This is a genomic window from Polaromonas sp. YR568, from assembly GCF_943369415.1.
Taxonomy (GTDB): Bacteria; Pseudomonadota; Gammaproteobacteria; order Burkholderiales; family Burkholderiaceae_C; genus Polaromonas.
In genome coordinates, this window is sequence record NZ_CALRNF020000022.1 from 1 (window position 1) to 97,093 (window position 97,093).

Here is a 97,093-nt window from a genome sequence, read left to right on the forward strand (position 1 = left end):
ATGCCCAGCGTCTGATGACATTCAATGTCGCCACGTCTATCACTCCTAATTTCCCCTGCTTTTAAAACAAGCAGGGTAGTGCCTACGTGGGTCAGATTTGGATGGAAATTACTGCGTTAAGTGGATCAGATTTCGACGGAATTCAACAACTTCGGTGCTTGGCGCAATGTCGGTAAGGATGGCGTCTTCATTTCCAAGCAATTCTACATTCAATCCTTTAAGTTATGTAATTATGTGTAAAATTAGTGTATTAGATACTTTATACGCTGCAATCAGGATTGCCGTTGTAATGAGATGATGTCCATGGTTATTGAGTAACCGTATAGCGTCACTGCTATCTAACTCACCTGTAATAACGATGTTTGCCTGGGTGGCCTCGCTGCTGATCAGCGGCCTGTGGCGGCGTTCCGCGCGCTTCACGCCCCGGCTGTGCCTGGCGCTGCCGGCCGCCGGTGCCGGCGCGCTGGGCGGGCTGTTGCTGGCGACGCTGTATGCGCTGTTTTCAGGCTGGGGTGTGCCCGCGCAGCGAACCATCTGGATGCTGGCCGCGGTGGTCCTGCTGCGCCAAAGCGGCCGGCAGTGGCCCTGGGCGCAGACCTGGCTGCTGGCCATGGCCGTGGTGGTGGCGATAGACCCCTGGGCGCTGATGCAGGCCGGGTTCTGGTTGTCTTTCGTCGCGGTGGGCGTCCTGTTTGCGACGGATTCCGGCGCCTCCGACGCCCGTGGCGCCGAAGAACCGCCGGCACAAGCTTGGCGGCGGCATTGGCCGCGCTGGCTCGCCGGCCTGGCCCGCGCAGCGCGCGAGCAATGGGTGGTCACGCTCGCGCTCACGCCCCTGTCGCTGCTGCTGTTCAACCAGGTCTCGTTGGTCGGGCTGCTGGCCAATGCCGTGGCCATTCCCGCCGTGACCCTGCTCATCACGCCGTTGGCCTTGCTGGGCGTGCTGTGGGCGCCGGCCTGGCAGGCGACGGCGGGCTGCGTCAGCGTGCTGGCGCTGTTCCTGCAGTGGCTGGCCCACTGGCCTTTCGCCTCGATCAGCGTGGCCGCCGCGCCGCTGTGGTGTGCCGTCGCGGGTGTGGCGGGCGGCGGCCTGCTGGCCATGCGCCTGCCCTGGCACTGGCGCGTGCTGGGCATTCCGCTGCTGCTGCCCGTGCTGCTGTGGCAGCCGCCGCGGGTCGCGCCCGGGCAGTTCGAACTGCTGGCGGCCGACATCGGCCAGGGCAATGCGGTGCTGGTGCGCACCGCCGGCCACAGCCTGCTCTACGACGCCGGCCCGCGCTTTTCGCGAGAAAGCGATGCCGGCCACCGCGTGCTGGTGCCCTTGCTGCGCGCGCTGGGCGAGCGGCTGGACGTCCTCATGGTCAGCCACCGCGACATCGACCACATAGGCGGGGCGGCCACCGTGCTGGCCATGCAGCCAGGCGCCCGCTTCCTCAGTTCGATTGAAGACACGCACCCGCTACAGGCCCTGCGCAAGGCTGAACGCTGTGCGGCCGGCCAGCGATGGGAATGGGACGGCGTGCGGTTCGAGGTGCTGCACCCGGCCGCCGGGGCCTACGAAGTGCTTGCCAAGCCCAATGCCATGAGCTGCGTGCTCCGCATCTCCACCGGCAGCCGAACGGCCCTGCTGGTGGGCGACATCGAAGCGCCTCAGGAGCTGGCCCTGGCCACCGGCGACCCGGGCCGCCTCAAGGCCGACTTCCTGCTGGTACCTCACCACGGCAGCAAGACCTCGTCGACCACGGCTTTCCTCGACGCCGTGCAGCCGCACTGGGTCGTGGCGCAGGCGGGCTACCGCAACCGCTTCGGCCACCCCGCTGAAGCGGTTGCGGCGCGCTACGAGGCGCGCGGCATACGCCTCGTGAAATCCCCGCAATGCGGGGCGGCGATGTGGAGCAGCCAGGATCCGGATGCGCTGCGCTGCCAGCGGGAAGAGGGCAAACGCTACTGGCATCATGTGCCCGGGCGTTAAAAATGTCTGATCACACGCCGCCTTGGCGCATAACTTGCTAAGCTACGTCAAAACAATTGCCCTGCGCAAAACTTGCTGGAGATCAAGCCAATGAGCCGACCGATGTTTGACGAAATGAATGCCACGGGATCCAGCGTCCGTGAGCACTACCAGGGTTACCAGCGGTGGCTGGCCAAGCAGTCCGACGCCGTGATGGAGGCGCGCCGCGCCGAAGCCGAGATGATTTTCCGCCGCGTCGGCATCACCTTTGCCGTGTACGGCGCCAAGGACGAGGACGGCGCCGGCACCGAGCGCCTGATTCCCTTCGACCTGATCCCGCGCATCATTCCCGCCCACGAGTGGGCCAACATGGAAAAAGGCCTGGTCCAGCGCGTCACGGCGCTCAACCGCTTTATCCACGACGTGTACCACGGCCAGGAAATCATCAAGGCCGGCGTCGTCCCGTCGGAGCAGATCTTCCAGAACGCGCAGTTCCGCCCCGAGATGATGGGCGTGGACGTTCCCGGCAACATCTATTCGCACATCAGCGGCATCGACATCGTGCGCGCGCCCAATGCGCAGGGCGAGGGCGAGTACTACGTGCTCGAAGACAACCTGCGCGTGCCCAGCGGCGTGAGCTACATGCTGGAAGACCGCAAGATGATGATGCGGCTCTTCCCCGAGCTCTTCAGCGAAAACCGCGTGGCCCCGGTCGCCCACTACCCCGACCTGCTGCTCGAAACCCTGCGCGGCATGGCGCCGCCCGCCACGGCCGAGCCCACGGTGGTGGTGCTCACGCCCGGCATGTACAACTCGGCCTACTTCGAACACGCCTTCCTCGCGCAGCAGATGGGCGTGGAACTGGTCGAAGGCCAGGACCTCTTCGTCAAGGACAACTTCGTCTACATGCGCACCACGCGCGGCCCCAAGCGCGTCGACGTGATCTACCGCCGCGTCGACGACGACTTCCTGGACCCGCTGGCCTTCCGCCCCAATTCCACGCTGGGCTGCGCCGGCCTGCTCAACGTCTACCGCAGCGGCAATGTCTCGCTGTGCAACGCCATCGGCACCGGCGTGGCCGACGACAAGTCGATCTACCCCTATGTGCCCAAGATGATCGAGTTCTACCTCGGCGAAAAACCCATCCTCAAGAACGTGCCCACCTACATGTGCCGCAACAACGAGGACCTGCAGTACACGCTGGCCAACCTCAAGGACCTGGTCGTCAAGGAAGTGCACGGCGCGGGCGGCTACGGCATGCTGGTCGGCCCGGCAGCGACCAAGGCCGAAATCGAGGAATTCCGCGCGGCCTTGCTGGCCAACCCCTCGGGCTACATCGCCCAGCCCACGCTCAGCCTTTCCACCTGCCCGACCTATGTCGAAAGCGGCATCGCGCCGCGCCACATCGACTTGCGTCCCTTCGTGCTGAGCGGCAAGGAAGTGCAGATGGTGCCCGGCGGCCTTACGCGTGTGGCGCTGAAAGACGGCTCGCTGGTGGTCAATTCCTCGCAAGGCGGCGGCACCAAGGACACCTGGATCCTGGAAGGCCCGTCGTCGCCCGTGATGTCGCAGTCTCAATCGCAGTCGCAGACCCAGGGAGGGAAATAATCATGTTGTCTCGTACTGCTGACCATCTTTTCTGGATGTCGCGTTATACGGAGCGCGCAGAGAACACCGCACGCATGCTCGACGTCAACTACCAGACCTCGCTGCTGCCGCAGTCCGCCGCCGTCGTGCAGGGCGGCTGGCAAAGCCTGCTGAGCATCAGCGAGCTCAAGCCTTCCTACACGGCCAAATACGGCGACACCGTCAACCCGCGCGAGGTCATGGACTTCATGGTGCGCGACGAGCAGAACTCCTCCAGCATCGTCTCCTGCCTGCAGAACGCCCGCGAGAACGCCCGTGCCGTGCGCGGCACGCTGACCACCGAAGTCTGGGAAACCCAGAACCAGACCTATCTTGAAGTCATCCGCATGCTGCGCAACGGCGACTTCGAGCGCGACCCCGGCCAGTTTTTTGAATGGGTGAAGTTCCGCTCGCACCTGTCGCGCGGCGTCACCGCCGGCACCATGCTGCAGGACGAGGCCTTCCACTTCCTGCGCCTGGGCACTTTCCTGGAACGCGCCGACAACACCGCGCGCCTGGTCGACGTGAAATTCCATGCGGTGCAAAACGACTTCATCGGCACAGACGGCGAGAAAGACCAGGAATACGATTTCTACCACTGGAGCGCGATCCTGCGCAGCGTCTCCGGCTTCGAGGTCTACCGCAAGGTCTACCGCGACGTCATCAAGCCCGAGCGCGTCGCCGAGCTGCTGATTTTGCGGCCCGACATGCCGCGCTCGCTGCTGGCCTGCCTGAACGAGCTCATGAGCAACCTCGCCATGGTGACCAGCGACACGGCCAGCGAAACCCAGCGCCGTGCCGGCAAGCTGCGCGCCGACCTGCAGTACGCCCGCATCGACGAAATCCTCGCCACCGGCCTGCATGCCTTCCTGACCCAGTTCCTGGACCGTGTCAACGAGATAGGCGCGCACATCAGCCGCGAATTTCTTGTGCCGGCTACACATTGAGCCCCCACGTTCGCTCGCTGCGCGTAGCTCTCGAGGCCTTGCAGGCCGCGGCTCGCGAGACGCTTCGCCCCTGTCGCCCGTCCAAGCCTGCGCAGGCAGGCTTGGAGCCGCGGGCTCCAGCCCCTCAGGGGCGCTGCGCCTGCGGCCCGGCAAAGCCGGTTCCGCGGCCCCTGCTGGCGAAAACCCCTCTCTCGGCGACGCTGCAGTGCGGTCGCGGTGCGTCCGATTCAGTATTTGCTCGAGCATGAAACTGCACGTCCGGCACATCACCGACTACCGGTATACGGAGCCGTTGCGCTACGCGCTGCAGACGCTGTGGCTCACGCCGCAGTCGGGCCCGGCGCAGACGGTGCATTACTGGAGCCTGGGCGCGCCCGAAAAGCTGTTCACCCAGCGCGACGCCTTCGGCAACACCATCAGTTCCTACACCTTTGTCGGCACAGATGCCAACAACGTGCGCTGGAGCCTGGTCAACGCGGCCGGCGACGTGGAAACCTTCGGCGTGGCCGAGTTCAACGACCCCGAAACCCTGCCGCACCCGTATTTCTTTCTGCGCGCCACGCATCTGGCCGAACCGCACTTTGAACTCGCGGAATTCGGCCGGCGTTTTATCCCGCAAAGCGTGGACGGCACGGCCAGCCTGCAGTCCCTGCTGGCCCTGAGCCAGGGCGTGGCCGGGGCCGTCAGCTACCTCAAGAACAGCACCAGCGTGACCACCACCGCGCTCGAAGCCTTCAGGTCAGGGGCAGGCGTCTGCCAGGACCAAGCCCATGTGATGGTCGCCATCTGCCGCAGCCTGGGCTACCCGGCGCGTTACGTCAGCGGCTACTTCTACGCCGCCAACGAACCCGACCTGGCCAGCCACGCCTGGTGCGACGTCTGCCTGGACGTGGCCACGCGCCGCTGGGTCAGCATAGACGTCACCCACCACTGCCTGATCGACGAGCGCCACGTGCGCCTGGCCATGGGCACCGACTACAACGCCTGCCCGCCCATCAAGGGCGTGCGCCAGGGCGGCGGGGAAGAGTCCATGACGGTGGAGATCACGATTCAGCCGGTGTGAGGCAACTTGGCTTGTTACTTGTACGCGAGATTGCGCGGGTAGCCGGGTACGTGGATACTGATTCGAAACGTCAAATTTTCTTATAAGTAGTTGATTTGTATGTGATTTCAGGATAAATTTGTATTTATCAAAAATATACCTGAAATGAACCAAATCCTTGAACTCAGTCCGCATCAGACGCGCCAGTACATTGACGCGGAAACCGTGTTCCTGGAACTGCAACGAGCCAGGCGTGAGGCGGCTGAAGTGCGCGGTTCGATGTTTTGGCGAACCCAGTCTGGCACTGAGTACCTGATTCGGGAGTCTTCCGGTGGAGGACAGAAGTCGCTGGGCTCCCGTGGACCTGAGACGGAGCAGATCTATGAGCGCTTCAAGGCGCGCAAGGAGCAGGCGCAAAGCAGGCTTGCCGCATTGTCTGATGCTGCGAAGAATCAGCAACGGCTCAACAAGGCGCTTCGCGTAGGCCGTGTTCCCGGCATTGTCATCAAAACTCTGAACGCCCTGCAGGCAGCGGGGCTTCAGGATCACTTCATGACCATTGGCACACACAGCCTTTACGCCTACGAGAGTGCCTGCGGCGTCAGATTTACGCCGGATGCCATGGCCACGCAGGACATTGATTTGCTGTTCGACAGCCGCAAGCGCATCTCCTTCATGTCAAGAATGAAGAAACTCGACAGCTCGTTTATTGGCGCTTTGCAAAAGGCCGATCCCACGTTCAGGGTCATGCCAGACCAGAGGCAAACTGCCATTAACGACAGTGGCTTTGAGGTCGACGTGATTCGACGCTTGGTAAAAGACGGCGACCCTCACCCTTTCAGAATGAGCAGCGATGAAAATGACCTGTGGGCTGTTCAAGTCGAAGGTGGAGACAAGATGTTGAACAGTGAGCGGTTCAGCCAGGTGGTGGTGGCGGAGACTGGCCACATGGCCGTGATGAATACCATGAACCCCATCACCTTCATTGCGCTGAAGAAAATGATGTCAATGTCGGCAGGGCGAGACCCGAGGAAGCGGCTTAAGGATGGACTGCAAGCTGAACTGGTACAGCAGCTGGTACAAACGCATATGCCGCAGTATGTGAAGTAGGCGGGCAGATCAGCAGCGGAAAATTTCTCACCACAGAGACTTGCAGGACGGTGGAGATCACCATCCAGCCGGTATGAAACCGATGCGGGATAGCGAGGCGTGGGGTGATACGGTGGATGCTTAGCACGCCCGCGTCCGTCCCGTTTATCCTTGCAACCTGAAGGACGCTGCCACCATGACCGCCATGACCGATATTCGACACGCAAATTTTCCCGAGGACCTTGAGCACGTCGTCGCCATCCTCCGGGAGTACGTCGCCAGCCCCAGCGTGAGTCTGGCCTTCCAGAACTACGAGGCGGAATTCGCTGCCTTGCCCGGAAAGTACGCCGCACCCGAAGGCTGCCTGCTTCTCGCATGGAAGAGGCAAACCGTCGTCGGATGCGCCGCGCTTCGCCGCGTTGACGCAAGCACCTGTGAAATGAAGCGCGTCTACGTGCGGCCGGATGCAAGAGGCGAAAGCCTTGGCCGGCGGCTCATCGAACGCATCCTCGATGAAGCGCGGGGCGCGGGCTACTCCCGCATCTGCCTCGATGTCCTGCCTGAGTTCTCCGCCGCACAGCGCATCTACGAGTCCCTGGGTTTTCAAGCTTCGGCGCCTGTCACCTTCAACCCCGTTCCCGGCACCAAGTACCTGGCGCTTGAACTCTCCCCGTCACGGCGTGCGGATGCTGCCTGAGCCATCCGTCGAATGGACATTTCACAGCCGGCTCCGCTGTCTGTGGAACGCCGCTCATGCCAATCGTCAGGCTGTCGAGAATAAACTCCAGTTCCCATGACAACAGCCCTGCTTGTTATCGACGTTCAAAAGGCCCTCTGCTCTGGTGACGGTGCGGCCTTTGAAAGCCGGCGCGTCATCGACAGGATCAACGCCGTGTCCGCCAAGGCCCGGGCCGCGGGCGCTCCCGTCATCCTGATCCAGCACGAGTCGCCCGGCGGTTCGCTCGCGCACGGAACCGAAGGTTGGAAACTCGCCGACGGCCTGGATGCCCGGCCGGGCGATGTCTACCTGCGCAAGAAGGCGACCGACTCGTTCCACAACACCGAACTGCAGGCCCTGCTGCTGCAGCATGCTGTCAAGGAACTGGTCATCTGCGGCCTGCAAAGCGATTTCTGCGTAGACACTACCACCCGGCGTGCACTGGCGCTCGGCTATCCGGTCACGCTGGTTTCGGACGGCCATTCCACGGTAGACAACGGAATCCTCACCGCCGCGCAGATCTCGGCCCACCATACGGCAACGCTGGCAAACATCATGAGCTTTGGGCCAAGAGTGACCCCGCAGCTTGCGGGCGAAATCCGGTTCACGGTTTGAACCTCGTGTGACTTCCATGCAGCACGCACTCTGGATACGCCACATTTTCTTTACCGTTCTCTTTGCCTGCCTGTGCGCTGCCGGCAATGTGGCGCCAAGGTGTGATGAGCCGGCGCTGCATGCGGCCGGATATGCGCATTCCATCAAATCGATTGAGCGCTTGCCTGAGTGGGCGGCATGGACCCGCTCCCACTCATTTCCCGTAACTTATGGCCAGTCCGTGGACAGGCAGGTGCTTATGCACGGGCGCTGCTATTGGTCGGTCTCGGTGTATGCCAACCGGCCGGAGCGCCTGGAGCTTTGGCGCGTCTTTTATGTGAACCTCTCCGGCAAGCCCGTGTTGGTTCAGGATACCGTGTCGGGCGATGCGATATCCCTGCAAACCTGGCGCACCAAGGGGGCAGGGCGTGTATATCCATGAGATGCTTTGCCGCCTGCTGAACAGGATCGTTCCAGCCGGTTTTCTCTAAATCCGTTTATGCCCAATTTCCACGCACCCATGCAGCAAACACCCTGGATGCCCATCGCCTTCGCCGAAGCCGGTATCCGCACATTCCCCGTGGGCCAGAGCAACCCCCGGGTCACCGAATACCACGCGCTCACCAATATCGCCGGCTATGACGACAAGGCCTCGTGGTGTTCTTCCTTCGTGAACTGGACTTTGGCCCAGGCCGGCATTCCCGGCACCGGGTCGGCGCTCGCGCGTTCCTGGCTGGAATGGGGCGAGCCGCTGGCCGCGCCTGTGCCCGGTTGCATCGCCGTGCTGTCGCGCGAAGACCCCGCCGGCTGGAAGGGCCACGTCGGCTTTTTCCTTCGCGCGGATGAAGAGTATGTGTATTTGTGGAGCGGCAACCAGCTCGATGAAGTGCGTGAGCATTTTTATCCGTTGGCGGCGGTGCTGGGTTATCGCTGGCCTTCGAAGAAACCATTCTGATAGGCCCTGACTCTATGCGCTCTTTAGTTTTCTTCTTGATTTTTCAGATCGTTCTTGCCGACGCAATCGCCGCGGATGTGCCGATAACCGGTACTTACAAGAAGGAGGCCTGGTGCTTCGACCAGCGAGGCTACGGAGCCGATCAATCTGATAAGTGGCGCCCGTGCAAGAAGAAAGAATATGACACGTTGACGATTCGCCGTAAGTCTGGCGATCTCTACGAAGTCGATTTTTCATTCACCCAATTTGCAACGACCGCCGGAACATGCGATTTGTCGGGTCTCTTCAGGCTCGAGAACAATACGCTTCTCGTCAGCGAGAGTGACAAAGAGTTGAAAGAAGAGGGGTGCGCCATGCAAATCCAGATCACGCCAAAGGAGTTCAAATTCAGCGATCCTGCCAATAGCTGCAGCGCAAGGCATTGCGGGCGTAACCAAAACATCAACGGCGAGGTGTTCCCTCGCAATGCGTCCCGCTAGTTTTATATGTGGCTAAAGGCTGTCGTCGCTCCTCGGCAGCGTCACTGCCTCACCCGCGCCGCCACTTCCCGCCCCAGCTCAATCACCGCCATCGCGTAATAACTGCTCCAGTTGTAGCGCGTGATCGCATAAAAGTTTTCGGTGCCCGCGACGTACTGCGGCGCGTCCTGGCCGTTGAGTAGTTCGACCAGCGCCAGCGGGCCCTGGTGTTGCAGGGCCTGGCCTTCGAGCACCGCGCCTTTGTCGGTGAAGCTGGCGACGCTAAAGGTCGGCAGGATGTCGGGCGCCATCAGCGCGTCCATGTCCAGGCGGCTTTTGTCGAAGCCGACTGGGTAGTGCGTGGGCATGCCGGGCTGCCAGTTGAAGGCCTTGAAGTAGCTCGCGACGGATCCGATCACGTCGGCGTTGCTGTTCCAGAGGTCTATGGTGCCGTCGCCGTCAAAGTCGACGGCGTACTTGACCCAGCTGGAGGGCATGAACTGCGGCATGCCCATGGCGCCGGCAAAGCTGCCGCGCGCGTCGAAGGGGTTGGCTTCGAGCCGGCTTTGCAGGGTCAGGAACTGCTCGATCTCGCCCTTGAAGAATTCGCTGCGTTCTTTGGCGCGCGGGTGGTTGGCCGGGAAGTCGAAGGCCAGGGTGGTGAGGGCGTCCATCACGCGGAAGCTGCCGGTGTCGCGGCCGTAAATGGTTTCCACGCCGATGATGCCGACGATGATCTCGGCGGGCACGCCGTATTCTTTTTCGGCGCGTTCCAGCGCCGGCTGGTTCTCCAGCCAGAAGCGCCGGCCGGCTTCGATGCGCACCGGGTCTATGAAGCGGCTGCGGTAGACGCGCCAGTTCTTGACGAAGGCTTTGGTGGGCGGCTGCATGAGGCGCACGACGGTGGCGTTGTAGCGCGAATGGCCGATGGCGTCGCGCACCCAGTCGGGGTTGAGGTCTCGGCGCGCTGCCATGTCGTCGGCAAACTGCATGGCTTCAGCGCGCGTCGAATACAGCGGGCCCTGCGCCTGCGCGGATGCCGCCACTTTTTTCCTGACCGGTTTGGCGTCAATCGCCCAGGCGGAACAGGCCAGTGCGGCTGTCAGGAAAAATGCAAATCCGGAGCGGTAAAACGACATGGGGCGGCGATCAGGTGAGAGGAGCAAGTCTGATTCTACGCAGGCCACGAAAGCTGCTTGAACTCTTCCCTGAGGGCACGAAGCTGCGGCGGTGTTTTTCCGGCATCGGCGGGCGCCGCGGCATAGCGCTGCTGCTCCAGGCGCAGCAGCCAGTCGGACAGCATCCGTCCGGCGCTGCCCTCCTGTTTGCCATAGCGGCTTGCCACTTCAAGCGCCAGCTGGCGCGGCGAGGTGGCGGGCGTGCTGGCGATGCCGGCTTTGTCCAGCCGCTTGCGCGCGCGGGCCAGCAGCCGCACCCAGGGGTCGTGCTGCGCGCGGTCCCACAAGGTCCAGCCGGCGCCCAGCAGGGCGGCCAGCACGATGATGGCGATCAGCACGTAGCTCAGGTCCTCCCAACTGGGCGACTCGAAGCCGATGTTTTTGAGCAGTTCAAGCTGCTTGCCCTGGGTGTAGTTGAGCACCCACTGGTTCCAGTTGTTGTTGGCCGCTTCCCAGAACAGGCGCAACCGGGTCATGAGCGTCGGGCTGAACGCGTTCAAGGCCTGCGCGACCGCGCCCTGCGGCACCAGCAGCCGTTCAAATTCGCCGATGCGCGCGGGGGCGACCACCGAGGTCGGGTCCACACGCACCCAGCCGCGGCCGGACTGCCAGACCTCGGCCCAGGCATGGGCGCTGCTCTGGCGCACCACCCAGTAGCCGTCGACGCTGTTGAGTTCCCCGCCCTGGTAGCCGGTGACGATGCGCGCGGGAATGTCCATGGCGCGCATCAGGATGACGAAGGACGAGGCGATGTGTTCGCAAAAGCCCTGCTTGCGGTCAAACCAGAATTCATCGGCCGTGTGCTGGCCGTACACGCCGGGCTCCAGCGTGTAGGTGTAGCCGCCCTTGCGCAGGCGGTCCAGCACCACCTCCACCAGCCGCGCAGTGTCGGCGCCCCTCAGATTCGGGTCGCCGCGGATGTCGCGGGCCAGCGCCAGGGTGCGGGGGTTGAAGCCGGGCGGCAGGTCGCGGAACTCCTGCAGTCCCGGCACGGATTGCAGCGGGCCGTGCTGGAAGGCGGGATAGCTCTGGGCCTTGTAGCGCACCAGGTCGGTGAAAGGGCGGTTGGCCAGCCACTGCAGGTCGGGTTGCATCGCGCTTTGGTAGCCCGATGGCAGCGCGGGGCTTTGCGCCGCCGCTTCCATCACGAACACCCAGGGCCGGTTGGTGGGCTCCAGCGTGACTTCGTAATTGAAGGGCGCGCCCGAGACGGCAAGGTCGGCCGTCACGCCGTAGCGCGCCGCCGTGTTCAGGCGGGGCGGGCGCCACTCGACGCCGTCGAAGCTGGACAGCACAGGGCCGCGGAAGTACATGTCCTGCTTGCGCGGCGGCGCGCCGTCGAACTTGATGCGCAGGGCCACGCTTTCATCGAGCGCCAGCTTGGCGATGGTGCCCACCTGCATGCTGGCGCTCAGGCCGCTGCGCCCGGTCATGGCGTCGCTGGGCACGCCCCACAAAGGCGCCAGCCGCGGAAACAGCAGGAACAGCACCAGCATGATGGGCATGCCCAGCAAGGCCATCCAGCCGGCGGTTTTGGCCGCCTGCGACAGCGGCGGCTTGCCGACCGGCATGTGCGCGTTGACCAGCACCGTCAGCAGGCCCAGCAGGCCCACCAGCATGCTGAAGGCGACCAGCAGGGACTGCGAATAAAAGAAATTGCTCAGCATGCAGAAGAAGCCGAGGAAGAACACCACAAACGCGTCGCGCCGCGCGCGCAGTTCCAGCGTCTTGAGCGTCAGCAGCACCACCAGCATGGTCACGCCCGCGTCGCGGCCCAGCAGTGTGCGGTGCGTGAGCCAGGTGGCGGCCACGGTCAGCGCCAGCAGCAGCACCAGCCAACGCTTGCCCGGCAGCGGCTTGGCCTGCACCGCCAGCCAGCCGCGCCAGAGGAGCACGGCGGCTGCCAGGGCGCTGCACCAGAGGGGGAGTTCGTTGACCTGCGGTAGCAATACCCAGGCGATGACCGCCAGCAGGAACAGCGTGTCTCGGGCGTCGCGAGGCAGGGCGGTGAGGCGGGTCAGCATGGGAGTTCTGTTTTCTCTGCTGAGGGCGGCTGGCCGGGGTTGCCCGGCGGCAACTCACTTTTCTTTGCTTCGCCAAAGAAAAGTAAGCAAAAGAAAGGCGACCCTGGTTGCTGCGTCCCCTGCGCTTCGCTCCGGGGCAACCTGCGGTGCTCGGGCCAGCCGGGGTCAAAAACAACTCGCTTCGCTCAAACAAGTTTTTGCCCTGATCCGTCTGGCCCTCCGCTCCTCGGCGCATCCACAAGGGGTAGGGACAGGAATACCGAACAGCCAACAGCCGAAGACAGAAACCCGAATACCTGAAGAAACAAGGACTCGCCGCGGCGAGTCCTTGTTTGTATTTGTCCCCGCTCCCGATTGCCCCTTGTGGATGCGCCGAGGAGCGCAGGTTCAGGCGGATCAGGGATCGCGTTGTTTGAGCGAAGCGCAGCGTAGCGAGTTTAGCGAGACCCCGCCTGAACCGAGCACCGCAGGTTGCCCGTAGCGAAGCGGAGGGACGCAGGAGCCAGGGTCGCCTTTTCTTTGGTGACTTTCTTTTGGCGAAGCAAAAGAAAGTTACTGGCCGCCGGGCCACTCCCGGCCAGCAACCCTACGCAGAGGGCGAGGCGCGCAAGCCGGCGCAAGACCCGGCCCCCACCCCCTTGGCCGGTTTATTGCTAACCTGCAAACATGCCTCCCCCGACCTCCCGCCCAGCGGGCAAACCCCTCCCTGACCCGCCATGGCGCGCGCAGGAGCTGCTGCTCATGAGCGAAGTCATGCGCCTGGTCGGCAAAAGCCTGGCACCGGAGGTGGTGATGCGGGAAATGCTGCACCTGATGTCGGAGCTGCTGGGCCTGAACCGGGGCCGCATCGTGCTGGCGGACTTTGTCGGGGACATCGCGCTGGAGGGCCTGGCCGAGCGCAAGTCCGCCGACCGGCAGGCGGGCGCTGCCGCACCGGCGTCCGCCATCCGCTATGCCTACGGCCTGACCAGAACCGAGATGGCGCGAGGCCGCTACGGCCCGGGTGAAGGCATCACCGGCCGGGTGCTGGCGACGGCGCAGCCCATCATCGTGCAGGACATCGACGCCGAGCCGCAGTTCCTGGCGCGTTCCGTGGCGCGGGCGCAGCTGCCGCAGGAGGTGGTGGCCTTTATCGCGCTGCCCATTGAAGTGAACCGCGAAGTGATCGGCGTGCTGGCCTGCCACCGCATCCGCAGCCGCGACAGGCAGCTCAACGACGACGTCGCGGTGCTGAGAATCCTGGCCACGCTGGCCGGCCAGCTGCTGCAGCTGCAGGCGCTGGTGGCCGAAAAAACCCGCGCGCTGCAGGCCAGAAACCAGCTGCTCACGCGCGCGCTGGAAACCGCCGCGGCGCGCTACGGCATCATCGGCACCTCGCCGGCGCTGCTGCAGGCGCTGGGCGAGCTGGAGCGCGTGTCCGAGGCCACGGCCAGCGTGCTGCTGCTGGGCGAGTCGGGCACCGGCAAGGAGCTGTTCGCGCGCGCGGTGCACCTGTCGAGCCGGCGGCGCGACCAGCCTTTCATCAAGGTCAACTGCGCGGCGATTCCCGACACGCTGTTTGAGTCGGAGCTGTTCGGCTACGAGCGCGGCGCTTTCACCGGCGCGCAGGCGGCGCGCGCGGGCTGGTTCGAGCAGGCCGACAAGGGCACGATCTTCCTCGATGAAATCGGCGAGATGCCGCTGGCGATGCAGACCAAGCTGCTGCGCGCGCTGCAGGAGGGCACCATCGTGCGGCTGGGCGGCAAGCGCGAGGTCAAGGTGGCCGTGCGCGTGGTGGCCGCCACCAACCGCGACCTGGCGCAGGACGTGCAGCGCGGCAGCTTCCGGCGCGACCTGTTCTACCGGCTCAACGTGATCCCGATACGCCTGCCCTCGCTGCGCGAGCGCGCGCAGGACATACGCGCGCTGGCGCTGCATTTCCTGAGCCGCACCAACCAGGCCAACCAGCGCAACGTGAACCTGTCGCCGGCCGCGCTGGAGCGGCTGGAGCAGCACCCCTGGCCCGGCAACATCCGCGAGCTGGGCAACACGATAGAGCGGCTGGTGCTGCTGACGGACAGCGCCATGGTGTCGGGCCGCGAGATGGAGCGCTTTCTCCCGGGCGAGGCCGCCGCCGCCGAAGCGGCGCCGCCGCGCCAGCCGGGCCCGCCCCTGGTTCGCGACTACCAGGCAGCGCAATCGCACCCGGCGGAGCAGCTCCGGCAAGCCCTGCTGGCCCACGGCGGCAACCAGTCGCGGGCGGCGCAGTCGCTGGGCCTGACGGTGCGGCAGTTCAGCTACCGGCTCAAAAAAATCGGCGCACACAATGTCGACAATTTGTAGACATTGTGTGGGGCGTCCGCCCCCGGACAGCCGGTTAAAAATCACGACTGCTATCAAGTAAATAGCATCTCAGGCCCGCCAACGGCTCAATTCACAAGATTCCTGTTTTCATCTCTCGCCATGGCGCGGCATGGCACGCGCGTTGCAATGACAGAAGAACGGCATGTGCCGTGCCCCTTCTGGAGATTGCCATGACGACACCTTCCGCCATTGACAGCGTTCTCGTTTCCCCCGAACAACTCTCCGCCATGATGGGCACCGAGCCCGTCGTGATCATCGACACCCGCGATGCCGACACCTATGCCGCCGGCCACCTGCCGGGCGCCGTCAACATGCGCGAGATCTTCACCTTCCTCGCCACCTCCACTGCCGAAGGCCTGAGCGCGCTGAAGTCCACCTTTGCCGAGCACTTCGGCGCCGTCGGCCTGTCGGGCGCCGAGACCGCGGTGTTTTACGAGGACGCGCTCAACAGCGGCTACGGCCAGTCCTGCCGCGGCTACTACCTGCTGACCTGGCTGGGCTACCCCCGGATCAAGGTGCTCAACGGCGGCTTCTCGGCCTGGACGGCCAAGGGCCTGCCCGTCAGCACCAGCGTCACGGTGCCTGCGGCCGCAGCCTTCCCCGCGAACCTGGCGATGGCCGACGTGATGCTGACCAAGGACGACGTGGCGGCCGCGCTGGGCACCGAGGCCGTGCTGCTCGACGTGCGCGACATCGACGAATGGACCGGCGAAAGCTCATCGCCCTACGGCAAGGACTTCGCGCCGCGCAAGGGCCGCCTGCCGGGCGCCAGATGGATTGAGTGGTACCGCTTCATGAAGCCCTCCGCGCAGGGCCCGGTCTTCAAGTCGCCGCTTGAAGTGCAGGCCGAATGCGCGACGGCCGGCATCGCTCCCGACGACACCGTCTACCTGTATTGCTTCAAGGGCGCGCGCGCCTCCAACAGCTTCCTGGCGCTCAAGCAGGCGGGCTTCAGCGACGTGCGCATGTACTTCGGCTCGTGGAACGAATGGTCGCGCGACGACGCGCTGCCGATTGAAACCGGCGCGCCCATCCTGAAGGCGAAGATGCCCGCGCTGGCGCTGGCCGCCTGACCTTTCAACGTCTTTGTTTTTTTATCGAGGAAACCCCATGTCCGTAGCCACCGAATCCGCACCCGCCACCGTCAAGGCCTACCTGAAACCCATAGACAGCGAAGGCCTGGCCGCCTTTGCCGCCAAGGGGCGGGCCAACCCCGGCTCGCGCGGCACCAACAAGGTCCACACCGTGCTGCAGGGCATGTACCGCAGCCTGAGCTACGTGGGCGATCATGAGGGCGTCGTGGTGGACGAGCCGCTGCACCTGTTCGGCGAGAACACCGCGCCGGCGCCCGGCGAGATCGTGCTCTCGGGCCTGGGCGGTTGCCTGGCCGTCGGCATCACGGCGGTGGCGACCTGGAAGCAGGTGAAGCTTTCGAAGCTGGAGATTTTTCTGGAAGGCGACATCGGCAACCCGGCCGCCTGGGGCGCCGGTGGCGCGATGAAGGAAGCCAAAGACATGGGCTTTCAGGCCATACGCGTGAAAGTGCTGATCGAGGGCGATGCCAGCCGCGAGGTGCTCGACGAAATCGTGCAGCACGCCAACTTTTATTCGCCGGTGGCCAACAGCATGCGCAACCCGATTCCCTTTGACATTGCGCTGGGGTGATGAGCCCCCACGGTTGCTCACTTCGTGCAGCTTCCTGCCCCTACCCACACTGGAATTTTTATGGAAGTCCTGGAACGCGCTATTGAAATCCCCGCCGCCGAGGACAACGCGGCTGCGTTGCTGCAGGCCGTGCGCGCGCTGGCCGACGGCCCGCTGGCCGAGCTGGCGGACGACATAGACCGCCGAGGCATTTACCCCAAGTCCATCCTGCAGCGCCTGGGTGAGCTGGGCGCGCTGCAGGCGCATATCGCCGACGGGGCCAGGCCCGCCGACTACGGCCTGGCGATACGCGCCATGACCGAGGTGTCGCGCGTCTGCGGCGCCACCGGCTTCATGGTGTGGTGCCATGCGGTGTGCGGCGTGTACATGGAACAGTCCGGCAACCCCGCGCTGACGGGCGAGCGCCTGGCCCTGCACAACCAGGGCCGGACGCTGGGCGCCACCGGCATGTCCAACCCCATGAAGACCTTTGCCGGCATAGAGACCTTGCTGCTGCATGCGCGCAAGGTGGCCGGCGGCTATGCCGTCAGCGGCACGCTGCCCTGGGTCAGCAACCTCGGGCCCGACCACTACTTCGGCGCGGTGGCCGACGTGGAGGCGGCCTCCGGCGAAATCATGTTCATCGTGCATTGCGATGCGCCCGGCGTGGAACTGCGCAACTGCCCGTCGTTCTCGGCGATGGAAGGCACCAACACCTGGGCGGTGCGGCTGAGCGATTATTTCGTCGGCGAGCAGGACCTGGTCGCCGACCCGGTGCGGCCCTTCATAGGCCGCATACGCGCCGCCTTCATCCTGCTGCAGACCGGCATGGGCCTGGGCGTGGCGCAAGGCGCGATCGACTCGATGTGGAAAGTGGAGCGGCAGCTCGGCCACGTCAATGAATTCCTGGAAGACCGGCCCGATGAACTCCAGGCGGAGCTCGACGAGCTGACGGCCCGCATCATGGGCCTGGCCCTGACACCCTTCGGCACCGGACGTGAATTCCTGATCGATGTGCTCGATGCGCGCGCGCATGCCTCGGAGCTTGCATTGCGCGCCGCGCAGTCGGCCCTGCTGCACCAGGGCGCGCGCGGCTACCTGATGACCTCGGACGTGCAGCGCCGGGTGCGCGAATCGCACTTCGTCGCCATCGTCACGCCGGCCCTCAAGCACCTGCGCAAGGAGATCGCGCGCCTGTCGGCCGAGGAGCAGCCGCAATGAGCATGCCGGTCGCCGCGTGGAACCTCTTCATTTGCAAGGCCTGCGGCCTGATTTATGACGAGGAAAAAGGCGACGCCGACAGCGGCCTGGCGGCCGGCACGCGCTTTGCCGACATCCCCGAGGACTGGGCTTGCCCGCTGTGCGGCGTGGGCAAAGCCGACTTTGAACCGTATGTGATGGAAGAAGCGCCGGCGCGCGAAGCCCGGCGCGGCGCTTCAGCGCGCCCTTCGTCCGCGCGCCGCGATGCCGGCACCGTTATCGTCGGCGCGGGCCGCGCCGGCTGGCAGATGGCGCAAAGCCTGCGCGCGCGCGACCCGGCGATGCCGATCACGCTGGTCACCAGCTGCAACGGCGACGTCTATGACAAGCCCATGCTGTCGGTGGCGATGGCACGGCGGATGGCGCCGGCCGGCCTGGCCCGCGAAAGCGGCGAAGCCGCGGCGCGGCGGCTGGGGGTGCGGCTGCTGGCACAAACCCGCGCGCTGCGCATCCTGCCGCAGTCGCGCCAGCTGCGCACGAACCGCGGCGCGCTGCGCTACCGCCACCTGGTGCTCGCGCACGGCGCCGAGGCGCGCCGCCTGCCGCAGTTGCCGCCGGCGCTGTGCTGGCACATCAACCACCTGTCGGCCTATGCGGCCTTTCGCGCGGCGCTGGGCGAAGAACAGCCGCGCCGCGTTGCGATTGTCGGCGCGGGCCTGATAGGGTGCGAACTCGCCAACGACCTCGCGCTGGCCGGCCACCAGGTCACCTTGCTCGATGTGGCGCAGCGGCCGCTCGCCTCATGCCTGGACGAGGAGCAGTCGCGCCGGCTGCTTGGGGCCTGGGCCGGTTTGCCGCTGGCTTTTGCCGGCGGCGTGCAGGTCGAAAGCGTCACCATCGACGAGAGGGAGGAAGCCCTCAAACGCATCACCACCGCTTGCGGCCAGGTGTTCCGCGCCGACCACATCATCGTCGCGGCCGGGCTGCAAACGCCGAACCGGCTCGCGCTGAGCGCCGGCCTGGAATGGAACAACGGCATCGCGGTGCGGCCGCACTCCCTTGCCACCAGCGTCGAGGGCATACACGCGCTCGGCGACTGCATCGCGATCAACGGGCAGGTCAGCCGCTTCATCGAGCCGATCGCGCGGCAGGCGCAGACGGTGGCGGCGAGCATTCTTGGGCAGGCGGCTGAGCCCTATGAGCAGGTGCGCGTTCCGTTGCGGATCAAGACCGGTTCATTGCCGTTCACGCTCTGAGCGCCGCCGCCAGCCGCGCGGCGCGTAAATGGCCCTGGGTAAAGGCCTCTTCAAACACCGAATAGCCCGACAAATCGCCGTGCGCAAAATGCAGCCGCTGCCACGGCGCCGGCAGCGGCTTTTGCAACGCCTGCAGGGCCGCGCCGCTCCTGATGCCGGGCACCGGCGTGCTCATCGCATGGCCATAGCGCATGACCTCCATGCGCGTGACCTTGGCCGGCAGGTCAGGGTGGGGCACCGAAAGTTGGGCCAGCACGCTGTCGCGCCAGTGCGTCCAGGGTTGCTCATACAAGTCCTTGCGCCCGGCCGCTTCGATGCCGAAGGCGCGGTAGTACGTGAGCACCGTCGCGCCGGGCACTGTCTGCAAGCTCTGGTGCATGGCGTCGACATAACCCAGCCCCGCCTTGTCGTTGTAGATCACGTTGTCCCAACTCGGCGCGGCGCCCGGCCTGTCATGCAGGGCCGCATCAATATGCAGGTTGGCGACCAGCCACGGCGCGTAACGCAGCCGGCCGGCGGCCTCGCGCAGCGCGGGCGGCGGGCTTTCCAGCACGCGCGCGGCGATGAAGAGCGGCAGGGCGAGGATGCAGTGCTCGGCCTGCCAGCGCTCCACCGCCTGCGTGGCGGCATTGAAGGCGTCGACTTCCACGCCGTGCCGGCCCGCGGCGACGCGGATCACGACGCGGCCGGTGTGCAGACGCTCGCCCAGCGGCGCGGCGAGCTGCCGGGTCAGCCAGCCGTTGCCTTCGGGCCAGGTCAGCACGCCGGCGTCGCGCTCGGCGGAGGGCGGTTCACCCGGCGCCTGAAAGCCGTGGCGGCTTGCGAAGTAATGGATACCGGCCCAGGCCGAGACGGTGTCCAGGCCCGCGCCGTAGTCGTCGCGGCAACAGTAGTCGAGATACCAGCGCAGCGGTGCACGTGTGAGCTGCTGCTGGTCCAGCCAGGCTTCAAAGGTCAAACCGTCGAGCGCGCGGTGCAGCGGCGCCGGTGCGCTGCCTGAGAGCGGAATCGAAAAAGGCGCATCTGCCGAGGCCTGCTGCACGAGACGGGCAAAGCGCTGGTAGTCAGCCAGCAGGGCAACGTCCATGTCCTGCACGGGCAGCAAGCCCTCCTGCCACTGGCCGTCGATGAACAGCCGCTCCTGCGGGCTGTGGCACAGGTGGCGCTCGTCGTATTCCCAGCGGCCGGCCACGCGCCGGCGCAGCGACAGCTCTTCCAGCAAGTCCTGCACGTCGCGCGCGGCATCGCCCGGCACCGGCAGGTAGTGCGCGCCCAGCGGGCAGGGCAGGCCGCCGACTACGCCCGCGCGGCTGTTGCCGCCGGCGCTGTCTTCGAGCTCCAGCATCGCAAAATCGTTCATGCCGCGCAGGCGCAAGGCCCGGGCCGCGGCCAGGCCGGCGACACCGCCGCCGGCGATCAGCACGCGGGTGCGCCGGGTGACGGAAGGCGCGGGCCAGACGCGGGTGTCGCCGTTGGCCGATGGGCGCAGCGTGTGGCCGCGTTCATGGTTCACGCCCAGGAAGCCGCCTTCGATGTGCCTGGCCTCTTTGCAGCCCAGCAGAGGAAGCGCGGACGCCGCCAAAAAATCACGCCGCTTCATGGTCTTGCTCCTTCCCCCGCTGGGGGAAGGCTGGGATGGGGGCTGCCGGCGATGGTGACGCCGCTAGCCCTCACCCTCTCCCAGAGGGAGAGGGAGTAAAGACCTGAACGCCGCTTCAACGCAGCACCTTGCCCCACTCCTGCTCGTAGCTGTGCACCAGTTCCTGGTTGGAGAGGCGGTTGACGGGCGCCGGCACACGCGCCATGTCGAGCGGGAAATCAAACAGCAGCGGCAGGGTTTGCGCATCCAGGAAGCGCAGGCCGGGCGGCAGGGCGCCCGCTTGCGTCGTGGGGCTGAAAGGCCGGCGGCTGGCGACCACAAAACCCCATTCGCCGAAGCTGGGCACGTTGGCATGGTAGGGCGCGGCCCTCATACCCACGGATTCCAGCGTGCTCACGACCGTCCAGAAACTGCGGCGCGCCACCAGCGGCGAGGTGGTCTGGATGACGGCGTAGCCGCTGGCCGCCAGGTGGCGGTCCAGCAGCGCGTAAAACGAGTTGGTGTAGAGCTTGCCGATGGAAAAATTGGTGGGGTCGGGGAAGTCGACAATGATGATGTCGAACATGTCCGCGCTTTTGTCCAGCCACTGGAAAGCGTCGGCATTCACCACGTGCACCTTGGGCGACAGCAGCGCGTCGGCGTTCAGTCGCTTCAAGGCGGGCTGCTGGCTGAACAGCTTCGTCATGGCCGGGTCCAGCTCGACCAGCGTGACGCTCCCGACGCTGGGGTACTTGAGGATTTCACGCACCGCCATGCCGTCGCCGCCGCCCAGCACGGCGATTTTTTTCGGCGCGCCGTGCGCGCTCATCACCGGGTGCACCAGTGCTTCGTGGTAGCGGTATTCGTCACGTTCGGCGAATTGCAGGTTGCCGTTGAGGAACAGCCGGTGGCCGCCGCGGCCGCTGGTCACCACGATGCGCTGGTAGGGCGTGGTGGCGGTGAAGACCACGCGGTCCTGGTAGAAATGGTCTTCGGCCAGCGTGGTGATCTGGTCCGCGCCCGCGAAGCCCGCGGCCAGCGCGCACAAAACCCCCAGGCAGGCCAGGGCATGGGCCTTGAGGTGCCGCAGCTCATGGCGAAACAGCCACAGCGCCCACAGCGCGACGGCGGCGTTCATGAGGCCGAACAGCAGGCCGGTGCGTATCAGGCCCAGCTGCGGCACCAGCACCAGCGGAAATGCCAGCGACACCGCCAGCGCGCCCAGGTAGTCGAAGGTCAGCACCTGGGAGACCAGTTCCTTGAGCGCCACGTTGCGTCGCAAAATGCGCATGACCAGCGGAATCTCCAGCCCCACCAGCGTGCCCACCAGCAGCACCATGGCATACAGCATGAACCGGAAAGCGCCGGGGACATAGGCGTTCGCCAGAAACAGCGTGGCCGGCAATGCGCCGCCCACCAGCGCCACCATCAACTCGATACGCAGAAAATGCGCCGGCAGCTGCCGCTCGAAAAACCGCGACAACCACGAACCAATGCCCATGGCAAACAGGTAGCTGCCGATGATGGTCGAAAACTGCAACACCGAATCACCGAGCAGGTAAGACGCCAGCGCCCCCGCCGCGAGCTCATACACCAGCCCGCAGGCCGCCACGACAAAGACGCTGGCCAGCAGCGCGACCTCAAGAGGGCGCGGGGCGGGGGGAGTAGATGACTCAGTGTTCAAAACGAAACCGAAGGTGAAAGTGAAACGCGATGCGAAGCGAGCCAGTCAAACGACGGCGCCCAGGGCGTAGCGAGCGGGCCGCGGGCAAGGCGGACGGAGCGGACGAACCGGAACGTACTTCAGGTACGTGAGGATTCGGAGCACCGGACCAACGCCGCCCCCGGTCCGCGCAGTAGCCCCGAAAGGAACTACCCGTGGATGGCGGCGGCTACTATCACGCAGATGCCTAACGCCATCGCGGCGACGACAACCGCCAGCGCCATATTCTGCTTCTCCACAATCTCCTGCCAGAGGTCGTAAGGCGTCATCTTGTCGATGATGACAAAGCTCAGCCAGAAGATGATCACGCCGATCAGCGCGAACAGTATTGAGCCGAGGAATGCGGCGGGTTTAAGCCATTCAAGTCCCATGATGATGGTCTCCAGAAAAAGTCTGCCAGGTTGAACCGAAAAAGAAGAAAAATCAAAAAGAAGCGGGCGTCACTTGTGGCCGCCGCCGCCGGAAAAACCGCCGAAGGAGCCGCCCGAACTGCGCGAGCTGCTGGACGAGGAACAATTTTCGATCTTGGGGTCGCAACTTGAACAGCGGCCGATCATGAAAAGAACCAGCAGGACCAGCAGCACCACCACGATGATGGTGCCGCAACCCATGCCGGCCGAGCTGCTCAGCGGCTTGGCATCTTCCCGCGTGAACAAATCCTTCTTGCCCTCGAGCTTGAAGGCCTTGGCAACCAGGTTGCCGTCCAGCTTGCTGCCGCTGGACCAGGTGATCTCGTTCGGCGTTTCTTCCTGCGACAGCAGGGCGCTGCCGCTGGTGAAGTCGCGGTTGAAGGTCTTTTGCCCGCGCTGGACCTGCCAGTAGAACTCGCCGGCGACATAGGTAGTTTCGGCCCGGTAGCTGCTTTGCAGCGGGTAGTTCGTCTTGAGGTAAACGGCGCTGTTCTGGCCGGGCTTGAAGATGGGCGCGCCCGTGACCGGCTTGACCAGGCTCCAGCCGTCTTCGGCATCGACCAGAAAGGTGAAGCCGCGCTTCTGGTTGTAGAGCAGGTATTCGTCCCAGCCGAAGTGCTCGTCCGGGTCGTCGGCCTCGTAGCCCATGCGGTGCTGGAAACCCACGACCTGCCACTGCGCGCCGGAGAGCTGGCCCGTCGTGCCCAGCGCGATCAGCGGGCTGACGGGTTCGTCCTGGATCGCATGCTTGAGCGCCGCGCCCGTGCCCTGGGTGAGGTCGATGATGCTGTTGCAGGAACGGCAGGTGATGCTTTTGCTGCCGGCCAGCGTGACCTCGACAGGCGCGCCGCAGTTGGGGCAGCTGAACTGCCTGCCGCTTTCATCCTTGGCGGATTCGTCCTTCAGGCCGCTGAGCTTGAGGTCTTCCAGCAGCACGGACCGGCCCAGCGACAGCGCGGGCGCGCCGCCGCCGGCCGCCGCGCCGTAGTCGATGCTGAGCACCTGGCCGTCGGCGCTGCGCAGCTCCACCATCGCGAAGGGCGCGCCCAGCGCCGGCAGGCGCGGCAGTTCACCCTGGGCCGACAGCAGCGACACGCGCTCGTTCGAAGCCACGCTGAAGGGCTTGGCGTTGATGGCCGTGGTGGCGCCGACGCGAAAGCTTTCAGCCGGTGGCACGTCGCGCTGCAGGCTGGTGGGCAGGCTGAACACATAGGCGCCGTTGTCTTCGCCCAGGAAGGCCGGTTTGCCGTCGTCCAGCACCGCGTACCACTCGGTCCAGGTGCCTTCCGCATATTTGTATTGCAGCCGGCCGACCAGCGTGAAGTTGCGGCCCTGCCAGACGCCCGAGGACTGCAGCTGCAGCGGGCTGAAGTCGTTGAACAGCTCGGCCATCTTGCCGATGCGGGACAAGGTGTCGCCGTCGCGCACGACGGTGCTCCGGCAGTAGGCGCAAACCGCGTGCGTGGACTGCGCGCTGCGGAATTCAACGGGCGCGCCGCAGCCGGGACACGGCGCGCGGTAGACGCGTTGCGGGGGTTCGGATGCCAAGATGGGCCGGTCAGTGAACGATGCGCGGAGGAACCGGCATCAGACCAGCTTCTTGAGCAGCTCGGCCTTCTTGGCGTCGAACTCTTCCTGCGTGAGGATGCCCTTGGCCTTGAGTTCGCCGAGTTTTTCGAGCGTGGCCATGACCTCGTCCGGCTTCACGGCGGCAGCAGCAGCGGCGGCCGCCTGGGCCGGGTTGCCCTGCAGGCCCTGCTGCAGGTTTTGCGCCAGCACCTGGCCCAGCGCCACGCCGGCACCCAGGCCCATGGCGTCGCCGGCAATGCCGCCGCCGCCCGCGCCTTCGGCGAATTTGGGAATCGCCTGCGCCGTCTGGTACTGCATGAACTTGCCCATGTCGTTGCCGACCATGCCCATGCCGATTTTCTGGTCGAGGATTTTCTGCAGTTCTTCGGGCAGCGAGACGTTCTGCACCGTCATGCCTTCGAGCTTCAGGCCTATCTTCGCGAATTCCGGCGTGAGCTGCGTCACCAGCGCCTGCGCGAAGGCCAGCTGGTTGGCGGCCAGGTCCAGGAAGGCGATGTCGCTGGAGGCGATGGCATTGGAGATGTTCTGCAGCACCAGGCCGCGCAGCTGGCCGTCGAGTTCGTCCGTGGTGTAGCGCTCGCGCGTGCCGGAAATTTCGGTGTGGAAGAGCTTGGGGTCGGCGACGCGGAAGTTGTAGTTGCCGAAGGCGCGCAGGCGCACGGCGCCGAAGTCCTTGTCGCGGATGGTGATGGGCTGCGGCGTGCCCCACTTCTGGTCGATCTGCTGGCGCGTGCTGAAAAAGTAGACGTCGCTCTTGAAGGGCGATTCGAACAGCTTGTCCCAGTTCTTGAGGTAGGTCAGGACCGGGATAGTCTGCGTGGTCAGCTTGTGCATGCCGGGGCCGAACACGTCGGCGACCTTGCCCTCATTGACAAAAACCGCCATCTGCGACTCGCGCACGGTGAGCGAGGCACCGTACTGGATCTCCATGTCGGCCATCGGGAAGCGCCAGGCCAGCGTGCCGTCGCCGTCCTCGGTCCACTGGATGATGTCGATGAACTGTTTCTTGATGAAGTCCATTAATGCCATGGCGCGCTCCCTTTGAAGTGAGTTGTCGGCCACATGATACCCGCCGAAAATGGCGCACCGCCCCGCGGTGCGCCTGTCCGGGGTTTACCGGCCCTGGCTTGCCTGCAGCACGTCCGCCGAGCAATTCGTGCCGCCGCCCGCGCCGGTGCAATTGCCCTGTGCCGGCGCAGCGGCGCCGGGCGCATCCGGCCCGTCTGGCGCATCTGCCGCACCTGGCGCTACGAACGCACCCGGAAAGCCCGTCAGGCTGAAGGGAGGTGTTTCCGCCGTGCCGGGCTGCGCTTGGGCGCGCTGTATGCCGGCCGCGCGGAAGGCACGCTCGCGCACTTCCTCGGGATCCAGCACGGGCAGCGCGGTGCCGGCAGCGATGCGGCCGTCGCCGCTGCGTTCGGCCATATTGGCCGGCGCCGCCGTGATGCTGGCCCTGGTGGCGGCCGTGGTGTTCAGCAGCACATAGTTGCCGGCGTCCGCGCCGGACAGCCTGATGCCGGTGATGCCGACGGACTTGGCATTGCCGACGGCGGGCGTGTCGAAGTTGCCGGTCGCGGCACCTACCGTGAGCACGTCCGCGCCTATGCGGCCCGCAAACGCCGCGCCGCCCGAGGCCAGCGTGGCGGCCGTGGTGCCGTCCTGCATCTTGTCGGCGGCGGTGATGCCGCTGACATTGGCGATGGTGGCCGGCGTGATGTTGGCCGTGGTGGTGGCGGCGCTGTTGACGCTGTAGTTGCCGGCGTCGGCGCCGGTGATGCCGATGCCGCCGACATTGACCGTCTTGCCGGTGCCGGCATTCTTGTCGCTGAAGTTCGCGGCCGTGTTGCCGGCCGTCAGCACGTCGCCGGCGACGCGGTTGTCGCTGAGCGTGACGCTGGCGGCGGTGCCGCCGTCGTACACCTTGTTCTGGGCCGTGGCGCCGACGGTGAGGGCGCGCTGCGTGATGTCGGCCGTGGTGGCCGCTGCCGTGTTGAAGGTGTAGTTGGCCGCATCGGTGCCGGTGACGCCGATGCCGCTGACGCTCACCGCCTTGCCGCTGCCCGCGTTCTTGTCACCGAAGCTGGCGGCCGTGTTGCTGGCGGTCAGCACGTCGCCGGCGACCCGGTTGTCGGTGAGCGTCACGCCGGCGATGGTGTTGCCGTCGTACACCTTGTTGGCACCCGTGGCGCTGACCGTGAGGGCGCGCTGGCTGATGTCTGCCGTGGTAGCCGCCGTGGTGTTGGCTGTGTAGTTGCCGGCGTCGGTTCCCGCGAGAGCAATGCCACTGACGTTCACCGTCTTGCCTGTGCCCACGTTCTTGTCGGCGAAGTTCGCGGCCGTGTTGGCGGCCGTCAGCACGTCGCCCGCGACGCGGTTGTCGGCCAGGGTCACGCCGGCGGTGGTGTTGCCGTCGTAGACCTTGTTGGTGCCGGTGGCGCTGACCGTCAGGCTGCGTGCCGTGACGGTGCCGACGTTGCCGCTGACGGTACCGCCGCCCGACACCTGGTAGCCGTACACCGTGGTGGCGCCATTGGAGGCGGTGGCGGTCACGCCGGATACGCTGACCGTCTTGCCCGTGCCGGCGTTCTTGTTGTCGTAGCTGCCGGCAGCCGGGTTGTTAAGGGAGATCACGTCGCCGTCTATGGCTCCGGAACTGGTGTAGTTGCCTGCCGCCAGCGTGGCGCTTGTGGTCCCGTCATATACCTTGGTCACCGTGCCGGTGAGCCCGGCGGAAATGGTCGGCGCCACGGAATGGACAAAACCGTTGCCGGTGCCCAGCAGGGCGCTGCCATACGTTGCGTTGTACTGCTTGAACGCGGCAACCAGCCCGCCTTTTACATCGGAGGCGGGACTTGTCGAATAGACCAGCCAGCGCCCGGACGGCGTTGACAGTGCCCCGGCGCCCGCGTTGTTGGTGAAGTTGCCGCTGGTCGTCAGCACGATGGCGTCGCCGCTGCCGCTTGCGGTGACGGTGCCGTTGAGCGTGAGGTTGCCTCCCAGTGCCCGGGCGGTGAGGCTGCCAGCCGACACGGTTCCAAGCGCCAGGGCGCCGGCGTTGACGACGCTGGCCGCCCCGGACGTCGAGATGGAAAGGTTGCCGGCAAGGTTGTTCGACGCGTTGCTGGCCGTGATCGCGCCGCCGCCGCTGCTGGCCAGCGTGACGTTGTTTCCGGTCACCTGGCCCGTGTAAGCCTGTGCGCCGCTGGTGGTCAGCGTGTTGCCTGTGCCAAAGGCGACCACACCCGCGCTCGTCACCGAGGCGACGGTGTCGCTGAAGCTGTTGAGGTCCAGTGTGGCGCCGGCCAGGACGTTGACGGCCGACGCGGCGCCTATCGCGTTGGCGGCGCCCAGCTTCAGCGTGCCGGCGTTGACGGTTGTAGCTCCCGCGTAGGTGTTCACGCCTGACAGCGTCAGCTGCGAAGTGGCGCTGTTCTGCGCCACGCCGGTCACGTTGGCGCCTATCACCTTGCTGATGACCGCTGCGCCTGTGCCCGTGCCGCTGTTGGTCACGGTGCCGGTGTTGTTCACCGCCCCGGCGCCCGACAAGGTGAGGGTTCCAGCTCCCGTGGTGTTGAGCGCCAGGTTGCCGGTGCCTGTGACGGCACCGCTCAGGATGAGGTTGCTGGCCGCCGGGGCGACCCGCAAGTCATGGTTGTTCATTGTGACGGCACCGCTGAAAGTGCTTGCGGCACTCGAAGTGATACTCGCCACGCCCGTGTTGCCGGCCGCCACATTGATCGCGTTGGCGTGCACGGCACCGCCGCTGAGCGTGGCGTTGGCGCTGCCGCTGCTGTCGCCCAGCGTGATCGCGCCGGTGCCGAAGGCGGCCGCCACGGTACCCGATACCGTGCCGGCCTTGATAGTCGTGCCGCTGGTGTAGGTGTTCGCCCCCGACAGGGTCAGCTGCGAGGTGGCGCTGTTTTCCACAACCCCCGTGACGTTGGTGCCTATCACCTTGCTGATCACCGCTGCGCCCGTGCCGGTGCCGCTGTTGGTCACGGTGCCGGTGTTGTTCAATGCCCCGCCCGACAGCGTGAGGACTCCGGCCCCCGTGGTGTTGAGCGCCAGGTTGCCGGTGCCTGTGACTGCACCGCTCAGGGTGAGGCTGCTGGCCGCCGGGGCGAGCCTCAGGTCATGGTTGTTGAGCGTGACCGCGCCGCTGAAGGTGCTGTTGGCGCTGGAGGTGATGCTGGCCACGCCGGTGTTGCCCGCCGCCACGTTGATGGCGTTGGCATGCGTGCCGGCAAAGCCGCCATTGAGCGTCGCGTTGGCGCTGCCGCTGCTGTCGCCCAGTGTGATCGCGCCCGTGCCGAATGCCGCGGCGCTTGTTGTGCCCGACAGGGTGCCCGCCTTGACCGTCGTGCCGCTGGTGTAGGTGTTCGCCCCCGACAGCGTCAGTTGCGAGGTGGCGCTGTTCTGCACCACGCCGGCCACGTTGGTTCCGATGATCTTGCCGATGGCGGTCACGCCGGTGCCGGTGCCGGTGTTGCTGACCGTGCCGGTGTTGTTCAATGTCGCGGCGCCCGACAGCGTGATGCCGTTGGCGATCGTGCTGTTGTTGTTGAGCACCAGGTCGCCGGTGCCGCTCACCGCGCCTGTGACCGTGAGCAGCGAGGTGCCGCTGGCATTGCTGTTGGTCAGGGTTGTGCCCGCGCCGTTGACGGTCAGCGCGCCGCTGACGGTCAGGGCCGAGGTCGCGCTGTTTTCAGTGATGGCCGTGACGTTGGAGCCCACTGCCGCGCTGATGGTCGTTGCGCCGGTGCCGGTGCCGGTGTTGCTGATGGTGCCTATGTTGTTCACCGCGCCTGCGCCCGACAGGGTGATCGTCCCGGCCCCGGTGTTGTTCAGTGCCAGATTGCCCGTGCCCGCGACGCCGCCGCTCAGGGTGAGGGTGCTGGCCGCCGGCGCGATCCGCAAGTCGTGGCTGTTGAGGGTGACGGCGCCGCTGAAGATGCTGTTGGCGCTGGAGGTGATGCTGGCCGTGCCGGTGTTGCCGGCGGCCACGTTGATGGCGTTGGCGTGCGTGCCGGCAAAGCCGCCGTTGAGCGTCGTGTTGGCGCTGCCGCTGCTGTCGCCCAGCGTGATGGCGCCTGTGCCGAAGGCGGTCGCCGTGGTGCCCGATACCGTGCCGGCCTTGATGTTTGTACCGCCGGTGTAGGTGTTCGCCCCCGACAGGGTCAGCTGCGAGGTGGCGCTGTTCTGCACCACGCCCGTGACGTTGGCGCCGATGGCCTTGCTGATCACCACCGCGCCGGTGCCGGTGCCGCCGTTGGTGATCGTGCCGATGTTGTTCACGGTGGTGGGGGTGCCTGAAAGGGTCACGCCGCCGGCCGTTGCGCCGTTGTTGTTGAGGGACAGGTTGCCCGTGCCGGTGACCCCGCCGCTCAGGGTAAGGGTGTTGGCCGACGCGGCGACCGTCAGGTCATGGTTGTTGAGCGTGACCGCGCCAGTAAAGGTGCTGTTCACGCCGGAGGTGATGCCGGCCACGCCGGTATTGCCCGCCGCCACGTTGATCGCGTTGCCGTACGTCCCGGCAAAGCCGACGTTGAGTGTGGCGTTGGCGCTTCCGCTGCCGTCGCCTACCGTGACCGCGCCGGTGCCGAAGGCGCTCGCATTGCCTGTGCCCGACACCGTCCCCGCCTTGATCGTGGTGCCTGTGCTGTAAGTGTTCACACCCGACAAGGTCAACTGCGAAGTCGCGCTGTTCTGCACCACGCCGGTCACGCCGGTACTGATGACCTTGCTGATGGCGGTCGCGCCGGTGCCGGTTCCGGTGTTGCTGACCGTGCCGGTGTTGTTCAATACCGCGGCGCCGGACAGCGTGACGCCGTTGGCAATCGCGCTGTTGTTGTTGAGCAGCAGGTTGCCGGTGCCGCCCACCGCGCCCGTGACCGTGAGCAGCGCGGCGCCGCCGGCGTTGTTGTTGGTCAGTGTGGTGCCCGCGCTGTTGACGGTCAGCGCGCCGCTGACGGTCAGGGCCGACGTGGCGCTGTTTTCGGTGATGGCCGTCACGTTGGAGCCTACCGCCGCGCTGATGAGGGCGACGCCCGTGCCGATTCCGCTGTTGGTGATGGTGCCGGTGTTGTTCACCGCCCCCGTCGCCAGCGTCACCCCGTTGGCAATCGCGCTGTTGTTGTTGAGAACCAGGTTGCCAGTGCCGTTCACACCGCCGGAAACCGTGAGCAGCGCGCCCGCGGTATTGCTCTTGGTCAAGGTCGTGCCGCCGCTGTTGACGGTGAGCGCGCCGCTCACGGTCAGGGCCGAGGTGGCGCTGTTTTCGGTGATGGCCGTGACGTTGGAGCCTACTGCCGCGCTGATGGTGGCCGCACCGCCGCCGGTGCCGCTGTTGGTGATCGTGCCGGTGTTGTTCACCGCACTGGCGCCCGAAAGCATGATCGTCCCGGCGCCGGTCGTATTCAGCGCCAGATTGCCCGTTCCCGTGACGCCGCCGCCCAGGGTGAGGGTGCTGGCCGCCGGCGCGAGCAACAGGTCGTGGTTGTTGAGCGTGACCGCGCCGCTGAAGATGCTGTTGGCGCTGGAGGTGATGCTGGCCGTGCCGGTGTTGCCGGCGGCCACGTTGATCGCGTTGGCATGCGTGCCGGCAAAGCCGCCGTTGAGCGTCGCGTTGGCGCTGCCGCTGCTGTCGCCCAGTGTGATCGCGCCCGTGCCGAATGCCGCGGCGCTGGTCGTGCCCGACAGGGTGCCCGCCTTGACCGTCGTGCCGCTGGTGTAGGTGTTCGCCCCCGACAGCGTCAGCTGCGAAGTCGCGCTGTTTTGCACCACACCGGTCACGCCGGTGGCTATGACTTTGCCGATCGACGTTGCGCCCGTGCCCGTGCCGCTATTGGTCACGGTGCCGGTGTTGTTCAATGTTCCCGCGCCGGACAGCGTGACGCCGTTGGCGATCGCGCTGTTGTTGTTGAGCACCAGGTTGCCGGTGCCGTTCACCGCGCCCGTGACCGTGAGCAGCGCGGCGCCGCCGGCGTTGTTGTTGGTCAGCGTGGTGCCCGCGCTGTTGACGGTCAGGGCCCCGCTGACGGTCAAAGCCGAGCTGGCGCTGTTTTCCGTGATGGCCGTGACGTTGGACCCTACCGCCGCGCTGATGAGGGCGACGCCCGTGCCGGTTCCGCTGTTGGTGATGGTGCCGGTGTTGTTCACCACGCCCGTTGCCAGCGTGACGCCGTTAACGACCGCACCGTTGTTGTTGAGGACCAGGTTGCCGGTGCCGTTCACGCCACCAGAGACCGTGAGCACGGCGCCGCTGGCATTGCTGTTGGTCAGCGTGGTGCCCGCGCTGTTGACGGTGAGTGCGCCGGTGATGTTCAGTGCCGTGGCGCTGTTTTCGGTGATGGCCGTGACGTTGGAACCCACCGCCGCGCTGATCAGGGTCGTGCCGGCGCCGGTGCCGGTGCCGCTGTTGGTGATCGTGCCGGCGTTGTTGACGGCGCCGCCCGACAAGGTCAGGCCGCTGGCCACATTGCTGTTGTTGTTGAGTGACAGGTTGCCTGTGCCGGTGACGCCGCCGCTCAGGGTGAGGTTGGTGCCGGCGCGGGTCAGCTTCAGGTCATGGTTGTTGAGTGTGACCGCGCCGCTGAAGATGCTGTTGGCGCTGGAGGTAATGCCGGCCACGCCGGTGTTGCCGGCCGCCACGTTGATCGCGTTGGCGTGGGTGCCAGCAAAGCCGCCATTGAGCGTCGCGTTGGCGCTGCCGCTGCTGTCGCCCAGCGTGATCGCGCCGGTGCCGAAGGCGGCCGCCACGGTGCCCGATGCCGTGCCTGCCTTGATGGTGGTGCCGCTGCTGTAGGTGTTCGCGCCCGACAGTGTCAGTTGCGAAGTGGCGCTGTTCTGCACGACGCCGGTGACGTTGGTGCCTATCACCTTGCTGATCACCGTTGTGCCCGTGCCCGTTCCGCTGTTGGTCACAGTGCCGGTGTTGTTCAATGCCCCGCCCGACAGCGTGAGGGTTCCGGCCCCTGTGGTGTTGAGCGCCAGGTTGCCGGTGCCTGCGACCGCACCGCTCAGGGTGAGCGTGCTGGCCGCCGGTGCGAGCGTCAAGTCATGGTTGTTGAGTGTGACGGCGCCGCTGAAGGTGCTGTTGGCGCTGGAGGTAATGCTGGCCACGCCGGTGTTGCCGGCCGCCACGTTGATCGCGTTGGCATGCGTCACGGCACCGCCGCCGTTGAGCGTCGCGCTGGCGCTGCCGCTGCTGTCGCCCAGCGTGATGGCGCCGGTGCCGAAGGCCGCCGCCACGGTGCCCGACGCCGTGCCGGCCTTGATGGTGGTGCCGCCGCTGTAGGTGTTGGCGTTCGACAGGGTCAGGGTACCCGCACCGTTTTTCACGACTGCGGTTGTGCCCTGGATAAGCCCCGCCTGCGTGACGTTGCCAGTGGCGTTCAGGTTCAGCGTGCCGCCGTTGAGGCTGACATTTCCCAGCGAATTGATCGCGCCGGGCGCATTGAGCGTGAGGCCCAGCGCACCCACGGTGGAGGTGACATTCGCACCCGCGCCGAAAGTGATGTTGTTGGAGGCGTTCAGGGTCAAGGTCGCCGCGCCGCCGGCCGTCTTGGCGATGGCATTGTTGACGGTGATGTCGCCGGCCTGGGCGTTGGTGCCGGCGCTTGCTGCCGTGACGTTGACGGATGTCCCGCCATTCAGGGCCGTCTGGATGCTCGCCACGGTCACGATGGCGCTGTCGTTCGTGCTGCTGAAGTTGGGCGTTGCCGAGACATTGGTGTCGGGTCCTGCCGTTTGAATCGTGATGTTGTTCGGGTCGAGCAGCCACTGCCCCGCCGCACCGTTGGGTGCGGAGGCATCGACACTGCCCAGCGCCTGCAGGACCGACTTGCCGCTGGTTTCGACAAAGCCGCCGTCGCCGCCCTGCGCTCCGCCCTTTGCGGTGATGCTTCCGTGGAACTGGGTGACGTCATCGGCCCAGACGATGACCTTGCCGCCGTTGCCGCTGCTGAGGGCATCGGCCTTGATGCTGGCATCGGCGCCTATGTAGGTGCGGTTGGCATTCTGCACGGCCGCGTTGAGGCCCTGGTAGTCGCCGCCGACCAGCGCGGTGCCGCCACCAGCTTGCCCCGACACGTTGATGGAGGCCGCGCCGGTCAACGCAACCTTGTCGCCCAGCACCTTGACCGTGCCGCCCGTCTGCCCCGGCGCGGCGCCGGCCGCGCTCAACTCGCCGCTGACGTTCACGATGCCTGTGGCGCCGCCGCTCAGCACGATGGTGCCGTTGCGCTCGACCGCCGAGTCGGCGCGTATCACGCCGGACTGGTTGATGACGGTGGCCATCGCGTCGCCCATGGCGCTGGCCAGCACGGCGACCTGGCCGCCATTGGCGGTGATGCTGCCGCTGTTGTTGATCGCGGCCTGCGCTGCGGCGGCGTCCACCGAGAAGCGCACCAGGCCCACGCCCGAGGTGTCGACCGAGACGCGCGAGCCCGCCAGCAGGCCGACCGAGCCGGCATCCGCCGTGATGGCGCCGGTGTTGGTGACCTGCGGTGCGGCCAGCAGCACGTAGCCGCCCGGCGCGGCGTTGATGCTGCCGTGGTTGCTGACGGCGCCCGTGCCGGCGCCGCTGAAGCTGTAGCGCCCTGCCATGAAGTCGCCGTTGCTGATGTCCAGGCTGGAGGCGACCAGGCCGCCCACGTTGACCTGCGCGCCGGGCGCGAACATCACGCCCGAGGGGTTGATCAAAAACACCTGGCCGTTGGCGCTGAGCGAGCCGAAGATGGACGAGGCGCCGTTGCCGGTGACGCGGTTCAGCGCGACGGACGCGGCGCCCGGCTGCACGAACTGCATGGACTGGCCGCTGCCGATGTTGAAGCTTTGCCAATTGAGCACGGCCTTGTCGCTGGCCTGGTTGACGACCATGGCATTGGCCGAGGGCGTGCTGACGCTGGCCTGGCCGGCCACCACCTGGCCCCCTTCGGGCAGGGCGGCGGCCCAGGGCGAGACGGCTGCCAGCAGCACTGCCAGCAGATGCGACAAACGGCGGCCGCTGCGGATGCGGTAGGTGGCCGAGAGCTTGCGCGACAGGCGGACCACCACGGTGCGCACGGACCAGGGACGGTAGGCGTGGGCGGATGCGGCAGGGTGGGTGGTCATGGTGGGCCTTCGAAAGTAAGAGGTCTAAAACCAGGTCTGGGCGGAAAGCCAGGCGCGCGGGGAGCGGTCCGGGTCGCCGGTGGAAGGCAGCGCCGGCGTGGTGCGCCAGGCGAGGTAGGTCTTGACGAGGAACCTGCCGGGCCGGCCCAGCGTGGCGCCCACGCCGAAGGAGCCCAGGCTCAGCGTGTTGGAATTTCCGGGCACGGTGGCGCCGTTCTGGTTGAAGCGCACATGGCCGAAGTCGTAGAAGGCCAGCAAGGTCAGGGGCTCGCCCCAGGGTGCTTGCGGGAACTGGTAGCGCGATTCCAGGTTCAACAGGTAGCCCGCGTCGCCCACGCCTTCGCCCACCGGGTAGCCGCGCACGCCGGTGGGGCCGCCCAGCACCATTTTTTCGGCGGAGCTGAGGTTTTTTGAGGCGAACTGGGCTTGCGCCGCGACGTAAAAACTGTAGGGCGCGTCGAAGTAGTGGGAGTGCTGGAATTCCAGGTTGAGCTTGCTGAAGCCGCCCGCGGTGTTCAGCCCGCCAAGGCCCTCATCGAGCGCCTGGTCGGCCGCATTGAGCGTGAGGCGGCCGAAGGTGAGGTTGGCGGCGTAGCTGTTCAGGCCGCTGCCGCCGGCCAGGCCGTCGGTGAAGTTGCCCGCCAGCCCCACCCTGAGCGCGCTGATGTCGCGCTCACTCGAGAGCGCCGGCGTGCGGGTTTCATCCCTGAGCTTTTTTTCCTCGGCGCTGATGAAGCCGTACAGGTTGGTGCTGCGTCCGCGCAGCAGCGGGTGCGACAGGCTGAGGCCGGCGATGTCCGCGCGGCCGCTGGCGCCCAGCGCTTCGAACTGCTTGCCCAGGGCGTAATCCAGGCGCGCCAGGCTCAGGCCCAGGCGGCTGCCGTAAGCGCCCACGGGCAGCGTGTAGCCGAGGCGGTACAGGGCCGAGCCGGCCTGGTCGTTTTGCTGGGCGCTCAGGGCCAGCACGTCGCCGCGACCCAGCAGGTTGTTGACATTGGCGCTGAGCGTTGCGCGCGCGGCGCCGGCGGCACGCGCGCCGTGGTTGTCGACGCTGACCGAACCGTCTACGCGCGGGCCCTTGGCCTGGATGGTGACCAGCACGTCGGCCTGGCCGGGGTTCGCGCCGGGCCCGACGGTGGCTGCGGCGTCGTAGCCCGCCAGGTCGCGCAGCAGCAGCACGGGTTTGTCGAGCGCGTATTCGGTGACGGCGTCGCCGGGCTTCAACTGGCTGGCCACCAGGCTTTCGGCGAAGGCCTGCGCGATGCCCGCGCCCTCCACGCGCACGGTGACGCGGCCCACGCGCGCTTCGAGGATGGCGATGGTGACGGTGCCGCCGTCGCTGGGGAAGGCCTGCTGGGGCAGGTAGGCCTGCGTGAGCACGTAGCCTTTGCGCCGGTAATAGGCGCTGACGGTGTTGGCCGCCTCGGTCAGGCCGGCGAGGTTGGTGGGCTGGTCCACGCGAGCCGACAGCAGCGCGGACAGCAACTCGGCGGAAAACACCGTGTTGCCGGTAAAAGTAAAAGCGGCCGGCCTGATGCGGGCCGTGCCGGTGGCAGGCACGGCGGGCGGAGGCTGCCGCAGTTCCAGCGGCGCGCCGCCACGGGGCGGCAGCAGGGGCAGGGGGCTTGGCGATTCCAGCAAGGTGCCGGCGTCGGGCCGCACGTCGGCGCGCGCCTGGGCCAGCGCGGGTGCGGCTTTGGCGGCGCAAACAAGCAAGACCCCCCAGGCAATAACCCGGAGCGCTAAAACAGGGGGACGGGACAAGGGGCAGACCTTTCAGGCCGGAGTGCAACAAAGTGTTGCCATACGCTGCCTCTGGTTGTAGCCCTTTGGGCCTGCCCTGTCCAACGGTTTCCTCACGGAAACCGCAGGTTTACCTCGTATGTGTTTGTTTTTTCACAATTATTTGCCTGTTACGCGCCGACCCAGTCCAAAGAGTTCCGAGACGTTGCAATTTGTAAGTAAACGAACATGTGTATTTTTTACAGCTGCGGTGCCGTGCGAGAAAACCTATGGATTACTTAGCGCAAATGAATTGGCCGGAAGCGATGGCAACAACTATCATTAAACACGAGTCAATTGTTTTTGACTATTTGAAGGGGAAAGCCATGACCGAACTCATCCGCACCAACCTGCCGACCCTGAAAAAGACGGCCAGTTATTACATCGTGCACGTGACGGTGGCGGCCCTGGTGGCCTATGCGGTGACCGGCAATTTCCTGCTGGCGATCACGTTGAGCCTGCTGGAGCCGACGGTGCAGGCCTTCGCCTTTTTCTTCCACGAAAAAGCCTGGCAGCGCTGGGGCGGCCGGCGCGCGGCCGCGCCTGCGAAAGCGCGGGCGGGCCCGTCTTCAGCTCGCGCCTAGCGCTGCGAGCAGGGACATGGGGTACGGCTCAGGCCGTGCCCCAGACTTCGCGTGCCGTCTCAACCACCAGGCGCAGCTTGTTGCGCTGCGCTTCAACGGCGATGTTGTTGCCGTGCACCGTGCTGCTGAAGCCGCACTGCGGTGACAGCGCGAGCTGCTCGAGCGGCGCATATTTGGCCGCGTCTTCAATGCGGCGTTTGAGGTCGTCCTTGCTTTCCATTTCACCGAACTTGGTGGTGACCAGGCCCAGCACCACCGTCTTGCCCTTGGGCAGGTAGCGCAGCGGGCGGAAGTCGCCGCTGCGGCTGTCGTCGTACTCAAGGAAATAGGCGTCCAGGTCCATCTCCTTGAGCAGCGCCTCGGCCACCGGCTCGTAGTTGCCGGCCGCGGCGTGCGTGCTCTTGAAGTTGCCTCGGCACAGGTGCATGGCCAGTGTCATGCCGGCGGGTTTTTGCGCGACCACCTTGTTGATGAATTTGGCGTAGCGGTGCGGCAGTTCGTTGGGGTCGTCGCCGCGCTGGCGTGCCGCTTCCCGCATTTTTTCGTCGCACAGGTAAGCCAGGTTGGTATCGTCCATCTGCACATACGTGCAGCCGGCCGCGGCCAGGCTGCGCAGCTCGTCGCCGTAGGCCTTGGCCACGTCGTCGTAGAAGGCCGGGTCGAGTTCGGGATAGGCTTCCCTGCTGATGCCGGCGCGGCCGCCGCGAAAGTGCAGCATGGTGGGCGAGGGGATGGTGACCTTGGGCGTGTTGCCGGCGCTGACCTGGCTTTTGAGGTACTGGAAGTCGGCGAGCTGGATGTCCTTGACGTGGCGCACCTTGTCGATGACGCGCATCACGGGCGGCGCCAGTTCCATCGTGCCGTCGGGGCGCTGGATGGTGACCGGGATGTCAGTCTTCACGCCGCCTATCTGCTCGAGGAAATCGATGTGGAAATAGGTGCGGCGGAATTCGCCGTCGGTGATGCTTTTGAGGCCCACGTCTTCCTGGAATTTCACGATTTCGGTGATGGCCTGGTCTTCGACCTTGCGCAGCTGTTCGGGCGTGATCTGGCCCTTGGCTTTTTGCTCGCGGGCTTCCAGCAGGTACTGCGGGCGCAGAAAGCTGCCGACGTGGTCGTAACGGGCGGGTAGTTTGGCGGTCATGGGAAAGTCTCCATCGGTTTTCAAGTACAGGACCTCATGGTATGCCAGGCAGAAAGACCTGCAATGAATACATAAACTCCGTATTTACCCTGAAATTCCTCGAATTTCTTGGTTTTTTTGGCATTTATGTATACATTGAGTATCCATGAATACCGCAAAATCGACTTTTCCACTCAACGCCTGGTATGCCGCCGCCTATGACGTGGAAGTCGGCCGCAAGCTGCTGGCGCGCACGATTTGCAAGCAGAAAGTCGTGATGTTTCGCCGCACCGACGGCCAGGTGGCCGTGCTGGAGGACGCCTGCTGGCACCGGCTGCTGCCGCTGTCCATGGGCACGCTGAGCGGCGACGAGCTGACCTGCGGCTACCACGGCCTGGTCTACAACGCCCAGGGCCGCTGCACCCACATGCCCAGCCAGGAAACGCTGAACCCCTCGGCCTGCGTGCGCGCGTTTCCGGCGGTGGAAAAACATCGTTTCGTCTGGATCTGGCCCGGCGACCCGGCCAAGGCGGACCCGGCGCTGGTGCCCGACATGCACTGGAACGACGACCCGGCCTGGGCCGGTGACGGCAAGCTCATCACCGTGAAATGCGACTACCGCCTGGTGGTCGACAACCTGATGGACCTGACGCACGAAACCTTTGTGCACGGCTCCAGCATTGGCCAGCGCGCCGTGGCCGAGGCGCCCTTTGTGGCCACGCACGGCGACCGCACGGCCACGGTGACGCGCTGGATGGAAAACATAGACGCGCCGCCCTTCTGGGCCGGGCAGATAGCCCATGCGCGCGGCTACGGCGGCAAGGTGGACCGCTGGCAGATCATCAAATTCGAGGCGCCCTGCACGGTGAACATCGACGTGGGTGTGGCCGAGGCCGGATCCGGCGCGCCGCCCAAAGACGGCGCGCCGGGCGACCGCAGCAAAGGCGTGAACGGCTTTGTGCTGAACACGGTGACGCCCGAGACCGACGGCAGCTGCCATTACTTCTGGGCTTTTGCGCGCAACTACTGCCTCACGGAGCAGCGCCTGACGCACCAGCTGCGAGAAGGCGTGGCCGGCATCTTCCGCGAGGACGAACTCATCCTGGAAGCCCAGCAGGTCGCCATCGACGAGCACCCGGACCACCAGTTCTACAACCTCAACATCGATGCCGGTTCCATGTGGGCGCGGCGCCTGATAGACCGGCTGATTGCGCAGGAAACGCCGCCGGCTCCGGTCATTCCCATCCGCCTTGCGGCCTGAACCCCATGACAAAAGCAATCCCCCTGGCCACGGCAAACCCCTCAGCCGCCACCGCCCCCAGCCTGGAGAGCGCACAGGTCCGGGCACAACTGCAGCTGCGCGAGATGATCCTGGCAGGCGAGCTGCCCGGCGGTGCGCGCATCGCCGAGCTGTCCATTGTCGAAAAGCTCGGCGTCTCGCGCACGCCGATACGCGCGGCGCTGATGCGGCTGGAGCAGGAAGGCCTGCTGGAGTCGCTACCCAACGGCGGCTTCGCGGTGCGCACGTTTTCGGAACGCGACGTGTCCGAGGCGATCGAGCTGCGCGGCACGGTCGAGGGCCTGTCGGCGCGGCTGGCGGCCGAGCGCGGCGCGCCCACGGTGGTGCTTGGCGAAGCGCGCGAATGCCTGAACCGCATCGACGCGGTGCTGAGCCAGCCGGCCCTCAACGACGAGGCCTTCTCGAGTTACGTGACGCTCAACGCGCGTTTTCACGCGCTGCTCAGCGAGATGGCGGGCAGCGAGGTGATTGCCAAGGAGCTGGACCGCGTGTCCAGCCTGCCTTTTGCCTCGGCCTCGGGCTTTGTGGTGGTGCAGGCCAATTCGCCGGGCGCGCGCGACATGCTGATCGTGGCGCAGGACCAGCACCGCCAGGTGCTGGACGCCATCGAGCAGCGCGAGGGCTCGCGCGCCGAGGCCATCATGCGCGAGCATTCGCGCCTGGCCCAACGCAACCTGCGCGCCGCCGTCGCCAGCCACAACCTGGACCAGATGCCGGGTGTGCGGCTGATCCGGAAAAAATGAATGAAAGCCACCTCCAGCTGGACCGACGCGGTCATTGACTCCTTCGAGGACCTCACGCCCACCGTGCGCGAGTTCCGCATCCGCCCTGCCGATACGGCCGGCATGCAGCGCCACGAACCTGGCAGCCACCTGCAGGTGCAACTGCTGGTCGACGGCAAGCCGCAGCTGCGCTCTTACTCGCTGGTCGGCGAACCCGACGGGCGGATGTACCGCATCTCCGTGAAGCGGCTGGACGATGGCCGCGGCGGTTCACGCGCGATGTGGCAGCTGGCCGCGGGCGACCGGCTGCAACTGAGCGGGCCGCACAACCATTTCCCGCTGGACTTCAACGCGCCGGCCTACCTGCTGGTGGCCGGCGGCATCGGCATCACGCCGCTGCTGGGCATGGCCCAGGCGCTGGGCGCGCGCTGCGCGCAATCGGGCCGGCCGCTGCGCATGCTGTACGGCGTGCGCGGCGAGGCCGAGCTGGCTTACGCCGACGCGCTGCGGGACTTCCTGGGCGAACGGCTACAGGCGCTTGCCGGCTCACGCATCGACTTCGCCGCCGAGATCGCGGCGTTGCCGGCCGGCGCGCAAATGTACGTCTGCGGCCCGGTGCCCATGCTGGACGCCGCGCGCCACGCCTGGGAGGCTGCAGGCCGGCCGGCGGCCGATTTGCGCTATGAGACCTTCGGCAACAGTGGGCGTTTTGCGCCGCAGGCTTTCCGCGTGCGCATTCCGCGCCATGCGCTGGACATCATGGTGCCGGCCGGCTGCAGCCTGCTGGACGCGCTGGAGCAGGCCGGCGTGGAGGCGGTGTCCGACTGCAAGCGCGGCGAATGCGGCCTGTGCACGCTGGACGTGCTGGCGCTGGACGGCGAGATCGACCACCGCGACGTCTTTTTGAGCGAGCACGAGAAACAGGGGAACACGCGGCTGTGCGCCTGTGTCTCACGCGTGGTGGGCTCGGTGACGCTGGATTCGTCCTACCGGCCCGACCCTTGACAGGCAAGTTGTGTGCGATCACCGGGCCGGTTGCGCGATGATCGTGCAACGACGCCGCACCGGCGCCAGGCAAGGGAAAAAGAACCAACAGAATGAAGCCATGCCCCCGCACCAGTGTGTTCACCTAAAGAACATTTGTGCTGATGCCGCACTCATACTAGACTCGCACCGTTTTGCGACCGCATGCCGGAAAGCGTCAGCCGCCACTTTTGACACGACAGCAATAAACAGAACCACCAGGAGACAAGCATGAAAAAACGTACCTTCCTCACCGCCGCTGCGCTATCGGCTGCGGCACTTGCCGCGGCGCCCGCGCTGGCCCAGGACAACACCTTCAAGATCGGCCTGATCCTGCCGATGACGGGCCAGCAGGCCACCACAGGCCGGCAGGTCGAAGCGGCCGCGCGGCTTTACATGGCGCAGAACGGCGACACTGTGGCGGGCAAGAAGATCCAGCTGATCGTCAAGGACGACACCTCGCTGCCCGACGTGACGCGCCGCCTGGCGCAGGAACTGGTGGTCAACGACAAGGTCAACGTGCTGGCGGGCTTCGGCATCACGCCCTCGGCCCTGGCCACCGCGCCCATCGCAACGCAGTCCAAGACGCCCATGGTGGTGATGGCAGCGGCGACCTCCAGCATCACGCAGGCCTCGCCCTACATCGTGCGCAGCAGCTTCACGCTGCCGCAGGTCTCGGTCGCGCTGGCCGACTGGGCGCCCAAAAACGGCATCAAGAAGGTGGTCACGCTGGTGTCCGACTATGGCCCGGGCATCGACGCCGAAAAATTCTTCAAGGACCGCCTGACCTTCAACGGCGGCCAGGTGACGGACGCGCTGCGCGTGCCGCTGCGCAACCCGGACTTCGCGCCCTTCCTGCAAAAGGTGCGGGACAACAAGCCCGACGCGCTGTTCGTCTTCGTGCCTTCGGGCGCGGGCGCCGCGGTGATGAAGCAGTTCCTCGAGCGCGGCCTGGACAAGGCCGGCATCCGGCTGATCGGCACCGGCGACGTGACGGACGACGACCAGCTCAACGACATGGGCGACGGCGCGCTGGGCGTGGTGACCTCGCACCACTACTCGGCGGCGCACCCGTCGGCGATGAACAAGAAATTCGTGGAAGCCTTCTCCAAGGCCAACAAGGGCCTGCGCCCCAACTTCATGGCCGTGGGCGGCTATGACGGCATGCGGGTGATTTACGAAGCGCTCAAAACCAGCAAGGGCCAGGGCGGCGGCGACGCGCTGCTCGAAGCCATGAAGGGCCAGATTTTTGAAAGCCCGCGCGGCAAGATCTTCATCGACGCGCAGACGCGCGACATCGTGCAGGACGTGTACCTGCGCAAGGTGGAAAAGAAGGACGGCCAGCTTTACAACGTGGAATTTGACGTGATCAAGGATGTGAAAGATCCTGGTAAAGCCAAGTAATTGCACACCCCCGAAGGCGGCGTTGCCGCCCTCCCCCTTGCAGGGGGCAACACCAGCGGCCCGGCAAAGCCGGTTCCGCGGTGTTCCTGGTAAAGACAAATGCTCACTATCCTCTTCGACGGTATCGCCTACGGCATGCTGCTGTTCATCCTGGCGGTGGGCCTGGCGGTGACCATGGGCTTGATGAATTTCATCAACCTCGCGCACGGCGCCTTCGCCATGGCCGGCGGTTACGTCACGGTGCTGCTGATGCAGCATTTCGGCGTACCTTTCCTGGTTTGCCTGCCGCTGGCCTTCATAGTCTCGGCGCTGCTGGGCGCGGTGCTGGAGCGCACGCTGTACCGGCCGCTGTACAACAAGCCGCACCTGGACCAGGTGCTGTTTTCGATAGGCCTGGTGTTCATGGCGGTGGCCAGCGTGGACTACTTCGCCGGATCCACGCAGCAGATCGTGCACCTGCCCGAATGGCTCAAGGGCCGCACCGAACTCGGCAGCGGCGCCTGGATGCTGGGCATGGGCCACTACCGGCTGTTCATCATCGCGGTGTGCGCCGCGCTGACGGTGGGCCTGCAGTACGTGCTGACGCGCACGCGCTTCGGCAGCCGCTTGCGCGCCTCGGTGGACGACCAGCGCGTGGCGGCCGGCCTGGGCATCAACGTGAATATCGTGTTCCTCTCGACCTTCGCCATCGGCTCCGGCCTGGCCGGCCTGGGCGGCGCGCTGGGCGCCGAGGTGCTGGGCCTGGACCCGAGCTTTCCGCTCAAGTTCATGATTTATTTCCTGATCGTGGTGGCCGTGGGCGGCACCACCTCCATCACCGGGCCGCTGCTGGCGGCGCTGCTGCTGGGCATTGCCGACGTGGCGGGCAAGTACTACATCCCCAAGCTCGGGGCCTTCATCGTCTACAGCCTGATGATCGTGATCCTGATCTGGCGGCCGCAAGGCCTCTTCGTGCGCAAGGCGGGTAAATAAATGAACACCCAGACATCGCTGCTCAAAAGCAGCCGCATGAAGCCCTGGGAGCCGGTGCTCTGGCTCATCGCCTTCATCGCGCCGGTGCTGATGCCCAGCCACGCGTCCCTCATCAACGAGATCGCCATCGTCGCGCTGTTCGCGGTGTCGCTGGACCTGGTGCTGGGCTACACCGGCATCGTCTCGCTGGGCCATGCGGCTTTCTTCGGCATAGGCGGTTATGCCGCGGCGCTGTTCGCCAAGCTGGTCATGCCCGACCCGCTGGTGGGCCTGGCCGTGGGCATCGCCACGGCGACGCTGCTGGGCGCCGTGTGTTCGTTCACCATCTTGCGCGGCAGCGACCTGACGCGGCTCATGGTGACGCTGGGCGTGGCGCTGATCCTGCTGGAGCTGGCCAACAAGCTCGACTGGCTGACCGGCGGCGCCGACGGCCTGCAGGGCGTGGTCATGGGCCCGCTGCTGGGCCGCTTCGAGTTCGACCTCTCGGGCCGCACGGCAGCGTATTACTCGCTGGCGGTGCTGCTGGTGTTGTTTTTACTGATGCGCCGCCTGGTGCATTCGCCGCTGGGCGCTACGCTGAAGGCGATACGCGACAACCGCCTGCGCGCCATGGCCATCGGCATCCCGGTCGCGTCGCGGCTGATGATCGTCTACACGGTGGCGGCCGGCGTGGCGGGCGCGGCCGGCGCGCTGATGACGCAGACCACGGGTTTTGCGTCGCTGGACCTGTTTGAATTTCACCGCTCCGCCGACGTGCTGCTGATCCTGGTGATAGGCGGCGTCGGCTGGCTCTACGGCGGCGTGGCCGGGGCCATTGTGTTCAAGCTGATGCAGGACGCGATCTCGTCCATCACGCCGCAGTACTGGACCTTCTGGATAGGCCTGTTCCTTGTGGTGCTGGTGCTGGTGGGCCGCGAGCGCCTGGTGCGGCCCTGGACCTGGCTGCGGCGCGAGCCCGGAGGCCGTCCATGAGCGCGGCCCCGCAGGGCGACGCGGTACTGTCCGCGCAAGGCCTGGTGATGCGCTTTGGCGGCATCACGGCCACCAGCAACGTCAACCTGGATTTGCGGCGCGGCGCGCGCCATGCATTGATAGGCCCGAACGGCGCGGGCAAGACCACGCTGGTCAACCTGCTGACCGGCGTGCTGCAGCCGACCGAGGGCCGCATCGTCCTTGACGGCGAGGACATCACGCGCCTGGCACCGCACCAGCGCGTCAAGCGCGGTATGGTGCGCACCTTCCAGATCAACCAGTTGTTCGACTCGCTCACACCGCTGCAGACGCTGGCGCTGGCTGTCTCGCAACAGGCGGGCATAGGCGCGAAATGGTGGCAGCCGCTGGGGCGCAACCGGGCCGTGGCCGAACGCTGCGAACAGTTGCTGGAACAGTTTCACCTCACCGAGGTGATGGACCAGCCGACCCGCGTGCTGGCTTACGGCAAGCGCCGCCTGCTCGAAATCGCCGTAGCGCTGGCCTGCGAGCCGCGCGTGCTGCTGCTCGACGAACCGGTTGCCGGTGTGCCGGCCGGTGAACGTGAGGAGCTGCTGCAAACCGTGGCCGCGCTGCCCGCCGACGTGTCGGTGCTGCTGATTGAACATGACATGGATCTGGTGTTCAGCTTCGCCACCACCATGACGGTGCTGGTCAACGGCGCGGTGCTGACTGAAGGCACGCCGGAAAAGATCGCCGCCGACCCGCAGGTCAAGGCGGTCTATCTCGGCCACGGCGAGGAGCATGTGGCGGAGGTGGCCCATGGCTGAACTGCTCAAGGTCGAGAAACTGCGCGCCGGCTACGGCGAGGCGGTGGTGCTGCACGAGGTGTCGTTCACGCTGGGCGAAGGCCAGACACTCGCGCTGCTGGGCCGCAACGGCACGGGCAAGACCACGCTGATCAACACCCTGGCGGGCGCCACGCGGCAGCATGGCGGCGCCATCTCGTTCGGCGCGGGCGCATCCATGGTCGCGCTGCACCGGCTGCCCTCGCACGAACGCGCGGCGGCCGGCATAGGCTGGGTGCCGCAGGAGCGCAACATCTTCAAGTCGCTGACGGTGCATGAGAACCTGACGGCGGTGGCGCGCCCGGGCAAGTGGAACCCCGAGGGCGTGTATGCGATGTTCCCGCGCCTGGCCGAACGCAAGGGCAACCTGGGCACGCAGCTGTCGGGCGGCGAGCAGCAGATGCTGGCCGTGGGCCGGGCGCTGGTGATCAATCCAAAACTGCTGCTGCTCGACGAGCCGCTGGAAGGCCTGGCGCCCATCATCGTGGAAGAGCTGCTGCGCGCCATACGCCGCATCACGCGCGAGGAAGGCCTGAGCGCCATCATCGTGGAACAGCACCCGCAAGCCATCCTGGCGATTTCCGACAGCGCCGTGGTGCTGGACCGCGGCATGGTGGTGCATGCGGGCACGGCCCAGGCCCTGCGAGAACAACCCGAGCGCCTGGACCATTTGCTGGGCGTGGCGCGCTGAAGGCGGACGCGCCCTGCGCGGCATTTCGCGCTTACAGCGCGCAAAAAACCGCTACGCGCCGCCATCGTGGACGAGCTTCACGCGAAAGCGTCTTTCCGTGCTGAAAAGTCACAGGCGAAGCACCTTTTTGCGTAGATTCACTTACTAGGGTTTTCCCCTCCAGAGGCCTACAATCGCAGACCTTACAAAAAATTGACGGTCGCCCCGACCGTTTCCGCTGGAGACCTTGCTGATGCCGACCACCCCCGCCGCGATGCCCAACAACAACGAAGCCAACCGCGAAGAAAAACGTGCCGAACTGCGCCGCGCGGCGCTTGAGTACCACGAGTTTCCGACCCCCGGCAAGGTGGCCATCGCAGCGACCAAGCAACTGACCAACCAGCGCGACCTGGCCCTGGCTTATTCCCCCGGCGTCGCGGCGCCCTGCGAGGAAATCGTCAAGGACCCGAACAACGCCTTCAAGTACACCAGCCGCGGCAACCTCGTGGCCGTAATCACCAACGGCACCGCCGTGCTGGGCCTGGGCGACATCGGCCCGCTGGCCTCCAAGCCGGTCATGGAAGGCAAGGGCGTGCTGTTCAAGAAGTTCGCCGGCGTGGATGTGTTCGACATCGAGATCGACGAAAAAGACCCGGCCAAGCTGGTCGACATCATCGCTTCGCTGGAGCCGACTTTCGGCGCCATCAACCTCGAGGACATCAAGGCACCCGATTGCTTCTACGTGGAGCGCGAATTGCGCAAGCGCATGAAGATCCCGGTGTTCCACGACGACCAGCACGGCACGGCCATCACCGTCGGCGCGGCGGTGCTCAATGCGCTCAAGGTGGTCGGCAAAGGACCGGGCCAGGTCAAGCTGGTGACCTCGGGCGCGGGCGCCGCGGCGCTGGCCTGCCTGAACCTGCTGCTCAAGCTGGGCATCCAGCGCGAAAACGTGTTCGTCACCGACCTGGCCGGCGTGGTCTATGAAGGCCGCACCGAACTGATGGACGAGGACAAGATCCAGTTCGCGCAGAAGACCGACGCGCGCACCCTCAGCGACGTCATCGCGGGCGCGGACATCTTCCTGGGCCTGTCGGCCGGCGGCGTGCTCAAGAAGGACATGGTCGCAAAAATGGCGGCCAAGCCCATCATCCTGGCGCTGGCCAACCCGAATCCCGAGATCACGCCCGAGGACGTCAAGTCCGTGCGCGACGACGCCATCATGGCGACCGGCCGCACCGACTACCCCAACCAGGTCAACAACGTCCTGTGCTTTCCCTATATCTTCCGCGGTGCGCTGGATGCCGGCGCCTCCACCATCACCGTCGAGATGGAAATCGCTGCCGTGCATGCGATCGCCGAACTGGCGCAGGCAGAGCAGAGTGAAGTCGTGGCGGCCGCCTACGTGGGCGAGAAACTCGCGTTCGGGCCCGAGTACCTGATCCCCAAGCCTTTCGACCCGCGCCTCATGATGAAGATCGCGCCCGCGGTGGCGCAGGCGGCGGCCGACAGCGGCGTGGCCCTGCGGCCCATCCAGGACATGAATGCCTACCGCGACAAGCTGCAAAGCTTCGTCTACGCCTCTGGCACGGTGATGAAGCCCATCTTCGCGGCCGCCAAGGCCGCAAGCCGCAAGCGCGTGGCCTATGCCGAGGGCGAGGAAGAGCGCGTGCTGCGCGCCTGCCAGATCGTGGTGGACGAGGGTCTGGCACGGCCGACGCTGATAGGCCGGCCCGCCATCATTGCCCAGCGCATCGAAAAATTCGGCCTGCGCCTGAAGGAAGAACTGGACTACGACGTCGTCAACGTCGAGCAGGACCACCGCTACCGCGACTTCTGGCAGACCTATCACCGCATGATGGAGCGCCGCGGCGTCACCGTGCAGATCGCCAAGATCGAGATGCGCCGCCGCCTCACGCTGATTGCCGGCATGCTGCTGCACAAGGGCGACGTCGACGGCCTGATCTGCGGCACCTGGGGCACCACCGCCCACCACCTGGACTACCTGGACCAGGTCATCGGCAAGCGCGAAGGCGTCAACACCTATGCCTGCATGAACGGCCTGCTGCTGCCGAATCGCCAGGTCTTCCTGCTCGACACGCACGTGAACTGCGACCCAACGGCCGAGCAGCTCGCCGAGATCACCACCATGGCGGCGGAGGAAATGATGCGCTTCGGCATCAAGCCCAAGGCGGCGCTGCTGTCCCACTCGAACTTCGGCTCCTCCAACCTGCCCAGCGCGCTCAAGATGCGCCGCACGCTGGAACTGCTGCGCGAAAAAGCCCCCTGGCTGGAAGTCGACGGCGAAATGCACGGTGACATGGCGCTGGACGCTGACGCGCGCGCACTGATCATGCCCAACAGCACGCTGACGGGCGAGGCCAACCTGCTGGTCCTGCCCAATATTGATGCGGCCAATATTTCGTACAACCTGCTCAAGACGGCGGCCGGCGGCAACATCGCCATCGGCCCCGTGCTGCTGGGCGCGAACAAGCCGATGCACATCCTGACCGCCACGGCCACCGTGCGCCGCATCGTCAACATGACAGCGCTGACTGTGGCGGACGCTAACGCGGCCCGATGAGCCTCCATTAGATAGCCAGCACTAACTTATTTGGGTATTAATCCCTGTCTTTACTGCCTAAATTTTCAGCAGCCACTTGCGTTTTCTGGCCACATGCGGCAAACTACCTCTCTTGAAATTTAAGGGTTAACCCGAAATCGGCGGGCTGACTCCAGGTTCCAGGAAAGGCTTCTTTTTCATGTTGCGCAATGGATGGGGAGGTCGGCAGGCGGCCAGGATGGTTGGCCTGCTGATCTTGGCAACCAGCCTGAGCGGGCTAATCCCCAGCTTGGTGCAGGCCAAGGGTCCGGTTTCCCCGGCTCCGGCTGGCACGATTGCAGCGGCCCAATTGCCCCCGCAAGGGCGCGACATGATGACGCTGATTTACCAGGGTGGGCCGTTCAGAGAAGAAAAAGACGGCGTGGTGTTTGGCAACCGGGAACGACTTCTTCCGGCCAACCAGCGTGGTTACTACCGCGAGTACACCGTCAGAACACCTCATGTACGCAGCCGGGGAGCCCGGCGCATTGTTTGTGGTGGGTTAAAACCCGCCGCCCCGGATGCCTGTTATTACACCGACGACCACTATGCGAGTTTTCGCAGAATCGTTCAGTAAATGAGCTGTGGTTGTTATTTTGAGTTTTTGACTTAAGAGAAAGAGTAGCGGAGATGGATACACCACTTCGTCGGGACAACGAGACGCCGGCGCGCAAGGACGGCGAAACGCCTTTGCGCGGCGTGCGGCCCAATATCGTTCAATCCATACGTGCCTTCCGCGTGCAGGACCTGCAGGACGCCGCGACGCAATTGAACCAGCATTTCCTGTATGCCAACCTGGGCAACGCCCAGAGCAAGCAGGACGTGCTGGACATGATTGCGGCGCAGTACACCTTCCCTGCGCATTTCGGCAAGAATTTCGACGCGCTGTACGACTGCATGACGGACCTGGTTCACAAATCAGGCCCGCAGCCCGGCTTTATCGTCGTGCTCGAGCAGATTCCGGCGAATGCCAAATTCGATAAGGAAGCGCGCGAGCAGCTTCTCGACATCTTCAGGGATGCATCGGACTACTGGGCGGATCGCAAGATACCGTTCAGATGCTTCTATTCTTTTCTGTAGCCCGCTCCCCAGACATCGGCCAAGGGGATCGGGCGAATGAGGCCCAGCAAGCAGTTGCAGAAGGTGAAGAAGTCATGCCTACCGACAAACTGGTAGACGTATCACCTCTGGCGCTGCGCATGAGCAGCCCGTTTAACGCGGGTTACTGGCTCGCAGCTGCTTGAAGTAAACGACACCATGGGCGCCGCAGGCGCCCGTAAAAAAGCCCGTCTTTGACGGGCTTTTTTTACGCCGGAACGCCGGGCCGTTCAGTCCGCTAGCGCCTGCACCAGCGCCACGTACTCGGCCACCGGCACTTCCTCGGCACGGCGCTGCACGTCAAAGGCGCCGGTAAAACCGCGCGCCGTGAGCCATTGCCCCAGCGTGTGGCGCAGCAGCTTGCGGCGCTGGCTGAAGGCCACCTGCACCAGTTCGCTCAGCAGCTTGACGTCGAGCGCCGCCGGCGCGGCATGCGGCACCATGCGCACCACCGCGCTGTCCACGCGCGGCGGCGGGTCAAAGCTGTGCGGCGGCACGAACAACACGTTTTCCATGGCGTAGCGCCACTGCAGCATCACGCTGAGCCGGCCGTAGTCGCTGGTGGCTGGCGCGGCCACCATGCGGTCTATGACTTCCTTTTGCAGCATGAAGTGCTGGTCTTCAATCACGTCGACCGCGCCCAGCAGGTGAAACAGGATGGGCGTGGAGATGTTGTACGGCAGGTTGCCGACGACCCGGAGTTTTTGCCCCGGCGCGCAGGCCGTGCGCGCCAGTTCGTGAATGTCCACCTTGAGGATGTCGGACTCGACCACGCTGAGCTGGGGGTGCTCGCGCAGCTGCCGGGCCAAGTCACGGTCCAGCTCGATGACAGTGAGGTTCCCAAGACGCTCGACCAAAGGCTGGGTCAGGGCCGCTAAACCGGGGCCGATTTCAACCATGGCCTGCCCAGGCCGCGGCGCGATCGCCTGGACGATGTCTTCGATGATGCCCTTGTCGGTCAGGAAATGCTGGCCGAAGCGTTTGCGTGGGATGTGTTTCACGGTATCGCGGCCTTACCTACGCCTTAAAAACCAGCAGGGGCCGCGGGACTGGCTTTGCCAGACCGCAGGCGCAGCGGCCCCCTCGGGGGGCAGCGCATTACACGAAGTGAAAAGCGTGGGGGCCACATCACTGCGGCGGGTCACGGTACTCAACATACGCGCGGCCGCGCACGTCCTGGGCCCAGAGGGCATAAGCTTCGTTTTGTTTCTTCTCGCGCAGCACGTTACGCGCAATCTCGCGCTGGTCGCGCTGGGAGAGTTGGGTTTCACGGCGCTCCAGCACCTGCAGAAGGTGCACGCCGAAGCGGGTCACCAGCGGGTCGGAGATCTGGTTGGGCGCCAGGCCGTTCATGACTTTCTCAAACTCGGGCACAAAAATGCCGGGGCTGGCCCAGCCCAGGTCACCGCCTTCCTTGGCTGATCCGTCCTCGCTGTTTTCGCGGGCGAGGGCGGCAAAATCGGCCTGGCCCGCCTGGATGCGTTTTTTGAACTCCGCCAGTTTTTCCGTCGCGGCGGCTTCCGTCTGCTTGGGGTTCAGGCGCAGCAGGATGTGCCGGGCGTGGGTTTGCGTGACGACGGCGCCGGGCATGCCGCCCTGCTGCTTCTCGATCACCTTGAGGATGTGAAAGCCGGCGCCGCTTCGCACCAGGCCGGCCAGGCCGCCGGCCGGCACATTCTTCGTCGCATCGATAAAGAGGGGTGGATAACGGTCGGCGGGGCGCAAGCCCATCTGGCCTCCCGTGGCGCGCGTGGCGGAGCCGGAAAATTCGGCGGCCAGTGCGGTGAAGTCGCCGCCGGCGCGGGCGCGGTCGAGCACCTGCTGGGCTTTGGCCTGCAGCGCCGCGACCTGGTCCGGCGTGGCGTTCTCGGGTACCGCCACCAGGATCTCGCCCAGGTTGAGAACCACAGACGAGGGGTCGGCGCCGCCGCCTTCCTGGTCGCGCAGAAACTGGTCGATGTCCTGTTCGGTGATTGTGACGCGCGACTCCAGCTCCCGCTGGCGAAGGCGGCTGACCAGAAGCTCATCGCGCACCTCGGAGCGGAACTGCGCGTAGTCGATGCCGTCGGTCTTCAGGCGGGCGCGCAACTGGTCCACCGTGATCTGGTTCTGGGTGGCCACGGTCTGGATCGCGGCCTCAATAGCGTTTTCATCCACCCGGACACCCGAAGTGCGCGCCATTTGCAGCTGCGCCTTGTCGCTGATCATGCGTTCAAGGATTTGCCCCACAAGTTCGCCGCGCGGCGGCAGCGCCGCGCCCTGCTGGAGCATTTGCTGCTCGGTGCGTATCAGCTTGAGGCGGACTTCGCTGTTGGTGATGGGTTCTGAATTCACCACCGCGACGATGAAATCGGCCTGGCGTTGCCCGCCGGCCTGGGCCGGTGCCCGCACCGAGGCGGACGGATCCGACAGGCGCAAAGGGCTGGAAGGCTTCAGCCCCTGGGCAGGCGCCTGCGCGGCCGTCAGGAGCATAGCGAGCGCAAACACCGCCCCGGCTGTGCGTGACAAGCCTGGAAAGAATTCTGGAACAAAGCGGTTTTTAGTCATAAGTGGTAAAGCGGCTTGGAGCATCGATTTTCTCACGCAGGTTCTGGTAGCGCGGAACATTTGACTTGAGGGTTTCCAGGGGGTTGGCGCCTATGCGCGAAAAGCCCACCAGTTCCAGCTGGAACATGATCCGGGTGTCGGACGTGCCCGTCCCGATCTGCGAGCGCTGGAGCACGACCCGGCCTATCCAGCAGCAGCCGTCATATTCGATGCCGACGATGGAATCGACCAGGCGCTTGTCCAGCACACTGTAATTCAGCCGGCCGACCGCGTAATAACGTCCCGGGCCCTGGCCCTGCCCGGCGCCCAGGTCCTTGCCTTTGTCGCCCCACAAATCATTGATGGGCCATTGCCAGCCTATGTCGACCTGCTCGCTGACGCCGCGCTGGCGCCGGAATGCGGCGCTGATGACCCGGTAATTGCCCGGGTTGTAACGCACGCCGATGGAGGCGCGCTCGGACTGTTTGGTCTTGGGGTTGTACTGCACCGTGGTGTCAAAAGACCACTGCGGCACCCAGTTGACGGACGCGCCGACCAGCAAGTCGCTGATGCGGTCAGTGACCGGCAGCGCGCCGGGCAGCGTGACCCTCTGGTCCTCAAAGCGCAGGCGCTGCGCGATGCCGACGCGCACGGCTTCGGCACCGGTGGCCGGATCCAGCAGGCGGGAGGTCACGCCCAGCGTCAGCAGGTTCGCGTCGGAAATTCGGTCATTGCCGACAAAGGCATTCTCGGTGAACACCGTCGCGAAGTTGAAGTCGTTGGCACCGGAATCGTAGTTGGGCAGCTGGCTCTGGTCGCGGTAAGGCGTGCGGACGTAAAAAGCCCGCGGCTCCAGCGTCTGGGTGAAGGCGCGGCCCAGGAAGCTGGTATTGCGTTCAAACTGCAGGCCGCTGTCCAGGCTGAAGGTCGGCACGACGCGCGACGCCGTTTTGGCCCCGTTCGGCAGCATGGAATCAAACTGGTAGGTTGTGGCGTGCAGTTGCACCTTGGGCGTGACGAACCCGGCAGCCGACAGCCAGGGCCGGGCGAGCTGCAGGCGTGTAAACGCGCGATCGCTGTTGGGCTGCCCCGTCAGCCGGCTGTCCGCGGAAAAGCGGGTGTAGTCGCCCTCGATGGACCAGTCAAAGCCGTTGCCCAGGGTCCCCAGGGGAGCATCCACCCGGGTGTAGGCGGCGGTGAACTGCGGAAGGCGGTCATAAGGCGGAACGATGGGCGACGTCACGTCCTGCAGCGTCTGCCACTTCAAGGCGCGCATGGTCGTGGAAAGAAAACCGCTGCTCCATGACAGGTTGACGTCCTGGGACAGCAAGCGCTGGGTGGTGGACCCCGAAGGAGCCGCGAAGTCGCGCCAATAGTCATTGTCACTGACGCGGTTCATGTTGAGGTTGACGCCCACGTTGCCTACCGAGGGCAGGCCGGTGTTGATGGTGCCGGCGTGCTGGTAGCTGTAGGACCACCGGTCGCGGTCACGCAGTTTGTCGCCCGGAAGGTAGTTGCCGCGCAGCGTCCCGCTGTAGGTAGGCTCCAGGTAGCGGAACTCGCCGGCCAGGTCCAGGCCGCGCTTGCTCAGGAGCGCCGGTGAAAACGTGGCGTCCCGATTCGGCGCGATGTTGAAGTAATAAGGCTGGCGAAATTCAAATCCGTCCGTCGATCCCATGCTCACGGTCGGCGGCAGCAGCCCGGACTTGCGCTTGTCGCTGAGCGGAAAACTTATTTTGGGGAAAGCCAGTATGGGCACGCTCTTGAACCGCACCACTGCGGCGTTGGCCACGCCCACCTCGGTGTCCAGGTCGAATTCGAAGCTGCTGGCGCGCAGCACCCAGGCGGGTTGCCAGCTTGCCTCGTCGTCGCGCTCGCAGGTGGTGTAGCTGGCGCGCTGGGCCGTCAGGTGCTTTTCATCGAGAAAGTCGACCCGCTCGGCCCGGCCGTTGCCGCCGTTGCTCAGGAAACGGTAATCGGGCGTGGTGAAAAAGCCCTCGAACCTGTCCAGCTTGAGCTCCAGCTCGGGGCCTTCAAAGCGGTTGCCCGCCCGGTTGATGCGGACATTGCCGCGGCTTTTCATCTGGTCGTCGGGCTGGTAGTACTCAATGCGGTCGGCGCGGATGGAGGTCGCGCCGCGGCGCAGTTCCGCGTTGCCGTCAATCACCGTCTCCAGGTCGGGGCGGCCCGTCACGCGGTCGCCAAAGATGAAAGTGGGCCCCCGGTCCAGCGGGTCGCTGGAGACTTCCTCGGCCAGTTTAGGGGTGGGCCTGAGCTTTAACGCGCCTTCGGTCTGCGCCATCCCGGCCGGCGTGGCGGCGGATGCTCCCTGCGCGGGCGCGGGCGCCGCAGGCACGGCTTGGGCGTGCGCCGTCCCTGCAACAGTCATCCCCAGCGAGGCGCAAAACACGACCAGCCTGGAGACAGCAAAAGCTACCGGGGAGAGAATAAAAGGCGAAGGGGATGCGCGGCGCATCGTTTATGTGAGATAAACCCGTTTGTAAAATCAGGCCCGATTATCCATGACCCTCCACCCTGTCCCCAGAATAAAGAAGCAAAGCCCGGCGAAGGCCGCGCAAGCATGAGCACGCCATCCATCGCCTGGGCCGACCCGGCGCGCGCCGCCGCCTTCGACGGCTGGCTGGCGGCCGCGGCGCGCCAGCACCGCCTGCAAGCCGGCACGCTGAGGCCGGCATCCGCGGACGCCAGCTTTCGCCGCTACTTCAGGGTGGACGGCACCGGCGGGGAGGGCAGCTTTATCGTCATGGACGCGCCGCCCGCGCAGGAAGACTGCAAGCCCTTCGTCAAAGTCGCCGGCCTGATGGCGGACGCCGGCCTGAACGCACCCCGCGTGCTGGCATGGGATGAGCCGCTGGGCTTCATGCTGCTGAGCGACCTGGGCGCCCGGACCATGATGGAGGTGATCGCCCCGCCAGCCGGGGTTGACGCCGTTGCCAGCCCCACACAGGCGCACTACGACTTGTATGTCGATGCGATCGAAGTCCTGGTGGGCTGGCAACTCGCCTCGCAGCCCGGCGTGCTGCCGCCCTACGACGATGCCCTGCTGTCACGCGAGCTGTCGCTGTTTCCCGAGTGGTATGTCGGCAAGCACCGCGGCCTGGCGCTGGACACCGGCCTGCAGGACAAGCTGGACGGCCTGTTCGCGCAGATCAAGGCCAGCAACCTGAATTCACTCGATGGCGCGCGCGTTTTTGTGCACCGCGACTTCATGCCGCGGAATCTAATAGCCCCCACGCTTGTCGCTTCGCGTACTACGCTGCCCCCTCAAGGGGCTAATTTTCCTAGGGGCGGCCCGTCGGAAAATTTCATGGCCTCTGAGCCCGGCGCGACAGGCCTTGGCGTGCTGGACTTCCAGGACGCGGTCTACGGCCCCATCACCTACGACATCGCCAGCCTGATGCGCGATGCCTTCCTCACCTGGGAAGAGGATTTTGTGCTCGACATCAGCGTGCGCTACTGGCAAAAAGCCCGCAAGGCGGGGCTGCCGGTCGGCGATGATTTCGGCGAGTTCTACCGGGCCGTGGAGTGGATGGGCCTGCAGCGCCATCTCAAGGTGCTGGGCATTTTTGCGCGCCTCACATTGCGTGACGGAAAGCCCAAGTACCTGGCCGACACGCCGCGCTTCATCAAGTACGCCCGCAACACCGCCGCGCGCTACCGGCAGCTGGGCCCACTGATGGTGCTGCTCGACGAGATCGAAGGCAACGAAACCCGCGTGGGCTACACGTTTTGAGGACTGGCCGGCCCGTGCCCCGCACATCCCTTCCACCCCCAACGATGGCTTTGCCCGCATGAACCCGCAGCTCCACCCCCTCCCTGCGGCCAAGGCCATGCGATGACCGCCCGCTTCTACGCGGACATGGCGCTGGTGCCGGGCACGACGGTCCAGCTGCCGCCGGCCACTGCCCGCCACGTCCAGGTCCTGCGGATGCAACCGGGTGACGCGCTCTTGCTGTTCAACGGCCTGGGAGACGGCCATCCCGGCAGCGAGGGGGAGTTTGAAGCCACGGTCGCGCGCATGGGCCGCAGCGAGGTCGAGGTGATCGTCGGCGCCTACACCCCCACGGCGCGAGAAGCCGGCCGCGCCATCCACCTGGCGGTCGGCATGCCGGCCAACGAGCGCATGGACTGGCTGGTTGAAAAAGCCGCCGAGCTGGGCGCGGCCAGCATCCAGCCCCTGATGAGCGAGCGCAGTGTGCTGCGCCTCAAGGGCGAGCGCGCCGACAAAAAAATCTCGCACTGGCGCGGCGTGGCCGTCGCCGCCTGTGAACAATGCGGGCGCAGCCGCGTGCCGCTGATCCACGACGTCGCCAGCCTGGCCGACTGGCTCAAGGACGCGGGGGACGCGGCGCCTGGCGACGCCCGGCTGCTGCTGTCGCTGCGGGAAGGCAGCCGTCCGCTGACCCGGGCCGTGCCGGGGACTGGCGCGCTGACGTTTTTGAGCGGCCCGGAGGGCGGGCTCAGCCCCGCCGAAGAGGCCGCCGCCATCGCCTGCGGCTTCAGCGCCGTCACACTGGGCCCGCGCGTGCTGCGGGCTGAAACCGCGCCGCTGGCCTGCCTGTCCCTGCTGACACTGGGCTCGGCCGCATGAACCGCAACCTCTGGCTGCTGGCCGTATGCCAGGGCCTGTTCCTGACCAACAACGTCACTTTTATCGCCATCAACGGCCTGGTCGGCCTGAACCTGGCGCCGCTGGGCTGGATGGCGACTTTGCCCGTCATGGGCTATGTGGTGGGCGGCGCGCTATCGACGTCGGTGGTGGCGCGCACGCAGGCGCGCTTCGGGCGCAAGACATCCTTCCAGCTGGGGTTGCTGGTAGCAGTGGCCTCGGCTCTGTTGTGCTGCTATGCGGCTTACAGCAAAAATTTCTGGCTGCTGGTGGCTGCGACCGTGGTGGCCGGCTACTACAACGCCAATGCGCAGCTCTACCGTTTTGCCGCGGCCGAACTGGCCCTGCCGGCCTTTCGCGAAAAAGCCATTTCCCTGGTGATGGCCGGCGGTTTGCTGGGCGCCGTCGCCGGGCCCAACCTGGCGGCCCGCACGCGGGGGCTGACCGAGGTGCCCTTTGCCGGCGCCTACCTTGCGCTGGCCGGCGTGGCGCTGCTGTCCATGGCGCTGCTGGCATTCATCCAGTTTCCGCCACCGCCTGAAGCCCATGCGGCCCGGGGCGGAAGGCCGCTTTCCGAAATCATGCGGCAGCCCGTCTTCATCGTCGCCGCGGCCGCCGGCGCGCTGGGTTTTGGCGTGATGAACCTGCTAATGGCCGCCACACCTATCGCCATGCAGGTCTGCGGCCTGCCGTTTTCCAGCGTCGCGCTCGTGCTGGAGTGGCATGTGATCGGCATGTTCGCGCCCGGCTTTTTCACCGGCCACCTGATACGCCGCTTCGGCACCTTGCCCATCATGGCCGTGGGCCTGGCCCTGAACGTGCTGTGTGTGCTGATCGCGCTGTCGGGCGTGGACCTCAAGCAGTTCCTCGCGGCCCTCTTTTTATTGGGCCTGGGCTGGAATTTCCTCTTCACCGGCGCCACCACGCTGGCGCTCACGGCCTACCGCCCCGAGGAAAAAGACAAGGCACAGGGCGCGCTCAATTTCTGCATTTTTGCCGTACTGGCGGTTTCATCGCTGGCCTCGGGCGTGCTGGTGACCACGCAGGGCTGGGCCTTGCTGAACCTGGGCTCCTTGTTGCCGCTGGGGCTCACGGCGGCGGCGCTGGCCTGGCTGGCGCTGGGCCGGCGCAAAAGCGGCCACGCCGCCGGCGCCTAGAAGCGCGCGTCCAGCCAGGCTTTGAGCGTGTCGAACACCGGCGCCGAGTCGGTTTCGTTGAAGATCTCGTGGTAGAGGCTCTCAAAGCAGCGCGCGGTCACCGTGCCCGGCGTGACGGCCGTTGACCTGCCGGCGTTGTCCGCGAAGGCGCGGCTGCCCGCCGGGTTGACGAGCCGGTCGGCGCCCGCATACATCAGCAGGGTGGGCGTGCGCCAATGCGCGGCGGCCGCCACCGTCGCCGGGCCGGCCGTCGCGATGAACTTGCCGAGCCGGGGCGAAATCCTGCTGTGCACCTGCCGGTCAGCCAGGTATTTTTTGACCACCTCCGGATCGTGCGAGAGATAGCGGGCGTCCAGGCCGTTGCCCAGGCACAGGTCGGGCACCAGTTTCGGCATGAAGGCCAGCAGCAGCTTTTGCAGCGGATTGAGCCCCGCGTCCAGCGCCGGCGAGGACATCACCAGGCCTTCCACCGGGCGAATGCCCAGCGCGACAAAGCGGCTCACCACCAGTCCGCCCAGGCTGTGGCCCAGGAGAATCAGGGGAAGGTGGGCGGCGGACGGCGGCAGTGGTTGCGGGTCGTCGTAGGCATCGTCGCCCTGCAGCAGGCGCATGCAGCGTAGCCGCGTGTCGTCGACGACTTCGGCCAGGTCGTCCAGCAGCGCGCTTTCGTTGGGCAGAACGCCGCGCGCACCGCCTGATTCGCCGTGGCCGCGCTGGTCGTAAGCGCGCACCGCGAAACCCCATTCGAGCAACTGGTGCGCGACATGCTCGTAGCGGCTGGCGTGCTCACCCAGGCCGTGCACCAGCAGCACGACGGCGCGCGGGGGCAGCGGCCGGTGGCCGGTTTCGCTGGCCCAGGCGTCCAGCGGCCATTCGTACAGGGCCAGGTTTTCGCCGTCGCGGGCGGTGAAGGGCGCTAGGACAGTCGTCGAATGCATGCGGCGGCGACAGCCTGGCCTGAAAGGACCGCACCGGGCAAGCCGCGGCGCAAGAAGAGGGGACTCACCCGAATCAGCCGGGCACGCGGGCCATCACGTGCGCGACCGCGGCGGTCAGCTTCTTGGCATAGGGCACGTTCAGGAATTCGTTGGGACCGTGGGCATTGCTCTTGGGGCCAAGCACACCACAGACCATCATCTGCGCCTTGGGGAAACCCTTGCTCAGCATGCTCATCAGCGGAATGGTGCCGCCCTGGCCTATGGTGCCGCAGGGCGCGCCAAAAAAGCTTTGCGAGGCGTCGTTGAGCGCATTTTCAAACCAAGGCACGGTGCTGGGCGCATTCCAGCCGGTGGCGCCGCCGTTGCTTTCAAAGGTGACCTTGGCCTGGTAAGGCGCGTTGTCTTCCAGCAGCGTCTTGAGTTCCTGCACCGCCGCGCTTGCGTCGATCAGCGGCGGAAAGCGCATCGACAGCTTGAAGGCGGTGTAGGGGCGCAGCACGTTGCCCGCATCCTTGAGGGCCGGGAATCCCTCGGCGCCCGTCACGCTCAACGTGGGGCGCCAGGTGCGGTTGAGCAAGGCTTCGACCGGGTCGGTGGTGGTGGGCAGCGCGAAGGTGCTGGAGCCTTCGCAGTCGTAATGCGCCCACGGGAAGCGCTTGTAGATTTCCTCGCCCAGGATCTTGGCCGTGGCCTGCGCCTGAACCAGGCGGTCGGCCGGGATTTCGCAGTGAAAGCTCTGCGGCAGCAGGCGGCCGGTCTTGCTGTCCTCGAGGCGGTCCAGCACCTGGCGCATGATGCGAAAGCTCGAGGGCACCAGCCCGCTGGCATCACCGGAGTGCACGCCTTCGGTGAGGATTTCGACCTTGAGCACGCCCGCCGCGTTGCCGCGCAGGCTGGTCGTCAGCCACAGCTGGTCGTAGTTGCCCGCACCGGAATCCAGGCACACCACCAGCGCGACTTCGCCCAGGCGCTCGCGCAACGCATTGACGTAAGGCAGCAGGTCGTAGGAGCCGCTCTCCTCGCAGGTTTCGATCAGGCCGACGATGCGCGGGTGCGGCACGTTCTGCGCTTTGAGCGCCTGCACGGCGGCGATGCTGGCATAGACGGCGTAGCCGTCGTCGGCGGCGCCGCGGCCGTAGAGCTTGCCGTCTTCGTATTTGGCGGCCCAGGGGCTCAGGTCATTGCGCCAGCCGGTGAACTCTGGCTGCTTGTCGAGGTGGCCGTACATCAGCACGGTTTGCGTCGAATCGGCGCGCGTGGCCGGGATTTCAAAAAACAGCACCGGCGTGCGGCCTTCCAGGCGCACGATTTCCAGCGTGAGGCCCTCGACTTTTTGCGCCTCGACCCAGGCGGCCGCGTTGCGCATGACGGTGTCGATGTAGCCGTGCTGCGCCCAGTCGCTGTCGAAGGTGGGGGACTTGGCGGGGATGGAGATGTAGTCGGTGATCTGTTTGACGATGTCGCCGTCCCACTGGGCGGTGACCTGGGACAGGGCCTGGGCGGCGTTGAGGATGCTGGCGGGGATTTCGCGGTGCAGTGGGGCGTTCATGGAAAGACTCCGGGGGAGAGAAAAAAAACGGCTTTTCAGGGCAGGGTTTTGCTGCGGCAGCTGCTACTGTACGCTTCCGACACACACCGCGCCACTGAGTACCACAAGACCCGCAAATTGAGCTTTCGACCTACAGCGGCTGCGGCGGGCAAGGGCAAAGATATCCCCTCTTCTTTCCCCTCTATTTAGACGAGAGAACAGACAAGTACAAAGTACGCCACGGAGCCGCCATGACACCAGCAAGCCGCGCACAGCCCGCTTCCTCCACCGCCACACCCCATTCCCGTATCCGCGCGGGCGTGGGCGGCTGGACCTTCGAGCCCTGGCGCAGCAACTTCTTTCCGCCGGGCCTGCCGCACAGCCGCGAACTCGAATACGCGAGCCGTCGGCTGAGCACCATCGAAGTCAACGGCACTTACTACGGCACGCTCAAGCCGGCCAGCTTCAGGAAGTGGCATGACGAGACACCCGACAACTTCGTGTTTTCCCTGAAGGCCTCGCGCTACGCGACCAACCGCCGGGTGCTGGCCGAAGCCGGCGAGTCCATCCAGCGCTTCACCGAAAGCGGCATCAGCGAACTGGGCGGCAAGCTGGGCCCCATCGTCTGGCAGTTCATGCCCGGCAAGGTGTTTGAGGCCGGGGATTTCGAGGCCTTCCTGGCGCTGCTGCCAAAGCAGGTGGACGGCCGGGCGTTGCGCCATGTGGTCGACGTGCGCAACGAAAGTTTCATGTCGCCCGACTACCTGGCGCTAGCGCGCCGTTACAAGGTCGCGACGGTCTTTACCGACGCTGACAAATTCCCCTCCTTTGCCGACCTCACGGGCGACTTTGCCTATGCCCGGCTGATGATGAGCGATGGCGGACTGGAAACGGGCTATGAGGACAGCGCGCTGGATGCCTGGGCTGAACGCGCGAAGCTGTGGGCCGCAGGCGATGCCCCCGCAGACCTGCCGGCGCTGGAGGATGTGCCATCGCATGGCAAGCCGCGCGACGTGTTTGTGTATTTCATCAACGGCGCCAAGGAAAGGGCGCCGGCGGCGGCCATGGCGTTTTTAAGCCGCCTGGGCTTCACGCCTGCGGATCAGGCGTAAGAGGCCATGGCCTCGCCGAGCCGTATCTCGCGGCCGGGCGCCCACTCGGGGTTGAACTGCAGCGGTCCTTTGGGAAACAGCATGACGACGGTGGAGCCCAGCAGGAAGCGGCCCATTTCCTCGCCTTGCTTGAGGCGGATTGCCGAAGTCGGCTCGTCGGGATAGTCCCACTGCCGCACCACCTTGCCGCGCGGCGGATTCACCACGCCGTGCCACACCGTGGCCATGCTGCCGACGATGGTCGCGCCGACCAGCACCAGCACAAACGGCCCGCGCGCCGATTCAAACACGCAGACCACGCGCTCGTTGCGCGCGAACAGCCCCGGCACGCCGCGCGCCGTGACGGGGTTGACGGAAAACAGCTCGCCCGGCACATAGACCATGCGCACCAGCCGCCCGCCCGTGGGCATGTGGATGCGGTGGTAGTCCTTGGGGCTCAGGTACAGCGTGGCGAAATGGCCGTCCTGGTAATGCGCGGCCAGCGCCGCATCGCCGCCCACCAGCGCGGTGGTGGAATAACTGTGGCCTTTGGCCTGGAAGATCTGGTCTTTCTCAATGGCGCCGAACTGGCTGATCGCGCCGTCCACCGGCGACACCAACTCGGCATCGGCCAGCGGCCGCGCGCCGGGCTTGAGCGCGCGCGTGAAGAAGTCGTTGAAGGTCAGGTAGCTGGCGATGTCCGAATTGAGCGCCTCGTCCATGTTGACCTGGTACTTGGCGACAAAGCGGCGGATGATTTCCGTGGTGACCCAGCCGCGCTCGCGCGAAGCCACGAAACCGGCAAAGGCAGTCAGCGCCTGCTTGGGAAACAGGTATTGGGGGAGAACGGCGGATCGGTCTGACACTAGGCGGCTTCAATAGAGGAAGGAAGGGCCATTCTATCGACGCCCAAACCGCGATCCGCGTCGGGTTTTTCCACCTTACTGTGCGGGATAACCCGCCTCTGCGAGCGCCGCCGCCAAAGCCGGCCTGTCCCGCGAAGACTCCACCACGACTTTTTTGGCCGCCAGGTCCACCTTGACCTGCGCGGACGGATCCAGCGCCTTGACGGTTTGGGTGATGACGCCGGCGCAGTGGCCGCAGCTCATGGCGGGGATGTTGAATTCCATCGAGGATTCCTTGGGTTGGTTAAAGGGCTTGGACTGGAGTCTGAACCTTCCCATGGGGGCAGGGTCAAGCCCAGCTTGCCAAGCCCTGCCTTGATTCAAGGCCATTACAGCGCGGCGCTTGACCCTCCCATGGTGGTAAGGTTCAGACTACTGCCATGAACCTCACATCCACCTTGAAAACACCGCCCACCGCGCCCGCGCTGACCGACTGGCAGTTCGCTATCGAGGGGATGAGCTGCGCGTCCTGCGTGGCGCGCGTGGAACGCTCGCTGGCCGCCGTCCCCGGCGTGCAGGACGTCAGCGTCAACTTCGCGACCGAGCAGGCCAGCCTCAAGGCAAGCGGCGACGTCGGCATGGACACCCTGAAGGCGGCGGTCACGAAAGCGGGTTACGCCGTGGCCACACAAACCCTGCAGCTACAGATCGACGGCATGACCTGCGCCTCCTGCGTCTCGCGCGTGGAAAAAGCGCTCCAGCAGGTGCCGGGCGTGCTGTCGACCAGCGTCAACCTGGCGACCGAGACCGCCGAGGTCAGCGTGGCGGGCAGCGCCGCGATGCTGCCGGCGCTGGTGGCGGCGGTCGCCAGGGCCGGCTACCAGGCACGCGAGATCCCGGCCTCCGGCGCTCCCGTGGACAAGCCCGCCGCCGCCTGGTGGCCCATTGCCTTGGCGGCCGCCCTGTCGGCGCCGCTGGCCTTGCCCATGCTGGGCACGCTGTTCGGCAAGGACTGGATGCTGGACGGCCGGCTGCAGTGGCTGCTGGCCACGCCGGTGCAGTTCTGGCTGGGCGCGCGTTTTTACCGCGCCGGCTGGAGCGCCTTGCGCGCCCGCACCGGCAACATGGACCTGCTGGTGGCCCTGGGCACCTCGGCGGCCTACGGACTGAGCGTCTACCAGCTGCTGCGGCATGGCGGCCACGGCATGGCCCACCTGTACTTTGAGGCCTCGGCCGTCGTCATCACCCTGGTGCTGCTGGGCAAATGGATGGAAGCGCGCGCCAAGCACCAGACCACCGCCGCCATCCGCGCACTGCAGGCGCTGCGGCCCGACACGGCGCGCCGCCGCCGTGACGGAAAAGACGAGGACGTCGCGCTGCAGGACATACAGCTCGGCGACCTGGTGGTGGTGCGCCCCGGCGAACGCATCGCGGTGGACGGCGAGATCGTGGAAGGTGCCACGCAGGTGGACGAATCGCTGATCACCGGCGAAAGCCTGCCGGTGGCCAAACACGCGGGCGAGCACGTGACGGGCGGCGCGGTCAATGCCGAAGGCCTGGTCGTGGTCCGCACCACGGCCATAGGGGCGGAGTCCACGCTGGCGCGCATCGTGCGCATGGTGGAATCGGCCCAGGCCAAAAAAGCGCCCATACAGCGGCTGGTCGACCAGGTCAGCGCCGTCTTCGTGCCGGTGGTCATAGGCATTGCCGTGGCCACGCTGCTGGGCTGGGGCCTGGCGACGCAGGACTGGGAGGCCGCCATCCTCAACGCGGTCGCCGTGCTGGTGATTGCCTGCCCCTGCGCCCTGGGCCTGGCCACGCCCACCGCCATCATGGTGGGCACCGGGGCCGCCGCCCGCCGGGGCATCCTGATCAAGGACGCCGAGGCGCTGGAGGTGGCGCACGGCGTCAAGGTCGTGGCTTTCGACAAGACCGGCACGCTGACCGAAGGCAAGCCCGAGCTGGTGGCGCTGGAGCCCCATGGCATCGCGGCGGATGAACTGCTGGCCTGGGCCGCCGCCATCCAGTCGGGCAGTGAACACCCGCTGGCCCGCGCGGTGATGCGGCGCGCGATGGAGCAGCGGGTCGAAATCCCGGCAGCCACACAGCTGCGCGCCGTGGCCGGACGCGGCATGGCCGCCGTGGTGGCCGGGCGCGAACTCCGGCTCGGCAGCCCGCGCTTCATGCAGGAGCTGGGGCTGGACCTCGCCGGCTTTGCCGTGCTGGACGCGCGCGCCAGGGAACTCGAAGCCCAGGGCCGCACGGTGTCCTGGCTGGCCGAAGCCGGCGAAACACCCCGCTTGCTGGGGCTGATGGCCTTTGGCGACACGCTCAAAACCGGCGCCGGGCCTGCCATTGCCCGCCTGCACGCGCTGGGCATACAGACCGCGCTGGTGACCGGCGACAACCGCGGCAGCGCCGAAGCCGTGGCGCGGCAATTGGGCATGGACCTGGTGCGCAGCCAGGTGCTGCCGGAAGACAAGGCCGCCATCATCGGCCAGCTTCGCGCGGGTGTGCAGGCGCATGGCGGGCGCGTGGCCATGGTGGGTGACGGCATCAACGATGCGCCGGCGCTGGCGGCCGCCGACGTGGGCATCGCCATGTCCACCGGCACCGACGTGGCCATGCACGCGGCGGGCATCACGCTGATGCGCGGCGACCCGTCGCTGGTGGCCGATGCCATCGATATCTCCCGCCGCACCTACGCCAAGATACGCCAGAACCTGTTCTGGGCATTCGTCTACAACGTGGTCGGCATCCCGCTGGCCGCGCTGGGTTTTCTGAGCCCCGTGATCGCCGGCGCCGCCATGGCGCTCAGCAGCGCCAGCGTGGTGATGAATGCCTTGCTGCTGCGCCGCTGGAAAGGAAGCACCCCGTGACTGAAGCCATTGAGACCCTTGACGCTATTGCCACCGGCCCGCTCAATATCGGCCAGGCCGCAACGCGCTCCGGCGTGTCGGCCAAGATGATCCGCCACTACGAGTCCCTGGGCCTGCTGCCCACGGTGCACCGCACCGGCGCGGGCTATCGCCAGTACGGCGAAAAAGAGGTGCACACCTTGCGCTTCATACGCCGCGCCCGCGCGCTGGGTTTCAGCATGGCCGAGATCACCGAGCTGCTCAAGCTGTGGCAGAACAAGCGCCGCGCCAGCGCCGACGTCAAACGCATCGCGCTGGCTCACGTCGCCGACCTGGAGCGCCGCATCGCCGAGATGGAGGCGATGAAGCAGACGCTGGGCCACCTGGCGCATTGCTGCCAGGGCAACAGCCGGCCCGACTGCCCCATCCTGACCGAATTGGCGGCTTGAAGCATTCGAATGAAATGTCCGATTCCGGCGAGCGGGAGCGAGCCGCCGGATTTATCCTGAAGGCTGTTGATGGAACTTCCATCGTCTACGGACTGCCGCATGCCCCTTGTTACCGAAGCACCTGCCCTGTTGCCTGACCCTGTACACGCGGACGACTGGGCCCGCACCACCGCCACGCTGAACCGCCACGGCAGCGCCGTACTGCCGCAACTGCTGGGCGCGCAGGAATGCGAAGCCGTCACTGCGCTCTACATCGACGCGAGCCGCTTCCGCAGCCGCGTGGTGATGCAGCGCCACGGCTTCGGCCAGGGCGAATACCAGTATTTCAGCTACCCGCTGCCGGACATCGTCGCGCGGCTGCGCGCCACGCTTTACCCGCGCCTGGTCGGCGTAGCGAATGCCTGGAACGAAGCCATGGGCATGGACGTGCGTTATCCCGCTGTCCATGCCGATTTCCTCGCGCGCTGCCACGCGGCCGGCCAGCCGCGGCCCACGCCACTGCTCTTGCAATATGGGCCCGGCGACTACAACTGCCTGCACCAGGATTTGTATGGGGAGCACGTGTTTCCCATCCAGGTCGCAGTGCTGCTGTCGCGGCCGGGCGAGGATTTCACCGGCGGCGAATTTGTGCTGACCGAGCAGCGCCCGCGCATGCAGTCGCGGCCCGAGGTCGTGCCTTTGAAGCAGGGCGATGCCGTGGTGTTTGCGGTGCATCACCGCCCGGTGCAGGGCGGCCGGGGCTTCTACCGGGTCAACATGCGGCACGGCGTGAGCACCGTGCGCAGCGGGCACCGGCATACGCTGGGGATTATTTTTCATGACGCGCAGTGAGCCTGCCGCTCGCGCCGCAAAGGAGATGGTTTGACATTGGGGCTGTTCGATGAAACGCCGGCGCCGTACACGGCGCCCGAAGTGATCGCGCCCGGCGCGGTGCTGCTGCGCGGTTTTGCGCTCGGCGTGGACGAGGCCCTGCTGCAGGCCGTGGAAGCCGTCACCGCAGCCGCACCGCTGCGCCACCTGGTCACGCCGGGCGGCTACACCATGTCGGTTGCGATGAGCAACTGCGGCGCGCTGGGCTGGGTGTCCGACCGCAGCGGCTACCGCTATGACGCGAAAGACCCGCTCTCCGGCAAGCCCTGGCCTGCCATGCCCGCCTGCTTCTCCGACCTGGCGCTGCGCGCCGCCGCGGAAGCCGGTTTTGAGAATTTCCATCCCGACGCCTGCCTGATCAACCGCTACGAACCCGGGGCACGTCTTTCATTGCACCAGGACAAGGACGAGGGCAACATGGACGCGCCCATCGTGTCGGTATCGCTGGGCTTGCCGGCCGTCTTCCTTTTTGGTGGCTTGAATCGCAACGACCGCCCCGTGCGTTACCGCCTGCAGCATGGCGACGTGGCGGTGTGGGGCGGCCTGTCGCGGCTGGCCTATCACGGCGTGGCACCGCTGGCCCAGGGTGAGCATGCGCGGCTGGGCGGGCGGCGCATCAACCTGACGTTTCGCTGCGCGCGCTGACCCCGCCGAACGCGCTCAGGCGCGTTCGCGAAATTTTTTCAGCCAGCCCAGCCCGTCCGGTGTGGCACCAGCCTGGGCGCCGCGCAGCGGTTTGTATTCGCAACCGACCCAGCCGCTGTAGCCGAGCTCGTCGAGCAGCGCCAGCAAATAGGGATAGTTGATCTCGCCGACGTCGGGCTCGTTGCGCCCGGGCGCGCCGGCGATCTGCAGGTGCCCGACATGGCCTGTGGGCAGGTATTTGCGCAGCTTCATGGCGAGGTCGCCTTCTACCACCTGGCAGTGGTAGAGGTCCATCTGCACCTTGACGTTGGCCGCGCCTACCTCGCGAATGATTTCATGCGCGTGGTCCTGGCGGTTCAAAAAGAAACGCGGGATGTCGCGCGTGTTGATGGGTTCTATCAGCAGGTCCACACCCACCTTGGCCGCTTGCACCGCCGCCTCGCGCAGGTTGTTCACATAGATGGGCTGCACCGCTTCGCGCTCCACGCCGGCGGGCACTATGCCCGCCATGACGTGGATGCGCGGGCAGCCGAGGGCCTGCGCATATTCAAGCGCGATGGCGATGCCGGCGCGGAACTCGGCCTCATGGCCCGGCAGGCAGGCCGTTCCTTTTTGCGCGGAGGCCCAGGCCTTTTCGATACTCGTCACATCCACGCCGCCCGGCGGCGCGTTGAACAACACCAGTTGCTGGCCGTGCTCTTGCAGGATGGCCTTGAGTTCCGCCGGCGCCCAGGCGTAGGGCGAGAGGATTTCCACCGCCGTGAAACCGTCGCGCGCGGCGGCGGCAAAGCGTTCGGCCATGGGAAGCTCGGTGTACAGCCAGCTGAGGTTGGCGGCGAATTGGGGCATGGGTTTCAGGTCGTGGGCGTGTCGGGGCCGGGCGCGGTTTTGCATTCCCAGAATATCCGCGCGGTGCAGCGCCGGCAGATTTCCGGGTCCAGCTTGTTGAAGATGGTGGCGATGGCGGTGAATTTATCGGGGAATTGGTGCTCGGGGCCAAGCACGCTGGTAAAGCCGGTCTTGCGCCACATGCGGATCACCTCGGGCCGGGGCCGGTGGAAGTACAGGTCGCCGCCCATGGCGCGGCGCGCCGCGAGCTCTGCTTCCCACAACTCGGCGCCGGCCAGGTCGATGAAGTTCATGCTCTTGCCCATGACCAGCAGGTGCTTTTGCGGCTGCGGCTGGGTGCGCAGCGCATGCAGGATGTCGGCCACATGCTGGGTCGCGCCGAAGTAGACCTCGCCTTCCATGCGCAGCAGCTTGAGTTGCGGGCATTCCGGCAGCACCTGGCGCGGCGCTTCGTCGGGCCCGTCAGGGGCCGGCGTTTTGGTGGCTTCCAGCCCCGCGTCGGGCGAGTTGTCTATCACCACGAACTGGCGGTCCAGCCCGCGGCTGTCAAAACCCATGGTGCGCATCGCGGGCTTTGACGTGCGGTAGAGGAAAGACATCAGCGACAGGATCATGCCCAGCAGGATCGCGATTTCCAGCCGTATGGTGACGGTGGCCGCCATGGTGGCCAGGGCGACGCCGAAGTCGCTGCGGCTCAAGGCAAGCAGCTGGCGCCAGCGCGCGGCATCGAGCAGCGCAAACGCCACCAGCACCAGCAACGCCGCCAAAGCGGCCATCGGGATCTGCGCCAGCAGCGGCGCGCTGACGGCCACCAGCGCCAGCAGCAGCAGCGCGGAAAACACGGAGGACAGTGGCGTGCGCGCGCCGGCTTCCAGGTTGGGCATGGAGCGGTTCATGGAGCCGCAGGAGACATAACTCGAGAAAAACCCGCCGACGATGTTGGACAGGCCCTGGCCGCGGAACTCGCGGTTGGCGTCTATGCGCTGGCCCGAGCGCAGCGCCACCGTTTTGGCAATCGAAATCGCTTGGCCCAGCGCCACGATGGTCAGCGCGAAGGCCAGGCCGACAAGATCCGCCGCCTGTGCCCAGCTGATGCGCGGCACTTCAAAACGCGGCCAGGGCACGGGAATTTGCCCCACTGTGCGCAGCGAGGCCGAGGGCGTGGCATCGGGGTGCAGGAAGCGAGCCCAGACCCAGGCCAGCGCGGTAGCCACCACCAGCCCGACCAGCATGTAAGGCCAGTTGCGGCGCACACGGCGCAACAGCAGCGCCACGCCCAGCGTGATGGCCGCAACACCCAGCGCCAGCGGCTGGGCTGAGCCGAGGTTTGCGAGCACGTGCCCGAGCACCGCCCCCGCGCTGTGCTCAGGCGCGGCCGCCAGGCCCAGCAGGTCGGGCAGCGCATGCACGGCGATCAGCAGCGCGGCGCCCGAGGTGAACCCAAACAGCACGGCCGGCGAAATGAAATTGGCCAGCACACCCAGGCGCAGCGCGCCTATCAGCCACTGCATGACACCGACCATTACGGTGACGGCCAGCGCGAGCTGGATGTAAAGCGGGCTGAAAGCGATGGCCAGCGGCGACAGCATGGCGAACAGGGCCAGCGAGTTGGCGTTGGTCGGGCCCGACATGACGTGCCGGCTGGAGCCGAACAGCGCGGCAATGATGCAGGGAATGACGGCGGTGTAGAGGCCGTAGGCCGGCGGCAACCCGGCCAGCGTCGCGAAGGCGATGCCCTGCGGCAGCACCAGCACCGCGCCCAGCAGGCCGGCCATGGCGTCGGCCCGCACGGTGGCGGGCGACACCTCGCGCACCCAGTCGCCGAACAGGCGTTCCAGGAGCGGGATCATTGGCCGGGGTGCGCGGGAGGCGGTGGGTTCCATCACGAGGGCTTGAGCATACCGCGCCCGGGCCCTCGCGCAGCCATCAGGCCAAGCCTGACAGGCGCAGCAGCAGGCCGGCCAGGGCCGACCCCGCGATCACCGGGATCACGCCACGCTTGTAGCGCAACAATGCCACGGCTGCACCCAGCGTGATGGCCAACGCGTAGAAATCCAGCCGACCCAGCCAGGGGCCGGTATCCGCCCGCAGGGCGATGTGCGCGAGGAAGAACAAGGCCAGGCTGGCGATCACGCCGACCACCGCCGCCGTGATGGCGGTGAGCGGCGCGGTGAAATGCAGCTTGCCGTGCGTGGACTCGACCAGCGGCCCGCCGGCCAGGATGAACAGGAAAGAAGGCAAAAAGGTGAACCAGGTCACGACCGTGGCCGCCAGCGCCGCGCCCAGAAACAGCATCTCCGGCCCCAGCACCTGCTTGGCCCAGCCGCCCATGAAGCCGACAAAGGCCACCACCATGATCAGCGGCCCGGGCGTGGTCTCGCCCAGCGCCAGGCCGTCGATCATTTGCGGGCCTGTGAGCCAATGGAACTGTTCCACCGCGCCCTGGTACACATAAGGCAGCACCGCGTAAGCGCCGCCGAAGGTGAGCAGCGCGGCCTTGGTGAAGAACCAGCCCATTTGGGTGAGCGTGGCGTTCCAACCCTGCGTTGCCATCAGGGCGCCCATGGGCAGCAGCCACAGCACGGCGCCGGCGCCCAGCACGGCGGCCAGGCGCGAAGGCTTGAAGCGCGCGTGTTCCGGGGTCGGCGTGTCGTCGTCGATCAGCGCCGGCCCGTAGCCTTTTTGCGCGGCGCCATGCCCGGCGCCACCGGCAAACTGCGCCGGCGCGAAACGCGCGCCCAGCCAGCCCAGCACGGCCGCGCCCAGCACGATGAGCGGAAACGGCAGCCTCAGCACATAGATCGCGGCAAAACTGCCCACCGCGATCGCCCACAGCAGGGGCGCCTGCGACGGCTTCCTGAGCGAGCGCGAGCCTATGCGGTGCACCGCCTGCAGCACGATGGCCGCCACCGCGGGCTTGATGCCGTAGAACAAGCCCGCGACCAGCGGCACGTCGCCAAACGCCACGTAGACCCAGCTCAGCGCGATCAGGATGAACAGCGAAGGCAGCACAAACAGTGCGCCGGCTACCACGCCGCCCCAGGTGCGGTGCATCAGCCAGCCGATGTAAGTGGCCAGCTGCTGCGCCTCGGGACCGGGCAGCAGCATGCAGTAATTGAGCGCGTGCAGAAAGCGGCGCTCGCTGATCCAGCGTTTTTGCTCGACAAGTTCGCGGTGCATGATGGCGATTTGCCCAGCCGGCCCGCCAAAGCTGATGAAGCCGAGCTTGAGCCAGAACTTCAGCGCGTCGGCAAAAGACACGGCCGCCGGCCGTTCGTGCGGCAAGGGAAGGGAAGAGGGCAAGGCGGTGGTCACTGCGGGGCTCCTGTCATGGTGTCCAGCTTCCAGTTATGCGGCTCGTCCTGCGCATCACGGCACCAGGCGTAAAGCGCGTCATACATCGGCATGGCGGCCTCCAGCATGGCGTGATCGTCGTTCGCATGCAGGCGCGACAGGCCCAGCGAGAAGGCCAGCAACCCGGCCGATTGCGGCGCGAGGTCGAGACGGTCGGTGTCGGCGCCGCGCACGATGCGCGCCAGCACCCGCAGCGCGGGATGGTCGAGTTCAAAGGCGTTCAACAGGACGTCAAAACTGCAGAGTTCGCCTTCATGCGAGACCGGCGCGCCGGGAATGTCGTAGGCCACGGCGCCCAGGCGCTTCGCTTCCGCCAGCACCTGCGGCGCCGGCACATACAAAAACTCCGCGCGCGCATCGATGAAGCGTCGTACCAGCCAGGGGCAGGCGATGCGGTCTATCTTGGGCCGCTCGCGCGTGATCCAGCGCGAGGGCTGCTCCCCCGTCACACCCCAGTCGGGCCGTTTCGCGATGGTAGGCGGGCGCTGCGCGCGCCATTGGGCGATGTCCTGCGGCGTATCGACGCCGTCTTCGCCGCCCGCCAGGCCGCCGGCCAGCGCATAGGCATTCCAGCCCGCGGCCCGTAATTCGGTGACGGCGTCGGCGCTGACGTTGTGGCCATAGACGCAATAGGCAATCACCTCGCGCGGTAGCTGCGATGCGGCGAAGGCGGCCACGTCTTCCGGCGCGCAATACCGGGCGCCGGCCAGCAGCTGCGGGCTTTCGCGGAATTTGGCCTCGCGCCGCACGTCGAGCAGCAGGGGCGCATCCGCGCGGCCCATGCGGGCGGCGAGATCCTGGGGGGAAATAAAAGGAACGGAAAGGGTAGAGGTGTCCACGGAATACTCCAATGAGTTGCCAGCGCTTGGACGGGACACCGTCTATCTGTGAAGAGTCGGGAGGCTGAAATCCCGATAGCCGGATACTAGCACCGCCGGGAGACTCTGAACAGCGCCCTAGCCGCGCTGGAACTTGAACACCGCGCGGCTGGCGCGGGCATTCGGCCAGAAGCGGACCTCGCGGCCGTCCTGCAGGCCGAAGGCATCGAGGATCTTCAACTCGTTCTGTAGCGCCAGCGCTTCAAAATCCTGCAGCGTGCCGACGCGGATGTTGGGCGTGTCGTACCACTGGTAGGGAAGAACCTTTGTCACCGGCATGCGGCCGCGCGCGACGGCCAGGCGATTCGGCCAGTGGCCGAAGTTGGGGAACACGACGATGCCGGCGCGGCCCACGCGCGCGGTTTCGCGCAGCATGGTTTCGGCGTTGCGCAGGTGCTGCAAGGTGTCTATTTGCAGCACCACATCGAACGAGCTGTCACCGAACAGCGCCAGGCCTTCCTCGAGGTTGAGCTGGATCACGTTGACGCCGCGCGCCACGCAGGCCTGCACGTTGGCGTCGTTGATCTCGACGCCGTAGCCGGAACAGCCGCGTTCGCGGATCAGGTAGTCCAGCATTTCGCCGGTGCCGCATCCCAGGTCCAGCACCCGGGAGCCGTGCGGCACCAGCCGCGCGATGGACAGCATGTCAGCCGAGGGCTGCACATTGAGTTCGACAAGCGGGTTCATGCGGCCACCTTGCTCTGGAAGTAGGAACGCACCACACCGAGGTAGCGGTCGTCCTCCAGCAAAAATGCGTCGTGGCCGTGCGGCGCGTCGATTTCGGCGTAGCTCACGTCGCGCTGGTTGTCGAGAAGCGCCTTGACGATTTCGCGGCTGCGCGCGGGGGAGAAGCGCCAGTCGGTGGTGAAGCTCACAAGCAGGAACTTGGCCGTGACGTGGGCCAGCGCCCGGGTCAGGCTGCCGCCATACGTGCGCGCCGGATCGAAGTAGTCGAGCGCGCGGGTGATCAGCAGATAGGTGTTGGCATCGAAGTACTCGCTGAACTTGTCGCCCTGGTAGCGCAGGTAGCTTTCGATTTCGAACTCGATATCTTGTGTGGTGTATTTGTAGGGCGTGTCGGCGTTCACGGTTTCAGCGACCGCCTGGCGCAGCTGGCGGCCGAATTTTTCGTTCATCACGTCGTCGCTCAAATACGTGATGTGGCCGATCATGCGGGCGATGCGCAGGCCACGTTTGGGCAGCACGCCGTGGCGGTAGAAATGGCCGCCGTGAAAGTCCGGGTCGGTCACGATGGCGCGGCGTGCCACTTCGTTGAAGGCGATGTTTTCGGCCGTGAGGTTGGGCGCGCTGGCCACCACCACGGCGTGGCGCACGCGATCCGGGTACTGCAGCGTCCAGGCCAGAGCCTGCATGCCGCCCAGGCTGCCGCCCATCACGGCGGCCAGCGTCTGTATGCCCAGGCGGTCCAGCAGGCGCGCCTGCGCGCTGACCCAGTCCTGCACCGTGACGACGGGGAAGTCGGCACCGTAGAGTTCCTGCGTGTCGGGGTTGGGCTGCATGGGGCCGGTGGAGCCGAAGCAGGAGCCCAAATTGTTGACGCCGATCACGAAGAAGCGCTCGGTGTCGACCGGCTTGCCGGGGCCAATCATGGTGTCCCACCAGCCTTCGGATTTGTCGATCGGCCGGCCCTGCGCATCGAGGTAAACGCCCGCCACATGGTGCGAGGCGTTGAGCGCGTGGCAAATCAGCACGGCGTTGGACTTGTCGGCGTTGAGTTCGCCGTAGGTTTCATAGCTCAGGTCGTAGGCGCGTATCGAGGCGCCGCTTTGCAGCGGCAAGGCCTCGACAAAATGCATGCTGAGCGGCGTGGCAATGAGTGTCAAAAAATCACCTGCAGAAAACAAAAAACCCGGCATCGCTAAAGCGAGTCCGGGTCCCTGGAGGTCGTCTTTAGCTGTACTTTTTAAGCGCCCGCAAGCTGAGCAAATCGGCGCTGAACAAAGTATACCCCGGTGGCCGGAGCCCCCACAGTCGTTCACTGCGTGTAACTCCTTGCCCCCCGGGGGGGCCGCCCGCCTGCGGTCTGGCAAAGCCAGTCCCGCGGCTCATGCTGGCATAAGAGTTCCAGCCGGCACAACCAACAGGGTTACATAAGCAATGCGGCCAACCCGAGCCCGGCGAAGATCAGCGCCGACACAATGTGCACAGCGCGCAGCGGCACCAGGCGCGTGACGCGCTCGCCCAGCCAGACGACGGGCGCGTTGGCCAGCATCATGCCCAGCGTGGTGCCGGCCACCACGCTGACGATGGCGTCGTAGCGCGCGGCCAGCATCACGGTGGCGATCTGCGTCTTGTCGCCCATTTCGGCCAGGAAGAACACCAGCACGGTGGTGAAAAACACGCCGAAGCGCGGCGGCTTTTCATCCTTGTCCGCGTCTATCTTGTCGGGCACCAGCATCCACGCCGCCATGGCGAGGAATGAGGCGCCCAGGATCCAGCGCAGCATTTGCGGGCCGATCAGCGTGGTGACCCAGGCGCCAGCGGCGCCCGCCAGCGCGTGGTTGACCAGGGTTGCGACCAGGATGCCGGCGACGATGGGCCAAGGCTTCTTGAAGCGGGCGGCGAGGATGAGCGCGAGGAGTTGCGTCTTGTCGCCCATTTCGGCGAGGGCGACGATGCCCGTGGAGACGAGGAAAGCTTCCATTTCAAAAAAGACTCCGGCCGAATACCCATGACTGCACGGCATCCCCGGCCTGAAGCGGAGGCAGTGCAGTCAAAGGTCTCGCGTGATCCGAAGACCGCTTGCGCCATGTCCTGAGTGGACAAGTCTGTTGACGCAAGCCCCTTTCAGGATTGAAAGGCTGGCTACTCCCCAATGACAGCCTGCATTATATCGTTAGCTTTCAAAGTTTCGACCGGGAGACCGGGCAGTCACCCCGAGATTGTCTTAAAAAGGCGTTTTCGCACACTTGCGGCGCATTTCTTGCTTGTATTTGGTGCGATTCCTGGAATTTTCCGAATTACGCACCAACAAATCACATTTCATCTCAAGAGGGACCTATGGAAGCACTAAAACAGGGCTCGGACGCCTTGTTCATTCTGCTGGGCGGCATCATGGTGCTGGCCATGCATGCCGGTTTTGCCTTTCTGGAACTGGGCACGGTTCGCAAAAAAAACCAGGTCAATGCACTGGTCAAGATCCTGGTGGATTTCTCAGTGTCTACCGTGGTGTATTTCATGGTGGGCTATGGCGTGGCCTACGGCACCCATTTCTTCGTCGGCGCGGAGCAGCTGGCCGCCAAAAACGGCTACGAGCTGGTCAAGTTCTTCTTTTTGCTGACCTTTGCCGCGGCGATTCCGGCGATTATTTCGGGCGGCATTGCCGAGCGCGCGCGCTTTTACCCGCAGCTCATCGCCACGGCCGTCATCGTGGGCCTGGTGTATCCCTTCTTCGAGGGCATCGTATGGAACCAGCATTTCGGCGTGCAGGCCTGGATCAAGTCGCTGACCGGCGCGGAGTTCCATGACTTCGCGGGCTCCATCGTGGTCCATGCGGTGGGCGGTTGGCTGGCGCTGCCGGCGGTGATACTGCTCGGCGCGCGCAGCAACCGCTACCGCAAGGACGGCGCGGTGTCGGCCCACCCGCCCTCGAACATTCCCTTCCTGGCACTAGGCGCCTGGATATTGACCGTGGGCTGGTTCGGCTTCAACGTGATGAGCGCCCAGACCATAGACAAAATCTCCGGCCTGGTCGCCGTCAATTCGCTGATGGCCATGGTGGGCGGCACGCTGGCGGCGCTGGCCTTCGGCAAGAACGACCCGGGCTTTGTGCACAACGGCCCCCTGGCCGGGCTGGTGGCGGTATGCGCGGGTTCGGACCTGATGCACCCGCTGGGCGCGCTGGTGACGGGCGGCGTCGCTGGTGGCGTCTTCGTGGTGATGTTCACGCTGACGCAGAACAAGTGGAAGGTCGACGACGTGCTGGGTGTCTGGCCGCTGCACGGCTTGTGCGGCCTCTGGGGCGGCATCGCGGCCGGTATTTTCGGCAGCCAGGCATTCGGCGGCCTGGGCGGCGTGAGCCTGGTCGCGCAACTGATCGGCAGCGCGATGGGCGTGGGCTGGGCATTGCTCGCGGGGTTCGCCGTCTACGGCGCCCTCAAGGCCACGATGGGCTTGCGCCTGAGCCAGGAAGAAGAATTTGAAGGCGCCGACCTGTCGATCCACCGCATAGGCGCGACGCCGGACCGCGAAGTCAACTGGTAAGGCGTGGCGGCGGCGGACGCCTGCGGCTAGACTTGCCGCCATGCCTACTTTTGAAGAGCAGCTGGTTGAGCACCGGCTCTACCTCCTTCGTTTTGCGCGGCTTCAGCTGCGCAACGACGAATGGGCGGAAGACGCCGTGTCGGAAACCCTGCTGGCCGCCCTGTCCAAGCCCCAGTCCTTCGGCAACCGCTCGCAGCTCAAGACCTGGCTGGTCGGCATCCTCAAGCACAAGGTCATAGACCTGATCCGCAGCAATGCGCGCCTGGTGGCCGTGCCCGACGCGCAGGCCGACGACGAGGGGGACGAGCTGGACCGGCTGTCTTTCAAGGCCGACGGCCATTTCACCGAAACCCCCAATGACTGGGGCAACCCCGACCAGACTTTGCAGCAGGTACAGTTCTTCCAGGTGCTGGATGCCTGCATGGAGCGCCTGCCGCCCGCGCTGGGCCGGCTGTTCCTGATGCGCGAGTGGCTGGAGCTGTCATCGCAGGAAGTCTGTAAGGAACTCTCGCTGACGCCGACCAACCTCTATGTCCAGTTGCACCGGGCCCGCCTGCGCCTGCAGGAGTGCCTGAACATCCACTGGTTCGGCAAACCCGGCATCTGATGCACTCTCTTCCTTGACGTGAAACCCAAAACCACCCTGCTAAGACGCACCTGCCGTGAAGCGGCGGCCCTGCTGATCGCCCGCGAAGACCGCGCGCTCAGCCTGCCGGACCACGTTGCGCTCAAACTGCACTTGATGGCCTGCGATGCCTGCCCCAGGTTCGAGAACCAGATTCTGACCATGCGTGCGGCCATGAAACGCTGGCGGCATTATTCCGATGGCGCCTCCTCGCCCTAGGCGGGTGGCGGCGTGGAAACCGGCGGAATAAGTCGCGCCAGCGCCATTCGGTCACGACACATTTGCCGTCCTTCAGGCGCGTGAAACTTCTGAAAGCATCAGGGCTTGATGCAATTTTGTGTAACTATTTCCCTTAATCGGTACTGTGCGCGAACACGACTCGCAATCGGCAGTTGGGACGTTGCGGGGAGGCGCGGTTCACAAGCATGCTGGTGCCATGAGCCGGCCATGACACCTTGCGTTTTCTGTTTTTGCACCGTTTATTTTTCAAATGTATGCACTAACTTAGTCTGCCGATCAATTACGGCTTGACTATCAAGTTGGACCGTAGCAAGTCTCTCGGCTTTCGCGCGGCTACGGCATGCAAAACTTTATGCCTCATACGCGCTTTGCAGGGCTTTGGGATCGATCCTAAGCCGCAAGCTGAACGCGTTAGTTTGATGCGCCGGCAAAGCCCGGATTTGTGGCTCAAGAGCCTCGAAAGCCCCTGTTTATGCGGGCTGGCGGCCTCTAGGTAGTAACGATAGTGGATTGTGTTTTGGATAACTGAAGCATAATATGCTGGTGCGAGTGTCAGCATTCGCACACGTTAGGTGATCGGTCAGTTTCGCGCGCTACAGCGGTACGTTTAAAGATTTGTTGTGCTTTCGGGACCCCATCGCTTTTGTTTTTGTGTTTTAGAGGAGTCCCTTCATGGGCAACAAACTATACGTCGGCAACCTGCCTTACTCGGTGCGTGACGAAGACCTGCAACAATCTTTTGGCCAATTCGGCGCTGTGACCAGCGCTAAAGTCATGATGGAACGCGACACCGGTCGTTCCAAGGGCTTTGGCTTTGTCGAAATGGGCAGCGATGCAGAAGCCCAGGCAGCTATCAACGGCATGAACGGCCAGCCTCTGGGCGGCCGTAGCGTTGTCGTGAACGAAGCACGCCCCATGGAGGCACGCCCTCCACGTAGCGGCGGCTTCGGCGGCGGCGGTGGTGGCGGCTACGGTGGCGGCGGCGGCGGTGGTGACCGTTCCGGCGGTGGCGGCTACGGCGGCGGCGGTGGTCGCTCCGGCGGCGGCGGCGGCGACGGCGGTTTCCGTAGCCCCTACGGCGGCGGCGGTAGCGGCGGCGGCCGTTCCGGCGGTGGCGGCGGTGGTGGTGGACGCGGCGGCTACTAAGCCCTGCTGACCCCTCTCTTCAGCCCCGGCTGAAGAGCGCTTTAAAAGGCTTCAAGACTTCGGTTTTGAAGCCTTTTTGCTTTTCAGGGCCTGATGAAAAAACTCAGTGCTCACCCTGGCGGTGTTTGCGCGCACGGCCGGACAGGACCTTGTCAAACAGCGCATTGGGCAATAGCCGCAGCAGTTTGGCCACCACCCCCATTTGCCAGGGGATCACGCGGTAACTGTGCCCGGCGTGAATCGCCGCGAAGGCTTTGTCGGCAAACGCTTCGGCCTTCATCAGGAAGGGCATGGCGTAGCGGTTTTCGCGGGTCAACGGCGTATCGATATAGCCGGGGCAGATCGTCACGACCTTCACGCCGCTGGGGCGCAGTTCGCCGCGCAGGCTTTCGCAATAGGTGATGACCGCCGCCTTGCTGGCGCAATAGGCGCCGTGGCCGGGCAGGCCGCGTATGCCGGCCACGCTGCCTATGCCCACCAACGTACCGGTGCCGCGCGCCGACATGCCGGCCAGAAAAGGATGGAATGTGGCCGCCACGCCGATGTTGTTGGTCGCGAAGGTTTGCGCCATCACGTCGAGGTCGGAACGCACGGCGGTGTCCATGCCCACGCTGATGCCGGCATTGGCGATCACGACGTCTGGCATGCCCTGCGCGGCGACACAGGCCTGGCCGGCCGCGACGATGCTGTCGATGTCGCTGACGTCGGCGCTGTAGACCTGGTAACGGCCCGCGCTGATGGCATTGGCTTCGGCCCATGCCTGGACCTCGGCCGTGCGGCGCGCGGCGAGCGCCAGCCGGTAGCCCGCCGAATAAAACCGCATGGCCAGCGCCTGGCCGATGCCGCTGGATGCGCCGGTGATGAATACGAGTCTGGACATGGGGTGGCCCTTGGAAAAGGCGGTCGCTAGGGGGTGACCGGTTTGGCGGGGCTTGCCGGCGCGGGCGCCGGCAGGGTCAAGGTGGGCAGACCCGGCGCGCTGGCCGCGGAGCGGGGCACCAGGATGCCGTGAACGCGGCCCTTGAGATCGGCGACCTGGTCCAGGTTGTCGTAGGCGAAAGTGTCGCCGACGAACTGGTCGGTGCCGCGAATCAGCAGCACGGGCTTGTGGGACTGGACGCGCTCGTCGTTCAGGAATGCGTGCAGGAACTCGCCGCGAAACTCCATGCGCGGGGTTTCCTTGCCACTGGCGTCCTTGCTGGCCTCCCTGACCACCAGTGCATTGCCGGTCAGTTGCACTTCCGAACCGTCGCCGTTGGAATAGGCGCGGTTGGCCGTGGCGGTGGTGATGCGCCCGTCAGGGCTGATGCTGCGGATGCGCGCCTGGTCAATCTCGAGGATGTCGGTATCGGGAAAGTGCCGGGCCTCGATGCCGTAGATCTCGCTTTTGAGCAGCCCGCCTTCATCAAAGGTCTTGACGGTGAATTTGCGCATGAAATAGTCGATGTCGTGGCTTGTCTCCCTGGCGGCCTCCGGCGCGCTGAAGATCGGGGTGTTGCGCACCAGCCAGTAGGTGCCCAGCGCCAGCGCGCCCATCATGAGCAGCGGCATGTAGATGGCCATGCTGTCCCACACGCGCAGGAAACCGCGCCACCCGCTTTTGAACCGCCGCAAGGCGCCGCTGCGGCCCGCCCCTGCACTGCGCGAGGCCGTCGTCATTGGCGGTACTCCTGGAGAAGCTCGCCGTAGCGCCCGCTGGCAATGAGCAGCAGGTCGCAGAACTCGCGCGCCGCGCCATGGCCGCCGGGCACCCGCGTGACATGGTGGGCCTGCGCAAGGACTTCCGCGTGTGCATTCGAGGGCGCGCAGCTCAGGGCGACGCGGGACATGACCGGCAAATCGGGCCAGTCGTCGCCCATGGCGGCGGCGGCGGTCCAGTCCAGGCCCAGCGCCTGCAGGGCCAGTTCAGCCGCGGGGCGCTTGTCTTCGGTGCCGAAATACGCATGCGTGACGCCCAGGGCCTGCAGGCGGGCGCGCAGCACGTGGCTGTCGCGCCCGGTGATGACCACGGGGGAAATGCCGGCGCGTTGCAGCAGCTTCAGCCCGTGGCCGTCCAGCGTGTTGAAGCGCTTGATGATTTCGCCTGCGGCACGGTAGCCGCCGGCGGGCTGGGCCAGTTCATGGCCTTCGGGGTATTCCGAGAAATACAGGCCGCCATCGGTCAGCACGCCGTCCACGTCAAAAAAGGCCACCTTGACGCCCTGCGCGCGCAGCAGCAACTCGGGCGCGAAGTTCAGGGCGGGGGCCACAACCATCATGGGTAGCCCCTTGAAAACCGCATCGAAGCGTCAGGCACAAGCAGCTGTCCCTCCAGGCCAGGGCCGCGGAACTGGCTTCGCCAGGCCGCAGGCGCAGCGGCCCCCTCGGGGGGCAGCGTATGACGCGAAGCGAAAAGCGTGGGGGCCATATTCATCAGATGACTTTGGCCCGCATCAAGTCGTTGGTGTTGAGCGCGCCCACCAGCACACCGGCCTCGTCGACCACCAGCACGCTGGTGATGCGGTGCTGCTCCATCAGCGCGACCGCCTCGACGGCCAGCGAGTCCGCGCGCACGGTGCGCGGTTCGGCATGCATCACTTCGCCGGCCTTGCTGCTGCGCAGGTCCACGCCTTTTTCAACCAGCCGGCGCAAGTCGCCGTCGGTGAAAATGCCGAGCACGCGCTGCGCGCCGTCCACGACGGCTGATGCGCCCAGCCCCTTGGCGCTCATCTCGCGCATCAGCTCGGTGAAGCTGGTCTCGAGCCGCACCTGCGGCACGTCGGCGCCGCTGCGCATCACGTCGCTGACATGCGTGAGCAGCTTGCGGCCGAGCGCGCCGCCCGGGTGCGAGCGGGCGAAATCTTCTTCCTTGAACCCGCGCACGTCGAGCAGCGCCACGGCGAGCGCGTCGCCCATGGCCAATTGCGCGGTGGTGCTGGCCGTGGGCGCCAGGTTCAGCGGGCAGGCCTCCTGGGCAACACTGCTATCCAGCGTCACGCGCGCCTGGCGGGCCAGCGCGGATTGCAGGCCGCCTGTGATGGCAATCATCGGCACGCCCTGGCGGCTCAGCACCGGCAGGATCGCGGTCAGCTCCTGGCTTTCGCCGCTGTTGGAAATCGCCAGCACCACGTCCTGGCTGGTGATCATGCCGAGGTCGCCGTGGCTGGCTTCGGCCGGGTGCACAAACATCGCGGGCGTTCCGGTGGAGGCCAGCGTGGCGGCGATCTTGCGGCCTATGTGGCCGCTTTTGCCCATGCCCATGACCACCACACGGCCCCGGCAGGCCAATACCAGCGCCACCGCTTCGGCAAACTCGCCGCCCACGCGTCCCGCCAGGCCCGAGACGGCGGCGGCTTCTATCTCAAAGGTCTTGCGAGCCAGGTTCAGCACCTGCTGGGCATCAAAATTCACGGCGTCTTGGCTCATGGCTGCATTCTATAGAGGCGCACAAAGGCCCACGCCGCTCTTGCCCAAGGCGCAATGCCGCGGCCGCCGCAATTTCCTCGGCTACCATCGACGCATGAGCGCGCTTGAACTGACCCTGCTGTACCTGCTGGCCGCGGTGCTCGGTGTGGTGGCGTGCCGCTCGCTCAAGCTGCCGCCCATGCTGGGCTACCTCGCGGTGGGCGTGGTCATAGGCCCCAATGCGCTGGCGCTGGCGCAAAACTCCGACGGCATCCGCCACCTGGGCGAATTCGGCGTGGTGTTCCTGATGTTCGTGATCGGGCTGGAGTTCAACCTGCCCAAGCTGCGTTCCATGCGGCGCCACGTGTTCGGCCTGGGGCTGCTGCAGGTGGTGCTCACCATCGTGCTGGCCACCGTCGGCTCGCTGTTCCTGGCCAGCATGGCGCCCAGGCTGTGGACCATGGGCTGGCAAACCGCGCTGGCGCTGTCCGGCGCGATCGCCATGAGCAGCACGGCCATCGTGGTCAAGCTGCTGTCCGAGCGGCTCGAGCTGGAGTCCGAGCACGGCAAGCGTGTCATGGGCGTGCTGCTGTTCCAGGATCTGGCCGTGGTGCCGCTGCTGGTGCTGATCCCGGCGCTGGGCGCGCCCGCCGACGCGCTGTTCACGGCGCTGGCAATCGCGGGCTTGAAGGCGACGGTCCTGGTCGGCCTGCTGCTGACCGGCGGCCAGCGCATCATGCGCTGGTGGCTCACCCTCGTGGCGCGGCGCAAGAGCGAAGAGCTGTTCGTGCTCAACCTGCTGCTGGTCACGCTGGCCCTGGCCTGGCTGACCGAGCGCGCCGGGCTGAGCCTGGCGCTGGGCGCCTTCATCGCCGGCATGCTGATCTCGGAGACCGAATACAAGCACCAGGTCGAAACCGACATCCGGCCCTTCCACGACGTGCTGCTGGGCCTGTTCTTCATCAGCATCGGCATGCTGCTCGACTGGCGCCTGGTGCTGGAACGCTGGCCGCTGGTGCTGCTGCTGCTGACGCTGCCCGTCGTCTTCAAGCTGGTGCTGGTCACGGCGCTGGCCCGCTCGCTGGGCGCGACGGCCGGCGTGTCGCTGCGCACGGGCCTGTACCTGGCGCAGGCCGGCGAGTTCGGCTTCGTGCTGCTCACGCTGGCCCAGCAGAATCGCCTGGTGCCGCCGGCCCTGCTGAACCCCATCCTGGCCAGCATGGTGCTGTCCATGCTGGCCACGCCTTTCATCATCATGTACAGCAACCGCATCGTGATGAAGCTGGTCTCCAGCGAATGGCTGCAGCAATCGCTGCAGATGACCACCATCGCGCGCAAATCCATCAACGCCAACAAGCACGTGATCATCTGCGGCTACGGCCGCTGCGGACAGAACCTGGGCCACATGCTGGAGCGCGAAGGCATCCAGTACATGGCGCTGGACCTGGACCCCGACCGCGTGCGCCAGGCCGCCGCCGCCGGCGACTCCGTGGTGTTCGGCGACGCGGTGCGCCTGCAGGCCCTGATGGCCGCCGGCCTGTCGCGCGCCAGCGCGGTGGTCATCACCTACCTGGACACGGCCAGCGCCCTCAAGGTGCTGGCCAACACGCGCGCCCATGCGCCCACGGTGCCGGTTATCGTGCGCACCGTGGACGACCACGACCTGGAAAAGCTGCAGGCCGCCGGCGCCACCGAAGTCGTGCCTGAAGCCATCGAGGGCAGCCTGATGCTCGCCAGCCACGCGCTCGCGCTGGTGGGCGTGCCCATGCGCCGCGTGATCCGCGTGGTGCAGGACCAGCGCGACGCCCGCTACAACCTGCTGCGCGGCTACTTCCGCGGCGCCGACGACGACACGGTCAACGAGATGGAGCAGGAGCGCCTGTCGACCGTCACGCTGCCGCTGGGCATCAAGTCCGCGGGCACGCCGCTGGGATCCCTCGCATTGGAGGCGGGGGGCGTGCGGGTCGTCAGCCTGCGCCGCAGCAACGGCAAGACGCTGGGCGTGGATGACACCACGCTGCTCGAAAGCGGCGACACGCTGGTGCTGTCGGGCAAGCCCGGCGCGCTGGCCATGGCCGAAGAAAAACTGCTGCGCGGCCGCCCGGCCAAGCCGGCGACCGCCGCCGCCGCGGGCTGACGCGGTTTACGCGCCGCGCACGGGCGCAAAATACGCCTCGTAACTCTGCACGTCGAACCATGCCCGATCTCCACAGCCTCCAACATCAGTCCGTCAGCCGGTACCTGCGAGACCGCATTCGCACCGTGCCCGACTGGCCCGCGCCGGGCGTGCAGTTTCGCGACATCACGCCGCTGCTGCAAGACCCCAAGGTCTTTCGCGTGCTGATCGATGCCTTTGTGCACCGCTACATGGACCCGGCGCTGCGTCCCGACGTGGTCGCCGGGCTGGACGCGCGTGGTTTCATTCTGGGCGCCGTGGTGGCCTACGAACTCAACGTCGGCTTTGTCCCCATCCGCAAAAAAGGCAAGCTGCCCTTCACCACAGTGCAGGAAACCTATGAGCTCGAATACGGCAGCGCCACGGTGGAACTGCACACCGATGCCGTGAAGGCCGGCGACAGGGTCCTGCTGATCGACGACCTGATCGCCACCGGCGGCACGATGATGGCCGGCAAGAAATTGCTGGAAAAACTGGGCGCCACCGTGACCGAAGGCGCCGCGATCGTGGATTTGCCTGAGCTGGGCGGCTCGGCGAAGCTGCAGGCCGCGGGCCTGCCCCTGTTCACGCTGATTGATTTCGCCGGGCACTGAAGGCCCCGATCAGCAGAAGGCCTATACCAGGTCGCCGTATTGCGTGCTGCTGAGTGCCGGCGACGACGGAAGATCGGGCATCTCCGTGTCTTCGAAGCCGGTCAGCATCGTATAGGAGCGCGGGCCGCTTGTGACCTTGACGCCTTTTTCGGGGGCCGCTGCGGCCGGGCCCTGGGCGGACGCTGCCATCAAGGCCTGCTTGAACGCGGCGACTTCATCGGCCTGGATAGGCTCGTAACGCGGCGCTCCCGGCCTGGCGGGTTTGGCCGCCGCATCGACCTGCGGCGCCGCGGCGTGCGCGGCATCCGGGTTGTTCAGACGCGGCTTGACCACCACGGCCACTTCATCCATGCGCCAGTACACGGCAGGCACCGTGATCTCAAAACGCGCCTTGGCGTGTTGCACGATCAAGGCCTCAATTTCAGTCAGTTGCTCGGGTTGCCCGCCAAAGGCCTTGGCCAGGTCCATCATGACGAGGAACTCATTGCCGCGCTGGTCCAGCGACAGTACCTTGAATTTATAACTGGCCGACAGCACGCCGGCGCGCGTCATGGCCTCGCGGATTGCAACGTAGAGTTGCTCACGGCGGGCATGGCGCTTGATCTTGCTGCCCTCACCGGCGGCGTTGATCTCAAGAGGCGCGCGCGCGGGAACGGACGCTGCGGGCTTTTCGCGCCCCGCGGAGTTGCGCTTGTGCTCGTCGGGGGAAGCGGATTTCGCCGGGTGCGGCTTGCTCGAAAACCAGTGCATAAAAGACATGTGCGGCGCTCTTGTAATGAATGGGCAAATTTTCCACCAACGCGTATGTGACGTCTGTAAGCAATCTTACAAACCCCAAACGCTGTTGTTTGCCGGTAGATTTGGCGATGACTTTATCCAATCACCCCCGCACCGTCTGGTAAAAAGTCACGCTCAACACTACTTTGGTGCAACTTCACACAACCGGAACAGGGCAATGGCCAATGGCCATTGCCGATGTCTGATGACTGCTGTGTGGGGCACCGGCCGCGCCGGGAAAGTTCAGGTGACGGCGACGCGCTTGGGCCGGTTGTACAGCCGCTTGGCCATCACCGAGCCCATGGCCATGGTGAGCTCCAGCGCGATGGGGCTGTGGCGATTGGCGAGTTCGAGGAAGCGCATGGGCGTCAGGCACCACAGCTTGCAAGGGGTGGAGGCATGCACCGTGGCGCTGCGCGGCATGTGCGAGAAGAACGCGCCTTCGCCGAGCACGGTGCCGGCGCCGACCAGCGCCATGCGCACACGGGCCTTTTCATCTTCGTAATGAACACTCAAGGTGCCGCTTTCGACAAAGTACAGCGTGCGGTCCAGCGCGCCTTGCTCCATCAGCACCTGGCCGCTGTTCAGGGCAAACGGCTGCATGTAACTGGCCAGGATGTCCCAATGCGGCTGGTTGAATTGACAACGCAATGCATCACTGGCGTGGCAATGCAATATGGCCTGGGCCAGGCCCTGGATGTCAAAACGGATGGCGGCGGGGAGTGGAGCGTTCATAGTGCAACGGAAGATACCTTCGCACTACAGCAGCCACAAGGGCTCTTAACGCCCCCTTACACCTGATACAGGAAACCGGATTTTGTAATTTCTCCTCGACAGCGGACCCGTTTTAACCATTTTTTGGGTTCGCGACCGCTGGTCCGCGCACGGTGCCCGCCTGTCGCCCGTTGATTACTTTCCTATGCAGAATCGGGAAAAAATTTCGCCCAGCAGGTCGTCCGGTGTGAACGCGCCGGTGATCTCGCTGAGGTGCAACTGCGCCTGCCGCAGGTCTTCGGCGAGCAGGTCCAGCGCCGGCCGCGCCGCATGAAGCTGCGCGTCGGCCTTCACCAATTGGTCCGCCACCCGGTGCAAGGCGCGCACGTGGCGTTCACGCGCCATGAACACGCCTTCAGGCGCGGCCTGCCAGCCCACCACCTGCAGCAATTGGCGGCGCAACTCCTGCAGGCCGTCGCCGGTTTTAGCGGAGATCAACACACCGCCGTTGATGGTGCCCAACACATTCGCATCGGCCGCGTCCGATTTGTTCCAGACGTCGATGATGGGCGTGTTGCGCGGCAGCTCGCGGTGCAGCACCTGCGCGATGTGCGCATCGGCGGCCAGGTAATCCGCGGCATGCCGGGTCAGGTCGTGCAGGAAGAGCACGGCATCCGCGCTGGCGATTTCGGCCCAGGCGCGTTCAACGCCGATTTTTTCCACCTCGTCGAGCGCCTCGCGCAGGCCGGCGGTGTCGACCACGTGCAGCGGCACGCCCTCGATCTGGATCAGCTGCGACACCTTGTCGCGCGTGGTGCCGGCAATCGGCGTGACGATGGCCAGCTCCGCGCCGGCCAGCGCATTGAGCAGCGAGCTCTTTCCGGCGTTGGGCTGGCCCGCAATGACGACCTTGATCCCCTCGCGCAGCAACGCGCCTTGCACCGCGCGCTGCATCACGCCGGCCAGGGTCGCCCGCAGCCGTTCGAGCTGGCCCTGCGCGTCGGCCTTTTGCAGGAAGTCGATGTCTTCCTCGGGGAAGTCCAGCGTGGCTTCGACCAGCATGCGCAGGTGGATCAGTTGCTCAAGCAGCGTGTTCACCGCCAGTGAAAACTCACCCGACATGGACCGCGCGGCCGAGCGCGCCGCGGTTTCGGTGCTCGCGTCGATGAGGTCGGCAATCGCCTCGGCCTGCGCCAGGTCTATCTTGTCGTTGAGGAAGGCGCGTTCGGTGAACTCGCCCGGTTGTGCCACGCGCAGCTGCGGCATGGCCTCCAGGCAGCGCGCGAGCAGCAGCTGCAGCACCACAGGGCCGCCGTGGGCCTGCAGCTCCAGCACGTCTTCGCCGGTGTAGGAATGGGGCGCCGGGAAATGCAGCGCCAGCCCCTGGTCGATGGCGACGCCTTGCGCATCCCGAAAGGGCAGGTAAGTCGCCTGGCGTGCTTGCAGCGGGCGGCCACACAGCGCCTCGATGACAGGCGCGATGCTCTTGCCCGACACCCGCACAATGCCTACCGCTCCGCGCCCGGGCGCGGTGGCGATGGCAACGATGGGGTCGTGGTGGCGGGCCAGCATGGTGGTAGATGTTAAGGGGGAAAGCCGATGGGCAGCGCCCACCGCCAGGATGGGCTTCCCAAGAAAAAAGGGCCGCGAAGCGGCCCCATTTTTTTTATCCAGTGTCCGCCTTATTTGAATTTCGGCAGATTGAACTGCGGCGGCACGCCCATGCGGGTGTTGATGACCCACTGCTGGGTGATCGACAGGATGTTGTTGGTGATCCAGTACAGCACCAGGCCGGCCGGGAAGAAGAAGAACATCACGCTGAAGATCAGCGGCATGAACCACATCAGCTTGGCCTGCATCGGGTCCGGCGGCGCGGGGTTGAGCGCCGTCTGCAACATGGTCGTCAGCGTCATCACGATGGGCAGGATGAAGAACGGGTCCGGTGCCGACAGGTCGTGGATCCACAGGATCCAGGGCGCGTTGCGCATCTCGACGCTGGACAGCAGCACCCAGTACAAAGCGATGAACACCGGGATCTGGATCATGATGGGGAAGCAGCCGCCCATGGGGTTGACCTTTTCCTCTTTGTAGATCCTCATCATCGCCTGCTGCATTTCCTGCGGCTTGTCTTTCAGGCGTTCGCGCATTTCCATGATCTTGGGATTGATGGCCTTCATCTTGGCCATGCTGGCGTACGCCTTGGCATTGAGCCAGTAGAACGCGATCTTCAGCAGCAGCACCAGCGCCACGATGGACCAGCCCCAGTTGTGGATAAAGCTGTGCAGCTTGTCGAGCAGCCAGTACAGCGGCTTGGCCAGGATGGTGAGCCAGCCATAGTCTTTCACCAGCTCCAGGCCGGGCGAAATGGCTTCCAGGGTTTTTTCTTCCTGCGGGCCGACGAAGAATTTGGAATCCAGGGTCTTGGTCGCGCCGGGGGCGATGCTGTCCAGCGGCGTGATCATGCCGACGGCGTACAGGTTGTTGTCGACCTTGCGGAAGAACAGGTCGCGCTTGATGCCGTCGCCCAGGATCCAGGCCGCGGCAAAGTAGTGCTGCACCATGGCGACGTAGCCGTTGCTCGATTGTTTCTCGACGTCGACCTTGTTGTTTTCAATGTCCTTGAACTCGACCTTCTGGTACTTCTTGGCTTCGGTGTAAATCGCCGGGCCGGTGAAGGTGGAGTAGAAGGAAGACTCTCCGGGCGGCTTGTTGCCGTCGCGCACAAGCTGCATGTACAGTTGCGGCGAAATGGCGGCCGTCCCGGTGTTGACGATGTCGTGGCGCACCGCGATGTCGTAGGCGCCGCGCTTGAGGGTATAGGTCTTGACCAGCTTGACGCCGCCGACGTCGGCCGACTCGAACTTGACCTCCAGTTCGTTCAGGCCTTCCTTGAGCGAACGCTCGCCCGGAACCACCGTCATCAGCGTCTTGTGCGTGGGAAAGCTGCCGCTGCCGATCAGGCCGGTCTGCGCCACGTAAACGCGGTTGGCGCTTTCGTCGAGCAGCACAAAACCGTCTTCCTTGTGGACCTGGTCCTTGTATTTGACAAAGGCCGAGTGCACCAGCGTGCCGCCTTCGCTGTCGAAGGTCAGCGCGAGCACATCGGTGTTCACCACCACGCGCTCTTTGGTCGCCGCGGCGGCGATAACCGGTGCGCCCGTGGGCACGGCACCTGGCGTGCCGGGCGTGGCACTGGCGGACTGCGGTGCGGGCACCGAAGACGCCGCGGCGCCGGCTGCCGGCGCGGAGGCGGCCGCTGCGGGTGCCTTGGCGGACTGCGTGCTGGAGGGGAAGAAGGTCGCCTTGTGGCCGTTATAAACCTGCCACTGGTCCCATAAAAGGACCATGGAGAAACCAAAAATCACCCACAAGATGGTGCGGCGGATGTCGTTCATGACGGCGTCTTTTTAGAAGGGGTAGGGGCCACAGGCGTGACCAGGCGGGAGAAAAGGGAAAAGCGGCCCGCGGTGGCGGAAGCCGGCGGCACCGGATCGTGCCCGCCTTCACACCAGGGTTGGCAGCGGGCCAGGCGATGCAGCGTCAGGTAGCTGCCGACGGCAGCACCGTGCTGCTGCAGCGCCTCAAGAGAGTAAGCGGAACAGGTCGGCTCGAAGCGGCAGGCCGAGCCCAACCAGGGGCTGAGCAACAGGCGATAGCCTTTGACCAGGCCTATCAACAAGGTTTGCGGCAGGCGGACGACGGCAGCCAGCATGGGGCGCACGGAGGTCATGGCGCGTTGGCTCCCGCCTGCATCAAGGACTGGATTTCGGCGCGTACCGCCTGCTTGAGCAGCTCGGACGTGGCGCTGATGAATTCCTTGCGCGAAAAATCACGCCGCAAGCGGACCACATAAGCGGCCTGGGGGTACTGATGCGAAAAATCAGCGCTCACGGTGTAAATCTGGCGTTTGATGGCGTTGCGCGTGACAGCCCGTTTGGCCCAGCGTTTGGGAACCATCGCCCCAAGCCAGACATCCTGGACGGGGAACAGCGACCTTGCCGCGGGGAAATCAACAGGGCTGCCGGATTCGGCTTGCACGGGCCTGGCGTCCAGCGCATTGCGGTGCAATGCGAAATGCGTTGTTTTTGCAACGATGGCGCCGGCAAGGACTGCCTGGAACTGGGGACGGGTTTGAAGCCGCTGCACGAGCGCCAGGCGTCAGTTCAGAAAACTGCGGATGGCCAGCAAAAACGACAGGCTCAGACAGCCAGGCGTTTGCGGCCTTTGGCGCGGCGCGCGGCGATCACTGCGCGGCCGCCGCGCGTTTTCATGCGCGTCAGGAAGCCGTGCGTACGGGCGCGTTTGACTTTGGAAGGTTGGTATGTGCGTTTCATGATGAGTCCTGTTAGCCGGTCAGCTACGAAGCTTCCCCTTGGCGATTCGAATGATCTTGGTGGCCGTACAACACAACCAACTCCGCAAGTCCGTGCAAACCGGGTAGAAAACCCGCTGCGAATCAGGGAAACCCATGATTATCGCAGATTTCCCAACGCTGGCAACAAGTTAGCCCGTTCATTGGGGGTAAAGGCTGAGATGCGGCCCGGCGCGGGCCGGCCGGTCCGTCGGGCGCCTCCGCCGGGCCGCCGAAACCGCCATTGAGCCGCCATTGAGCGGCGAATTACCCGCCCAGTGACCGGCCATTAACCCGGCCGAAAATAGGTTGAAACCCGAAGCAATTTTTTTGTGGATAACTCCCCGTCCGGACTACAATTGCCGGTGCTCAAAATTAACAATATCCACAAGCAGCGACACGCCGCCTGGCCTCTCTTGCCAGGCCGGCAATCCGGCAAAAACCAGCATGAGTGAGGCTTCCGTCCAACACCTGAGCCAGGACTTGTGGCAAAGCTGCGTCGACCACTTGGCGCAGGAATTACCCGAGCAGCAGTTCAACACCTGGATCCGTCCGCTGGTGGTTAACGTCGCGCCCGACCTCTCCAAAGTCACCGTCCTGGTGGGCAACCGCTTCAAACTCGACTGGGTGCGCGCCCAGTACGCCGGCCGTATTTCAGCCCTGCTCGAGAAGATTTCCGGCCAGAGCATACCGCTTGAGTTAGCGCTTGCTCCTCGCGAAGCGCCCGTCAAATCGCCATCTATGGTCCGGGCTTTTGAGGGTTCCAACATTCCCGAGCCCGCCGGCCTGGGCGTTCCCGAAGAAGCCGCCGGCGCGCCGTTCAAAAACCGCCTCAACAGCGCGCTGACCTTCGACACCCTGATTGAAGGCACGGCCAACCGCATGGGCCGGGCCGCCGCGCTGCATGTCTCCAGCAGCCTGGGCCAGCTTTACAACCCGCTCTTTATCTATGGCGGCGTCGGCCTGGGCAAGACCCACCTGATGCACGCCATCGGCAATAAATTGCTCGCCGACAACCCGGCCGCCAAAGTTCTCTACATCCACGCTGAACAATTTGTTTCAGATGTGGTTAAAGCTTACCAGCGCAAGACTTTTGACGAATTCAAGGAGCGTTACCACTCCCTGGATTTGCTGCTGATCGACGACGTCCAGTTCTTCGCCAACAAGGACCGCACCCAGGAAGAGTTTTTCAACGCTTTCGAGGCCTTGCTGACCAAAAAGTCGCACATTGTGATGACCAGCGACACCTATCCCAAGGGCCTCACGGATATCCACGAGCGCCTGGTGTCACGCTTTGATTCCGGCCTGACGGTCGCCATCGAGCCGCCCGAGCTTGAGATGCGCGTGGCCATCCTGATCCGCAAGGCCGAGGCCGAAGGCGCCTCCATGCCCGAGGAAGTCGCCTTCTTCGTTGCCAAGAACGTGCGCTCCAACGTGCGCGAGCTCGAAGGCGCGCTGCGCAAAATCCTGGCCTACTCCCGCTTCAACCTCAAGGAAATCTCCATCCAGCTGGCCCGGGAGGCCCTGCGCGACCTGCTGTCCATCCAGAACCGGCAGATCAGCGTCGAGAACATCCAGAAGACGGTCGCCGACTATTACAAGATCAAGGTCGCCGACATGTATTCCAAGAAGCGGCCGGCCAGCATTGCCCGGCCGCGGCAGATTGCCATGTACCTGGCCAAGGAACTGACCCAGAAGAGCCTGCCGGAGATCGGCGAGCTGTTTGGGGGCCGCGACCACACCACGGTGCTGCACGCCGTCCGCAAGATGTCCGCGGAGCGCCAGCAGATGACCGAGCTCAACCAGCAGCTGCACGTGCTGGAACAGACCCTGAAAGGCTGAGAAACATCACCCATGCAGGAAATGAATCCTTTAGCGCTCAGTTTTTGGGCCCCAATCCCCGGCATAAATGCCTTCGCAATAACTTTGGGGACAACTTTTGAACAACCCATGGCTTATCCACAGAAGCAGATGACAATCGAAAGTTGTTCATATCCGGCAGCATGTTTCCATGGCTTCTGAACACATGGTTAAACAAACGCCAAGTGGTTGATCAAAAAGGGGAAAATGGCACTATCCACAGATTTGCGCCGCCCTTATCTACTACTACTAATTTGAATTAAAGAATTAAAGATAAATACAGAGGAAGTCATGATCGTTCTGAAAGCATCCCAGGATAAAGTTTTGTCGGTTCTGCAATCGGTCGCCGGTATCGTGGAGCGCAGGCACACCTTGCCGATTCTGGCCAACGTGCTGATCCGCAAAACCGGCGCACAGGTGCAACTCACCACCAGCGATCTTGAAATCCAGATCCGCACCACGGCCGAGCTCGACGGCGACGCCGGCAACTTCACGACCACCGTGGGTGCCCGCAAGCTCATCGACATCCTGCGTTCCATGCCCAGCGACCAGACCGTCTCCCTCGAGTCCTCGCAGAACAAGCTGATCCTCAAGGGCGGCAAAAGCCGCTTCACGCTGCAAACCCTGCCCGCCGAGGACTTCCCGCTGGTCCAGGAAGCCGCCAACTTCGGCCCCGGCTTCTCGGTGCCGCAAAAGGTCCTCAAGGAGCTGCTCAACCAGGTCTCCTTCGCCATGGCCGTGCACGACATCCGCTACTACCTCAACGGCATCCTGTTCGTCGCCGAAGGCAAGCAGCTGAGCCTGGTCGCCACCGACGGCCACCGCCTGGCCTTCTCCTCGGCCCTGCTCGACGTCGAAGTGCCCAAGCAGGAAGTCATCCTGCCGCGCAAGACGGTTCTCGAAATGCAGCGCCTGCTCAGCGACAAAGAAGGAGCCATCGAGATGCAGTTCGCCGGCAACCAGGCCAAGTTCAGCTTTGAAGGCATGGAATTCGTCACCAAGCTGGTCGAGGGCAAGTTCCCCGACTACAACCGCGTGATCCCCAAGAACCACAAAAACATCATCACCCTGGGCCGCGTGCCCCTGCTGGCCAGCCTGCAGCGCACCGCGATCCTGACCAGCGAGAAGTTCAAGGGCGTGCGCCTGAACATCGAACCCGGCACCCTGCGCGTGGCTTCCAACAATGCCGAGCAGGAAGAAGCCGTCGACGAGCTCGACATCGACTACAGCGGCGACGCCATCGAAATCGGCTTCAACGTGACCTACCTGATCGACGCGCTGGCCAACATGGACCAGGACATGGTGAAGATCGAGCTGGCCGATTCCAACAGCTCCGCGCTGCTGACCATCCCCGACGACGCGGCCTTCAAATACGTGGTGATGCCGATGCGCATCTAGCGCACAGGACGTACGCCAACACCCATCAGACCCGCGGCCTTACGCGGGTTTGGTCATTCAAGAGATTGAAGAAATCGAAGCGATTCGAAAAAATTTCGCGAAACAGATCGTGATAGATCGATAAAAAGATCGGAAAAGAAGCCGGATATGACTGAAGAAAACAAAGTGAACGAAGCCGACCAGGTGCATGTGTCCGAAGGCGCGGCAGGCGAGCAAAGCTCCAATTTCCAGCCCAAGATCGACACCAACCAGGCCGGCGCGTCCGAAGCCTATGGTGAAGGCTCCATCCAGATCCTGGAAGGCCTGGAAGCCGTGCGCAAGCGCCCCGGCATGTACATCGGCGACACCTCCGACGGCACCGGCCTGCACCACCTGGTCTTCGAGGTCGTCGACAACTCCATCGACGAAGCGCTGGCCGGCCACTGCGACGACATCGTCGTCACCATCCACACCGACAACTCCGTCAGCGTCACCGACAACGGCCGCGGCATCCCCACCGGCATCAAGATGGACGACAAGCACGAGCCCAAACGCTCGGCCGCTGAAATCGCCCTGACCGAGCTGCACGCCGGCGGCAAGTTCAACCAGAACAGCTACAAGGTCTCAGGCGGCCTGCACGGCGTGGGCGTGAGCTGCGTCAACGCGCTCAGCAAGATGCTGCGCCTGACGATTCGCCGCGACGGCAAGGTCCACGTGATGGAGTTCTCGCGCGGCTTTGTGCAGAACCGCATCATCGAGCAGGTCAACGGCATCGACGTCTCGCCCATGAAGGTCATGGACGACACCGACAAGCGCGGCACCGAAGTCCACTTCCTGCCCGACACCGAAATCTTCAAAGAGAACAACGACTTCCACTACGAAATCCTCAGCAAGCGCCTGCGCGAGCTGAGCTTCCTCAACAACGGCGTGCGCATTCGCCTGAAAGACGAGCGCACCGGCAAGGAAGACGACTTCGCCGGCGCCGGTGGTGTCAAGGGTTTTGTCGAGTTCATCAACAAGGGCAAGACGGTGCTGCACCCCAACGTCTTCAACGCCATGGGCGACCGCCAGAGCGACCAGGGCACCAACATCGGCGTCGAAGTCGCCATGCAGTGGAACAGCGGCTACAGCGAACAGGTGCTGTGCTTCACCAACAACATTCCCCAGCGCGACGGCGGCACCCACCTGACCGGCCTGCGCGCCGCCATGACCCGAGTCATCAACAAATACATCGACGACAGCGAACTGGCCAAGAAGGCCAAGGTCGAAGTCACCGGCGACGACATGCGCGAAGGCCTGTGCTGCGTGCTCAGCGTCAAGGTGCCCGAGCCCAAGTTCAGCAGCCAGACCAAGGACAAGCTGGTGTCCAGCGAAGTCCGCGGCCCGGTCGAAGACATCGTCAGCCGCCTGCTGCACGACTACCTGCAGGAACGCCCCAACGACGCCAAGATCATCGTCGGCAAGATCATTGAAGCGGCACGCGCCCGCGAAGCCGCCCGCAAGGCCCGCGACATGACCCGCCGCAAAGGCGTGCTCGACGGCATGGGCCTGCCCGGCAAGCTCGCCGACTGCCAGGAAAAAGACCCCGCCATGTGCGAGATCTACCTGGTCGAGGGTGACTCCGCCGGCGGTTCCGCCAAACAGGGCCGCGACCGTAAATTCCAGGCCATCCTGCCGCTGCGCGGCAAGATCCTCAACGTCGAAAAAGCCCGCTACGAAAAGCTGCTGACCAGCAATGAAATCCTGACGCTGATCACCGCCCTCGGCACCGGCATCGGCAAAGCCGGCGGCATAGGCGGCACGCCCGGCACCGACGACTTCAACGTCGCCAAGCTGCGCTACCACCGCATCATCATCATGACCGACGCCGACGTTGACGGCGCCCACATCCGCACCCTGCTGCTGACCTTCTTCTACCGCCAGATGCCCGAGCTCGTCGAGCGCGGCCACATCTACATCGCCCAGCCGCCGCTCTACAAGGTCAAGGCCGGCAAGGAAGAGCAATACCTCAAGGACACGGCCGCCCTGGACGGCTTCCTGCTGCGCATCGCCCTGAAGGACGCCAGCGTGCAGACCGGCGCCGACGAAAAATCCGTGCTCAGCGGCGACACCCTGGCCGAACTGGCCCGCAAACACCAGCTCGCCGAATCCGTGATTGCCCGCCTGCGCGGCTTTATGGACGCCGAAGCCCTGCGCGCCATTGCCGACGGCGTGAGCCTGAACCTGGACACCGTGGCCGACGCCGAAGTCTCCGCCGTCACGCTGCAGGCCAAGCTGCGCGAACTCAACACCACAGGCGCCCCCGCCGAAGTGGCCGGGGAGTTCGACACCCGCACCGACAAACCCATCCTGCGCATCAGCCGCCGCCACCACGGCAACGTCAAGAGCAGCGTGCTGACACAAGACTTTGTGCACGGCGCCGACTACGCCACCCTGGCCGAAGCGGCCGCGACCTTCCGCGGCCTGATCAGCGAAGGCGCCAAAGTCATGCGCGGCGAAGGCGAGCGCAAGAAGGAAGAAAAAATCGGCGACTTCCGCCAGGCCATGGCATGGCTGATCGGCCAGGCCGAAAACGCCACCGCCCGCCAGCGCTACAAAGGCCTGGGCGAGATGAACCCCGCCCAGCTGTGGGAAACCACCATGGACCCGACCGTGCGCCGCCTGCTCAAGGTCCAGATCGACGACACCATCGAAGCCGACCGCGTTTTCACCATGCTGATGGGCGACGAAGTCGAGCCGCGCCGCGAGTTCATTGAACAGAACGCCCTGCGCGCCGCCAACATCGACGTTTGATTGTTGAGACGATCATTTTCCTGGTGTCAGGAAAATGATCGGTCTCTGCGTGGAACTGACCAGGAAGCCTTGATGACGCATCGATCGACATTAACGGGAGACTCTTTGGGTCAGCAACAGCCATCGGACCTAGCCCGTTGCCTTGCGCACGCTGTGCAAACTCGAATAGATGCCGTGGAAGCCATACGCGCTCAGCAGCACAGGGTTCAGCCGGAAGCTGACATGCGAGTGAAAAGAGTTTGCCGGGTCATTTCCCTCCACCAATTTAATCATTCCAAACCGTCTTGAATCACATGACCGAAGAAACCACCACTACAGCCCCAGAGCGCCCAGCGCTGCCCGACCACCTGTCGACCGACGTGCGCAGCCCGCACCACGTCGCCGCCATCTTCGAGCACGACGTCGGCATACGCTTTAACGACAAGGAACGCTTCGACGTCGCCGAGTACTGCATCAGCGAAGGCTGGATCAAGGTCCCCGTCGGCAACAAGGTCGACCGCAAGGGCAATCCCCTGATGATCAAGCTCAAAGGCAAGGTCGAGCCGTTTTACAAGTAATTAGCCCCCCCGCTGTTGAATTCCGTCGAAATCTGATCCACTTAACGCAGTAATTTCCATCCAAATCTGACCCACGTAGGCACTACCCTGCTTGTTTTAAAAGCAGGGGAAATTAGGAGTGATAGACGTGGCGACATTGAATGTCATCAGACGCTGGGCA

The 97,093-nt window shown here is 65.3% G+C and carries 79 protein-coding genes, 1 other RNA gene, 1 pseudogene and 1 riboswitch; of the genes and pseudogenes, 45 read left to right on the forward strand and 36 right to left on the reverse strand.

Annotated elements, in window-relative coordinates; translation table 11 throughout:
• Positions 1–322: 322 nt before the first annotated feature.
• From ACLV74_RS14655 to ACLV74_RS14700, 10 genes and pseudogenes are all read left to right on the forward strand, one after another.
• Positions 323–1,972, forward strand: a pseudogene (locus ACLV74_RS14655) (DNA internalization-related competence protein ComEC/Rec2); the annotation flags it as partial.
• Between the two features lie 90 nt (positions 1,973–2,062).
• Positions 2,063–3,559 (forward strand): circularly permuted type 2 ATP-grasp protein, encoded by a 1,497-nt coding sequence (locus ACLV74_RS14660; protein WP_411880131.1) that lies wholly within the window; start codon positions 2,063–2,065, stop codon positions 3,557–3,559.
• 2 nt (positions 3,560–3,561) lie between these two features.
• A complete protein-coding gene (locus ACLV74_RS14665) occupies positions 3,562–4,524 on the forward strand; it encodes an alpha-E domain-containing protein (protein WP_411880132.1) in 963 nt (320 codons plus the stop codon).
• A gap of 244 nt (positions 4,525–4,768) precedes the next feature.
• Positions 4,769–5,587 carry a transglutaminase family protein gene (locus ACLV74_RS14670; RefSeq protein ID WP_411880133.1) on the forward strand — a complete coding sequence of 273 codons (819 nt, stop codon included), beginning with the start codon at positions 4,769–4,771 and terminating at the stop codon, positions 5,585–5,587.
• 144 nt (positions 5,588–5,731) lie between these two features.
• Entirely contained in the window at positions 5,732–6,676 is a 945-nt protein-coding gene (locus ACLV74_RS14675; protein ID WP_411880134.1) for a GSU2403 family nucleotidyltransferase fold protein, read from the forward strand.
• Positions 6,677–6,860: 184 nt separating this feature from the next.
• Positions 6,861–7,352, forward strand: coding sequence for a GNAT family N-acetyltransferase (locus tag ACLV74_RS14680; protein WP_411880207.1), 492 nt, complete (start codon positions 6,861–6,863; stop codon positions 7,350–7,352).
• A gap of 96 nt (positions 7,353–7,448) precedes the next feature.
• Entirely contained in the window at positions 7,449–7,988 is a 540-nt protein-coding gene (locus tag ACLV74_RS14685) for a cysteine hydrolase family protein (RefSeq protein WP_411880135.1), read from the forward strand.
• A gap of 16 nt (positions 7,989–8,004) precedes the next feature.
• On the forward strand, positions 8,005–8,409 hold the full coding sequence (locus ACLV74_RS14690) for a hypothetical protein (RefSeq protein WP_411880136.1): 405 nt from the start codon (positions 8,005–8,007) through the stop codon (positions 8,407–8,409).
• 78 nt (positions 8,410–8,487) lie between these two features.
• Positions 8,488–8,922, forward strand: coding sequence for a TIGR02594 family protein (locus ACLV74_RS14695; RefSeq protein WP_411880137.1), 435 nt, complete (start codon positions 8,488–8,490; stop codon positions 8,920–8,922).
• A gap of 14 nt (positions 8,923–8,936) precedes the next feature.
• Complete coding sequence (locus ACLV74_RS14700) at positions 8,937–9,401, forward strand: hypothetical protein (RefSeq protein ID WP_411880138.1); 465 nt, start codon at positions 8,937–8,939, stop codon at positions 9,399–9,401.
• 41 nt (positions 9,402–9,442) lie between these two features.
• Here the strand turns inward: ACLV74_RS14700 and mltB are convergent, their stop codons facing one another.
• Both mltB and ACLV74_RS14710 read right to left on the reverse strand, forming a co-directional pair.
• Entirely contained in the window at positions 9,443–10,519 is a 1,077-nt protein-coding gene (mltB, locus tag ACLV74_RS14705) for a lytic murein transglycosylase B (RefSeq protein ID WP_411880139.1), read from the reverse strand.
• Between the two features lie 35 nt (positions 10,520–10,554).
• Positions 10,555–12,582 carry a transglutaminaseTgpA domain-containing protein gene (locus tag ACLV74_RS14710; RefSeq protein WP_411880140.1) on the reverse strand — a complete coding sequence of 676 codons (2,028 nt, stop codon included), beginning with the start codon at positions 12,580–12,582 and terminating at the stop codon, positions 10,555–10,557.
• Between the two features lie 666 nt (positions 12,583–13,248).
• Between ACLV74_RS14710 and ACLV74_RS14715 the strand changes: the two genes are divergently transcribed.
• From ACLV74_RS14715 to ACLV74_RS14735, 5 genes are all read left to right on the forward strand, one after another.
• Positions 13,249–14,904, forward strand: coding sequence for a sigma 54-interacting transcriptional regulator (locus tag ACLV74_RS14715; RefSeq protein WP_411880141.1), 1,656 nt, complete (start codon positions 13,249–13,251; stop codon positions 14,902–14,904).
• Between the two features lie 191 nt (positions 14,905–15,095).
• The gene (locus ACLV74_RS14720) at positions 15,096–15,998 is read left to right on the forward strand and encodes a sulfurtransferase (RefSeq protein WP_411880142.1); all 903 of its coding nucleotides are present in this window, start codon (positions 15,096–15,098) and stop codon (positions 15,996–15,998) included.
• A 37-nt stretch (positions 15,999–16,035) separates the two neighbouring features.
• A complete protein-coding gene (locus tag ACLV74_RS14725; protein ID WP_411880143.1) occupies positions 16,036–16,590 on the forward strand; it encodes an OsmC family protein in 555 nt (184 codons plus the stop codon).
• A gap of 60 nt (positions 16,591–16,650) precedes the next feature.
• Entirely contained in the window at positions 16,651–17,790 is a 1,140-nt protein-coding gene (locus tag ACLV74_RS14730; RefSeq protein WP_411880144.1) for an acyl-CoA dehydrogenase family protein, read from the forward strand.
• The gene (locus ACLV74_RS14735) at positions 17,787–19,025 is read left to right on the forward strand and encodes an FAD-dependent oxidoreductase (protein WP_411880145.1); all 1,239 of its coding nucleotides are present in this window, start codon (positions 17,787–17,789) and stop codon (positions 19,023–19,025) included. The genes ACLV74_RS14730 and ACLV74_RS14735 overlap by 4 nt, the downstream gene beginning before the upstream one ends.
• Here ACLV74_RS14735 and ACLV74_RS14740 read toward each other — a convergent pair.
• The 8 genes from ACLV74_RS14740 to ACLV74_RS14775 all read right to left on the reverse strand — a co-directional run bounded on the left by ACLV74_RS14740 (position 19,015) and on the right by ACLV74_RS14775 (position 36,156).
• Positions 19,015–20,625, reverse strand: a complete 1,611-nt coding sequence (locus tag ACLV74_RS14740) for an FAD-dependent oxidoreductase (protein WP_411880146.1) — start codon at positions 20,623–20,625, stop codon at positions 19,015–19,017. The two genes, ACLV74_RS14735 and ACLV74_RS14740, sit on opposite strands and share 11 nt — an antisense overlap.
• A gap of 115 nt (positions 20,626–20,740) precedes the next feature.
• The gene (locus tag ACLV74_RS14745) at positions 20,741–22,288 is read right to left on the reverse strand and encodes a polyamine aminopropyltransferase (RefSeq protein WP_411880147.1); all 1,548 of its coding nucleotides are present in this window, start codon (positions 22,286–22,288) and stop codon (positions 20,741–20,743) included.
• A 54-nt stretch (positions 22,289–22,342) separates the two neighbouring features.
• Positions 22,343–22,417, reverse strand: a non-coding RNA gene (locus ACLV74_RS14750) — sX9 sRNA.
• A gap of 59 nt (positions 22,418–22,476) precedes the next feature.
• Entirely contained in the window at positions 22,477–22,698 is a 222-nt protein-coding gene (locus tag ACLV74_RS14755; RefSeq protein WP_411880148.1) for a DUF350 domain-containing protein, read from the reverse strand.
• Positions 22,699–22,767: 69 nt separating this feature from the next.
• The gene (locus ACLV74_RS14760; protein ID WP_411880149.1) at positions 22,768–24,285 is read right to left on the reverse strand and encodes a DUF4178 domain-containing protein; all 1,518 of its coding nucleotides are present in this window, start codon (positions 24,283–24,285) and stop codon (positions 22,768–22,770) included.
• Between the two features lie 39 nt (positions 24,286–24,324).
• Positions 24,325–25,356, reverse strand: a complete 1,032-nt coding sequence (locus ACLV74_RS14765; RefSeq protein ID WP_411880150.1) for an SPFH domain-containing protein — start codon at positions 25,354–25,356, stop codon at positions 24,325–24,327.
• An 84-nt stretch (positions 25,357–25,440) separates the two neighbouring features.
• Complete coding sequence (locus tag ACLV74_RS14770) at positions 25,441–34,440, reverse strand: YDG domain-containing protein (RefSeq protein ID WP_411880151.1); 9,000 nt, start codon at positions 34,438–34,440, stop codon at positions 25,441–25,443.
• Positions 34,441–34,464: 24 nt separating this feature from the next.
• Positions 34,465–36,156 carry a ShlB/FhaC/HecB family hemolysin secretion/activation protein gene (locus ACLV74_RS14775; RefSeq protein ID WP_411880152.1) on the reverse strand — a complete coding sequence of 564 codons (1,692 nt, stop codon included), beginning with the start codon at positions 36,154–36,156 and terminating at the stop codon, positions 34,465–34,467.
• A gap of 392 nt (positions 36,157–36,548) precedes the next feature.
• Between ACLV74_RS14775 and ACLV74_RS14780 the strand changes: the two genes are divergently transcribed.
• Entirely contained in the window at positions 36,549–36,806 is a 258-nt protein-coding gene (locus ACLV74_RS14780; RefSeq protein WP_411880153.1) for a DUF2061 domain-containing protein, read from the forward strand.
• A gap of 28 nt (positions 36,807–36,834) precedes the next feature.
• On the opposite strand, the gene ACLV74_RS14785 is transcribed toward ACLV74_RS14780, so the two are convergent.
• A complete protein-coding gene (locus ACLV74_RS14785) occupies positions 36,835–37,950 on the reverse strand; it encodes a 5-methyltetrahydropteroyltriglutamate--homocysteine S-methyltransferase (protein WP_411880154.1) in 1,116 nt (371 codons plus the stop codon).
• A 145-nt stretch (positions 37,951–38,095) separates the two neighbouring features.
• On the opposite strand from ACLV74_RS14785, the gene ACLV74_RS14790 reads away from it, so the two are divergent.
• From ACLV74_RS14790 to ACLV74_RS14840, 11 genes are all read left to right on the forward strand, one after another.
• The gene (locus ACLV74_RS14790; protein ID WP_411880155.1) at positions 38,096–39,190 is read left to right on the forward strand and encodes a Rieske 2Fe-2S domain-containing protein; all 1,095 of its coding nucleotides are present in this window, start codon (positions 38,096–38,098) and stop codon (positions 39,188–39,190) included.
• A 5-nt stretch (positions 39,191–39,195) separates the two neighbouring features.
• The gene (locus tag ACLV74_RS14795; protein WP_411880156.1) at positions 39,196–39,972 is read left to right on the forward strand and encodes a GntR family transcriptional regulator; all 777 of its coding nucleotides are present in this window, start codon (positions 39,196–39,198) and stop codon (positions 39,970–39,972) included.
• Positions 39,973–40,956, forward strand: coding sequence for a PDR/VanB family oxidoreductase (locus tag ACLV74_RS14800; RefSeq protein ID WP_411880157.1), 984 nt, complete (start codon positions 39,973–39,975; stop codon positions 40,954–40,956). It abuts the gene before it with no gap.
• A 249-nt stretch (positions 40,957–41,205) separates the two neighbouring features.
• On the forward strand, positions 41,206–42,378 hold the full coding sequence (locus ACLV74_RS14805) for an ABC transporter substrate-binding protein (RefSeq protein ID WP_411880158.1): 1,173 nt from the start codon (positions 41,206–41,208) through the stop codon (positions 42,376–42,378).
• Positions 42,379–42,477: 99 nt separating this feature from the next.
• Entirely contained in the window at positions 42,478–43,350 is an 873-nt protein-coding gene (locus ACLV74_RS14810) for a branched-chain amino acid ABC transporter permease (protein WP_411880159.1), read from the forward strand.
• Entirely contained in the window at positions 43,351–44,322 is a 972-nt protein-coding gene (locus ACLV74_RS14815) for a branched-chain amino acid ABC transporter permease (RefSeq protein ID WP_411880160.1), read from the forward strand.
• A complete protein-coding gene (locus ACLV74_RS14820) occupies positions 44,319–45,110 on the forward strand; it encodes an ABC transporter ATP-binding protein (RefSeq protein WP_411880161.1) in 792 nt (263 codons plus the stop codon). Before ACLV74_RS14815 ends, ACLV74_RS14820 begins: the two co-directional genes overlap by 4 nt.
• The gene (locus ACLV74_RS14825; protein ID WP_411880162.1) at positions 45,103–45,819 is read left to right on the forward strand and encodes an ABC transporter ATP-binding protein; all 717 of its coding nucleotides are present in this window, start codon (positions 45,103–45,105) and stop codon (positions 45,817–45,819) included. The genes ACLV74_RS14820 and ACLV74_RS14825 overlap by 8 nt, the downstream gene beginning before the upstream one ends.
• Positions 45,820–46,051: 232 nt before the next feature.
• Positions 46,052–48,382, forward strand: a complete 2,331-nt coding sequence (locus ACLV74_RS14830; protein ID WP_411880163.1) for an NADP-dependent malic enzyme — start codon at positions 46,052–46,054, stop codon at positions 48,380–48,382.
• Positions 48,383–48,599: 217 nt separating this feature from the next.
• Positions 48,600–48,977, forward strand: a complete 378-nt coding sequence (locus ACLV74_RS14835) for a ribonuclease domain-containing protein (protein WP_411880164.1) — start codon at positions 48,600–48,602, stop codon at positions 48,975–48,977.
• A 53-nt stretch (positions 48,978–49,030) separates the two neighbouring features.
• Positions 49,031–49,480 (forward strand): barstar family protein, encoded by a 450-nt coding sequence (locus ACLV74_RS14840; RefSeq protein WP_411880165.1) that lies wholly within the window; start codon positions 49,031–49,033, stop codon positions 49,478–49,480.
• Positions 49,481–49,728: 248 nt separating this feature from the next.
• On the opposite strand, the gene rsmA is transcribed toward ACLV74_RS14840, so the two are convergent.
• The 3 genes from rsmA to ACLV74_RS14855 form a co-directional block, all read right to left on the reverse strand.
• The gene (gene rsmA, locus ACLV74_RS14845; protein WP_411880166.1) at positions 49,729–50,499 is read right to left on the reverse strand and encodes a 16S rRNA (adenine(1518)-N(6)/adenine(1519)-N(6))-dimethyltransferase RsmA; all 771 of its coding nucleotides are present in this window, start codon (positions 50,497–50,499) and stop codon (positions 49,729–49,731) included.
• A 127-nt stretch (positions 50,500–50,626) separates the two neighbouring features.
• Positions 50,627–51,970 (reverse strand): peptidylprolyl isomerase, encoded by a 1,344-nt coding sequence (locus ACLV74_RS14850; protein WP_411880167.1) that lies wholly within the window; start codon positions 51,968–51,970, stop codon positions 50,627–50,629.
• A gap of 67 nt (positions 51,971–52,037) precedes the next feature.
• Positions 52,038–54,500, reverse strand: coding sequence for an LPS-assembly protein LptD (locus tag ACLV74_RS14855; RefSeq protein ID WP_411880168.1), 2,463 nt, complete (start codon positions 54,498–54,500; stop codon positions 52,038–52,040).
• Positions 54,501–54,605: 105 nt separating this feature from the next.
• Between ACLV74_RS14855 and ACLV74_RS14860 the strand changes: the two genes are divergently transcribed.
• From ACLV74_RS14860 to ACLV74_RS14870, 3 genes are all read left to right on the forward strand, one after another.
• Entirely contained in the window at positions 54,606–55,778 is a 1,173-nt protein-coding gene (locus ACLV74_RS14860) for an aminoglycoside phosphotransferase family protein (protein ID WP_411880169.1), read from the forward strand.
• A 102-nt stretch (positions 55,779–55,880) separates the two neighbouring features.
• Entirely contained in the window at positions 55,881–56,636 is a 756-nt protein-coding gene (locus ACLV74_RS14865; protein ID WP_411880170.1) for a 16S rRNA (uracil(1498)-N(3))-methyltransferase, read from the forward strand.
• Positions 56,633–57,811 carry an MFS transporter gene (locus tag ACLV74_RS14870; protein WP_411880171.1) on the forward strand — a complete coding sequence of 393 codons (1,179 nt, stop codon included), beginning with the start codon at positions 56,633–56,635 and terminating at the stop codon, positions 57,809–57,811. The genes ACLV74_RS14865 and ACLV74_RS14870 overlap by 4 nt, the downstream gene beginning before the upstream one ends.
• On the opposite strand, the gene ACLV74_RS14875 is transcribed toward ACLV74_RS14870, so the two are convergent.
• Both ACLV74_RS14875 and ACLV74_RS14880 read right to left on the reverse strand, forming a co-directional pair.
• Complete coding sequence (locus ACLV74_RS14875; RefSeq protein WP_411880172.1) at positions 57,808–58,749, reverse strand: lysophospholipase; 942 nt, start codon at positions 58,747–58,749, stop codon at positions 57,808–57,810. The two genes, ACLV74_RS14870 and ACLV74_RS14875, sit on opposite strands and share 4 nt — an antisense overlap.
• A 73-nt stretch (positions 58,750–58,822) precedes the next feature.
• Entirely contained in the window at positions 58,823–60,298 is a 1,476-nt protein-coding gene (locus ACLV74_RS14880; RefSeq protein WP_411880173.1) for a M20 family metallopeptidase, read from the reverse strand.
• Between the two features lie 230 nt (positions 60,299–60,528).
• Here ACLV74_RS14880 and ACLV74_RS14885 point away from each other — a divergent pair, with 230 nt between their 5' ends.
• On the forward strand, positions 60,529–61,389 hold the full coding sequence (locus ACLV74_RS14885) for a DUF72 domain-containing protein (RefSeq protein WP_411880174.1): 861 nt from the start codon (positions 60,529–60,531) through the stop codon (positions 61,387–61,389).
• Here the strand turns inward: ACLV74_RS14885 and asd are convergent.
• A complete protein-coding gene (asd, locus tag ACLV74_RS14890; protein WP_411880175.1) occupies positions 61,380–62,234 on the reverse strand; it encodes an archaetidylserine decarboxylase in 855 nt (284 codons plus the stop codon). The genes ACLV74_RS14885 and asd overlap by 10 nt on opposite strands.
• A gap of 75 nt (positions 62,235–62,309) precedes the next feature.
• On the reverse strand, positions 62,310–62,498 hold the full coding sequence (locus tag ACLV74_RS14895) for a heavy-metal-associated domain-containing protein (RefSeq protein WP_411880176.1): 189 nt from the start codon (positions 62,496–62,498) through the stop codon (positions 62,310–62,312).
• Between the two features lie 155 nt (positions 62,499–62,653).
• On the opposite strand from ACLV74_RS14895, the gene ACLV74_RS14900 reads away from it, so the two are divergent.
• The 4 genes from ACLV74_RS14900 (at position 62,654) to alkB (ending at position 67,035) form a co-directional block, all read left to right on the forward strand.
• Positions 62,654–65,092, forward strand: coding sequence for a heavy metal translocating P-type ATPase (locus ACLV74_RS14900; protein ID WP_411880177.1), 2,439 nt, complete (start codon positions 62,654–62,656; stop codon positions 65,090–65,092).
• Positions 65,089–65,520: a Cu(I)-responsive transcriptional regulator gene (gene cueR, locus ACLV74_RS14905; RefSeq protein WP_411880178.1), complete on the forward strand. Its 432-nt coding sequence runs from the start codon at positions 65,089–65,091 to the stop codon at positions 65,518–65,520. The genes ACLV74_RS14900 and cueR overlap by 4 nt, the downstream gene beginning before the upstream one ends.
• Before the next feature lie 99 nt (positions 65,521–65,619).
• Entirely contained in the window at positions 65,620–66,351 is a 732-nt protein-coding gene (locus tag ACLV74_RS14910; protein WP_411880179.1) for a 2OG-Fe(II) oxygenase, read from the forward strand.
• 30 nt (positions 66,352–66,381) lie between these two features.
• The gene (gene alkB / locus ACLV74_RS14915; RefSeq protein ID WP_411880180.1) at positions 66,382–67,035 is read left to right on the forward strand and encodes a DNA oxidative demethylase AlkB; all 654 of its coding nucleotides are present in this window, start codon (positions 66,382–66,384) and stop codon (positions 67,033–67,035) included.
• A gap of 15 nt (positions 67,036–67,050) precedes the next feature.
• On the opposite strand, the gene otnI is transcribed toward alkB, so the two are convergent.
• The 7 genes from otnI to ACLV74_RS14950 form a co-directional block, all read right to left on the reverse strand.
• Complete coding sequence (otnI, locus tag ACLV74_RS14920; RefSeq protein WP_411880181.1) at positions 67,051–67,884, reverse strand: 2-oxo-tetronate isomerase; 834 nt, start codon at positions 67,882–67,884, stop codon at positions 67,051–67,053.
• Positions 67,885–67,889: 5 nt separating this feature from the next.
• On the reverse strand, positions 67,890–69,734 hold the full coding sequence (locus tag ACLV74_RS14925) for a SulP family inorganic anion transporter (protein ID WP_411880182.1): 1,845 nt from the start codon (positions 69,732–69,734) through the stop codon (positions 67,890–67,892).
• 76 nt (positions 69,735–69,810) lie between these two features.
• On the reverse strand, positions 69,811–71,199 hold the full coding sequence (gene chrA / locus ACLV74_RS14930; RefSeq protein ID WP_411880183.1) for a chromate efflux transporter: 1,389 nt from the start codon (positions 71,197–71,199) through the stop codon (positions 69,811–69,813).
• The gene (locus ACLV74_RS14935; protein WP_411880184.1) at positions 71,196–72,077 is read right to left on the reverse strand and encodes a chromate resistance protein ChrB domain-containing protein; all 882 of its coding nucleotides are present in this window, start codon (positions 72,075–72,077) and stop codon (positions 71,196–71,198) included. Before ACLV74_RS14935 ends, chrA begins: the two co-directional genes overlap by 4 nt.
• Positions 72,078–72,194: 117 nt before the next feature.
• A complete protein-coding gene (gene metW / locus ACLV74_RS14940; protein WP_411880185.1) occupies positions 72,195–72,803 on the reverse strand; it encodes a methionine biosynthesis protein MetW in 609 nt (202 codons plus the stop codon).
• On the reverse strand, positions 72,800–73,960 hold the full coding sequence (gene metX / locus ACLV74_RS14945; RefSeq protein ID WP_411880186.1) for a homoserine O-succinyltransferase MetX: 1,161 nt from the start codon (positions 73,958–73,960) through the stop codon (positions 72,800–72,802). Before metX ends, metW begins: the two co-directional genes overlap by 4 nt.
• A 263-nt stretch (positions 73,961–74,223) precedes the next feature.
• Positions 74,224–74,781, reverse strand: a complete 558-nt coding sequence (locus ACLV74_RS14950) for a TMEM165/GDT1 family protein (protein ID WP_411880187.1) — start codon at positions 74,779–74,781, stop codon at positions 74,224–74,226.
• An 8-nt stretch (positions 74,782–74,789) separates the two neighbouring features.
• A riboswitch (yybP-ykoY riboswitch) is annotated at positions 74,790–74,963 on the reverse strand.
• A gap of 174 nt (positions 74,964–75,137) precedes the next feature.
• On the opposite strand from ACLV74_RS14950, the gene ACLV74_RS14955 reads away from it, so the two are divergent.
• The 4 genes from ACLV74_RS14955 (at position 75,138) to ACLV74_RS14970 (ending at position 78,351) form a co-directional block, all read left to right on the forward strand.
• A complete protein-coding gene (locus tag ACLV74_RS14955) occupies positions 75,138–76,340 on the forward strand; it encodes an ammonium transporter (protein ID WP_411880188.1) in 1,203 nt (400 codons plus the stop codon).
• 40 nt (positions 76,341–76,380) lie between these two features.
• Positions 76,381–76,947 (forward strand): sigma-70 family RNA polymerase sigma factor, encoded by a 567-nt coding sequence (locus ACLV74_RS14960; RefSeq protein WP_411880189.1) that lies wholly within the window; start codon positions 76,381–76,383, stop codon positions 76,945–76,947.
• 18 nt (positions 76,948–76,965) lie between these two features.
• Positions 76,966–77,184, forward strand: a complete 219-nt coding sequence (locus ACLV74_RS14965; RefSeq protein ID WP_411880190.1) for a zf-HC2 domain-containing protein — start codon at positions 76,966–76,968, stop codon at positions 77,182–77,184.
• Positions 77,185–77,877: 693 nt separating this feature from the next.
• Positions 77,878–78,351 (forward strand): RNA recognition motif domain-containing protein, encoded by a 474-nt coding sequence (locus ACLV74_RS14970; protein ID WP_411880191.1) that lies wholly within the window; start codon positions 77,878–77,880, stop codon positions 78,349–78,351.
• A 103-nt stretch (positions 78,352–78,454) separates the two neighbouring features.
• Here ACLV74_RS14970 and ACLV74_RS14975 read toward each other — a convergent pair whose 3' ends face one another.
• From ACLV74_RS14975 to ACLV74_RS14990, 4 genes are all read right to left on the reverse strand, one after another.
• Positions 78,455–79,231: an SDR family oxidoreductase gene (locus ACLV74_RS14975; RefSeq protein WP_411880192.1), complete on the reverse strand. Its 777-nt coding sequence runs from the start codon at positions 79,229–79,231 to the stop codon at positions 78,455–78,457.
• A gap of 26 nt (positions 79,232–79,257) precedes the next feature.
• A complete protein-coding gene (lptC, locus tag ACLV74_RS14980; protein WP_411880193.1) occupies positions 79,258–80,010 on the reverse strand; it encodes an LPS export ABC transporter periplasmic protein LptC in 753 nt (250 codons plus the stop codon).
• Positions 80,007–80,609 (reverse strand): KdsC family phosphatase, encoded by a 603-nt coding sequence (locus tag ACLV74_RS14985; protein WP_411880194.1) that lies wholly within the window; start codon positions 80,607–80,609, stop codon positions 80,007–80,009. Before ACLV74_RS14985 ends, lptC begins: the two co-directional genes overlap by 4 nt.
• Before the next feature lie 154 nt (positions 80,610–80,763).
• On the reverse strand, positions 80,764–81,756 hold the full coding sequence (locus ACLV74_RS14990; protein WP_411880195.1) for an SIS domain-containing protein: 993 nt from the start codon (positions 81,754–81,756) through the stop codon (positions 80,764–80,766).
• A 94-nt stretch (positions 81,757–81,850) separates the two neighbouring features.
• Here ACLV74_RS14990 and ACLV74_RS14995 point away from each other — a divergent pair, with 94 nt between their 5' ends.
• Positions 81,851–83,872, forward strand: coding sequence for a monovalent cation:proton antiporter-2 (CPA2) family protein (locus tag ACLV74_RS14995; protein WP_411880196.1), 2,022 nt, complete (start codon positions 81,851–81,853; stop codon positions 83,870–83,872).
• 59 nt (positions 83,873–83,931) lie between these two features.
• Positions 83,932–84,504, forward strand: a complete 573-nt coding sequence (locus ACLV74_RS15000; RefSeq protein WP_411880197.1) for an adenine phosphoribosyltransferase — start codon at positions 83,932–83,934, stop codon at positions 84,502–84,504.
• A 21-nt stretch (positions 84,505–84,525) separates the two neighbouring features.
• Here ACLV74_RS15000 and ACLV74_RS15005 read toward each other — a convergent pair whose 3' ends face one another.
• From ACLV74_RS15005 to rpmH, 7 genes are all read right to left on the reverse strand, one after another.
• On the reverse strand, positions 84,526–85,263 hold the full coding sequence (locus tag ACLV74_RS15005) for a hypothetical protein (RefSeq protein ID WP_411880198.1): 738 nt from the start codon (positions 85,261–85,263) through the stop codon (positions 84,526–84,528).
• A 261-nt stretch (positions 85,264–85,524) separates the two neighbouring features.
• Positions 85,525–86,016 carry a Crp/Fnr family transcriptional regulator gene (locus ACLV74_RS15010; RefSeq protein ID WP_122954706.1) on the reverse strand — a complete coding sequence of 164 codons (492 nt, stop codon included), beginning with the start codon at positions 86,014–86,016 and terminating at the stop codon, positions 85,525–85,527.
• 174 nt (positions 86,017–86,190) lie between these two features.
• Entirely contained in the window at positions 86,191–87,567 is a 1,377-nt protein-coding gene (gene mnmE, locus ACLV74_RS15015) for a tRNA uridine-5-carboxymethylaminomethyl(34) synthesis GTPase MnmE (protein ID WP_411880199.1), read from the reverse strand.
• Between the two features lie 110 nt (positions 87,568–87,677).
• Entirely contained in the window at positions 87,678–89,390 is a 1,713-nt protein-coding gene (gene yidC, locus ACLV74_RS15020) for a membrane protein insertase YidC (RefSeq protein WP_411880200.1), read from the reverse strand.
• Complete coding sequence (gene yidD, locus ACLV74_RS15025; protein ID WP_411880201.1) at positions 89,387–89,725, reverse strand: membrane protein insertion efficiency factor YidD; 339 nt, start codon at positions 89,723–89,725, stop codon at positions 89,387–89,389. Before yidD ends, yidC begins: the two co-directional genes overlap by 4 nt.
• Positions 89,722–90,141 carry a ribonuclease P protein component gene (locus ACLV74_RS15030; RefSeq protein WP_411880202.1) on the reverse strand — a complete coding sequence of 140 codons (420 nt, stop codon included), beginning with the start codon at positions 90,139–90,141 and terminating at the stop codon, positions 89,722–89,724. Before ACLV74_RS15030 ends, yidD begins: the two co-directional genes overlap by 4 nt.
• A 53-nt stretch (positions 90,142–90,194) precedes the next feature.
• A complete protein-coding gene (gene rpmH / locus ACLV74_RS15035; RefSeq protein WP_007862708.1) occupies positions 90,195–90,329 on the reverse strand; it encodes a 50S ribosomal protein L34 in 135 nt (44 codons plus the stop codon).
• A gap of 464 nt (positions 90,330–90,793) precedes the next feature.
• On the opposite strand from rpmH, the gene dnaA reads away from it, so the two are divergent.
• From dnaA to ACLV74_RS15055, 4 genes are all read left to right on the forward strand, one after another.
• Entirely contained in the window at positions 90,794–92,188 is a 1,395-nt protein-coding gene (dnaA, locus tag ACLV74_RS15040) for a chromosomal replication initiator protein DnaA (protein ID WP_411880203.1), read from the forward strand.
• A gap of 309 nt (positions 92,189–92,497) precedes the next feature.
• Positions 92,498–93,604: a DNA polymerase III subunit beta gene (dnaN, locus tag ACLV74_RS15045; RefSeq protein WP_411880204.1), complete on the forward strand. Its 1,107-nt coding sequence runs from the start codon at positions 92,498–92,500 to the stop codon at positions 93,602–93,604.
• A gap of 147 nt (positions 93,605–93,751) precedes the next feature.
• Positions 93,752–96,376, forward strand: coding sequence for a DNA topoisomerase (ATP-hydrolyzing) subunit B (gyrB, locus tag ACLV74_RS15050; protein ID WP_411880205.1), 2,625 nt, complete (start codon positions 93,752–93,754; stop codon positions 96,374–96,376).
• 293 nt (positions 96,377–96,669) lie between these two features.
• Positions 96,670–96,933: a DUF3297 family protein gene (locus ACLV74_RS15055; RefSeq protein ID WP_411880206.1), complete on the forward strand. Its 264-nt coding sequence runs from the start codon at positions 96,670–96,672 to the stop codon at positions 96,931–96,933.
• Positions 96,934–97,093: the final 160 nt, after the last annotated feature.

Excerpts from the sequence above, each read along its gene's own strand:
- ACLV74_RS14660 (WP_411880131.1), top strand. The coding sequence starts at position 2,063 with ATGAGCCGACCGATGTTTGACGAAATGAATGCCACGGGATCCAGCGTC.
- ACLV74_RS14665 (WP_411880132.1), top strand. The coding sequence starts at position 3,562 with ATGTTGTCTCGTACTGCTGACCATCTTTTCTGGATGTCGCGTTATACG.
- ACLV74_RS14670 (WP_411880133.1), top strand. The coding sequence starts at position 4,769 with ATGAAACTGCACGTCCGGCACATCACCGACTACCGGTATACGGAGCCG.
- ACLV74_RS14675 (WP_411880134.1), top strand. The coding sequence starts at position 5,732 with ATGAACCAAATCCTTGAACTCAGTCCGCATCAGACGCGCCAGTACATT.
- ACLV74_RS14680 (WP_411880207.1), top strand. The coding sequence starts at position 6,861 with ATGACCGATATTCGACACGCAAATTTTCCCGAGGACCTTGAGCACGTC.
- ACLV74_RS14685 (WP_411880135.1), top strand. The coding sequence starts at position 7,449 with ATGACAACAGCCCTGCTTGTTATCGACGTTCAAAAGGCCCTCTGCTCT.
- ACLV74_RS14690 (WP_411880136.1), top strand. The coding sequence starts at position 8,005 with ATGCAGCACGCACTCTGGATACGCCACATTTTCTTTACCGTTCTCTTT.
- ACLV74_RS14695 (WP_411880137.1), top strand. The coding sequence starts at position 8,488 with ATGCAGCAAACACCCTGGATGCCCATCGCCTTCGCCGAAGCCGGTATC.
- ACLV74_RS14700 (WP_411880138.1), top strand. The coding sequence starts at position 8,937 with ATGCGCTCTTTAGTTTTCTTCTTGATTTTTCAGATCGTTCTTGCCGAC.
- mltB (WP_411880139.1), bottom strand. The coding sequence starts at position 10,519 with ATGTCGTTTTACCGCTCCGGATTTGCATTTTTCCTGACAGCCGCACTG.
- ACLV74_RS14710 (WP_411880140.1), bottom strand. The coding sequence starts at position 12,582 with ATGCTGACCCGCCTCACCGCCCTGCCTCGCGACGCCCGAGACACGCTG.
- ACLV74_RS14715 (WP_411880141.1), top strand. The coding sequence starts at position 13,249 with ATGCCTCCCCCGACCTCCCGCCCAGCGGGCAAACCCCTCCCTGACCCG.
- ACLV74_RS14720 (WP_411880142.1), top strand. The coding sequence starts at position 15,096 with ATGACGACACCTTCCGCCATTGACAGCGTTCTCGTTTCCCCCGAACAA.
- ACLV74_RS14725 (WP_411880143.1), top strand. The coding sequence starts at position 16,036 with ATGTCCGTAGCCACCGAATCCGCACCCGCCACCGTCAAGGCCTACCTG.
- ACLV74_RS14730 (WP_411880144.1), top strand. The coding sequence starts at position 16,651 with ATGGAAGTCCTGGAACGCGCTATTGAAATCCCCGCCGCCGAGGACAAC.
- ACLV74_RS14735 (WP_411880145.1), top strand. The coding sequence starts at position 17,787 with ATGAGCATGCCGGTCGCCGCGTGGAACCTCTTCATTTGCAAGGCCTGC.
- ACLV74_RS14740 (WP_411880146.1), bottom strand. The coding sequence starts at position 20,625 with ATGAAGCGGCGTGATTTTTTGGCGGCGTCCGCGCTTCCTCTGCTGGGC.
- ACLV74_RS14755 (WP_411880148.1), bottom strand. The coding sequence starts at position 22,698 with ATGGGACTTGAATGGCTTAAACCCGCCGCATTCCTCGGCTCAATACTG.
- ACLV74_RS14765 (WP_411880150.1), bottom strand. The coding sequence starts at position 25,356 with ATGGCATTAATGGACTTCATCAAGAAACAGTTCATCGACATCATCCAG.
- ACLV74_RS14770 (WP_411880151.1), bottom strand. The coding sequence starts at position 34,440 with ATGACCACCCACCCTGCCGCATCCGCCCACGCCTACCGTCCCTGGTCC.
- ACLV74_RS14780 (WP_411880153.1), top strand. The coding sequence starts at position 36,549 with ATGACCGAACTCATCCGCACCAACCTGCCGACCCTGAAAAAGACGGCC.
- ACLV74_RS14785 (WP_411880154.1), bottom strand. The coding sequence starts at position 37,950 with ATGACCGCCAAACTACCCGCCCGTTACGACCACGTCGGCAGCTTTCTG.
- ACLV74_RS14790 (WP_411880155.1), top strand. The coding sequence starts at position 38,096 with ATGAATACCGCAAAATCGACTTTTCCACTCAACGCCTGGTATGCCGCC.
- ACLV74_RS14795 (WP_411880156.1), top strand. The coding sequence starts at position 39,196 with ATGACAAAAGCAATCCCCCTGGCCACGGCAAACCCCTCAGCCGCCACC.
- ACLV74_RS14800 (WP_411880157.1), top strand. The coding sequence starts at position 39,973 with ATGAAAGCCACCTCCAGCTGGACCGACGCGGTCATTGACTCCTTCGAG.
- ACLV74_RS14805 (WP_411880158.1), top strand. The coding sequence starts at position 41,206 with ATGAAAAAACGTACCTTCCTCACCGCCGCTGCGCTATCGGCTGCGGCA.
- ACLV74_RS14810 (WP_411880159.1), top strand. The coding sequence starts at position 42,478 with ATGCTCACTATCCTCTTCGACGGTATCGCCTACGGCATGCTGCTGTTC.
- ACLV74_RS14815 (WP_411880160.1), top strand. The coding sequence starts at position 43,351 with ATGAACACCCAGACATCGCTGCTCAAAAGCAGCCGCATGAAGCCCTGG.
- ACLV74_RS14820 (WP_411880161.1), top strand. The coding sequence starts at position 44,319 with ATGAGCGCGGCCCCGCAGGGCGACGCGGTACTGTCCGCGCAAGGCCTG.
- ACLV74_RS14825 (WP_411880162.1), top strand. The coding sequence starts at position 45,103 with ATGGCTGAACTGCTCAAGGTCGAGAAACTGCGCGCCGGCTACGGCGAG.
- ACLV74_RS14830 (WP_411880163.1), top strand. The coding sequence starts at position 46,052 with ATGCCGACCACCCCCGCCGCGATGCCCAACAACAACGAAGCCAACCGC.
- ACLV74_RS14835 (WP_411880164.1), top strand. The coding sequence starts at position 48,600 with ATGGTTGGCCTGCTGATCTTGGCAACCAGCCTGAGCGGGCTAATCCCC.
- ACLV74_RS14840 (WP_411880165.1), top strand. The coding sequence starts at position 49,031 with ATGGATACACCACTTCGTCGGGACAACGAGACGCCGGCGCGCAAGGAC.
- ACLV74_RS14850 (WP_411880167.1), bottom strand. The coding sequence starts at position 51,970 with ATGCTCCTGACGGCCGCGCAGGCGCCTGCCCAGGGGCTGAAGCCTTCC.
- ACLV74_RS14855 (WP_411880168.1), bottom strand. The coding sequence starts at position 54,500 with ATGCGCCGCGCATCCCCTTCGCCTTTTATTCTCTCCCCGGTAGCTTTT.
- ACLV74_RS14860 (WP_411880169.1), top strand. The coding sequence starts at position 54,606 with ATGAGCACGCCATCCATCGCCTGGGCCGACCCGGCGCGCGCCGCCGCC.
- ACLV74_RS14865 (WP_411880170.1), top strand. The coding sequence starts at position 55,881 with ATGACCGCCCGCTTCTACGCGGACATGGCGCTGGTGCCGGGCACGACG.
- ACLV74_RS14870 (WP_411880171.1), top strand. The coding sequence starts at position 56,633 with ATGAACCGCAACCTCTGGCTGCTGGCCGTATGCCAGGGCCTGTTCCTG.
- ACLV74_RS14875 (WP_411880172.1), bottom strand. The coding sequence starts at position 58,749 with ATGCATTCGACGACTGTCCTAGCGCCCTTCACCGCCCGCGACGGCGAA.
- ACLV74_RS14880 (WP_411880173.1), bottom strand. The coding sequence starts at position 60,298 with ATGAACGCCCCACTGCACCGCGAAATCCCCGCCAGCATCCTCAACGCC.
- ACLV74_RS14885 (WP_411880174.1), top strand. The coding sequence starts at position 60,529 with ATGACACCAGCAAGCCGCGCACAGCCCGCTTCCTCCACCGCCACACCC.
- ACLV74_RS14895 (WP_411880176.1), bottom strand. The coding sequence starts at position 62,498 with ATGGAATTCAACATCCCCGCCATGAGCTGCGGCCACTGCGCCGGCGTC.
- ACLV74_RS14900 (WP_411880177.1), top strand. The coding sequence starts at position 62,654 with ATGAACCTCACATCCACCTTGAAAACACCGCCCACCGCGCCCGCGCTG.
- ACLV74_RS14910 (WP_411880179.1), top strand. The coding sequence starts at position 65,620 with ATGCCCCTTGTTACCGAAGCACCTGCCCTGTTGCCTGACCCTGTACAC.
- otnI (WP_411880181.1), bottom strand. The coding sequence starts at position 67,884 with ATGCCCCAATTCGCCGCCAACCTCAGCTGGCTGTACACCGAGCTTCCC.
- ACLV74_RS14925 (WP_411880182.1), bottom strand. The coding sequence starts at position 69,734 with ATGATCCCGCTCCTGGAACGCCTGTTCGGCGACTGGGTGCGCGAGGTG.
- metW (WP_411880185.1), bottom strand. The coding sequence starts at position 72,803 with ATGAACCCGCTTGTCGAACTCAATGTGCAGCCCTCGGCTGACATGCTG.
- ACLV74_RS14950 (WP_411880187.1), bottom strand. The coding sequence starts at position 74,781 with ATGGAAGCTTTCCTCGTCTCCACGGGCATCGTCGCCCTCGCCGAAATG.
- ACLV74_RS14955 (WP_411880188.1), top strand. The coding sequence starts at position 75,138 with ATGGAAGCACTAAAACAGGGCTCGGACGCCTTGTTCATTCTGCTGGGC.
- ACLV74_RS14960 (WP_411880189.1), top strand. The coding sequence starts at position 76,381 with ATGCCTACTTTTGAAGAGCAGCTGGTTGAGCACCGGCTCTACCTCCTT.
- ACLV74_RS14970 (WP_411880191.1), top strand. The coding sequence starts at position 77,878 with ATGGGCAACAAACTATACGTCGGCAACCTGCCTTACTCGGTGCGTGAC.
- ACLV74_RS14975 (WP_411880192.1), bottom strand. The coding sequence starts at position 79,231 with ATGTCCAGACTCGTATTCATCACCGGCGCATCCAGCGGCATCGGCCAG.
- lptC (WP_411880193.1), bottom strand. The coding sequence starts at position 80,010 with ATGACGACGGCCTCGCGCAGTGCAGGGGCGGGCCGCAGCGGCGCCTTG.
- ACLV74_RS14985 (WP_411880194.1), bottom strand. The coding sequence starts at position 80,609 with ATGATGGTTGTGGCCCCCGCCCTGAACTTCGCGCCCGAGTTGCTGCTG.
- ACLV74_RS14990 (WP_411880195.1), bottom strand. The coding sequence starts at position 81,756 with ATGAGCCAAGACGCCGTGAATTTTGATGCCCAGCAGGTGCTGAACCTG.
- ACLV74_RS14995 (WP_411880196.1), top strand. The coding sequence starts at position 81,851 with ATGAGCGCGCTTGAACTGACCCTGCTGTACCTGCTGGCCGCGGTGCTC.
- ACLV74_RS15000 (WP_411880197.1), top strand. The coding sequence starts at position 83,932 with ATGCCCGATCTCCACAGCCTCCAACATCAGTCCGTCAGCCGGTACCTG.
- ACLV74_RS15005 (WP_411880198.1), bottom strand. The coding sequence starts at position 85,263 with ATGTCTTTTATGCACTGGTTTTCGAGCAAGCCGCACCCGGCGAAATCC.
- ACLV74_RS15010 (WP_122954706.1), bottom strand. The coding sequence starts at position 86,016 with ATGAACGCTCCACTCCCCGCCGCCATCCGTTTTGACATCCAGGGCCTG.
- mnmE (WP_411880199.1), bottom strand. The coding sequence starts at position 87,567 with ATGCTGGCCCGCCACCACGACCCCATCGTTGCCATCGCCACCGCGCCC.
- yidC (WP_411880200.1), bottom strand. The coding sequence starts at position 89,390 with ATGAACGACATCCGCCGCACCATCTTGTGGGTGATTTTTGGTTTCTCC.
- yidD (WP_411880201.1), bottom strand. The coding sequence starts at position 89,725 with ATGACCTCCGTGCGCCCCATGCTGGCTGCCGTCGTCCGCCTGCCGCAA.
- rpmH (WP_007862708.1), bottom strand. The coding sequence starts at position 90,329 with ATGAAACGCACATACCAACCTTCCAAAGTCAAACGCGCCCGTACGCAC.
- dnaA (WP_411880203.1), top strand. The coding sequence starts at position 90,794 with ATGAGTGAGGCTTCCGTCCAACACCTGAGCCAGGACTTGTGGCAAAGC.
- dnaN (WP_411880204.1), top strand. The coding sequence starts at position 92,498 with ATGATCGTTCTGAAAGCATCCCAGGATAAAGTTTTGTCGGTTCTGCAA.
- gyrB (WP_411880205.1), top strand. The coding sequence starts at position 93,752 with ATGACTGAAGAAAACAAAGTGAACGAAGCCGACCAGGTGCATGTGTCC.
- ACLV74_RS15055 (WP_411880206.1), top strand. The coding sequence starts at position 96,670 with ATGACCGAAGAAACCACCACTACAGCCCCAGAGCGCCCAGCGCTGCCC.